Source organism: Microbacterium maritypicum MF109, assembly GCF_000455825.1.
Taxonomy (GTDB): domain Bacteria; phylum Actinomycetota; class Actinomycetes; order Actinomycetales; family Microbacteriaceae; genus Microbacterium; species Microbacterium maritypicum_A.
In genome coordinates this window covers 1-83,682 of record NZ_ATAO01000184.1, presented here as the reverse complement: position 1 = coordinate 83,682, position 83,682 = coordinate 1, and the positions used below count along the sequence as shown (strand labels likewise).

The 83,682-nt window shown below is 67.1% G+C and carries 75 protein-coding genes; 29 read left to right on the top strand and 46 right to left on the bottom strand.

All coding sequences use genetic code 11. The features are described from left to right. Positions 1-20 precede the first annotated feature (20 nt). The 3 genes from L687_RS31890 to L687_RS31880 form a co-directional block, all read right to left on the bottom strand. The gene (locus L687_RS31890) at positions 21-1,082 is read right to left on the bottom strand and encodes a hemolysin family protein (protein ID WP_021199869.1); all 1,062 of its coding nucleotides are present in this window, start codon (positions 1,080-1,082) and stop codon (positions 21-23) included. Then, a complete protein-coding gene (locus L687_RS31885; RefSeq protein ID WP_021199868.1) occupies positions 1,079-2,395 on the bottom strand; it encodes a hemolysin family protein in 1,317 nt (438 codons plus the stop codon). Before L687_RS31885 ends, L687_RS31890 begins: the two co-directional genes overlap by 4 nt. A 112-nt stretch (positions 2,396-2,507) precedes the next feature. Further along, a complete protein-coding gene (locus L687_RS31880; RefSeq protein WP_021199867.1) occupies positions 2,508-3,962 on the bottom strand; it encodes a GuaB1 family IMP dehydrogenase-related protein in 1,455 nt (484 codons plus the stop codon). 160 nt (positions 3,963-4,122) lie between these two features. Here L687_RS31880 and L687_RS31875 point away from each other — a divergent pair, with 160 nt between their 5' ends. After that, positions 4,123-7,803, top strand: coding sequence for a multifunctional oxoglutarate decarboxylase/oxoglutarate dehydrogenase thiamine pyrophosphate-binding subunit/dihydrolipoyllysine-residue succinyltransferase subunit (locus tag L687_RS31875; protein ID WP_021199866.1), 3,681 nt, complete (start codon positions 4,123-4,125; stop codon positions 7,801-7,803). Positions 7,804-7,866: 63 nt separating this feature from the next. Here L687_RS31875 and L687_RS31870 read toward each other — a convergent pair whose 3' ends face one another. Genes L687_RS31870 through L687_RS31860 form a run of 3 tightly spaced genes read right to left on the bottom strand, consistent with a single transcriptional unit; the run spans position 7,867 to position 10,107 of the window. After that, the gene (locus L687_RS31870) at positions 7,867-9,168 is read right to left on the bottom strand and encodes a GNAT family N-acetyltransferase (RefSeq protein WP_021199865.1); all 1,302 of its coding nucleotides are present in this window, start codon (positions 9,166-9,168) and stop codon (positions 7,867-7,869) included. A gap of 34 nt (positions 9,169-9,202) precedes the next feature. Then, positions 9,203-9,448, bottom strand: coding sequence for a zf-HC2 domain-containing protein (locus tag L687_RS31865; RefSeq protein WP_021199864.1), 246 nt, complete (start codon positions 9,446-9,448; stop codon positions 9,203-9,205). Further along, positions 9,445-10,107: a sigma-70 family RNA polymerase sigma factor gene (locus L687_RS31860; protein ID WP_021199863.1), complete on the bottom strand. Its 663-nt coding sequence runs from the start codon at positions 10,105-10,107 to the stop codon at positions 9,445-9,447. The genes L687_RS31865 and L687_RS31860 overlap by 4 nt, the downstream gene beginning before the upstream one ends. 70 nt (positions 10,108-10,177) lie before the next feature. Between L687_RS31860 and aroA the strand changes: the two genes are divergently transcribed. From aroA to bcp, 3 genes are read left to right on the top strand one after another with little or no spacing between them, the layout of a single operon-like run. Next, positions 10,178-11,494, top strand: coding sequence for a 3-phosphoshikimate 1-carboxyvinyltransferase (gene aroA / locus L687_RS31855; protein WP_031207372.1), 1,317 nt, complete (start codon positions 10,178-10,180; stop codon positions 11,492-11,494). A 2-nt stretch (positions 11,495-11,496) separates the two neighbouring features. After that, entirely contained in the window at positions 11,497-12,567 is a 1,071-nt protein-coding gene (gene rsgA, locus L687_RS31850) for a ribosome small subunit-dependent GTPase A (protein WP_021199861.1), read from the top strand. 9 nt (positions 12,568-12,576) lie between these two features. Next, a complete protein-coding gene (gene bcp, locus L687_RS31845; protein ID WP_021199860.1) occupies positions 12,577-13,050 on the top strand; it encodes a thioredoxin-dependent thiol peroxidase in 474 nt (157 codons plus the stop codon). 54 nt (positions 13,051-13,104) lie between these two features. On the opposite strand, the gene L687_RS31840 is transcribed toward bcp, so the two are convergent. Beyond that, positions 13,105-13,491, bottom strand: a complete 387-nt coding sequence (locus L687_RS31840; RefSeq protein ID WP_031207370.1) for a hypothetical protein — start codon at positions 13,489-13,491, stop codon at positions 13,105-13,107. Positions 13,492-13,721: 230 nt separating this feature from the next. Here L687_RS31840 and L687_RS31835 point away from each other — a divergent pair, with 230 nt between their 5' ends. Further along, positions 13,722-13,970 (top strand): WhiB family transcriptional regulator, encoded by a 249-nt coding sequence (locus L687_RS31835; protein WP_017203224.1) that lies wholly within the window; start codon positions 13,722-13,724, stop codon positions 13,968-13,970. Between the two features lie 63 nt (positions 13,971-14,033). Here L687_RS31835 and L687_RS31830 read toward each other — a convergent pair whose 3' ends face one another. Both L687_RS31830 and L687_RS31825 read right to left on the bottom strand, forming a co-directional pair. Then, positions 14,034-15,518, bottom strand: a complete 1,485-nt coding sequence (locus tag L687_RS31830) for a sensor histidine kinase (protein ID WP_021199858.1) — start codon at positions 15,516-15,518, stop codon at positions 14,034-14,036. A 24-nt stretch (positions 15,519-15,542) separates the two neighbouring features. Next, a complete protein-coding gene (locus tag L687_RS31825; RefSeq protein WP_021199857.1) occupies positions 15,543-15,929 on the bottom strand; it encodes an Rv3235 family protein in 387 nt (128 codons plus the stop codon). A gap of 131 nt (positions 15,930-16,060) precedes the next feature. Between L687_RS31825 and L687_RS31820 the strand changes: the two genes are divergently transcribed. Beyond that, positions 16,061-16,672: a hypothetical protein gene (locus L687_RS31820; RefSeq protein WP_021199856.1), complete on the top strand. Its 612-nt coding sequence runs from the start codon at positions 16,061-16,063 to the stop codon at positions 16,670-16,672. Here the strand turns inward: L687_RS31820 and L687_RS31815 are convergent. Beyond that, positions 16,660-16,938, bottom strand: a complete 279-nt coding sequence (locus L687_RS31815; protein WP_029258242.1) for a helix-turn-helix domain-containing protein — start codon at positions 16,936-16,938, stop codon at positions 16,660-16,662. The two genes, L687_RS31820 and L687_RS31815, sit on opposite strands and share 13 nt — an antisense overlap. A gap of 97 nt (positions 16,939-17,035) precedes the next feature. On the opposite strand from L687_RS31815, the gene L687_RS31810 reads away from it, so the two are divergent. Next, positions 17,036-17,656 (top strand): SAF domain-containing protein, encoded by a 621-nt coding sequence (locus L687_RS31810; RefSeq protein ID WP_021199854.1) that lies wholly within the window; start codon positions 17,036-17,038, stop codon positions 17,654-17,656. Then, on the top strand, positions 17,653-18,894 hold the full coding sequence (locus tag L687_RS31805) for an AAA family ATPase (RefSeq protein ID WP_021199853.1): 1,242 nt from the start codon (positions 17,653-17,655) through the stop codon (positions 18,892-18,894). Before L687_RS31810 ends, L687_RS31805 begins: the two co-directional genes overlap by 4 nt. On the opposite strand, the gene L687_RS31800 is transcribed toward L687_RS31805, so the two are convergent. Together L687_RS31800 and secA are read right to left on the bottom strand one after the other, a co-directional pair. Next, complete coding sequence (locus tag L687_RS31800) at positions 18,818-20,044, bottom strand: pyridoxal phosphate-dependent aminotransferase (protein WP_021199852.1); 1,227 nt, start codon at positions 20,042-20,044, stop codon at positions 18,818-18,820. The two genes, L687_RS31805 and L687_RS31800, sit on opposite strands and share 77 nt — an antisense overlap. A gap of 64 nt (positions 20,045-20,108) precedes the next feature. Then, on the bottom strand, positions 20,109-22,910 hold the full coding sequence (secA, locus tag L687_RS31795) for a preprotein translocase subunit SecA (RefSeq protein ID WP_031207366.1): 2,802 nt from the start codon (positions 22,908-22,910) through the stop codon (positions 20,109-20,111). Positions 22,911-23,100: 190 nt separating this feature from the next. Between secA and L687_RS31790 the strand changes: the two genes are divergently transcribed. Together L687_RS31790 and L687_RS31785 are read left to right on the top strand one after the other, a co-directional pair. Then, the gene (locus L687_RS31790) at positions 23,101-23,721 is read left to right on the top strand and encodes a PadR family transcriptional regulator (RefSeq protein ID WP_021199850.1); all 621 of its coding nucleotides are present in this window, start codon (positions 23,101-23,103) and stop codon (positions 23,719-23,721) included. A gap of 105 nt (positions 23,722-23,826) precedes the next feature. Beyond that, positions 23,827-25,155 (top strand): hypothetical protein, encoded by a 1,329-nt coding sequence (locus L687_RS31785; protein WP_021199849.1) that lies wholly within the window; start codon positions 23,827-23,829, stop codon positions 25,153-25,155. A gap of 76 nt (positions 25,156-25,231) precedes the next feature. On the opposite strand, the gene hpf is transcribed toward L687_RS31785, so the two are convergent. From hpf to mtrA, 5 genes are all read right to left on the bottom strand, one after another. Further along, complete coding sequence (gene hpf, locus L687_RS31780; RefSeq protein ID WP_029258249.1) at positions 25,232-25,888, bottom strand: ribosome hibernation-promoting factor, HPF/YfiA family; 657 nt, start codon at positions 25,886-25,888, stop codon at positions 25,232-25,234. Positions 25,889-26,023: 135 nt separating this feature from the next. Continuing rightward, on the bottom strand, positions 26,024-26,668 hold the full coding sequence (locus L687_RS31775; protein ID WP_021199847.1) for a ComF family protein: 645 nt from the start codon (positions 26,666-26,668) through the stop codon (positions 26,024-26,026). Positions 26,669-26,761: 93 nt separating this feature from the next. Beyond that, a complete protein-coding gene (locus L687_RS31770; protein WP_021199846.1) occupies positions 26,762-28,480 on the bottom strand; it encodes an LpqB family beta-propeller domain-containing protein in 1,719 nt (572 codons plus the stop codon). After that, positions 28,477-30,156 carry an MtrAB system histidine kinase MtrB gene (mtrB, locus tag L687_RS31765; protein WP_021199845.1) on the bottom strand — a complete coding sequence of 560 codons (1,680 nt, stop codon included), beginning with the start codon at positions 30,154-30,156 and terminating at the stop codon, positions 28,477-28,479. The genes L687_RS31770 and mtrB overlap by 4 nt, the downstream gene beginning before the upstream one ends. Positions 30,157-30,163: 7 nt before the next feature. Beyond that, complete coding sequence (mtrA, locus tag L687_RS31760) at positions 30,164-30,844, bottom strand: MtrAB system response regulator MtrA (protein ID WP_021199844.1); 681 nt, start codon at positions 30,842-30,844, stop codon at positions 30,164-30,166. A 119-nt stretch (positions 30,845-30,963) separates the two neighbouring features. On the opposite strand from mtrA, the gene L687_RS43350 reads away from it, so the two are divergent. Genes L687_RS43350 through L687_RS31735 form a run of 5 tightly spaced genes read left to right on the top strand, consistent with a single transcriptional unit; the run spans position 30,964 to position 36,600 of the window. Next, a complete protein-coding gene (locus tag L687_RS43350) occupies positions 30,964-32,454 on the top strand; it encodes a hypothetical protein (protein ID WP_031207360.1) in 1,491 nt (496 codons plus the stop codon). Continuing rightward, the gene (locus L687_RS31750; protein ID WP_029258253.1) at positions 32,451-33,092 is read left to right on the top strand and encodes a DUF4129 domain-containing protein; all 642 of its coding nucleotides are present in this window, start codon (positions 32,451-32,453) and stop codon (positions 33,090-33,092) included. The genes L687_RS43350 and L687_RS31750 overlap by 4 nt, the downstream gene beginning before the upstream one ends. Further along, positions 33,089-34,324: a DUF4350 domain-containing protein gene (locus L687_RS31745; RefSeq protein WP_021199841.1), complete on the top strand. Its 1,236-nt coding sequence runs from the start codon at positions 33,089-33,091 to the stop codon at positions 34,322-34,324. Before L687_RS31750 ends, L687_RS31745 begins: the two co-directional genes overlap by 4 nt. Positions 34,325-34,368: 44 nt before the next feature. Then, positions 34,369-35,292, top strand: a complete 924-nt coding sequence (locus L687_RS31740; protein ID WP_208323723.1) for an AAA family ATPase — start codon at positions 34,369-34,371, stop codon at positions 35,290-35,292. After that, positions 35,293-36,600, top strand: coding sequence for a DUF58 domain-containing protein (locus L687_RS31735; RefSeq protein ID WP_021199839.1), 1,308 nt, complete (start codon positions 35,293-35,295; stop codon positions 36,598-36,600). 16 nt (positions 36,601-36,616) lie between these two features. Here the strand turns inward: L687_RS31735 and L687_RS31730 are convergent, their stop codons facing one another. Then, the gene (locus L687_RS31730; RefSeq protein WP_021199838.1) at positions 36,617-37,609 is read right to left on the bottom strand and encodes a stage II sporulation protein M; all 993 of its coding nucleotides are present in this window, start codon (positions 37,607-37,609) and stop codon (positions 36,617-36,619) included. Positions 37,610-37,625: 16 nt separating this feature from the next. On the opposite strand from L687_RS31730, the gene L687_RS31725 reads away from it, so the two are divergent. Beyond that, a complete protein-coding gene (locus L687_RS31725) occupies positions 37,626-38,435 on the top strand; it encodes an RDD family protein (protein ID WP_021199837.1) in 810 nt (269 codons plus the stop codon). Positions 38,436-38,495: 60 nt separating this feature from the next. Here the strand turns inward: L687_RS31725 and L687_RS31720 are convergent, their stop codons facing one another. The 4 genes from L687_RS31720 to L687_RS31705 form a co-directional block, all read right to left on the bottom strand. Beyond that, positions 38,496-39,710: an ABC transporter permease gene (locus tag L687_RS31720; protein ID WP_021199836.1), complete on the bottom strand. Its 1,215-nt coding sequence runs from the start codon at positions 39,708-39,710 to the stop codon at positions 38,496-38,498. Continuing rightward, positions 39,707-40,459, bottom strand: coding sequence for an ABC transporter ATP-binding protein (locus L687_RS31715; RefSeq protein ID WP_021199835.1), 753 nt, complete (start codon positions 40,457-40,459; stop codon positions 39,707-39,709). Before L687_RS31715 ends, L687_RS31720 begins: the two co-directional genes overlap by 4 nt. Continuing rightward, the gene (locus L687_RS31710; RefSeq protein ID WP_021199834.1) at positions 40,456-41,382 is read right to left on the bottom strand and encodes a hypothetical protein; all 927 of its coding nucleotides are present in this window, start codon (positions 41,380-41,382) and stop codon (positions 40,456-40,458) included. Before L687_RS31710 ends, L687_RS31715 begins: the two co-directional genes overlap by 4 nt. Positions 41,383-41,482: 100 nt before the next feature. After that, positions 41,483-41,689, bottom strand: coding sequence for a DUF3499 family protein (locus L687_RS31705; protein ID WP_021199833.1), 207 nt, complete (start codon positions 41,687-41,689; stop codon positions 41,483-41,485). A gap of 78 nt (positions 41,690-41,767) precedes the next feature. On the opposite strand from L687_RS31705, the gene L687_RS31700 reads away from it, so the two are divergent. Next, positions 41,768-42,196: a hypothetical protein gene (locus L687_RS31700; protein ID WP_021199832.1), complete on the top strand. Its 429-nt coding sequence runs from the start codon at positions 41,768-41,770 to the stop codon at positions 42,194-42,196. 30 nt (positions 42,197-42,226) lie between these two features. Here the strand turns inward: L687_RS31700 and L687_RS31695 are convergent, their stop codons facing one another. The 4 genes from L687_RS31695 to manA form a co-directional block, all read right to left on the bottom strand. Next, on the bottom strand, positions 42,227-43,612 hold the full coding sequence (locus L687_RS31695; RefSeq protein WP_021199831.1) for a DUF5719 family protein: 1,386 nt from the start codon (positions 43,610-43,612) through the stop codon (positions 42,227-42,229). Further along, positions 43,609-46,713 (bottom strand): glycosyltransferase, encoded by a 3,105-nt coding sequence (locus L687_RS31690; protein ID WP_021199830.1) that lies wholly within the window; start codon positions 46,711-46,713, stop codon positions 43,609-43,611. The genes L687_RS31695 and L687_RS31690 overlap by 4 nt, the downstream gene beginning before the upstream one ends. Positions 46,714-46,815: 102 nt before the next feature. Continuing rightward, entirely contained in the window at positions 46,816-47,136 is a 321-nt protein-coding gene (locus tag L687_RS31685; protein ID WP_081859749.1) for a WhiB family transcriptional regulator, read from the bottom strand. A gap of 164 nt (positions 47,137-47,300) precedes the next feature. Then, positions 47,301-48,431, bottom strand: coding sequence for a mannose-6-phosphate isomerase, class I (gene manA / locus L687_RS31680; protein WP_021199828.1), 1,131 nt, complete (start codon positions 48,429-48,431; stop codon positions 47,301-47,303). 68 nt (positions 48,432-48,499) lie between these two features. Here manA and L687_RS31675 point away from each other — a divergent pair, with 68 nt between their 5' ends. Beyond that, on the top strand, positions 48,500-49,915 hold the full coding sequence (locus L687_RS31675; RefSeq protein ID WP_021199827.1) for an O-antigen ligase family protein: 1,416 nt from the start codon (positions 48,500-48,502) through the stop codon (positions 49,913-49,915). Beyond that, the gene (locus tag L687_RS31670) at positions 49,912-51,210 is read left to right on the top strand and encodes an O-antigen ligase family protein (RefSeq protein WP_021199826.1); all 1,299 of its coding nucleotides are present in this window, start codon (positions 49,912-49,914) and stop codon (positions 51,208-51,210) included. Before L687_RS31675 ends, L687_RS31670 begins: the two co-directional genes overlap by 4 nt. 13 nt (positions 51,211-51,223) lie before the next feature. Here the strand turns inward: L687_RS31670 and galE are convergent, their stop codons facing one another. Then, a complete protein-coding gene (gene galE / locus L687_RS31665) occupies positions 51,224-52,213 on the bottom strand; it encodes a UDP-glucose 4-epimerase GalE (protein WP_021199825.1) in 990 nt (329 codons plus the stop codon). A 174-nt stretch (positions 52,214-52,387) separates the two neighbouring features. Between galE and L687_RS31660 the strand changes: the two genes are divergently transcribed. The 3 genes from L687_RS31660 to L687_RS41875 are packed head-to-tail and all read left to right on the top strand — an operon-like array spanning position 52,388 to position 54,729. Continuing rightward, positions 52,388-53,356 carry a glycosyltransferase family 2 protein gene (locus tag L687_RS31660; protein ID WP_021199824.1) on the top strand — a complete coding sequence of 323 codons (969 nt, stop codon included), beginning with the start codon at positions 52,388-52,390 and terminating at the stop codon, positions 53,354-53,356. Next, a complete protein-coding gene (locus L687_RS31655; protein WP_021199823.1) occupies positions 53,353-53,940 on the top strand; it encodes a hypothetical protein in 588 nt (195 codons plus the stop codon). Before L687_RS31660 ends, L687_RS31655 begins: the two co-directional genes overlap by 4 nt. Positions 53,941-53,967: 27 nt before the next feature. Further along, entirely contained in the window at positions 53,968-54,729 is a 762-nt protein-coding gene (locus tag L687_RS41875) for a polysaccharide deacetylase WbmS family protein (protein WP_021199822.1), read from the top strand. Positions 54,730-54,817: 88 nt separating this feature from the next. Here the strand turns inward: L687_RS41875 and L687_RS31645 are convergent, their stop codons facing one another. Then, the gene (locus L687_RS31645) at positions 54,818-55,780 is read right to left on the bottom strand and encodes a 3-oxoacyl-ACP synthase III family protein (protein ID WP_021199821.1); all 963 of its coding nucleotides are present in this window, start codon (positions 55,778-55,780) and stop codon (positions 54,818-54,820) included. Continuing rightward, a complete protein-coding gene (locus tag L687_RS31640) occupies positions 55,773-56,000 on the bottom strand; it encodes a hypothetical protein (RefSeq protein WP_152525884.1) in 228 nt (75 codons plus the stop codon). The genes L687_RS31645 and L687_RS31640 overlap by 8 nt, the downstream gene beginning before the upstream one ends. A 102-nt stretch (positions 56,001-56,102) precedes the next feature. On the opposite strand from L687_RS31640, the gene L687_RS31635 reads away from it, so the two are divergent. Beyond that, positions 56,103-56,975, top strand: a complete 873-nt coding sequence (locus tag L687_RS31635; RefSeq protein WP_152525883.1) for a hypothetical protein — start codon at positions 56,103-56,105, stop codon at positions 56,973-56,975. Positions 56,976-57,030: 55 nt separating this feature from the next. On the opposite strand, the gene L687_RS31630 is transcribed toward L687_RS31635, so the two are convergent. The 6 genes from L687_RS31630 to L687_RS31605 form a co-directional block, all read right to left on the bottom strand. Beyond that, entirely contained in the window at positions 57,031-58,275 is a 1,245-nt protein-coding gene (locus L687_RS31630; protein ID WP_046398942.1) for a glycosyltransferase family 4 protein, read from the bottom strand. Between the two features lie 80 nt (positions 58,276-58,355). Next, on the bottom strand, positions 58,356-59,090 hold the full coding sequence (locus tag L687_RS31625; protein WP_021199817.1) for an ABC transporter ATP-binding protein: 735 nt from the start codon (positions 59,088-59,090) through the stop codon (positions 58,356-58,358). Continuing rightward, on the bottom strand, positions 59,090-59,908 hold the full coding sequence (locus L687_RS31620; protein WP_031207347.1) for an ABC transporter permease: 819 nt from the start codon (positions 59,906-59,908) through the stop codon (positions 59,090-59,092). The genes L687_RS31625 and L687_RS31620 overlap by 1 nt, the downstream gene beginning before the upstream one ends. A gap of 10 nt (positions 59,909-59,918) precedes the next feature. Next, the gene (gene glf, locus L687_RS31615) at positions 59,919-61,055 is read right to left on the bottom strand and encodes a UDP-galactopyranose mutase (RefSeq protein ID WP_021199815.1); all 1,137 of its coding nucleotides are present in this window, start codon (positions 61,053-61,055) and stop codon (positions 59,919-59,921) included. Positions 61,056-61,116: 61 nt separating this feature from the next. Beyond that, positions 61,117-61,767 (bottom strand): hypothetical protein, encoded by a 651-nt coding sequence (locus tag L687_RS31610; RefSeq protein ID WP_021199814.1) that lies wholly within the window; start codon positions 61,765-61,767, stop codon positions 61,117-61,119. Next, positions 61,764-62,861 carry a lysylphosphatidylglycerol synthase domain-containing protein gene (locus L687_RS31605; RefSeq protein ID WP_021199813.1) on the bottom strand — a complete coding sequence of 366 codons (1,098 nt, stop codon included), beginning with the start codon at positions 62,859-62,861 and terminating at the stop codon, positions 61,764-61,766. Before L687_RS31605 ends, L687_RS31610 begins: the two co-directional genes overlap by 4 nt. 84 nt (positions 62,862-62,945) lie before the next feature. Between L687_RS31605 and L687_RS31600 the strand changes: the two genes are divergently transcribed. From L687_RS31600 to L687_RS31590, 3 genes are read left to right on the top strand one after another with little or no spacing between them, the layout of a single operon-like run. After that, complete coding sequence (locus tag L687_RS31600) at positions 62,946-64,052, top strand: DegT/DnrJ/EryC1/StrS family aminotransferase (RefSeq protein ID WP_021199812.1); 1,107 nt, start codon at positions 62,946-62,948, stop codon at positions 64,050-64,052. Further along, positions 64,049-65,005, top strand: a complete 957-nt coding sequence (locus tag L687_RS31595; RefSeq protein ID WP_021199811.1) for a Gfo/Idh/MocA family protein — start codon at positions 64,049-64,051, stop codon at positions 65,003-65,005. The genes L687_RS31600 and L687_RS31595 overlap by 4 nt, the downstream gene beginning before the upstream one ends. A 22-nt stretch (positions 65,006-65,027) precedes the next feature. Next, positions 65,028-66,437: a hypothetical protein gene (locus L687_RS31590; RefSeq protein WP_021199810.1), complete on the top strand. Its 1,410-nt coding sequence runs from the start codon at positions 65,028-65,030 to the stop codon at positions 66,435-66,437. Here the strand turns inward: L687_RS31590 and L687_RS31585 are convergent. The 3 genes from L687_RS31585 to L687_RS31575 all read right to left on the bottom strand — a co-directional run bounded on the left by L687_RS31585 (position 66,423) and on the right by L687_RS31575 (position 69,053). Then, positions 66,423-66,875 carry an acyltransferase gene (locus L687_RS31585; protein WP_021199809.1) on the bottom strand — a complete coding sequence of 151 codons (453 nt, stop codon included), beginning with the start codon at positions 66,873-66,875 and terminating at the stop codon, positions 66,423-66,425. The genes L687_RS31590 and L687_RS31585 overlap by 15 nt on opposite strands. An 82-nt stretch (positions 66,876-66,957) precedes the next feature. After that, a complete protein-coding gene (locus tag L687_RS31580) occupies positions 66,958-67,884 on the bottom strand; it encodes an NAD-dependent epimerase/dehydratase family protein (protein ID WP_021199808.1) in 927 nt (308 codons plus the stop codon). 38 nt (positions 67,885-67,922) lie between these two features. After that, on the bottom strand, positions 67,923-69,053 hold the full coding sequence (locus L687_RS31575) for a DegT/DnrJ/EryC1/StrS family aminotransferase (RefSeq protein ID WP_021199807.1): 1,131 nt from the start codon (positions 69,051-69,053) through the stop codon (positions 67,923-67,925). Positions 69,054-69,182: 129 nt separating this feature from the next. Here L687_RS31575 and lhgO point away from each other — a divergent pair, with 129 nt between their 5' ends. Beyond that, positions 69,183-70,373, top strand: a complete 1,191-nt coding sequence (gene lhgO / locus L687_RS31570; RefSeq protein ID WP_021199806.1) for an L-2-hydroxyglutarate oxidase — start codon at positions 69,183-69,185, stop codon at positions 70,371-70,373. A gap of 43 nt (positions 70,374-70,416) precedes the next feature. On the opposite strand, the gene L687_RS31565 is transcribed toward lhgO, so the two are convergent. The 7 genes from L687_RS31565 to rfbA form a co-directional block, all read right to left on the bottom strand. Next, a complete protein-coding gene (locus L687_RS31565) occupies positions 70,417-72,402 on the bottom strand; it encodes a DUF7657 domain-containing protein (protein WP_021199805.1) in 1,986 nt (661 codons plus the stop codon). 237 nt (positions 72,403-72,639) lie between these two features. After that, positions 72,640-73,512 carry a glycosyltransferase family 2 protein gene (locus L687_RS31560; protein ID WP_021199804.1) on the bottom strand — a complete coding sequence of 291 codons (873 nt, stop codon included), beginning with the start codon at positions 73,510-73,512 and terminating at the stop codon, positions 72,640-72,642. Beyond that, on the bottom strand, positions 73,509-74,720 hold the full coding sequence (locus L687_RS31555) for an ABC transporter ATP-binding protein (RefSeq protein ID WP_021199803.1): 1,212 nt from the start codon (positions 74,718-74,720) through the stop codon (positions 73,509-73,511). The genes L687_RS31560 and L687_RS31555 overlap by 4 nt, the downstream gene beginning before the upstream one ends. Before the next feature lie 3 nt (positions 74,721-74,723). Further along, complete coding sequence (locus L687_RS31550; protein WP_021199802.1) at positions 74,724-75,626, bottom strand: ABC transporter permease; 903 nt, start codon at positions 75,624-75,626, stop codon at positions 74,724-74,726. A gap of 76 nt (positions 75,627-75,702) precedes the next feature. Continuing rightward, complete coding sequence (locus L687_RS43120; RefSeq protein ID WP_021199801.1) at positions 75,703-77,595, bottom strand: rhamnan synthesis F family protein; 1,893 nt, start codon at positions 77,593-77,595, stop codon at positions 75,703-75,705. After that, positions 77,592-79,526, bottom strand: a complete 1,935-nt coding sequence (locus tag L687_RS31540) for a rhamnan synthesis F family protein (protein WP_021199800.1) — start codon at positions 79,524-79,526, stop codon at positions 77,592-77,594. Before L687_RS31540 ends, L687_RS43120 begins: the two co-directional genes overlap by 4 nt. An 83-nt stretch (positions 79,527-79,609) precedes the next feature. After that, positions 79,610-80,479 (bottom strand): glucose-1-phosphate thymidylyltransferase RfbA, encoded by an 870-nt coding sequence (gene rfbA, locus L687_RS31535; RefSeq protein WP_031207335.1) that lies wholly within the window; start codon positions 80,477-80,479, stop codon positions 79,610-79,612. A 78-nt stretch (positions 80,480-80,557) separates the two neighbouring features. Here rfbA and rfbB point away from each other — a divergent pair, with 78 nt between their 5' ends. Both rfbB and L687_RS31525 read left to right on the top strand, forming a co-directional pair. After that, entirely contained in the window at positions 80,558-81,556 is a 999-nt protein-coding gene (gene rfbB, locus L687_RS31530; protein ID WP_021199798.1) for a dTDP-glucose 4,6-dehydratase, read from the top strand. Beyond that, positions 81,556-82,968, top strand: a complete 1,413-nt coding sequence (locus L687_RS31525; protein ID WP_021199797.1) for a sugar nucleotide-binding protein — start codon at positions 81,556-81,558, stop codon at positions 82,966-82,968. Before rfbB ends, L687_RS31525 begins: the two co-directional genes overlap by 1 nt. A 55-nt stretch (positions 82,969-83,023) precedes the next feature. On the opposite strand, the gene L687_RS31520 is transcribed toward L687_RS31525, so the two are convergent. Continuing rightward, positions 83,024-83,682 (bottom strand): LGFP repeat-containing protein (locus L687_RS31520; RefSeq protein ID WP_021199796.1); only part of this gene is annotated, 659 nt, incomplete at its 5' end.

Genomic DNA, 83,682 nt, shown 5'->3' with positions numbered 1-83,682 from the left:
CTTCGTCGTCCGAGCGACGATCAGCGTCCGCGGAAGCGGCGGGTCGCGTCCTGCACCTCCCCGACCAGCTCCTCGAGGATGTCCTCGAGGAACAGCACGGCGGTGGTGTTGCCCTGCGCGTCACGCACCTTCGCCAGATGCCGACCCGCGCGACGCATGACCGCGAGGGCGTCCTCGAGATCCGTGTCCTCCTGCACCGGCACCATGTGGTGGATGCGCTTGGCCGGAACCGGCTCGACCATCTTGGCCTCGGCGTCGGGGCCTTCGGACGCGCGGAGGATGTCCTTCAGGTGCACATAGCCGATCGGTACGGATGCATCGTCGACGATCACGTAGCGCGAGAACCCGTATCGTGCGACCGCCTTCTCGATGTCGTCGGGCGTCGTCGACTGGGGCAGCGTGACCAGATCGCTCAGCGGCACCGCGACGTCCCGCGCCTTCTTGTCGGTGAACTCGACCGCTGCGGCGACTGTTCCCGCCGTGTCCATGAGCACGCCTTCGCGACGCGACTGGCTGACGATGGTCGCGACCTCATCGAGCGTGAACGTCGATGCGGCCTCGTTCTTGGGCTCGACCCGGAACAGGCGCAGGACGCCGTTGGCTGCCGCGTTGAGCACCCAGATCACGGGCATGAACACCTTCGACACCCACACCAGCGGTGGGGCGAGGATCAGCACGGCACGGTCCGGCACCGAGAACGCCAGGTTCTTCGGCACCATCTCGCCGAACACCACGTGCAGGAAGGACACGATCACCAATGCGATCGTGAACGACACGGCGTCGACCGCACCGTCCGGCCACCCGAGCGCGTGCAACGGCACGGAGAGCAGATGGTGGATCGCCGGTTCGGACACATTGAGGATGAGAAGCGAGCAGATCGTGATGCCCAGCTGCGACGTCGCGAGCATCAGCGTCGCGTGTTCCATCGCGTAAAGCGCGGTCTTCGCGGCGCGTGAGCCCTGGTCGGCTCGAGGCTCGATCTGCGATCGCCTGGCCGAGATCACCGCGAACTCGGCACCGACGAAGAACGCATTCGCGACCAGGAGCACGACGAGCCAGGCGAGTCCTGCCCAATCGCTCATCGGGTCACCTCCTCATCGCCATCGAGCGGATTCGGCACGTAGCGCACCCGATCCACCCGTCTGCCATCCATGCGGACCACCTGCAGCACGCCGCTGTCGAGAGAGACCTCGTCGCCCACCGCGGGCACGCGCTCGAGCACGCTCATGACGTAGCCGCCGACGGTGTCGTACACATCGCCCTCGGGTACTTCCACACCGGCACGGCGACGCAGCTCGTCCGGGCGCAGCTCTCCGGGGAACGTGACGCCCTCCCGGTTGCGGATGACTCCCGCGCGGGTGCGATCGTGCTCATCGGCGACTTCTCCGACGAGTTCTTCGACGAGGTCTTCCAAGGTCACCAGCCCCGCGGTCCCGCCGTACTCGTCCACGACGATCGCGAGTTGATAACCGCGCGCACGGAGTTCCGCGATCAGGGCGTCGACGTGCACGGTCTCCGGAACGCGGAGCGGTTCCGTCGCGAGAGCGCCCACCGGCACCTCCGTGCGCCGCTCGCGCGGAACCGAGATGGCGGCTTTCAGGTGCACGACGCCCGTGATGTCGTCGAGGTCGTCGTCGTACACGGGGAAGCGGCTGTGGCCCGTGCGTCGCGCGAGCTGGATGACGTCGTCCACCGAGTCGCCTGCAGCGATCGCGTGCATGCTCGGTCTGGCCGTCATCACGTCGGCGGCCGTGAGGCGCGAGAACATGAGGGTGCGGTCGAGCAGCGAGGCGGTGTCGGCCTCCAGCAGGCCCGCGTTGGCGGACCGCCGCACGAGCGATGACAGCTCCTCCGCGCTGCGGGCGCCTGAGAGCTCTTCCTTCGGCTCGATCCCCATGCCGCGCAGTACGCCGTTCGCACTGCCGTTGAGCACCACGACGGCCGGTTTGAACACGGTCGTGAACGCGATCTGGAAAGGGATCACGAGCTTCGCCGTGGCCAGCGGCAGAGCGAGGGCGAAGTTCTTGGGCACGAGTTCGCCGAGGATCATCGAGAGCACCGTCGCCACCAGCATCGCCACGATGGTCGCGATCGGCGCGACGGCCGCTTCAGGGAGGTTCCAGGCGATGAGGGTCGGGCGCAGGAGGTTCGACAGCGCCGGCTCCATCGTGTAACCGGTCAGAAGCGTCGTGAGCGTGATGCCGAGCTGGGCCGCCGAGAGATGCGTCGATGTGTGCCTGAGGGCGCTGATCGTGAGCGAGAGCCGCGATTCACCGCGTGCCTGCCTGGCCTCGAGTTCGGCGCGATCGAGGTTCACCAATGCGAACTCGCTCGCCACGAAGAGGCCGGTGCCGACCGTGAGCAGGAGCCCCACGCCCAACATGATGTAGTCCATCAGAGGTTCCTCTCCTGTGAGAGAGGCGGACAGTGGGGCGATGTTCTACAACTGGGAGGGTCGTCCATTATGCCGACGATTGTACCGAAGACGACGGGGAGTGCGCTCGCGGTCACCAGCTGACCGGCAGCGCCTTGCCCTCTTCGTAGCCGGCCGCCGACTGCAGGCCCACCACTGCGCGCTCATGGAACTCCGGTACAGACGAGGAGCCGGCGTAGGTGAAGGATGAGCGGACACCGGAGGTGATCATGTCGAGAAGGTCCTCGATCCCGGGACGGAGCGGGTCGAGATAGATCTTCGATGAGGAGATGCCCTCGGCGAAGAGCTCCTTGCGAGCACGCTCGTAGGCGTCGAGGCGACCGAAGCGCGCCTGGACGGCCTTGGTCGACGCCATGCCCCAGGACTCCTTGAACAGACGCCCCTCTGCGTCGCGCTGCAACTCCCCCGGCGCCTCGATGGTGCCGGCGAACCAGGATCCCACCATGACGGAGGCCGCGCCGGCGGCGAGGGCCAGAGCGACATCGCGCGGATAGCGCACGCCACCGTCGGCCCAGACGTGCGCACCGAGCTCGCGTGCCGCCTGCGCGGTCTCGAGCACGGCGGAGAACTGCGGGCGGCCGACCGCGGTCATCATGCGGGTGGTGCACATGGCGCCGGGGCCGACGCCGACTTTGAGGATCGAGGCCCCCGCGTCGACCAGATCGGCTACGCCGTCGGCGGTGACGATGTTGCCTGCGACGACGGGGAGGCCGAGGTCGAGCTCCGCCACCGCGCGCAGAGCCCGCAGCATCCCCTCCTGGTGGCCGTGGGCGGTGTCGACGACCAGAACGTCGACGCCTGCCGCTGCGAGTGCCTTGGCCTTGGCCGCGACGTCGCCGTTGATCCCGATGGCCGCGGCGACCGCGAGGCGCCCATCGGAATCGACCGCAGGGCGGTAGAGCGTCGAGCGCAGCGCACTCCGGGCGCTCAGCGTTCCGACGAGGTGTCCGTGGTGCACGACGGTCACCATCTCGACGCCTGCGTCGGTGATCACATCGAACGCGTGCCGCTCCGAGCCGATGTCGTCCGCGTCGATCGCCGGCGTGCCGTGGTGCACGAGGTCGCCGAGCTGCGCATCAGGGAGCGCCGTGGCCAGGCGGGTCGCCGGGAGGATCCCGAGGATGTGCTCGACGTCGATCGGCGCCGTGCCGCGGGCGACGACGATCCCGTGACCGCTGGTCGCCGGGAGCAGACGGAGCGCATCGGCCGCCGATGCTTCGGGAGGCAGCACGATGGGCGTGTCCCAGAGCACGGGCTGCGACTTCACCTCGCGGATCGCCGCATCGAGATCCTGCAGCGGCAGGTCCTGGGGCAGCACGCCGAGCGCGCCACGCCGCGCGAGCACGGCTGCGATGCGCGGGCCGGTCACGGAGTTCATGTTCGCGGCGACGAGTGGCAGGGTCGCCGGGGTGCCGTCCTGCGGGGCGAGGTCGACCTGGAGACGGCTGGTGACCGCGGATCTGCGCGGTACCAGGAAGACGTCGGAGTAGGTCAGATCGACGGCCGGCTGCTCTCCAGAGAACTTCATGCTTCCACGGTACCCAGATCGCGACGCGGTGGGCGCTCAGCTTCGACGATTCCCATAGCGAAACACGTTAGGCTTGTTGGTCGAGAGTGTGCGGGCCCGAACGCATCCTGCGTCGACGTCCGCACCAGAGAGCTTCAGCGATGAAAGAGGGCGATCGAGAGTGTCGAACCAGGTGACCGGCGTCAACGGCGACGGGGGGTTCGGAGCCAATTCCTGGCTCGTTGAAGAGCTCTACGAGCAGTTCAAGGTGAACCGCGACTCCGTCGACAAGGAGTGGTGGCCCATCCTGGAGAAGTACCACTCCGAGACGGCTTCCGCAGCTCCCGCGGCAACACCCGATGCGCCGGCGGCGGCTCATCCCGTCACCGCACCGATCCCGGTGATCGGTTCGCAGCCGGTGGCGCGCACGACGGCCAAGCCCGCCGCTGCCGCGCCGATCCCCGCCCAGGCCCCGAAGCCGGCGAAATCCGAGTCGAAGGACGCTCCGGCGCCCGCCGAAGAGGACAAGGTCACGCCGCTGCGCGGTCTGCCCAAGACCCTCGCGGCGAACATGGACGAGTCGCTCACCGTCCCGACCGCCACCAGCGTGCGTACCGTGCCGGCCAAGCTGATGATCGACAACCGCATCGTCATCAACAACCACATGGCACGCACCCGCGGCGGCAAGGTGAGCTTCACCCACCTCATCGGTTGGGCGCTCATCCGGACACTCGACGAGTTCCGCAGCCAGAACGTGTTCTACGCGGAGGTCGACGGAAAGCCCTCCGTGGTCGCGCCGGCGCACGTCAACCTCGGCATCGCGATCGACCTGCCCAAGCCCGACGGCACACGCGCCCTCATGGTGCCCAGCATCAAGCGCGCCGACACCCTCACCTTCACCGAGTACCTCTCCGCCTACGAAGACCTGGTCACCCGCGCCCGCGGCAACAAGCTGACGGCCGGCGACTTCCAGGGCACCACGGTGTCGCTGACGAACCCGGGTGGCATCGGAACCGTGCACTCGGTGCCGCGTCTGATGAAGGGCCAGGGCTGCATCATCGGAGCCGGTGCCCTCGAGTACCCCGCCGAGTTCCAGGGCGCGAGCGAGAAGACGCTCAACGAGCTGGCGATCGGCAAGACGATCACGCTCACGAGCACCTACGACCACCGCGTCATCCAGGGCGCCGGCTCCGGCGAGTTCCTGAAGAAGGTGCACGAGCTGCTCATCGGCCAGCGCGGCTTCTACGACGACATCTTCGCGGCCCTGCGCATCCCCTACGCGCCGATCCGCTGGAACCCCGACATCGCCGTCGACCTCGCCGAGCGCGTCGACAAGCAGTCCCGTGTGCAGGAGCTCATCAACTCGTTCCGTGTGCGCGGACACCTGATGGCCGACATCGACCCGCTCGAGTACGTGCAGCGCTCGCACCCCGACCTCGAGATCGAGAGCCACGGCCTCACCTTCTGGGACCTGGACCGCGAGTTCGTCACCGGCGGGTTCGGCGGTCGGCGCATCGCGAAGCTCCGCGACATCCTCGGGGTGCTCCGCGACTCGTACTGCCGCACGCTCGGTATCGAGTACATGCACATCCAGGACCCGGAGCAGCGTCGCTGGTTCCAGGAGAAGGTGGAGGTCAAGTACCAGAAGCCCGGCCACGACGAGCAGCTGCGGGTTCTCCGCAAGCTCAACGAGGCCGAGGCCTTCGAGACCTTCCTGCAGACCAAGTTCGTCGGTCAGAAGCGCTTCTCGCTCGAGGGCGGCGAATCGCTCATCCCGCTGCTCGACGAGATCCTTCAGGGCGCCGCGACCGCCGGCCTCGAGGGCGCCGCGATCGGCATGGCGCACCGCGGCCGTCTGAACGTGCTCACCAACATCGCCGGCAAGACCTACGGCCAGGTGTTCCGTGAGTTCGAGGGCACGCAGACCCCGGGCAACCAGCGCGGTTCCGGCGACGTCAAGTACCACCTCGGCACCGAGGGCACCTTCGTCGCCGACGACGACTCCGAGCTTCCGGTCTACCTGGCCGCCAATCCCTCGCACCTCGAGACCGTCGATGGCGTGCTGGAAGGCATCGTCCGCGCCAAACAGGACCGCAAGCCGATCGGCACCTTCGCCTGGCTGCCGATCCTCGTGCACGGCGACGCGGCCTTCGCCGGTCAGGGTGTCGTGGTCGAGACGCTGCAGATGTCGCAGCTGCGCGGCTACCGCACCGGTGGCACGATCCACGTGGTCGTGAACAACCAGGTCGGATTCACCACGACGCCGAACGACGGCCGCACGTCGATCTACTCGACCGACGTCGCCAAGACGATCCAGGCGCCGGTGTTCCACGTGAACGGCGACGACCCCGAGGCCGTCATCCACGTCGCGCAGCTCGCGTTCGAGTACCGCGAGCGCTTCCACCGTGACGTCGTGATCGACCTCGTCTGCTACCGCCGACGTGGTCACAACGAGGGCGACGACCCCTCGATGACGCAGCCGTTGATGACCGACCTCATCCAGGCGAAGCGTTCCGTCCGCCGCCTGTACACCGAGTCGCTCGTCGGCCGTGGTGACATCACCGAGCAGGAGTACGACGAGGCCAAGGCCGATTTCCAGAACCGCCTGGAGATCGCGTTCGCCGAGACGCACGCCGCCGAGACCGGCGCTCTGCCGATCGCTCCGGAGCAGGCCCCCGTCGACGACCAGGTCGGTGCCCCCGAGATCACCGGTGTGCCGAGCGAGGTCATCCAGATGATCGGCGACGCCTTCGTGAACAAGCCCGAGGGCTTCACGGTGCACCCGAAGATCCAGCAGCTGCTGGACAAGCGCCTCGACATGAGCCGAAACGGCAACATCGATTGGGGCTTCGGCGAACTGCTCGCATTCGGTTCGCTGCTGGTGGAGGGAACGCCCGTCCGGCTCGCCGGCCAGGACGCTCGCCGCGGCACGTTCGTGCAGCGGCACGCGACCCTGCACGACCGTGCGAACGGCCAGGAATGGCTGCCGCTGTCGAACCTCTCCGACGCTCAAGGGCGCTTCTTCGTCTACGACTCGCTGCTCAGCGAGTACGCCGCCCTCGGCTTCGAGTACGGCTATTCGGTGGAGGCTCCCGAGGCGCTCGTGCTCTGGGAGGCCCAGTTCGGCGACTTCGTCAACGGTGCCCAGTCGGTCATCGACGAGTACATCTCGGCCGCCGAGCAGAAGTGGGGACAGCAGTCCAGCGTGACCCTGCTCCTCCCCCACGGCTACGAAGGCCAGGGGCCGGACCACTCGTCGGCACGCATCGAGCGCTTCCTGCAGATGTGCGCGCAGGACAACATGATCGTGTCGCGTCCGTCGACCCCCGCGTCGTACTTCCACCTGCTGCGCCGCCAGGCCTACGCCCGACCGCGCAAGCCGCTCATCGTCTTCACACCGAAGGCGATGCTGCGTCTGCGCGGCGCGACGAGCCCGGTCGAGGCGTTCACGCAGGGTCGTTTCGAGCCGGTCATCGATGACGACCGCGGGCTCGACCGCACCGCCGTCAAGCGGGTGCTCGTGCACTCGGGCAAGGTGCACTGGGATCTGCGTGCCGAGCTCGAGAAGAACCCGAACCCCGAGGTCGCCCTCGTCCGGCTCGAGCAGCTGTACCCGACGCCGATCGACGAGCTCAAGGCCATCACCGACTCCTACCCGAACGCCGAACTGGTGTGGGTGCAGGAAGAACCGGAGAACCAGGGCGCCTGGCCGTTCCTGGCGCTCGCCTTCGCCGACGTTCCCGGAGACCGCTCGTTCCGCCCGGTGTCGCGCCCGGCCTCGGCATCGCCGGCGACCGGATCCTCGAAGGTCCACGCGGCTGAGCAGGCCGCGCTGATCCGCGCGGCGGTCACCCTCGGCTGATCGTCAGACGAGAAGGGGCGCCGCGACTTCGGTCGTGGCGCCCCTTTCGTTTCCCCTCCGGAATCAGTACCAGATGTCGAGCGACGGTGCCGGGAAGGCGACGAGCGCCCGATCGAGCGCCTCGACCGCCTCGGATTCGGCGGAGATCCGTCCGGCACCGTGCAGTGTGGACGCACGGACACCCCCCGCGTAGAGCGCGGAGAGCGTCGAGACGTCGAGTGTGACGTCGACCGCGGAGCCTCCCGCGGCCGCGTCCATCGTCGCGACCCCGGCGTCATCGACGCGCAGACGCCAGTCGCCGCTCGCGAAGCCCAGGGAGTCCTCCACGCGAAGGACCGTGTCGATCGGTGCGGAATAGCGGCGCGCGGTCAGGGCGGTCGGCAGATCCAGGATGCGCAGCCACCCGTGATCGTGCACCTCCTGCTTCACCCCGCGGGTGTCGTGGACCAGCCACGGCAGCGGGTCGTCGATCGGGCGGAGGTCGGCGACCACCTCGTCGACGAGATCGTGCTGCAGCGCGAAACGCCACAGCGCGGTGCGCGCATCGTCGGTCTCGGCGACCAGCAGGCGCACGTCCATCCGGAAGCGGAAGGTTCCGCCGGCCTCCCCCACCGTGTACGCCATCACACCGCGCAGCGCACCCTCCTCGTCGAGGTAGCGCACCCCGCGCGCCTGGTCGCGATCCGGGGTGGGCGCGACGCCCGCGTACCCCTCCCATCGACCCTGCCAGCCGGGGATCTGGCCCGACGCCCGGCCCCGGGCGCGCTCGTGCACCGTGCCGAGATCGGCGGCGAGGGTCTCGCCGTCGATGTACTCGAGCCGGCCGGTCGGCGTCGGACCGCTCCAGCCTGCGCGTCGGGTGTCGACCGTGTGACGCGCGACCGGGATCGCCGATCCGAACCCGTACCGACCGTAGATCGTCGCCTCAGACACGGTGAGCCCCGCGATCGGCACCCCTGCGGATGCTGCCGCGCGCAGTTCGCCCTCGAGCAGTGCCCGGGCGATCCCGCGACGCCGGTGCGTCGCCGAGACCGTGACCACGCTGATGGCCCACATGGGGATCTCGCCGCCGGGGACGGTGAGCGGAGTCACCCAGCTGTTGATCGTCGCCACCGGCAGAGCGGTCGCCGGCGGTGTCTTCTCGAAGACGCCGATGTTCCGTCGCTCGGCGAACGTCTTCCGCACCTGAGCCCGCATCTCGGCGTTCGGGTCGGACCCGAGGAACCCTCGGTCGACAGCGCGGGCGAAGGCGGAAGCGCTCGCCTCGTCGCTCAGATCGACGACTCGGTACTCGAGCCCGGATCCGGCCAGTCTTTCCGTCGAGGTGTTGTCAGCGGGAACGTCGCGCGCATCGATGGAGGTCATCCATCCACACTAGCGACGGCCTCAGACGCGTGTGTCAGTGCTGTGTCGCCTGAACGGCCCGCAGACGCGCGAACACCTGGTCGCGCAGCTCCTCCGGAGCCGTCTCCTTGCAGGCACGGGCGATCACATCGGTGAGGGTGGTGGCGACGAGCGCCTCGTCCCGGCACGACGGGCAGTTCTCGAGATGCTCGCGGATCTCGGTGTGCTCGGTCTTGCACACCTCGTTGCGGAGGTACTCCTCCAGATCCTGACGGGCTTTGTCGCAGCCGCAGTCGCTCATTTCTTGCTCCTCGTCTCAGCCGCGGCGATGCCCCGCTCAGCGGCGTAATCTGCCAACAGCTCCCGCAGCATCCGCCTGCCACGGTGCAGACGGCTCATGACGGTGCCGATGGGGGTCTTCATGATGTCGGCGATCTCCTGGTACGCGAAGCCCTCGACGTCGGCGAGATACACCGCCAGCCGGAAATCCTCCGGAACGGCCTGCAGCGCGTCCTTGACGACCGACGCGGGCATCCGGTCGATGGCTTCGGCTTCGGCCGACCGGCTGTGCGACGCCGTGGTCGACTCTGCTCCGCCCAGCTGCCAGTCCTCGAGCTCGTCGATCGTTCCCTGGAACGGCTCCCGCTGGCGCTTGCGGTAGATGTTGATGTAGGTGTTCGTGAGAATCCGGTACAACCACGCCTTGAGGTTCGTGCCCTGCGAGAACGTCGCCCAGGACCCGTAGGCCTTGACGAAGGTCTCCTGCACGAGGTCGGCGGCGTCGGCCGGGTTGCGCGTCATGCGCATCGCCGCGGCGTAGAGCTGATCCATGAAAGGGATCGCCTGCTCCTCGAACTCGCGCCGAGGGTCGCTGACGGTGTCTGCGGTTGCGGTGTCATCCATCATCGGCCAGTCTAGGCCGCTGAGGTCGAACACCTCGCGCTCCAACGTCGCCGGCATACTCTCTCCTTCGCGTCGGGATGCCTGTCTTTCGCGACGAAGCTCCCTGTGTTTACTAAGGTGAGAACCGATGAGCGCCAACAGGTATTCCCCTTCCCGTGTGCAGGGCGCCTATGCCGCGCCCACGATCGACGTGCCGGTGCACGCCGAGCTCACGATCCCCGGTTCCAAATCGCTGACGAACCGCGAGCTGATGATCGCCGCGATCGCCGACGGTCCCGGCCGCCTGATCTCGCCGCTGCACTCCGACGACTCCGCGCGCATGGTCGACGCTCTCCGCGCTCTCGGGGTCGGTATCGAGGAGGTGGACGCCGGACACGAGTTCGGACCCGATCTGGTCGTCACCCCCGCGAAGCTCCGTGGCGGCACCACGATCGATTGCGGGCAGGCCGGAACCGTGATGCGATTCATCGCCCCGCTCGCCGGACTCGCGGAACATGACGTGCATCTCACCGCCCATGAGACCGCCCTCCACCGTCCGATGGGCGGCCTGATCAGCGCGCTGCGCGATCTCGGCGTCGACATCGACGACGAGGGCACCTGGGCCCTCCCCTTCACGATCCGCGGTCACGGTCGGATCCGCGGTGGACGGGTCGAGATCGACGCCTCGGCATCCAGCCAGTTCGTCTCCGGGCTTCTGCTCGCCGCTCCTCGGTTCGACGTCGGCCTGCACCTCGTCCACACCGGCGAGCACCTGCCGAGCCTCCCGCACATCGACATGACGATCGAGGCCCTCAGCCGACGCGGCATCCGCATCGAGCGCCCCGCTGTCGGCGAATGGCTGGTCGAAGCGGGCGTGCCGCGCGCCAAGGAGATCGCGATCGAACCCGATCTCTCCAACGCCGCACCGTTCCTCGCCGCGGCACTCGTCACCGGCGGATCGGTGTCGATCACGGGCTGGCCCGCCCACTCCACCCAGCCCGGTGCGCTGCTGCCCGAGATCCTCCAGGCCATGGGAGCGCACGTCGGCCGTCACGGCGGCACGCTCACCGTGCGCGCCGGCTCCGGAATCCGCGGCCTCGATCTCGACCTCTCCGCGGCCAGCGAATTGACGCCGACCCTGGTCGGCCTCGCCGCCTTCGCGGAGTCTCCGACCACGATCCGCGGCATCGGGCACATCCGTCTGCACGAGACCGACCGGATCGCCGCACTGATCGGCAACCTCCGAAAGCTCGGCGGCGAAGCCGAAGAACTTCCCGACGGCCTCCGCATCATCCCCCGCCCACTGCAGGGCGGCGGATGGGCCGCACATCACGATCACCGGATGGCCACCACCGGAGCGCTCATCGGCCTGCGCATCCCCGCCGTCGAGATCGACGACATCGGTACGACCGCCAAGACCCTCCCGGAGTTCACGATGCTCTGGGAGCGGATGCTGCGGGGCTGAGGATGAGCTGGCTCGACGACGCCGACGACCTCGAAGACGACTTCGAGGACTTCGACGAGAGCAGCATCCGGACGCGCCCCAACCCGAAGGCGAACCGCCCGCGCACCAAACGTCGCCCAGCGCACGAGGATGCGCAGGTGGGTCGAGTGCTCGGCGTCGACCGCGGCAGGTACTCCGTCCTCCTCGGCGAGGACACCGCCGAGGAGCGCATGATCACCACCACGCGCGCCAGGGAGCTGCGACGTATGCCGATCGTCACCGGCGATCAGGCACGAGTCGTCGGCGACACATCGGGAGACGAAGGCACCCTCGCCCGCATCGTCGGCATCATCGACCGCACCTCGTTGCTGCGACGCAGTGCCGACGACACCGACCAGGTGGAGCGCGTGATCGTCGCCAACGCCGATCAGATGCTCGTCGTGGTCGCGGCTGCCGACCCCGAGCCCCGCGCCCGACTCGTCGACCGCTATCTCGTGGCCGCGCTGGATGCCGGCATCCGCCCACTCCTCGTCGTCACCAAGACCGACATCGCGGATCCCACCGAGTTCCTCACGCACTTCGACGGGCTCGACCTGCGGGTGTTCACCAGTGCGCAGGATCAGATGCCCGTTGACGAGATCGGCGCATCCCTCGTAGGACACTCCACCGTCTTCGTCGGCCACTCCGGAGTGGGCAAGTCCACGCTCGTCAACGCGCTCGTCCCGACGGCGCTGCGCGCCACCGGCCACGTGAATCAGGTCACCGGACGCGGGCGGCACACCTCGTCGTCGACGGTGTCGCTGCGCTACGAAGGCCCCCGCGGGACCGGCTGGGTCATCGACACCCCCGGCGTGCGCTCGTTCGGTCTCGGACACGTCGATCCCGCGAACATCCTTGCGGCGTTCACCGAGCTCGCCGCGATCGCCGAGAACTGCCCACGCGGCTGCACCCATCTCGCCGACGCCCCCGACTGCGCCCTCATCGAGGCCGCGGAGAGCGGCGAACTGGGCGAGACCGGTCGAGCGCGGCTCGACTCCCTGCAGCGGCTCCTGCAGACCTTCGCGGACAAGGCGGAGCAGGCGCCCGGCCGTTAGGCTGGACACGTGACTCAGCGCCTCGAACCCGGAACCGCCGCCCCCGACTTCTCCCTCCTCGACCAGGACGGGAACACCGTCCGTCTGGACGACCTGCGCGGCCAGAAGACCGTGCTGTACTTCTATCCGGCTGCGATGACCCCCGGATGCACCACCGAGGCCTGCGACTTCCGCGACAGCATCTCCTCACTCCAGGGCGCCGGCTATCGGGTGATCGGCATCTCGCGCGACGAACCCGCCACGCTGACGAAGTTCCGCGAGCGCGACGGGCTGACCTTCCCGCTCCTGAGCGATCCCGACCACGCGGTGCACACGGCGTACGGCGCGTGGGGCGAGAAGATGAATTACGGCAAGCGCATCGAGGGCGTTATCCGCTCGACCTTCGTGCTCGACGAAGAGGGCAAGATCGCTCTCGCGCAGTACAACGTCAAGGCCACCGGCCACGTCGCACGACTGCGCAAGCAGCTCGGCATCGACGCCTGAGCCGCGACTTTCGATCCGAGGCCGATGGGCCCCGCGGCCCGCACGGCGCTGAGGTCACTCGGCAGCGCGCTGCGGGCCTTCCAGACGCGCGCTCGAGATCAGCAGGATGAATCCGAGCAGCCCGGGAAGCCCGACGCCGAGGGTGAATGTCCACGCGATCGGCTGCAGCGTGAGAGACGCCAGCGCGAGAGCCACGGCGAGCACCTGGAAGACCACTCCCCCGGACCGCGCCCACGACTTGCCCACACGTGTGCCGACGGCGAACGCGACGAGGGCTGCGGCACCGATCAGCGTGAGCACGATGAGTGCCAGCGCCGTCGGCAGCGAGGCCGCGTCGCCCGCACCGAGGCCGGCGAGCTCGATCACGGCGAAGACCAGGAGTGCCACCGCCTCGAGGCCGAGGACCGCCGCAGCTGCGAGGGCGATTCCGGGTGCGCGCACGGTGTCTCCCAAGGATCGAAAGAGGAGAAAACCCTTGATTTCACGGTTTTCATGTAACAGAATAGAGAAAGTCATGTGCTCCCACAGCGGCGTGGGGCGAGCGTTCACGCTCGCATCACAATTCGCGGGCATTCCGTCCGCATCTCAACAGGGTAGCGGAACCCGAACTACTACCCGAATCCGAGAGGTCGCATCGCGACATCTCTTGAAATCCACACCGAGGAGCCCCCATGGACTGGCGCGATAAGGCCGCCTGCCTGACTGTCGACCCCGAGCTTTTCTTCCCCGTGGGGAACACCGGCCCGGCCGTCGATCAGATCGAGAAGGCGAAGACTGTGTGCGCCACCTGCACCGTCACCGAGATCTGCCTGCAGTACGCCCTGGAGACCAGCCAGGACTCGGGCGTGTGGGGCGGTCTCTCCGAAGACGAGCGCCGCGCTCTGAAGCGTCGCGCCGCCCGCGCCCGCCGCGCCTCCTGATCGTCCGGAAGCGGCCTGAGATCGACTCTCAGGCCGCTTCCGTCTGTTCGGGAGAGGGCGTGCTCACCTCTCGAGCCAGCGCAGCGGGATGTCGATGACCACCTCGGTGCCTTCTCCGTCGCTCCCGTGCCATTCGATCGTTCCACCGAGTTCGCCCTGGATGAGGGTGCGGATGATCTGAGTGCCGAGCCCCTGGCCGATCCGCCCCTCCGGCAGGCCGAGTCCGGTGTCCCGCACCGTCACGCGGAGATTCTCCTCGGTGCGCTTGGCGTCGATCGTCACGACGCCCTCCTGCCCGGCGAGACCATGCTCCACCGCGTTGGTCACGACCTCCGTCAGCGCCAGCGCGAGCGGAGTCGCATACTCGCTCGGCAGCACACCGAAGCGTCCGGTCGACTGCGTGCGTGCGCGCGTGTTGGGCGCGGAGGCGACCTCGGCGACGAGCTTGAGCACGCGGTGGAAGACCTCATCGAAATCGACCTTCTGCGTGAGGCCCTGAGCGAGCGTGTCATGCACGACGGCGATGGCATCCACGCGGCGCATGGCCTGCGTGAGCGCGTCCCGTGCCTCGTCGGAATGCGTGCGACGTGCCTGGATCCGCAGCAGGGAGGCCACCGTCTGCAGATTGTTCTTCACCCGGTGGTGGATCTCCCGGATCGTCGCATCCTTGGTGATGAGCTCCTGCTCCTGATGACGCAGCTCCGACACATCGCGACAGAGGACGATCGCCCCGATCCGGGTGCCGTGGTCCTTCAGCGGAATGGCGCGCAGCGACACCGTCACCCCGCGGGCCTCGATATCGGTGCGCCACGGCGCGCGTCCGGTGACGACGACGGGCAGAGACTCGTCTACCTGTCGGGAAGGCGGCACCAGCCGAGTGGTGACCTCGGCGAGCGACTCCCCCTCGAGCTCGTCGTCGAAACCCATCCGGTTGAAGGCGGAGAGCGCATTCGGGCTGGCGAATGTGGTGATCCCGTCGACGTCGATGCGGATGAGTCCGTCGGAGGCTCGCGGGGCGCCGCGACGCGGTGACGTCGGTGCGGTGAGGTCGGGGAAGCTTCCGTCGGCGATCATGCGGAAAAGATCGTTCGCGCACTCGTCGAAGGTGATCTGCTGACGGGAGGGCGTGCGCACCTCGCCGAGGTTGGTGTGCCGGGTGACCACTCCGATCACGGTGGGCTGGGCGTCGGCGCCGCGGCGGACACTCACGATCGGCACGGCTCGCACTCTGGTCGGCGTCTCTTCGAACCAGTCAGGCGAAGAGGAATCGACGATCTCGGCGGACTCGAAGGCGCCCTGGACCTGCGTGCGCCACTGCGGCCGCACCCGTTCACCGACGATGTCGCGATAGAAGAGGGTCGCGGCGCCGCTCGGTCGCGCGTGCGCGACCGCGATGAAGGAGCCGTCGTCGGTCTGGATCCAGATCACGATGTCGGCCGAGGCCAGGTCCGCGAGGAGCTGTCCGTCGCCGGCGAGACGGTGGAGCCATTCGACATCGCTGTCGTTCAGGAGTCCCTGGGCATGGGCGAGATCGCTGAGGGTTGACACCTGACCAGCCTACGGTCACATGCCTCAGAGAATCGCCAGCGAAGTCGCGCGCCAGCGACGATCCGTCCCTTCCAGGCGCACCGCGACCGCCCGGGTTCGACCGGGACCCGCGACCACCACCACGGCTTCGATGACACCGTCGAGGGGCTCGGTGACTCGTAGCGCGCGGATCTCGAAGGTCGGACGTGCAGGAGGCACTCCGCGTGCACTGCGTGCTCGCGCGGAGAGGTTCGATCGGGTGACCAGGCTGCGGAACGCCTCTTCGCTGAACCATCGGGCGAGCTGATCGATTTCTCTGACACCCGCAAGGACCTCGAGCACGCCGTGCGTGAGGCTGCGCAGAAGCGGAACAGGGTCAGGCAGCTCGATGGTCGGTGTCGGCTGGGGTGCGAAGTACTCGTGCGGCATCATGTCGAACTCTCGATCGGGGAGGTCTGCGAGTGAGCAAGTACAGCACCGCGATGCCCGGACGAGGGCGGAAAAGCTGGAGGAATGTGGATAACTCGTACAGCCGGGGAATGGTGTCGCCTACGCTCTGTCGAATGCACTGGGACCGACTGTTCGAAGACCTCGAAGGCCAGCTGGCATCGGAATGGGAGGCCGAGCGCGCGGTGCTGGATGCCGAGTCGGAACGGCTTCGCATCGCGCGATTGGATCTGCGCTCTCGGCTGCGCGCGCTGTGCCGCACCGGTGCGGACGCCACGATCGACCTCACGAACGGGAGACGGATTCCCGTCTCGCTGCAGTGCCTCGGTGCGGATTGGGTCGCGGTTTCCTCGCGCGGCACTGGCGCGGCACACGGCGACTCCACCGCCCTCTTCCTTCCGCTCGCGGCCGTCAGCGGTGTCGCGACGGATCACGGCATGCTCCTGGCGAGTCTCGACGCACCGCCTTCTGCTGACATACCGCTACGAGAGCGGATGACTCTCGGTTTCGTGCTGCGTGACCTCGCGCGGCGACGCGTCCCGGTGCACATCAGCACACGGGTGGGCGACGACCTCCATGGCACGATCGACCGCGCCGCTGCCGATCACCTCGATCTGGCCGTGCACGACGCGGGACAGGCTCGGCTCGCCGGGGCCGTGCACGGGTTCCGCATCATCCCGTTCTCAGCGCTCGTCGCGGTACGCGCCCCCGGCGATCAGTTGCGATGAGCCGATGATGTGCCCCAGACCTCGGGGAAGCTCGCGGTCTGGGACTGATGCCACAGCGCCATCCGTCGGGAGTTCTCGGACTCCTCGGCCAGATACCCCTCGAGACTGGTCTCCTCCACCCGCCACCGAGGCGGCGATCCGAGTTGTGCGCCCCGAAGTCGTCCCTCATGCACGAGGGCGATGACCTCATCCACCTCGATGCTCAGCAGCTCGGCCACCTGTGCCGGCGCGAGATAACGCGAGGCGCGAACAGGAGAGGCGGACATGTCCTCATTCTCTCCCGCGGAGAGCCAGAATTCCGGTCCGATCGCCTCCTGTGGATAACTCACGGACCATCGATGCCGTTTCTGTGACGATATCGCCATGGCATCCCTCCCTCCTCCTCGGCGTGCGTTCTGGGGCGACGTCCGCTTCCTCGTGGGCATCGCACTGGTAGCGCTCTCCATCGCAGGCGTCTGGCTGATCGTGTCGGCGTCAGACCATGCGGTACCGGCCCTCCAGGCCACGCGGACGATCACGCAGGGAGAGGAGCTGACCTCCTCCGACTTCCAGGTCGTCGACGTCGGTCTGGGCTCGTTGGCCGATGACTATCTCGGGCCCGAAGACGTCCGTCCTGGCAGCGTGGCGGCGCGCACTCTGCAGAGCGGCGAGCTCGTTCCGACGTCAGCCCTGACCGACGCCGACAGCAGCCGTTCCACGACCGTCGTGATCCAGAGCAGCACCGGGATCCCGGAAGGAGTCGAGGCGGGCACGGTTGTGGAGATCTGGCAGGCGCCGCCCCTCGACGAGGGCAGGTCCTACGATGTCCCGCGCATCCTCGTCGCCGACGTGATCGTGCACGACGTGCTCGACCAGGAGGGCGTGCTCGCCGATACCGGAAGCCAGCTCGAAGTCGTGATCGACCGCGCCGATGTGGCCGACGTGCTCGCCGCGATCACCGGTGGGGCCGCCCTCTCGGTCGTGCCGGTCGGGTCCGGATCGTGACGGCTGTCGTCGTGGCGGTTCCCGAGCCCCGCGCGAGCGTGCTGGCCGCGGAACTCGGACTGGAAGGCATCGAGGTGGTCTCGATCGTCGTGCCCGCCCCGGGCGTCGAGATCCCTCCCGGCACCGAAGCCGTCATCGTCCCCGCCACGCGCGCGGTGCTGACCCCAGAACTGATCTCCACGTGCGATCGGGCCGGCGTGCGCATCCTGGCTCTCGGCGGAGCGGACAGCCGTTTGCTGGGCCGTCTCGGACTGTCCGCGGCCCTGCGCGCCGACGCCGCGGGATGGGAGGTCGCAGCGACGTTGGCGACAGAGGCGGATGCGGCGCCGCGGCCGCCGTCCATCCTCCCCCACCGCGTCATCGCCGTCTGGGGTCCGCATGGCGCCCCGGGGCGATCCACGCTGGCTATCCAGCTGGCGGCCGAGCTCGCCCGCACCGGACGCAGGACCGCTCTGGTCGACGCCGATACCGTCGCTCCGGCTCTCGCTCTCCTGCTCGGGCTCGGCGACGACTCACCGGGTGTGGCCGCCGCGTGCCGGCGGGCGGAGCGCGGGGCTCTCGACTCCGCCGAACTGACCAGACTCGCCACCACGGTCTCCACGGGCGGAGGGGACATCGAGGTGCTGCCCGGCATCAACCGTCCCAGCCGTTGGCCGGAGCTCTCTGCGACGCGCCTCAGAGCCACGTTCGCCGCCTGCCGCGAGTGGATCGAGGACACCGTCGTCGATGTGTCCGACGCCTTCGATGCCGACGACGAGGTCACGCACGATCTCGCGGGGCCGCGTCGTCACGCGGCGACCTCGGCGACATTGGAAGAGGCTGATCTGATCATCGCGGTCGCCTCGGCCGATCCGCTCGGAATCAGCAGATTCGTGCGCGACCATGCCGAGCTGCGACGCATCGCCGCACGCACTCCCGTGGTCGTCGTGGTCAATCGGGTGCGATCGGGGCCCCTCGGGATCGATGCGCGAGGGCAGGTGCGGCGCACGCTCGAGAGGTTCGCGGGCATCACCGACGTCGTCTTCCTGCCGTTCGACCAGCGCGCGGCCGACGCGGCGCTGCTGCATGCGCGCCCCATGACCGATGTGGCTCCCCGCTCGCCCTTCGCTGCCGCCGTGAGACGACTGGCGACGACGCTCTGTCCCGCCGAGGCGGAGACCGCTACTGCCGGTAGCTCGAGAGGAAGTTCCCCAGTCGTTCGACGGCTTCGCTCAGCACTCGGGGTTCGGGGAGCGTGACGAGCCGGAGGTGGTCCGGGGTCGCCCAGTTGAAGCCGGTGCCCTGAACGAGCAGGATGTGCTCCGAGACCAGCAGGTCGTACACCAGCCGTGCGTCATCCCGGATCTCGTGCACATTCGGGTCGAGCCGCGGGAATGCGTACAGGGCGCCCTGCGGCTTGACGCAGGAGACGCCGGGGATCGACTCGAGCCCCTCCCATGCGATGTCGCGCTGCTCGTGCAGGCGACCGGTCGGAGCGATCAGCGCCTCGATCGACTGCACTCCGGAGAGCGCCGCCTGCACGGCATGCTGTGCCGGGACGTTCGGGCAGAGTCGCGTGGACGCCAAGAGCGTGATGCCCTCCAGGAAGCCCTTGGCGTGGTCCTGTGGTCCCGTGATGACCATCCAACCCGACCGGTATCCCGCCACCCGATACGTCTTGGACAGGCCGTTGAAGGTCAGGCACAGCAGATCGGGAGCAAGGGTCGCTGTCGGGATGTGCACGGCGCCGTCGAACAGGATGCGGTCATAGATCTCGTCCGACAACAGCAGCAGCTGGTGCTCGCGGGCGATCTGCACCAGCCCCTCGAGGATCTGACGGGAGTACACGACGCCCGTGGGGTTGTTCGGGTTGATGATGACGAGCGCCTTGGTGCGTGGTGTGATCTTCGAGCGGATGTCCTCGAGGTCCGGCTGCCACTCGTCATCCTCGTCGCAGAGGTAGTGCACGGGCGTCCCGCCGGCGAGGCTGGTCATCGCCGTCCAGAGCGGGTAGTCCGGCGCCGGAATGAGCACTTCGTCGCCCTCATCCAGCAGCGCCTGCATGGTCATCGTGATGAGCTCGGAGACACCGTTGCCGAGATACACGTCATCGGGGTCGAATCGAGGGAAGCCCTCGATCTCCTCATAGCGGCTCACGACAGCACGCCGTGCGGAGATGATGCCCTTGCTGTCGCTGTAGCCGTGCGCCGTCGGCAGCGCCGCGAGCATGTCGCGCACGATCTGGTGCGGAGCGTCGAAACCGAAGATCGCCGGATTGCCCGTGTTCAGCTTGAGGATCTTGTGTCCCTCGGCTTCCAACCGCGCCGCCTCGACGAGGGCGTTTCCGCGAATCTCGTACAGGACGTTCTTGAGCTTCGACGACTGGTCGAAGTTGCGCGTTGGGGTCATCGGCCAAGCCTACAGCGACGAAAGGAGGGCCAATCCACGCGGACTGGCCCTCCCTGCGCTGACGCTACTTCTTCTTCTTGCCCTGGGCGCGACGCTGCTCGCGGTTCCCGGCAGCGGGCGCCTCTGCATCGGTGCGCTGACCGAAAGCCCCGCGCGGCGCTTCCTCCGGCTCGGTCTGCGGAGCCTGCGCGCGAGCCGCCGCCTGGCGTACGCGATCGGTGGCCGCCTGCTGGACCTGACCGCGGTCGTTGCGCACCTCGACCTCTCCCGCATCGTTCGCGGCGGAGTACTCGAGTCGCTGCTCGCCGCCGTCCGTGGCGAGGCCCTTCGCCTCGACCTCTGCGGTCTGCGAGTCACCGGCACGACGCACCTCGACCTCGAGGTTGTAGAGGTAGCCGACCGACTCCTCCTTGATCTGCCCCATCATCGACTGGAACATCGCGTAGCCCTCGCGCTGGTACTCGATGAGCGGGTCGCGCTGAGCCATCGCACGCAGGCCGATGCCGTCCTTGAGGTAGTCCATCTCGTAGAGGTGGTCGCGCCAGCGGCGGTCGAGCACCTGGAGCACGACACGACGCTCGAGTTCACGTGTGGCGGCTTCGCCGAGCGACTCCTCGCGCGCCTCATACGCGATCTTGGCGTCGGAGAGCAGCTCACGGGTGAGTCCATCGGCATCGATTCCGCCCTTGCGGTCGGCGGCCTCGGCCACCACCTCATCGATCGTCACGCCGACGGGGTAAAGGGTCTTGAGCTCGGTCCAGAGAGCATCGAAGTCCCAGCTCTCGTTGTGACCTTCCCCGGTGTGATCCTTCACGACGCCACTGATGGCGTCCTCGATGAAGTGCTGCACCCGGTCGGCGATGTCATCGCCCTGGAGGATGTGTCGGCGGTCGGCGTAGATGGCCTCGCGCTGGCGGTTCAGGACGTCGTCGTACTTGAGGACGTTCTTGCGCATCTCCGCGTTGCGGGATTCGACCTGCGACTGCGCGCTGCGGATCGCACGGGACACGAGCCCCGACTCGATCGGCACGTCGTCCGGGAAGTTCGTGCGGGCGAGGATCGCCTCGGCCGCCCCCGACTGGAACAGACGCATCAGGTCGTCGGTGAGGCTCAGGTAGAAGCGGCTCTCACCGGGGTCGCCCTGACGTCCGGAACGGCCACGGAGCTGGTTGTCGATGCGGCGGGACTCGTGACGCTCGGTGCCGAGCACGTAGAGGCCGCCGGCCTCGATGACCTTCTCGGCCTCCTCCGCGACGACGGCCTTCATCGCCTCGTAGGTCTCATCCCACGCGACCTCGTACTCCTCGGGCGTCTCCACGGGGTCGAGGCCCTTGGCCTTGAGCTCCTGGACGGCGAGGAACTCGGCGTTACCACCGAGCATGATGTCGGTTCCTCGTCCGGCCATGTTCGTGGCGACGGTGACGGCTCCCAGGCGACCGGCCCGAGCGACGATCTCGGCCTCGCGTGCGTGGTTCTTCGCGTTGAGGACCTCGTGCTTGACGCCCTTCTTCGCGAGCAGGCGCGACAGGTATTCGCTCTTCTCGACGCTCACCGTTCCCACCAGCACCGGCTGACCGGATGCGTGACGCTCGGCGATGTCCTCGACGACCTGTGCGAACTTCGCCGTCTCGTTCTTGTAGACGAGGTCGGACTGGTCCTTGCGGATCATCGGACGGTTCGTCGGGATCGGGATGACACCGAGCTTGTACGTGGACATGAACTCGGCGGCCTCGGTCTCGGCCGTACCGGTCATGCCGGCGAGCTTGTCGTACAGGCGGAAGTAGTTCTGCAGGGTGACGGTGGCGAGGGTCTGGTTCTCGGCCTTGACCGGCACGCCCTCCTTGGCTTCGATGGCCTGGTGGATGCCCTCGTTGTAGCGACGACCGACCAGGATTCGGCCGGTGTGCTCGTCGACGATCATGACCTCGTCGTTCATGACGACGTAGTCGGTGTCCTTCTTGAACAGGGCCAGCGCCTTGATCGAGTTGTTGAGGAAGGAGATCAGCGGGGTGTTCGCGGACTCGTAGAGGTTGTCGATGCCGAGGTAGTCCTCGACCTTCTCGATACCGGGCTCGAGCACGCCGACGGTGCGCTTCTTCTCGTCGACCTCGTAGTCCTCGCCGACTTCGAGCGTGCGGGCGATCTTCGCGAACTCGGCGAACCAGCGGTTGGCCTCGCCCGACGACGGACCCGAGATGATCAGCGGCGTGCGCGCCTCGTCGATGAGGATCGAGTCGACCTCGTCGACGATGGCGAAGAAGTGCTCGCGCTGCACGAGGTCTTCCTTGCGCCACGCCATGTTGTCGCGCAGGTAGTCGAAGCCGAACTCGTTGTTCGTGCCGTAGGTGATGTCGGCAGCGTACTGCTCGCGGCGCACCGCGGGAGTCTGACCGGAGACGATGATGCCGGTGGTCATCCCGAGCGCGCGGAACACGCGTCCCATGAGCTCGGCCTGATAGCTGGCGAGGAAGTCGTTGACCGTGATGACGTGGACGCCCTTGCCGGCGATCGCGTTCAGGTAGGCCGGGAGCGTGGCGACCAGCGTCTTGCCCTCACCGGTCTTCATCTCGGCGATGTTGCCGAGATGGAGTGCGGCGCCGCCCATGATCTGCACGTCGTACGCGCGCATTCCGAGCGTGCGCTTGGCGGCCTCGCGCACCGCGGCGAACGCCTCGGGCATCAGCTGGTCGAGCGTCTCGCCCTTCTCGAAGCGAGCACGCAGCTCCGTGGTCTCGTTGCGCAGCTCGTCGTCGGTGAGCTTGGAGATGTCCTCTTCCAGCGCCCCCACTGCCTTGACGACCTGATTCAGGCGGCGGATGACCCGCCCTTCGCCCGCACGCAGCAGCTTCTCAAGAGGATTGGCCACGGATGTCATCTCCCTGTCAGTGGGTAAATCGCCGGTCATCGGTGAACCCGACGCCAGGCATACTTCGCCATGTTACCGGGCTGTGACCTGCACGTCGCCTGCATGGCGGTCCCGCGCGTCGGATCGTCGGGTTGCCCGGTAACCATATACTCGGTATCGCATTCCAAAGAACGGTCACGGGGGACGAACGATGTCAGTACGCCAGAGCCTGCTCGCCATCCTCGCGCAGGGGCCCTGCTACGGATACCAGCTCCGCCACGAATTCGATCGCCGCACCGGATCGGTCTGGCCGTTGAACGTCGGGCAGATCTACAACACCCTCGAGCGCCTCGAACGCGACGGCCTGGTGTCGCGCGGCGAGGCCGACGATCGCGGACACGTGTACTGGCGGATCACGGACGCCGGGATCGCCGACGTCGACGAGTGGCTCTCCTCCCCCGTCGTGCGCCCCCAGGGCACCCGGGACGAACTCGCGATCAAGCTCGCGGTCGCGGCGACTCTTCCGGGCGTCGATGCGACCGCAGCCATCCTCGCCCAGCGATCGGCCTCCCTGCGACAGCTGGAAGCTCTTCGGCAGGAGCGCCGAGCGCGGGGCGACGCCGACGATCCCGAAGGACTCGCGTGGGCCCTCCTGACCGACTCCATGATCTTCGCCGCGGAGGCCGAGGTGCGCTGGCTCGATCACACCGCTCAGCGCCTCAGCGGGCATCCCCGCCATGCGATGGCGCTCGAGCTCACCGCCGATCGCCCCAAGCGCGGGCGACCCGCGAAGACCGTGTCGGCGATGTCCGACGCCCTCCCGGCACTCTGACCCACGTCACAGGCGCGCTCCGCACGCCAGGACGGACACGGGATCGCCGTTCGCCCCGAGCGGATGCTCAGCCATCCCTGTGCCCGGGGAAACTAGGATCGGGTCATGGCTGGATTTTGGGGCAGACGCAAACGCGAACAGGAAGAACTCGCCGCACAGGATGCCGATCTGGCTCGACGTGCTGAGCAGGCCCTGGTCAGCGCCGACGAGCGGATCCGCACGACCTCCGACGAGCTCTCCTTCGCGGAAGCCGAGCTCGGCGAGTCGCTCACCGCTGATCTGCGCACGGCACTCGCTGCGGTGCGCACCCACTTGCGCGAAGCGTTCCAGCTCCACCAGCTGAACCACGACGAGATCCCGGACACCGACGAGGAGCTGCGTACGCGCAACGCGCGCATCCTCCAGCTCTGCGACTGGGCGCAGGACCTGCTCGACGAGAAGACCTCCGTCCTCGCCGAGTCGGTCGCCAAGGTGCGACGCGCCCCGGAGATCATCGCGCAGGTGCGGGCCGAGGCAGCCGCGCTCAGCGCCCGCATCCCCCAGACCAACGAAGCCGTCTCCCGCCTCTCGGCCCGGTACGCCGATTCCGCCATGCACCAGATCACCGCCAGCGCGGCGGAGGCGGAGCAGCTCATCAGCTTCGCTACGCACAGCGCCGACGTGTCGGAACGCCGTCGCGCGGCGAAGCAGAACGAGGAGGCCAACGTCGCCCTCGAGACGGCGACGGAAGCCACCCGCCGTGCGTCTGCCCTGCTCGATGCGGTGGAGGACTTCGAGATCGAGGCCCTGCGCGCCGAATCCACCCTGGCCGAGGTGGTCGCCGACTCCCGCGGCGATCTCATCGCGGCGCGGACAGCCCCGAACGTGCCTGCCGTCGCCCAGGCGGTCGCCGCACTCCAGGCCGCGCTGGGCGCGCTGACGCCCTCCGGACAGCCCAACGATCCGTTTGCCGAGCTGTCCCAGCTGCGCGACGCGAACTCGGCCCTCGACCAGGCGATCGCTCAGGCCCGTCACCGCGCCGAGAACCCTCTCCCGAGCATCGCTCAGGTGCAGCACGCGATCGACGATGCCGACCGGCAGCTGGGGGTGGCGCGCGGCCTCATCTCCGGACACCGCGGCTGGATCGGTGCCGACGCCCGCACCCGCCTCGCCGAGGCGGAGCGCCTTCGCGTCGATCTGTCCGACCTCCTCCCCGCCGAGGACACTCGCGAAGCGGCGCTCGTCCAGGCGCGTCGCGTCGCGCACCTGGCCTCCGAAGCGCTGCAGCTCGCGCAGCGCGACATCGATTCCTCGCGTCCCCAGGATCAGAACTGGGGCGGCGGTGGCGGCTGGAGCGGCGGCGGCGGACGGCGCGGCGGTGGCGGCGGCGATCTCGCCTCGGGCATCCTCGGTGGCCTCGTGATCGGCAGTCTGCTGGACGGCATCTTCGACTGACATTCAGTCTCCGCCGCATCCCTCGACACAGAAACGGCCCGGCCCCTCACGGGATCGGGCCGTTCTGCGATTCAGATCAGGAGGCGAGCGCCTCGGACGGCGGAGCCTGAGTGCTCAACGCGATGACACCGTAGTCCCAGCCCTTGCGTCGATAGACGACGCTCGGGTGGTCGGTGCGGACGTCGACGAAGAGGAAGAAGTCGTGTCCGACCAGCTCCATCCTGTCGACCGCCTCTTCGACGGTCATCCATTCGGCATCGAAGCTCTTCGTGCGGATGACCACGGGCGAATAGTCGTCTTCTTCGGTCTGCTGCACCGGCACGCTGCCGGTCGCGACCGCATGGAGGATGTCGGCCGATGCCGGCTGGACGTCGATGCCCTCGAGCGCTCCACTCTCCTTCTCGAAATGCGCGCCGCGCGGATGCTGTCGTCCGTCGACTCGCTTCTCCTTCGCGCGACGCAGCTGCTCGGACATCTTGTCGACCGCGAGGTCGAGGGCCACGAACTTGTCTCCATCCGTCGCCTCTGCGCGGACGACCGGACCCTTGCCGATCAAGGTCAGCTCGACGGTCTCATCCGGGACATGACCGTTGCGATATACGCGATGGGTGACTTTCACGTCCAGCCGTTGCGCGCGAGACGCGAGCATCTGGATCTTGGCGATCTTCTCTTCGACAACGGTTCGGAAGCGATCGGTGATACCCACTCCGACGCCAACGATGCTTGTTTCCATTGCTGCCTCCTTGTCCCGGTCCTCCCGGCCAAGGGCGGACCGTGGTCGCCTTGTGTCCCCCCACCGTAGTCCGCCCGCCGACGGATGTCACGGGATCATTCCGCTGTGTCGCCGGTGCATTCCCGATGAGCTTCATCAGAATCCGCCACGACGCGGCGTGGCGGCGAGCGCGACCGCCGCCACGACGCGGAAGCCGGTCGATGCCAGTGCTCGTGCCGCTTCGTCGAGGGTCGCCCCCGTCGTGACGACGTCGTCGACGATGACCGCCTCTGTGCCCCCACCTGACCGGCGTGCTTGCATCGCACCATGCACGTTGGACTCTCGTGCGCGTGCACCGAGGCCGCGCTGATCGGCGGTACGGTCCGCAAACGAGAGCAATCGCTGAGGCTCTGCGTGCGCGCGACGGATCAAGAGCTCGGGCACGCGGTATCCGCGACGCCGAAACGCGCTTCTCCTGGTCGGGACCGGCACGATCCACGTGCTCGGCGTGACCACAGGCTCGAGCACCGCCGCCAGGGCGGCGCCGAGGGGGCGGGCGAGAAGCGTCTCCCCCTCTCCCTTCAGACGGCGGATGCAGCGCGCGGCCACCCCATCGAACACGAGGGCGGTTCGGACCGGAATGCCTCGAGGGGTCTGCCCGAGCTGCAGGGCGGGCCGGAGCGCCGCTTCACACCGCCCGCACAGGAGCGTGGCCGGCTCATCGCATCCGGCACACGTGGCAGCGAGGAGGAATGCGGCGATCTCGGCACCGACGCCGCGGGGACCCCTTGTCTTCCACATTCGAAGATCCTGCGCCCTCGACCTCCGCCGGAGTTGCCGATCATCCCCGTTGCGCGAATGAGCTGAAGGCAGGTCCCCTCCGTGCAGGGAAGGTCATTCACCCACGCGTGTCGCGAGCACGGAGACGTCGGAGGCGACCTCGCGCCAGGCCGACCCCGCGTGCGCGAACAGCTCGCCGTTGGAGCCGAGGATCCTCACCCCGGACGCGGTGCGTGCGCCGGCGATCGAGAGGGCGTTGCTCGGTGCGGCCTCCGCAGACCCCGGACCGCCGACCACCTGGGTGAGGAGACGCGGGCTGCTCTGGTCGGCGAGCACACCCACACGATCGGCCCCCAGCCACACCAAACCCATCGCCGGCTCGGAGAGCTGGGTCAGCTGCGTGAACTCGCCGAGCTCGATCGGGATGCCGGCGGCGTCACGGACGACCGCCGCGACGACCACCCACATCTGCTTGCCGACGGTCACCACGGCCGCCACCCTGGCGCCGTCTGCCGATACCCGCAGATGAGAGATCGTCGATGCGCTCGGCCATGCCTTCGCGATCTGATGCCCGACGGCATCGCTTCCCGCCGCCTGCACCGCCGCCGGTGCTCCCGCGGGGACCGACCAGGTGTAGCCGTACGGATCGAGTGAGGGCTTGATGAGACCAGGACGGGCGTCCAGCTCGTCGAGGCTGCCTTCGCCGATCAGATACACGTGCTGATCGGCGAGCTGCACGGCGGCGCGGGAGTCATCGGCGGCGACGTCGATGGAGACGATCGGCTGCGTGACGGCGCTGATCTCCGAGCTGATACCGGGGATGGGCGAGATCTCATCGCCGACGATCCGCCCGAACGCGCCGTTCTGCAGCACGAGAGTGCCCGTCGTGGCCGACGGGGGGACGACATCCGCCACCCCGGCCTCGAGGTTGCGGCCGTCCACCGTGAACCGGACCTCGGTCACCGCGACGCCGGCAGCGCGGAGGGTCGCCTGGAGCTGGGTGCGCATCCGGGAGAGCGTGGCGGCATCGAGGCCCGAGGCGGGGCGGGTGAGCGCGACATCCGCCACCTGGCCGACGATGGGAACCGCGTCCTGCGCCAACTGCACGTCGGCGGGGAACGCGTTCTGCACTGCGGGGTCCAACCACTCGCTGGGCTCGCCGCCGATGAGCGCCCGTGCCACCGTCGTCGCGGGGCTCTGGCGCCGCGGGAACCAGCGCATGTCGGGCACCAGCCTCGACCAGCCGAGGTCGAAGTACTGCAACGGATACCCTTCGAACACCTTGGTGAATCGCGTCTCATCGATCACCACGCCGTCCGGCGCCTGCGTGATGCGCCATTCGCCGTTCTCCATCCGCTGCAGCGTGAATGCCACGTTGGACGATCCGAGGGCCTCGGAGTACTCTCCGGCGTCATCGACACTCGCGACCAGGTCGAGCGTGACCTGGACCTCTGCGGTGTCCGCACTCTCCACCTCATCGTCGGGGACCGAAGAGGTGACGGTCCTGGTGTCCGTGCCGATGTCGATCGACACCCCTGCCGACGGGCTCCAGCTGCGCTGCAACGAAGGCGCGAGGAAGTCGCGTGCGGTGTCCCAGTTGTCGGTCGTCGTGATACCGGCCTCGAGGAAGCCCTCGACGATCTCCTCGGGTCCCGCACCGGTGATCGGGCCGGAGGCCACGGGGAGGATGTCGACGTCCTGCGGGGACTCCCCCAGCTTGAGGCCGACCGCGACGTCACCACTCGTCGGCAACCCCGCGCATGCGGGAAGCAGCGCTGCGACGAGTATCAGCGCGAGGCCTCGCAGCCGCCGATTCGGTCTCCGCTCGGTCACGACCAGTCCTCCTCATCGAACATGCCGGCGGGCGCGTCCGTCAGCGAGATCGGCTGGGTCGCGTCGCCGAGCTCCGCGAAGGGCTCCTGGGGTTCGATCGGGATCGGGCTCGGACCGTCCAGCACTCCACCGTGTCGGGGAATCGTGAGCACGAAGTTCGTCCCGACGCCGAGTTCGGACCAGACGTCGAGGGTACCGCCGTGCAGGGTCGCATCTCCCAGGGCGATCGAGAGCCCGAGTCCCGTCCCCCCGATCGTGCGCTGACGCGAAGGGTCGGCGCGCCAGAAGCGATCGAAGACACGCTCCGCATCGGCCGGCTCCATGCCCAGGCCGAAATCCCGCACCCCGGCGGCGACCGCGTGCTGGTTGCTGTCGACCGTGACGACGACCGGGCGTCCCTCGCCGTGCTCGATCGCGTTGCCGATCAGGTTGCGCAGCACCCGGCGCACCCGACGCGGATCCATGTCGACGGGCGAGTAGCCGCCCGGTGCCACCAGCCGCAGCTCGGTGCCGTGCCCCTCGGCCAGCGGACGCATCTGCTCGATGATGTCCTCGGCCAGGTGGGTGAGACTCGTCGCCTCCAACTCGAGCTGCACCGATCCCGCGTCATAACGGCTGATCTCGAGCAGATCCGACAGCAAGGTCTCGAAGCGCTGCACCTGGGCGTGCAGCAACTCGGCCGTGCGGGCGGTGGTGGGGTCGAACTCCTCACGCTGATCGTTGAGCATGTCCGCGGCGAGACGGATGGTGGTCAGCGGAGTCCGCAGCTCGTGCGACACGTCCGACACGAACCGCTGCTGCACCATCGACAGCTCGCCGAGTTCCTTGATCTGCGACTCGATGCTGTCGGCCATCGCGTTGAACGACCGTCCGAGAGTGGCGAGTTCGTCTTCTCCGTGTACTTCGAGGCGCACGCCGAGATCCCCCGCCGCCAGCCGCGCGCTGGTCTCCGCAGCCTGCACGATCGGGGTCGAGACGGCGCGGAGGACGATCCATGAGATCGCGGCGACGATCGCCACGAGACCGATCCCCGCGATCCACAGCGTCCGCTGCACGAACACCAGGGTCTGGTCCGCGTCGCCGAGGTCGTAGGCGAAGTAGATCGCGAACGCCCCGGCTTCCGGCACTTGGAGCTGCTGCCCGACGATGATTCCGGGAACCTCTCCCCCGTCCGGGGAGGGCAGAGCCACCGACTGCCAGGCCTGGCGGTCGTCGAACTCCACGACGCGCGCCTGGAGCTCCGGGCTCAGCAGGCTCCTGCTCAGCCCGGCCTCGAAGCCGTTCAGTCGGACCCCGTTCGCATTGTCGATCTTGAAGCCGGCGAGCTGATCGGTGCTGGACGTGCGGGTGAGATTCGACTGGACGCTGTTCCACAGTTCGGTGAGGGCCGCGGAGTCATCCCCCACCTCGGCCACGTCCAGGATCCCCTGCGCCTGATCGACCGCGCGGCGGGAGTCTTCGAGGGCGACGTCCTTGCGGGAGATGAAGAGATCGTTCTGGATGACGAGAGCCATCGTCACGCACGTGATGAAGATCGCCAGGGAGGTCGCGAGCAGGGTGATCGAGAGCGTGCGGAACCGCAAGGAGCGGCGCCACAGGATGCCGAGCATCGTCGGCCAACCTCGCCAGTCGCGCAGGACAGCGACCGTCGCGGTGGTCGCTGTCGTCGCGGCCATCGTGCTCCTAGCCGACGCTCCCGGCGCGGTAGCCCACGCCGCGCACCGTCATGACGATCTTCGGGTTGTCGGGGTCGAGCTCCACCTTCGCGCGCAGGCGCTGCACATGCACGTTCACCAGTCGGGTGTCGGCCTTGTAGTGGTAGCCCCACACCTGCTCCAGGAGCATCTCCCGGGAGAACACCTGCTGGGGCTTCGACGCGAGTGCGACGAGAAGCTGGAACTCCAACGGCGTGAGCGCGATCGGAGCCGTCCCCCGACGGACCTCGTGCGCATCGACGTCGACGGTGAGGTCGCCGACGCGGAGCTGCTCGCTCGTGGCCTGCGGCGTGGGACGAAGCCGGGTGCGGATGCGGGCGACCAGTTCCTTCGGGTTGAAAGGCTTGACCATGTAGTCGTCGGCGCCCACCTCGAGCCCGCGGACGACATCGGCGGTGTCGCTGCGCGCGGTGAGCATGATGATCGGCACGCCGGACTCGGCACGGATGCGGGTGCAGATCTCGATCCCGTCCATGCCGGGGAGCATGAGGTCGAGCAGCACGAGGTCGGGTCGCTGCGCTCGCCACTCGTCGACGGCGCGCGCACCGTCCGCGCAGAAGACCGGCTCGAAGCCTTCGGTCCGCAGCACGATCCCGATCATCTCGGCGAGCGCGGTGTCGTCGTCGACCACGAGAATACGTGAGGTCATAAGAGTTACCTTATGGCACCGAGTCCCAGCGATCCCAGGTCTGCGCACCGTGTGCGGGATATGACGCGCCGCGCGAGGGATATGACACGATGGGAACGCACGATGGAGAGGGAGTGCCTGTGACCGGACAGACGTGGACGCCTGCCCCGAAGAAGGGCATCATCCCCCTTCATCCGCTCTCGTTCGGAATGCTGCTGGGAAAGGCCTTCGCCGCGCTTCGGCACAACCCGAAGGTGCTCTTCGGCTTCGCCGTGGTCATCCAGCTCGTCGTGGTGGTCGTCACGGCCGTGGTCATGGGCGTCGTCTTCTTCACGACGTTCAGCCGCCTGGAGACCGTCTCTCCCTCTTCTCCGGACTTCGAAGCGGTGATGGCGGGGACCATCGCGGTGAACCTGATCGCCGGGCTCGCCGTGGGTGTCGCCTCGATCGCCTTCACGGCGATGATGCAAGGCGTCGTCGCCGCGGAGATCGGCTATGCCGCGATCGGAGTGAAGGCGACGCTGCGGATGCTGTGGCGCCGGATGGCCCCGGCGTTCTGGCGACTCGCCGGCTTCGCCTCCCTCTCCGTCGCGGCCGTGTTCGGCATCTTCATCATCGCTGCCGTCATCATCGCGGCCTTCATCGCCGGCGGCATGGGCGGGAGCGCCGAGATGGTCGGCGTCGTCGTGCTCGTGGTGATCGTCATCGTCCTCGCCTGCATCCCGCTGGCGGTGTGGCTCACCACGAAGCTGCTGCTCGTACCGTCGATCTTGGTCCTCGAGCGTGCACGTTTCCGAGACGCTTTCGTCCGCTCCTGGAGGCTCACCCGCGGGCGCTTCTGGGTCGCGTTCGGTGTGACCTTCCTCATCAGCGCGATCATGGGCATCGCGGCCCAGGTCGTCAGCGTCCCCGCCACGCTGCTCGGCTCTCTCCTCGGCTCGGTCGTCGCGCCCACAGGAGCAGAGGACCCGAGTGCGGTGGTCGCCTTCGTCGTGACCTTGATCGCCCCGCAGATCCTGCTCCTCGTCATCCAGGCGATCACCCTCGTGGTCCAGAGCACCGGATCGGCGCTCGTCTACCTCGACTGCCGGATGCGCTACGAGGGTCTGGACCAGACCTTGATCGCATACGTGGAGCGCCGTGACCTCGGCTGGACCGACGAGCAGCAGGACGATCCGTTCCGCGTCGATCCGTCACGGGCCGTCACCTCTGCACCGCCGCCCCGCCAGGTGCCGGAGCACGTCATGATGTCGCAGGGCTACGGGTATCCGCCCTACGGCGCACAGCCGACGTTCGGAGAGCCGGGAGCGCCTCAGGCATATCCCGCACAGCCGTACCCCGCGCAGCCGTATCCCGCGCAGCCGTACCCCGCGCAGCCGTACCCCGCACAGCCGTACCCCGCACAGCCGTACCCCGCGCAGGGCCAGCCGGCGCAGGGCCAGCCGGCGCAGCCTTCGATGCCGTATCCGGCGGCGGCGCCCGTGACACCGCCTGCCGTCGCGTTCCCGCCACCGCCGCCTCCCGCGCCGACCGCCGCATCGGGAACATCCACCATGCCGAGCGTGCCCTCAGCGGAAGCAGCACCCGATGACGGCGGGTGGGCCGCGCCCGGCGCAGACGGCACCGCATGATCCGACCGTTCGACGACCTGTTCGTCCCCGACGGGGACGAAGCCCGACGCTGGGCGGAGGAAGAGCTCTCCAACCCTCGCTACGCCGACGCGAAGCCCACGTGGTTCGATCTCCTGGCGCGTGACATCGGCCGTTTCCTCGCCGACCTGTTCAGCTCCGGCAACGGGGCGGGCATCGGGCCGTCCGCCCTCATCATCGTCATCGTCATCATCGCGGCCGCGCTGGTCGCCGCTCTCATCATCTGGGGCAGACCGCGCAGCTCTCGCGCCGTCAGGCGGGCACAGGGGGACCTCCTCGGAGCGGCCGACGATCGCAGTGCGGCGCAGCTGAGATCGGATGCCGAGCGGGCCGCCCGCGAACGAGACTGGGACGCCGCGACGATCCTCCGGTACCGGGCGATCGCGCGCAGCCTGCGGGAGCGCGATCTGATCGATCCGGCGCCGGGCGCGACGGCGCAGTCGATCGCCCGCGAGGCGAGCACGGTGTTCGTCGACGAGGCAGCCGCCATGCGTCGAGCAGCCTCCTCCTTCGACGACGTCCGCTACCTCGGGCACACCGCGAGCGCCGAGACCTATCGGGATCTCGTCGACATCGATGATCGGATCCGCGCACGCCGCCCCGAGGCGGTGCCGGCATGACCGTGATCGAGCCTGACCACGCCGCCTCCTCTCCGGCTGCCCCTTCCACGGCGGAACACCGCCCGAGCCGGGCCAAGACGATCATCGGATGGACGATCGTCGCCGCCCTGGTCCTGATCGTCGCTGCGGTCGGACTGCGTGTCGCCGTGACCGCCCCCGGCGCGCGCGGTGCCCTCGACCCCGAAGCCCGAGACGACGGCGGCGCCCTCGCGCTCGCGGACATCCTGCGCGATCAGGGCGTCGAGGTCGACGTCCGCCGCTCGCGGGCCGAGGCGCTCACAGCGATCGACGAAGACACGACACTCGTGATGGCCAACCCGTACACCCTGACCGACGAAGCCCTGGAGACGCTCACCGCTCCGGCGGGGCGCGTCGTGTTCCTCTCGACCGGCACGCACCTGCTGAACGAGCTCGGCATCGGAGAGAACGCCACGGGAACACTGCCGGCGGCGGCCCCCGACTGCGACGTCGCCGAGTTCGCGAGGGTCGGGACCATCCGTGCCGACCGCCTGTTCACCCCGGCGGACGGCGTGCAGGCCTGCTTCGGCGATGCCGAGGGCGCCGCCGTCCTCGTGGACCGCCGTTCCACGCCCGAACGAGTGGTGGTGGAGGGCACCAGGCTCTTCGGCAACGCCTATCTCGCCGAGAACGGCAACGCCGCCCTCGGGTTGGCGCTGCTGGGTCAGACCGATCGCGTCGTCTGGTACGTCCCCAGCTTCGCGGACTCGGACATCGAGGCCGAGCCGGTCGACACCCTCGGCAGTCTCACGCCTCCCTGGGTCACACCTGCGATCCTGCTGCTGATCATCGCGGGGATCGCCACGGCGATCTGGCGTGGTCAGCGGTTCGGTCCCCTGGTCGCCGAGACGCTGCCGGTCACCGTGCGGGCGTCGGAGACGATGCACGGACGTGCGCGTCTCACGGCCAGAGCCGCAGATGCACCGCACGCCGGGCAGGCGCTCCGCGACGGAACCCAGCGACGACTGGCTCGACGGCTCGGACTCGCCGTCCACGCAGGCGCAGACGAGGTCGCGGATGCGGCCTCTGATCGTCTGCGGATTCCCCGGGGCACGCTCCAGGCGCTGCTCGCCGGGCCGCTCCCCGAGAACGACGCCGCTCTGGTCGACCTCGCCAGACGCCTCGACGAGCTCGAGACCGCAGTGGACGACAGCACGCACGTCGACCGATCAGAACCGACCACCCATCCCCGAGAAGCAGAGGGAAACACGTGACCGTTGAGAACCATCCCACCGACGACGCCGCACTGCGCCAGGCCATGCACCGGGTGCGCACCGAGGTCGACAAGGCGGTGGTCGGCCAGGCCGGCACCGTCACCGGGCTGCTCGTGTCGCTGCTCGCCCGAGGCCATGTGCTCCTCGAGGGTGTGCCGGGCGTCGCGAAGACGCTGGTCGTCCGCTCCTTCGCACGAGCGCTCGGCCTCGACACCAAACGCGTCCAGTTCACTCCCGACCTGATGCCGGGCGATGTCACCGGCTCGCTCGTGTACGACGCGCGCACCGGCGAGTTCGACTTCCGCGCCGGCCCGGTGTTCACGAACATCCTGCTCGCGGACGAGATCAACCGCACGCCGCCGAAGACCCAGGCCGCGCTCCTGGAAGCCATGGAGGAGCGCCAGGTGTCGGCTGACGGTGTCAGTCGCCCCCTGCCCGACCCGTTCCTCGTCGCCGCGACGCAGAACCCGATCGAACACGAGGGCACCTACTCACTGCCCGAGGCGCAGCTGGACCGCTTCCTGATGAAGCTCGTCGTCGGCATGCCCGAACGCGACGCGGAGGTCTCGGTGCTGCGTCGGCACGCGGAGGGCTTCTCGCCGCGCGAGCTGACCGGTGTGGAGGCGGTGGTCACCGCCGACGAGATCCGCGCAGCCCAGCAGGCGGCCGCCGCCGTCGAGGTCACGGACGACGTGCTCGGCTACGTCGTCGACCTCGCTCGGGCGACCCGTCAGTCTCCGTCGGTCGAACTCGGTGCCAGCCCGCGCGCATCGACCGGTCTGCTCGCGGCGGCGAAGGCGTGGGCGTGGCTCAACGCCTCCTCCGCGGTGACCCCCGACCACGTGCAGACGATGCTGGTGCCCGTGTGGCGTCACCGCCTCCAGTTGCGACCCGACGCGCAGATGGAAGGCGTGTCCGCCGACGCGGTGCTCACCTCCGTGGTGCAGCAGACCCGGGTGCCGATCTAGGTGTTCGTCACCGGCCGCCTCGCCGTCGCCCTCGCCGTGGGCGTCTTCCCGCTCGTCATCGCTGGACTCGCGGGCTATCCGGCGTACGCGGTCCTCGGCGCCTGGATCGGCCTGTGCGCGCTGCTCGTCGCCGTCGACGTCGCGCTCGCGGCGAGCCCCCGATCGGTGACGGTGAGTCGCAGAGTGCCCGCGCGTGTGCGCATCGGGGAGCCGGTCCCGGTGAGCGTGGCCGTGCACAACCACGGCACCAAGCCACTGCACGCCCTGCTTCGCGACGCATGGCAGCCGACGGCGGGGGCGCCGTCGGACCGGCAGCACCTGGTCGTCCCGCCGGGTGAGCGCGGCCGTGTCGCCATTCCGCTCCTCCCCCGCCGTCGCGGGGAACTGGCCAGCGAGTTCGTGATGATCCGCTCCCGCGGACCACTCGGCATCGCGGGCCGGCAGGCACGGCATTCCGTCCGCGGAGCGATCCGCGTGCTCCCTGCCTTCTCCTCGCGCAAGCACCTTCCGTCCCGCCTCGCTCGGCTGCGCGAGCTGGATGGCAACACGAGCATCCAGGTGCGCGGTCAGGGTACCGAGTTCGATTCATTGCGTGAGTACGTGCGCGGGGACGACGTGCGCTCGATCGACTGGCGGGCGACCGCCCGCGCAGGAACGACGATGCTGCGCACCTGGCGACCGGAACGGGACCGTCATGTGGTGATCATCATCGACACCGGACGTACAGCGGCAGCTCGTGTCGGCGACGGTACGCGCGTTGATGCCGCGCTCGAGGCGGCACTGCTGCTGGCGGCGCTCGCCTCGCGTGCCGGTGATCACGTGCACCTGCTGATGTACGACAGGGTCGTCCGCGGTCGGGTCACCGGGGTCGACGGCGCCGCGTTGCTTCCGGCTCTGACCGACGCCATGGCTCCCGTGCACGCGCGGCTCGTCGACACGGACTGGCACGGCGCATTCGCCGCCGTGCGCTCGCTCACGACGCGGCCCTCGCTGATCGTGGCCCTGACGGCGCAGGACGCGGCCGAGTCGGCCCGTGGCTTCCTCGGTGCCTTCCCGAACGCCTCACGTGCGACCACGGTCCTCGTCGGATCCGTGACCGACGACGGCATCTCCGCTCTCGCGCGCCGTCGTGATTCCCGCGAGGACGTGTATCTCGCCGCGGCCGCCGAGCGAACTCTCCGCGACGCGGAGAACGTCGCCGACGCGATCCGCAGGGCCGGGGGCGAAGCGATCGCCGCCGATCCGGAAGACCTCCCACCGCGGATCGCCGACCGCTACCTCGAGCTGAAGGCCGCCGGTCGACTCTGACGCCCAACCGATCGCGTCAGCCGACGACCAGGCGCGGGGTGCCCGCTTCGTATTCGACGAGGTCGCCGGTCTCACCCGCGCGATGCGCCCTCCCGCCGATCACCAGCATGTAGATGAGGAACACGGCGAGCGCGGCCGCACCGATCCCGATCTTCACCGGCCAGGGCAGTGCCCAGCCCGTCACGAATCCCTCGACGAGCCCGGCGAGGAACAGCGCGAAGACCAGACCCATCGCGACGGTCGCCAGCGCCCTTCCCTGCTCGGCGAGCGCCTGCCCACGCGTACGGTGCCCCGGGGCGACCCAGGCCCAGAAGACGTGCAGCCCGGCGGCGGCCGCGACGAAGATGCAGGTCATCTCGAGCATCCCGTGCGGAAGGATGTACAGCACCATGAGGTCGGCCTTGTCGTGGACGGCCATGATCGCCCCGGTCGTGCCGAGACCCATCGCGTTCTGCACCAGCACGTACACCGGCCAGATCCCCGTGACGCCGAAGAGCACGCACTGCATGGCGATCCAGGCGTTGTTCGTCCAGACCATGCCCATGAACGCCGCTGCCGGGTTCTCCGTGTAGTAGCCCGTGAAACTCTCCTCCGCATACTGCGCGAGGGCCGCAGGCGGCCCCAGCGTGGCCACGATCGCGGGGTCGCTCGCGATCCATGCGGCGGTGCCGACGGCGACCGCGATGAACGAGATCGCGATGACCAGCGTCGTCCAACGCAAGCGGTACAGGGCCGCGGGCAGCTGCCACCGGAAGAAGCGGCTCGTCTGGGTGAGGATGCTGTCGGATGCGCCGGTGAGCCGCAGCCGGGCGCGGACCAGGATCGTCGACAGGTACGCGCCCTGCGGCGAGTCGCCGACGGACGTCTTCAGTTCGGCGAGATCGGCGGAGGCCGCCCGATACCGGACGATGAGCTCATCGACCCCGTCGCCGTCGAGACGGGCGCGACTGAGCTGGTCGAGCCGCTCCCATTCGGCGCGGCGTGCATCTGTCAGCGCATCGGCATCCACCTGATTTACTGTACTCATGTCCGTCCCGATCGACGTCTCCGACGAGGTCCTGTCCGGCGAGGCCGTCGCGCTCGACGTGCAGCCCGTCGGGTTCCTGCTGCGAGCGCTCGGCGCCGCGATCGACATGCTCCTCGGCTACGCCGTCTTCATCCTGTGGATCTTCCTGCGCATCTGGCTGCTGGACGCGGGCGTGCTCGATGAGACGACGGATCGCATCGCCGTGGTCTCGGCGTTCGTGGTGAGCTTCGTCGTGCTCCCGATCACGATGGAGGTCGCGTTGAAGGGACGCAGCCTCGGCAAGCTCGCGGTCGGTGGACGGATCGTGCGCATGGACGGCGGCGCCGCGGGTTTCCGTCACGCGTTCATCCGCGGGCTGCTCGGCGTCCTCGAGATCTACATGACCTTCGGCGGGATCGCCGTGCTCACGGGCGCGTTCACCGCGCGATCGCAGCGTCTGGGCGACCTCGTCGCCGGGACCTACAGCCAGCGCGAGCGCACACCCGCTCTGAGCTCGCACGTCCCCGTCCTTCCCTCACCGCTGGCCGGCTGGGCGCAGATCGCCGACGTCGCCCGGTTGCCCGACCGTCTCGCACGCCGGATCTCCCAGTTCCTGCAGAGTGCCCCGCGCATGATCCCGGCGGCGCGGGCACGCGTCGCCCAGGATCTGCTCACCGAGGCGAGCCCGTTCGTCTCCCCGCTGCCCTCGGCGCCGCCCGAGCAGGTTCTGATCGGCATCACCGTTCTGCGTCGCGAGCGCGAGCGGCGCGCGCTGGAGAACTCCGATCGTCGTGCCGAACGGCTCACCGGCCGTCGGGTCGGCGTCTAGCGGACGTCCGCAGGAACCCTCCCACCAGCACCGGGCGACCCGATCGAGCCCGCCGGTGCGTCAGAAACGGATCGCGTCGATCACCTTCACCCGCAGGGCGACGAGAGCGGGTATGAAGCCCGACACCGCGCCGACGATGACGGAGGCGAGAAGCCCGATGAGCGCCGCCCGCATCGGGAACGGCGGGATGTCCTGGATGCCGTAGAACAGCGATGTGATGACCCATTCCGACCGCAGCACCGCGACGACGATCGCGATCCCGATCACGCCGGCCACCGTCGTCGCCACCAGACTCTCCAGGAACACCGCGAAGAAGACCCGGCCCGAGCTCGCCCCGAACGCGCGTCGCACACCGATCTCGCGCACGCGCTGGCGCATCGCCACGAGCTGGATGTTGATGAGGCTCAGCGCTCCGAGGGCGAGGATCAGCGCGGCGATTCCTCCGGTGATCATCTCGAAGGTCGCCTGGGCGTCCATCGCGCCGGGCTGCGCCGCCCAGTCCGATCTGTTCACCGTGACCGTCTGTCCGGCAGGCAGGCCCGCCCGGAGGTCCATCGCGAGCACCGGGGCGATCTGGTCGACCTGCCCCGTGCCCATCCAGATCTCGTACTGGGTCCACGCCTCCGTGGGCAACGCGTCCACGCGGGCCCGGTATGCGTCGTAGAGCAGATCGACGCGAAGCTCCTCGTCGCCGAAGCCCTTGCGAGGTGTGACTCCGATCACCTGATACGTGCCACCGGCCGGACCGCTCAGGGTCACCGTCGGGTGCTGCGACAGCGGCACACGCCCCAGACGGTCCCAGAGGGGCTCGGTGATCACGACGGGGGGTGCCATCGCCTCGATGTCCGAGTCGAGGAACCAGCGCCCGTCCAGAAGTCGCTCGCGATGGATCTGCGAGAACGCAGGATCCATGATGCGCGCCGGAACCGGCGCTATGCCGTCGGGAAGCTGCAGGTCGACCGTCAGCCCCTGGGAGATGCGCGCGGTGTGGCTGAAGCCGAACCGCTCGGACACACGGCTGAAGCGGGCATCGAAGCCGTCGGCGTCGACGGGCGAGCCGTCATCGCTGTTGACGGAGACGACGACGGTCGCGGCGCGCCCGCCCCACCGGTCGGACTGCTCGGACTGGAACTGGCGCTGATACTCGGAGAACGCGACGACCGCGGTCAGAGCGCCCACCGACACCGCGATGCCGATCAGGCTGAGCAGCACACGCAGCTTGTGCACCCGGATCTCGGCCCAGGCGTCAGAGAGAGCACCGAGGAAGCCGGTCATGCGATCACCTCCGGCGGCGCCGAAGGCACCGACGCCACGAGGGTCGACGCTTCGAAGGCGCGGCTGAGGTCGGCGGCTTCCAGGCGGCCCGCATCGAGGCGGTAGTGCCGACGTGCCCGTGCCGCGACATGGAGGTCATGGGTGATCGTGACCAGTGCAGCGTCCGTCTCGGTGGCCACCTCGTCGAGGAGCGACATCACGGATGCGCCGGTGTCGATGTCGAGCGCGCCCGTCGGCTCGTCGGCGAGGATCAGGACGGGTCGGCGTACCAGCGCCCTGGCGATCGCGACGCGCTGCTGTTCGCCGCCGGAGAGCTTGTCCGCGATCTGCTCGACACGATGCCCGAGGCCGACCCGCTCCAGCATGTCGGCGGCGATCTGACGACGGTTCCAGAACATCTTCCCCTTGGCGTGGCCCAGCGGCATCATCACGTTGTCGATCGCCGTGCGCCCGGGAAGAAGATTGAACTGCTGGAAGACGAAGCCGACGTTGTCCCCGCGCAGGCGGTCGAGCCGACCGGAGCGCATCCTGCGCACCTCGCGTCCTTCGAATGCGACGGAGCCCGATGTCGGTGCGTCCAGCATGCCCAGGATGTTGAGCAGGGTGGATTTCCCGGATCCCGACCGACCCACGATCGAGACGTGGTCACCGGCTCCCACCTCGAGGGTGATCCCGCGGAGGATCTCCAGCCGGGAGTCGTCCGCCAGGAGCACGCTCTTGGAGACGTCGTCGAGCGCGACGAGACTCACCAGTTCATCCCGCTGTCGCACTGCTCCACTCCCGGGGAGACCTCGTAGCAGAACTCCTCGACGGGAGCCACGAAGCCGGGGACGAACTGACGGATGCTGTCCCCCTCGGCCAGCCCCTCCGTCACCTCGACCGTGACGCCGTCGTTGACGCCGAGCGTCACGGCGCGCTCCTCGGGGTCGGATCCGTCGCCCGCGTCCACCCAGACCTTGCCGGATCCCGCGCCGCCCTGGACGGCGGTGACCGGGATCACCAGAGCATCGTCGACCTGGCCGAGAGCGAGGTCCATCTTCGCGGGGAGTCCGGCGAAGACGGTCTGATCGACGGGGATGGCGCAGCGCACACTCGCCGTGCCCTCCGCGGTGACCTGCACCCCGACTCCGGTGCACGCGAACGGCGCGGGACCGCCGGTGATGGTGACCGTCGCCTCCGTGGGCGCGTTGACGAGGCGGTACAGCTGCACAGGGTCGACCGTCGCGAGCAGGTGGTACTTGGCCGGGGTGAGCTTGTACGCCTCTGTCCCGACCGTGGTGGCCTGGCCTTTGACCATGGCGAACTCCGACACGTCGCCCGCTTCCGGCGCGACGACGTCGATGTCCTTGCGCGGCTCTTCCTGGCGCACGGTGTAGAGCTTCTGGCCGGCGGCCACCGCTGCTCCTTCACCCACGTGCACGGCGAGGACGGTGCCGTTGAGCTCGCCGCGGACGACGTAGGCGTCGTCGCGGGCCACGTTCCCACTCAGGCTCAGCGCGTTGACCACCGAACCGCGTTCCACCACCACCACCGGATCCGTGATCCCCGCCTCAGGGCTGACGACGCTCTCCGCGCGGTCGGGGAAGAACGCGATCTTGACGAGTGCCGCGGCACACGCTCCGAAGACCACCACGAGAAGCAGGGGGAAGATCCAGCGGCGCCAGACGATCACGAGTGCCTTTCCAGCCGTGCCGCCCTGGCACGCCTGCGGTCAGCGTATCCAGACTTCGGATCCTCGCCGACGGCTGCGTCCGCGTGTCGACGCAACGCCGTCAGGCGCGGAGGGCCTCGTGACGGACCACCAGCCAGCCCGCGGGAACCGAGAGCCGGTCCGCATGCGGTGAGCACAGATCATGTGCCTGCGGGTCGTTCGCGGCGCCGAGCGGGCCGAGCGCCGCCATCTGATCGCCGTAGTCGTAGGTGAGGGTGGCTACGGCTTCGCGCGCGCAGCCGACCTTCGAGCACAGTCGTCCGTCCATCTCCGCCAGCGTACGGCGCGCCCCGGGTGAGCGCCGGATGCCGCGCCGAGTGATCCTGGCACCGCCTAGACTTTCGTCATGCCCCGCCGCCGCACCGCTCATGCCTCCGCTGCCCCGCGGCGCGGTGCACGGCACGGACGACACGGGCGTCTCGGCCGCAGCGAGGTCGTACGACCACCGCTGGCTCCGCTCGACGGCCGCCTCGACAGATTCGACCTCACCGTCGGAACGGCCGTGGAGTTCCTCCGCGGGACATGGCCAGAGTTGCAGAACGTCCGGTTCGAGATCGGCGCGATCCCGGGTTTCGACGCCGGCGAAGAGGTGCCGCGCTGGTACCTCGATCGCGACAATCGACGTATCGTCCTGTTCCGACTTCCCATCGAGCGGCTCCTGCCTCCGGGGCACGACGATGCCGCCCACAGACGCATGGCCATCGAGAGCGCGGTGTTCCGGGCCGCCGCGGAGTACGTCGGCCGTGAACCGTGGGATCTCGGTCACGAGCACTGACACTCCGGCGGCCGGGGCACCCGCGTTCCGTCAGGGATAGACCGTGATCGGCTTCTCTCCGCCGCTGCTCGCCTGCACCGGGAGCACTGCGAGCGCCCCGGGTGCCGTGAGGGTCACGGCCGCGTGCATGGGCGCCGTCGTCCGCATCCGGTACGTCGTCCGCCCCTCCACCGCGATCCCGCCGGTCTCCCCCGCGGGGATGACGACCTCCTGGGCCTGACCGCCGTCGACCGGCTCGAGTGTGACGGTCGCGTCCCGGTCCGAGGTGTTCGACACCTGCAGTCGTGCATCGGGACCGGAGGGCACGGCGAAGACCACCTCGGCGTCGATCTCCGGCGCGGGAGTGACCCACGCGAAGTCCGAATCGAGACCGAAGCCGTCCTGCTGCCTGACCCCGGCGAGGAGCGGCACGTCGGATTCGACCTCGACGGTGTACCGACCGGGCTCGAGGCCGGAGAGCGAGACCTGAGCGGGAAGATCCGCCTCGACGGGCACGGTGAACTCGTCTACAGGCACCGTGGCGCCCTCGGCCTGCACCTTCACCTGGACCCGAGCGTCGACGCCGGGGGCCAGCACCCGGAGAACGGCCATCTCCGCGTCATCGCCGTTGGCCGGGAACGCCTGCACTCCGGTGAAGACGAGTCTCTGCTGGGGTCCCGCGACCGAGTCCTGGAGATCGATGCCGGCAGGATCGAGGACGCGCACGAGCGAGGACTGGAGGGCCGCTCTCACCGGGGCTCCCACCGCGCTCACCTTGACCACCGGCAGATCGTTGCCGGTGGCGAACGAGGTCAGAGGGAGCGCCGTCTGCGAGCGCGGAGGGACGATGACCGTCCGGGTGCTGCGGGCGGCTCCGTACACGGCGAGGGTCACCGTCGACGGGACCTCGGTCGCGTTGGTGAGGGTGATGATGTCTTCGGTGCCGGTGTCGATGCTCCCGCCCACGAGCCACGACTCCAGCCTCGGCACGCCGCAGGGCAGGGCGGCGTACCCCGCGAGGTCGTCCGCGGCGATCGTGACGGACTCGGCACCGGCGATCAGCGGTGCCGAACGCCCATCGACCGGGCCGGTGAGCACCTGCGGTCCACCCGCATCGGGCAGATCGGGTACCTCAAGCGTCTCGGACGACGGTCTTCCGGCCGTGCCTCCGGACGTGAGGCTCGTCGGTGCCGCGGAGAGCATGTCCAGGGGGGCCGACGCGTCACGACCGAGAGCACGGAGATCGCCGTTGCAGACCAGCACGCTGTCGCCGGGCACGGGTGTGACCTCGACCTGCGCGGGGTCGTGCGCGACGGTCGGCCACGGCGCATGGATCGCCGTGGCGACACCGACGACGCAGGCGGCGATCACGGCCACGCCCGTGATGACACGGGCGCTGGTCGCGGCGACCCGGAAGGCGCGGTTCCCGTTGCTCATCGGTCCTCCTCCATCGGCTTCGCGTGTTCGTCGTGGGGGCTCGCCGAAGCGCCGTCCGCCGACCCACCGTCCGCTGTCGCCTCGCTCACCGTCGCGTCGCCCACCGTCGCGTCGCCCGCTGTCGCGTCGCCCACTGTCACCTCGTCCACCGGCCCAGCGGCGTCATCGATCACCGGATCAGCGATCGGCGCCAGTGCCTCGTCATTCAGGGCGGGCGCGTCCTGGGGGTCCTCGATCACCCCGACGGGCGCTTCATCGAGGGAATCCCTGTCCTCCGCGTGCCGAGGCAGCACGATCGGCTCCTCAGGCACGCGACCGACGATGCGCGACTGGGCGCGAGCCGCACGACGCGACGCACGGGTCGGGATGGACAGCAGGAGGGCCGCGAAGACTGCGAGCAGCTGCACGGTGATCACGAGGCGAGCAGTGCCCTGCTGGGCGGATGTCAGCGGTGGCTGTTCGGCGGCGTCGGCATCGAGACGCCAGAGCACGCCGCGATCGGTGGTGCCCGCGTGCACGAGGCCGGCACGCTGATCGATCGAGGCGACCGCCGCGGTACGAAGCGCCCGCGCCTTGTCCCCTTCACCAGGAACCTCAGCGACCAGGACGTAGCTGATCCCTTCGGCGGCCAATGCTCCGGGCGCATCGAAGTCGCGGGCCGAGAGGAGATCCACGGCCAGGGCGGAGATGTCGGCTCCCTGCGGCTCGACCGCGGTGGAGATCATCGTCGACTGCGACCCCAGCGTCTCGCTGGCTCCCCAGGCCACTTCTGCGGCCAGTCCTCCGTCGTTCTGCGGGGTGAGCACGAGGGTCGCGATCGGCCGATCCCCTGCGGCCTGTGCGGCCACATACGAGGGCAGCGTCGACTCAGGACCGTTCGTGAGCACCGAGCGCCCCATGTGCAGCGCGCTGAGCGCCGGGATCGCGCAGACCGCCAGTGTCACCGCCGCGGCGACGGCCGCGAAGATCCGCAGACGCGGAAGCGTGAGCGCGGTGTCGAGCGTCACGAGGGCAGCCCCTACGACACCGATCCACGCCAAGCTGAGTCCGGTACCCGGCCAGATCGCCACCGGCGTCCCCTGCGCGAAGCTCACCGTGACCCCGACCGCGAGGAACGCCGTGGCGAGCCCGGACAGGGCGACCACGAGCAGGGTGATCCCCGCGCGCCAGCGTGGAGCGACCGCCGCACCGAGCGCCAGCACGGCGAGAGGTGCGCACAGGAGTGGCGCCCACACGGCGATGGGTGCGGGCAGAAGCGCCATCCAGCCGCCCAGCTCCGATGTCGGGAAGCCACCGGCGATCGCGAGGCGTCCGGCGGCGTCAGCGGCGGCCTGGGGGCCCGCCCAGATGAGTCCGGGGTCGCCGAGGATCCCCAGAGGCGTGCCGTGAGCGAGCTGCCAGATCACCAGTGGTGCGAACAGGGCGATCGTCGGCACCGGCAGCCAGAGCAGTCGCCCCGCGCCACGGAACTGCGCCGTTCCCAGCACGATGCCCAGGGCGACGATCCAGAGCAGCGCAAGGGCAGGTGCCAGCGACGGTGCGCAGGCGAGCACGGCGGCGAGGAGCAGCGACGCGCTCCCGGCGGCGCCCCATGACCGATGGGCGACCACAGCGCTGTGGAAGAGCCAGGGAAGCAGGAGATGGACGAGCACCGCGGCCGGACGTCCGTCGACCAGGGCGGTGAGGAACGTGGGCGCGAGCGCCCACGCGATGCCGGCGAAGATCCGGAGCCCTCCGCGATCGGTCACTCGCGTGGCGGCGAACCACCCTCCCAGAACTGCGAGCGGGAGGGCGAGGATCCACAACAGCACCATGGCGAAGGAAGGACCGGCAGGCCAGAGCGTCCCGAGTACCGCGACCACGGAGGCGAAGGGGTCGGCAGGGCCGACGAGGCCGAGGGCGACGTCGCGGGTTCCCCACGCCGCATCGCTCCAGAGCGCGGCGATGGTCTGACGGAGCGGCAGCAGTCCCCCGCCCCCGAGCGTCGGCCAGGCGAGCAGGCTCGTGAAGGACGCGATGCTGACGACCAGGGCCGCGAGTACAGCCCAGGCCCCACCACCGGAGAAGAAACGCAGTTCGCTGACCGCACCTCCCTCGCTTCCGTGCCCGTCATCCAGACGCCGTCGCAGCTCGGAGGACGTCACGCGCAACGGAGCGATGCCGGCCCAGGCGGAAGTGCGGAAGGCGCGGATGCCGGCGCGGGAACGTGCGACCGCACCGAATCGGAACATGGCCGTGAGGGCAGCCCCCCATTCGGGGAAAACAGCCTCGGGCCGCTTGCCGACGAGGTCGGTGATGGAGCGCCACAGCGCGAGAGGAAGCAGGCTGAGCCAGTGCAGCGGCACGGCCGCGGCCGGCGCGTACGCCAGCCGTCGGTGCAGCTGGGCCAGGCGGGTCACGTAGGCGCGGCGCGATCGACCCGGCGGAAGCGCAGCAGGACCGCCCGATGATGCTGAGACCCGCGCACTCGGCGCGAGGACGACACGGCCACCGCCGAGGCGTGCACGGACCCCGAGGTCAAGTCCCTCATCGGCCCCCGCGAGGGCCGGATCGGGTCGCAGGGCATCGCGCACCTCGCCACGGATGAGCATCCCCCGCACATCGGCGCCGAGAGCATCGTCGGAACGGTCGTGCTGACCCTGATCGAGCTCTCCCGCCGCGAGTTCGACGGAGCGGCCCCACGCGGTCATGCTGACGCCGAGCGAGACGATCTCGCGCTCGTTGTCCGTGGCGACGAGCTTGGGGGCGACGATGGCGGCGGACGGCGAGCGCTCCAGCGTGCCGCTCAGACGCTCCAGCGCCCGAGGGTGCGGCGTCGTGTCCTGTGCCAGCAGCCAGACCGCAGACCCCTCGGGCACTCGAGGTCGGGCGAGCTCCACCGCCTCGGCGAAGGACGTCGACGCACGCGCCTCGATGATCCCTTCGACGGTGCCCGCCACGACCTCGCTCTCGCGCACGGACGACGCATCGCCGCATACGACGAGGGTCACCGCCGCCGCGGGGGTGGTCTGCGCGCGAAGGGCGTCGAGAGTGCGGAGGAGTTGCGCTCGGGAAGAGGATCCAGTGCGCGCGACGATGATGGCGTGAACTCGGGCTGGCATGACGTCGTCAGCCTATGCGCGCGAGGGGCGACGTCGACGCACCGGATACGGCGCGCCCGCGAAGCCGGTGGCATCGTCGCTCTCGCGCCGATGCGGGTCCGTTCAGCTCGCGCGGCGCTTGAGCTTCCGGCGCTCGCGCTCGGACAGGCCACCCCAGATGCCGAACCGCTCATCGTTGTTGAGAGCGTATTCCAGGCACTCCCCGCGGACGTCGCACGACGTGCAGATCCGCTTGGCGTCCCTCGTCGATCCACCCTTCTCGGGGAAGAACGCCTCCGGGTCGGTCTGCGAGCAGAGAGCGTCGCTCTGCCAGGCGAGAGCGTTGTCGTCATCGCCGGCATCGGTGCGTCGAACCCCGGGAACACCGAGGTTGATCGGATCGACGAACCAGTTCTCCGGTACGTCTGAACGGTAACCCGTCATCTCGATCTCCAACCCTGTCTCCGCCCCCCGGCGGGCCGTGCGCATGACTAATTACACCCGTGTCATTCGCTCCGGTCAAGTCGCGGATCGTAAACCCTCAAGCGACTCTTGAAGGTTCATGGACCATCACCGGCGTGTCGGGATGCGGTGATCGGCCGCGGGGATCATCGCCCTGGACCAGCGATGAAGACCTCGCCCACGCCCGAGAGCGTGACGGTCGCCTCGTCCGCGTCGGCGAAGGCGACCGTGCCGACCGCGAGCACGAGTTCGTCCCCGGAGGCCGAAGAGACGGTGACCTCGCCCGCGGTGGCGAGCACCATCGTCGGCCCGGAGACGTCGAGGGTGAGGACGGCTCCGTCGACCACGACGCGCTCGAGGGCGAAGTCGGATACCGGAACGGGATACGGCGTGACCGGCCCCGCGCTCTCTGCGCGCAGCACCGGCACCTCCCCGGGAGTGGTGTCGAGGATGGCCAGGAGCTCGGGCACATCGATGCGCTTCGGCGTGAGGCCCCCGCGGAGCACGTTGTCGCTCGCGGCCATGATCTCGACGCCGAGCCCGGAGAGATAGGCGTGCAGCAGACCGGCGCGCAGGAACACGCCTTCTCCACGCGCGAGCACCACATGGTTCATGAGCAGCGCCACGACGACCCCCGGGTCCCCCGGGTACGTCTCCGCGACGTCGGCGATAGCGCGGAGCGTCGTGCTCCACTCCCCCGCCTCGCCCCGAGCCGCGGCCGTGACGATCGCGCCGATGATCTCGTCGACCTCGTCGTCCGCCTCACCGCCGAGCAGCCAGGCGATCACGTCGCGGAGGGCGTCGCCCTCGGCGCGCAGACGTGCGCGCAGCTGTCGGACCCCACGGCTGTCATCGAGCGCCTCGAGCAGAGAGAGCGTGTCGGGGACGGGACGCAGTCCGCTCAGCGACTCGAACCGATCGCTGAGCGCCACCAGGAGTTCGGGTTTGTGGTTGTCATCCCGATAGTTGCGCTGCGGGTCGTCGGCGTCGAGACCGCTCTCCCGCGCCCACCCCGCGCGCGCCTGCTCGATCGTCGGATGCACCTGGATCGAGAGCGGGCGTCCCGCCGCGAGCAGCTTGAGGAGGTAGGGAAGCGTGCCTCCCGTGACCTGATCGAGTGTGCCACCACCGGCGACGTCGGCGGGGTCACCGGGGTGATCGCCGAACCAGACCTCCGCCTCCGGAGCGCCGGTCGGTGTGCGTCCCTCGAGTCCGGCGAGGAGGGAGTCCGATCCCCAGGCGTAATCACGGGGCGTGTTGGTGAGGCTCAGCAGCATGCCACCAGCGTAGAGCCGCGTCGCCGCGTTCAGCGACGTCGGGAGCGCGGGGCGGTAGCCTGAACGCGATGGCCCAGTACACGAAGCATCCGGTGTCTGCCCCGCCCACCGCGCCGGAGCGCGAGTCGACGGGGCATCTCCTGCTGCGCGGGTATGCGATCATCGTGCTATTCGTCACCTTCGCCCACTCTGCCGTCTACAACCTGCTCGGGCCGGAGGGCGCCGCGATCACGCTCGCCGTCTTCACGCTGGCGACGCTCGGCATCGGCGTCCCGATGCTCGCCCGCAATCGCCCGCAGCCTTTCCGCTGGCGTCGCCTGCCCTGGACCGCGCTCGGCTACACGACCCTCGCGCTCGTATCCGTGGCCTGGTCGCAGTGGCGCGGGCCGACGCTCATCACCTGGGTCCTGCTCGCGTCCGTCACGGTCAACGCTCTCTTCATCGCCCACGTGCTCACCTGGCATGAGATCGTCCGCGCTCTCTCCTCCGCGTTCAAGTGGATCCTCGGCCTCTCCCTGGCGATCGAGCTCTGGGTCTCTCTGGTGCTTCATGGACCGCTGCTGCCGAACTTCCTCGAACTCCCGGACGGAAAGATCGATCCGCAGTGGTACTGGGTGCGCGACAACCTGTTCGACGGGGGCAGGATCCAGGGCATCGTCGGAAACGCGAATCTCCTGGCGATCATCTCGCTCTTCGCGATCATCACATTCGGAGTGCTGTTCGCCGCCAGAGCGCGGTGGCGCACGACGCTCGCCCTGTGGATGCTCCTCGCGGCGTACTTCCTGTTCCGTACGGCATCGGCCACCGCGATGGTGTGCGCAGCCGCCGTCGCGGTGGTCCTCGTCGTCGCACTCCTGATGCGCCGCGCCCGCACCCCCGGCGCACGCACGCGCATCTACATCGTGGCCATCGGCGGCGCGGCGATCGCGGCCCTGGGCGTCTGGCTGCTGCGCGAGCCGCTGCTCGGTCTCCTCGGCCGCAGCGCCGATCTGACCGGCCGTTCGGACAAGATCTGGACCAAGGTGCTGCAGCGCGCCGGCGAGCACCCGATCTTCGGCAACGGCTTCTCGAGCCCCTGGATCCCGACGGACCCCGCTTTCGACGAGTGGATCACCGACCACGGCATCACCGTGTTCCACGCGCACAACATGTGGTTGGACGTCCTGCTCCAGCTCGGTGTCGTCGGCGTTGTGCTCATGGCGGTCGCGTACGGCACGCTGCTGTGGCGCTCCTGGTTCTTCGCCGTCGACCGTCCCCGCTGGGATCTCGACGGCGCACGACCGTTCTCCCCGCTGACCCTGCTTCCCAGCCTGTTCACGGTGGTGCTGCTGGTGCAGGGCTTCTCCGAGTCCACCCCTATCATGCTGTGGGGGTGGATGCTCCTGGTGCTCCTGTCGTTCAAGCTCAAGTCGGTGCCGCTGGTCGGCGTCGGCGAGCGCGACCTCCTGTTCGAACGCGGCGCTCGGCAGCGGCGGGTGCCGTGACGCCGGCGCGCCCGATGGTCCGCCTGCTCGGATCGGTGGAGCTGGCTCGTGCGTTCACGCTCGCTGCCCTGACCGCGGTGTTCGGATCGTACGCGATCCGGCAGATGACTTCAGCCGTCACGCTGGCGACGATCATCGCGGCGCTGTGCCTGCTCGGCGCGGCGATCCTGTGGGTGCGCAGGGACGAGCTCTCCCTTCTGCGCATCGCGCCGTCGTCGCTGCTCGCATTCCTCGCGTGGGCCCTCGTGAGCGTCTTCTGGAGCACGGACAAGTCCGACACGATCTTCGGCTGGATGTCCCTGTTCGGCTATGCGTTCCTGGCGATCACGATCGGACACATCCGGGACACCCTCCAGACCGTGCGGGCGATCGGAGACACGCTGCGGGTGCTCCTCGCCGCCTCGCTCGCCGTGGAGATCCTGTCGGGCGTGCTTCTCGACCTGCCGTTCACATTCCTCGGCGTGCAGGGCGACCTCGCGGCGGGCGGCCCGATCCAGGGGCTGTTCGGCAGTCGCAACATGCTCGGGTTCATCGCGGTGATCGCACTGATCACGTTCGTGATCGAGTGGCGGACGCAATCGGTGAACGCACCACTCGCCGTGATCTCGATAGGGCTGGCGGGGTTCCTGGCGGTGCTCTCCTCCTCTCCGACCGTCCTGGTGCTCGCCGGCGCCGTGGGCGTCGTCACGGTGGCGCTCACGATCGTCCGGCATGCGCCTCCGGAACGACGGACGATCGTGCAATGGATGCTCGGGGTCGTGGTCACCCTCGCTCTCGCTGCCGGCTTCGCGCTGCGCCACCAGATCATCGCCCTGCTCGACGCCGGATCCGACTTCTCGCTCCGCGCCTCGCTGTGGAACACCATCCTGGACTTCGTCGCGGTGAAGCCGATCCAGGGCTGGGGCTGGTTCGGTGACTGGGCTCGCGGCGAATACCCGTTCACCTACATCAACTTCCAGCTCGACGATCGCCACCAGAGCGCGCTCAACGCGTTCTTCGACGTGCTCCTGCAACTCGGCGCCGCGGGCCTGGTGGTGTTCCTGCTCCTGGGCGGTGTCGCCCTGATCCGCTCCTGGCTCGTGGCGAGCACACGACGATCGGTCGTCTACGCGTGGACCCCGATCATGCTCGTGACCCTGGCGGTCGACTCGATGTTCGAGAGCTTCACGCTCGTCGGCGCCGGGTGGTTCATGCTCGTGCTGTGCGCCCTACGTGCCGGGCAATCGCGGTCGTGGCGCGAGAACATCGATGCGGCGCATACGGGCGCCATCCCGACGCTGCGTCCGCAGGAGTAGCCGGAGAGCGTCGTCAGCGCACCGAGGGAAGCTTCGCCGCCCAGGTGATCGCGTCGCGCACGCCGTCGTCCACAGAGCGCTCCGCACGCCAGTCCAGGACATCCGCCGCGCGATCGACGATCGCGAAGGCGCCCGCCTGGTCTCCGGGGCGGCGATCGGTGTCGATCGTGGGAAGGGGCTCACCGGTGACGCGCTCGAACGCCGCCACGAGCTCGCGGACGGTCACGCCCTCCCCTGTACCGATATTGATCACCTGGTAGGGCTCATCGGGTGTGGAGACGTCGTCGAACCTCTGGACAGCGGCCACGTGCGCGAGCGCGAGGTCCCAGACATGGATGTAGTCGCGCAGCCCTGAGCCGTCGCGGGTGGGCCAGTCGGTGCCCGTGATCGAGAACGGCTCGCCGGTCGCGCGGGCCCGCATGATCTTCCCCAGCGCGTGCGAGGGCAGGGGGTTCTGCAGGCCGGTACGCATCTGCGGATCGGCTCCGATCGGATTGAAGTAGCGGAGAGCGATCGCGCGGAAGTCGTCGTTCGTCGCCGCGTCCTTCAAGATCTGCTCGACCATGGCCTTTGTCGTGGCGTAGGGGCTGGACGGTGCGAGGGGGCTGTTCTCGTCGGCGCCCTGACCGCTCTCCCCCGCGTACACCGCCGCCGACGAGCTGAACACGATGCGGGAGATACCCGCGTCACGGAGTCGCTGGAGCAGCACGATGGTCCTGCCCACGTTGGTGTCGTAGTAGCCGAGGGGGTCGGTTACCGATTCGGCCACCACGATGCGGGCCGCGCAGTGGACGACAGCATCGATGTCGGGGTGATCCGAAAGGAGACGGGTCAGGATCTCCGGTTCGGCGATGTCGCCCTCATAGAGATCGCGCCCCTCACAGAACGCTCGAAGGCCCGTGGACAGGTCGTCGAGGATGACCACTTGCATCCCCGCCTCGATGCACGCGGTGGCGACAGTGGATCCGATGTATCCGGCGCCGCCGGTGATCAGTACCTTCATCGCAGCCAGTCTAACCATCGTCTCTCTGCGGCCGAGGTGAGCCTCTCCGCTGATCCCGAGGGAGCGGACGGTAGGCTACTCACTGCTCGTCATGTCCCGCATCGTCCCCGACGGTGACACGTGGTGACGGAGCCCTCAGCCCCCTGAACTGCCATCGATCTTCGAGGAGAAGGTATGACCGCGGCGCCCGCTGCATTCGATCCGAAAGCGGCGACGATCGTCGTCGTCACCTTCAACAGATCGCATCTGCTCACCGGACTTCTCACCAGCATCACGGCGATGGACCCGAAACCCGGGCGCGTCGTGATCATCGACAATGCCTCCTCCGACGACACGACCGACGTGGTCGAATCCTTCCGCGACACCATCGGCACCGAGGTGGTGTATCGCCGCTTGGAGACCAACACGGGAGGCTCCGGCGGGTTCAGCGAAGGCATGCGCACCGCGTATGAGCTCGGCTCCGAGTGGATCTGGATGATGGACGACGATGTCGAGGTCGTTCCGGACGGTCTCGCGAAGATGGGCAAGTGGGCCCCTCGTTTCAAGAGCATCCAGGGTCGCCGCTACGACTACGACGGCAGCGAGTTCTACTGGCAGTACCGCATCGCGGAGCGCATGGGCATCCCGATCCCCTTCGCTCCCTCGGGCTTCGACGACTCCGGCTTCAAGGAGATGAACAGCGGTTGCTTCGAAGGCATGTTCATCCACCGATCGATCGTGAAGCAGATCGGCCTGCCCGACCACCGCTTCTTCATCTACTGGGATGACCAGATGTACGGGTGGCTGGCCTCGCGAAAGACCACGGCCGTCATCGTCGACGAGTTCGTGCTGCGCCGCACACGCGAGATCAAGCAGTGGGACATGGGCATCCGCCACATGAACGCCTCGAGCAACGCCTACCGCTTCTACATCATGCGCAATCGCGCCTACATCAAGCACTACTACCGCGCGCACGACAACTACAACCCCGTGCTGTTCGGACTCGGCACCGGGATGACCTTCGCGAAGGAACTCATCCGCCTCTTCTTCGTCGAGCGCACCGTCCGCGGCACGAGCAACCTGTTCCGCGGGCTCAAGGAAGGCCGCAAGATCAGCCGCGACCGCTCCTGGAAGCCCATGCCCGCGCTGGAAGACGCCTCATGAGTGAGCCGTCCCCCGAGCTCCGGTGGGCACCGATCGAACCGAAGCCGAGGAACAGGGGCCGAATCTGGCTGATCGTCGGCCTCGCGATCGCCGGGCTGGCGGTCCTCGCCATTCTGCTGATCCTCCTTCTCCCGCGCGGCGAGAGCCCGACGCCTGGAGTCAGCGGATCTCCCAGCCCAGCGGCGACGGCATCGCCGGACCCGTCATCGACGACCACACCGTCGAGCTCTCCCACGCGCACGCCGGAGATCACTCCCCCCGCGCCGACCGACCCGAGCCTTGAGAATTTCCGTGCTCAGGTGGGCGGATGGCTGGGCGCCGCCGATCGCGGTCTCGATATCGTTTCCAGCTCAGATGCGCAGGATGCGGTGTCGGTGATCGACAGCCTCCAGATGGATGCGCAGCGCTTGTCGGATGCGCGACCGCCGGCCTCGATCGACCAGATGTGGCGCGATGGCGTCACCGCCTACGGTCAGACGCTGTCAGATCTGCGCACGGCCGCCTCTGCCGGAAACGAGACGAAGGCGGCTGTCGCCGCAGCCCGAGCCTCCGCCCACGAACTTCAGTCCCTCCTGGGTCTGTGAGCGGAAGAACAATACGGAAGGGCAATAATGCACAACGTCGTACTCACCGTCGATGTCGATTGGGCACCCGATTGGGCGATGAAACAGTTACTGGATGTACTCGTGGAGGCTGAGACACCGTCGACGTGGTTCGTCACGCATGAATCTCCGATGCTCGACGTTCTGCGTGAGCACCCGACACTCGTCGAGATCGGCGTTCACCCAAACTTCCTCCCGGGCTCCAGCCACGGCGAGAGCCCCGAGGAGGTCATCAGCGAGTGTCTTCGCTTCGCCCCCGAAGCGCGCACGATGAGGACCCATTGCCTCGTGCAATCGACCCCGATCCTGCAGACGGTCGTGGACGCGAGCCCCATCAGTGTCGACGCAAGCGTCTACCTGCGAGACCTCAGCGGGGTTTCTCCTTCGACGCTGCCTCTGGACCATGGACGCAGCCTGACTCGATTCGCTTACGTCTGGGAGGACGACCTCGAGTTCTTCGCTGAGCAACCCCGCTGGGACGGGCCCCGCTTCATCACGGATCGCGGTACGTCGGATGAGATTACGATCATCGATGTCCACCCGATCCACTTCGCTCTCAACAGCGCGAGCGTCGGCCCGTATGAGCGCCTCAAAGCCGCCCTGGGCAACATGCGCAACGTGACGGAAGCTGACGCCGCCGAGTTCAGAGGCACGGCCCCTGGGGCGCGCACTTTCATCCAGTCGATGCTGGAGGCCAAGAACACGCTCGATGCCGAGTTCACGACGCTGTGGAGCCTGGCCGAGTCGAAACGACTCACAGACGCACGCTGAGGTGAACGAAGAGACCCACGCGCACGGTTCGTCGAACGCGGGCCGATCCCCGGTTCGATGAATCGTGCGCGTGGGTCGCGCAGGAACCTCAGATGCGGCGCTGCCTGACGACGGCACCCGCAATGGTCAGCCCAACTCCGAACCCGAGGAATCCGATCGTCGACTCATCACCCGAAGCGTCCGCAAGCTGGAACGGGATGGAGCTCTGAACCACGTTGCCGTAGCCTGCGGAGCGGAAGAGACTGCCTTGCTCTGCGTTCAGGACCTTCTCGACGGCGGTGACCACAGTTCTCGATCCCTGATGCACATACCACGAGACATCATCGAGCGAACCGGCCTGGTCGGTCAGGTCCTGGACGACCTCGGCGATGTTGCGCAGCACGAACGTGTAGACCGCTCCACCATTCATCGTGAGATGCCCCGACTCGCGGAGCGCATCAGGTGTGATGCAGAGGTCCGCTGCGTGGCCTCCCTCGGATCGGAAGGTCGAAGCGATGATCTCCCACTCGTGTGCGACGACACCGTCCGGAACGTTGGACAGAGGCGCGCCGCTCACGATGAGCACGCTTGCTCCGTCCGAGAACAACGGCGAGACTTTGAGCTCCGACGGGTCGTAGAGCTTCGTGTAGGTGTCAGCGGCGACAAGAAGCACGGTACGCGCGAGCCCCGCGGCGATAATCGCGTCGACGACGGCCAGTGCGCGGACGAATCCGGTGCACGCGTCATTGATGTCGAGGACGAACGTCTCCTTCTTGAGATCGAGCCGCGCCTGAAGGAGATGTGCGTTGCCCGGGGCCGTCAAGACACTCGTCGACGAGACATGCACGAGTCCGTCGACCGCGTCCCGCCACCAACCATCGTCGATCTTCTCGATCGACTCGACGGCAAGATCCATGGCCGAGACGTCGTCCGGTGTGGCGTACAACGTGTGGAACCCGGTCTTGTCCATGAAGTCAGGGCGCACCGGGCCGTACTGTTCGAGAAGCTCGGCGACATCGATCCTCTCGGAACCAAGCGCGGTCGAAGGCCCGTAGACCCAGAGCTTACTCAATGAAGCCCTCTGTCCTGAGGATGCCCGCGAGCTCGTCGAAATCCTTGAACGAGGCGAGCGCGTCGATGTCGCTCACGCCGTCGCCGAGGTGGTCGTGGAGGTGCGTGGTGATCTCGAGCTGGTCGAGGGAGTCCCAGAGACGATCGCTGGGAGCACCGTCGGGCTGCACACCGCCGAGCGCCTCATCGATGAGCGACTTAAGTTCCGCAGATGACATCACGACGGCTGACTCCTCTCAGGCATCGAACTTCTCGACGCACGACACAAAGTATATCCCTCGGGACTCTCAGAGAGGCGTCGAGGGCCGAATAGAATCACTTAGATGATCACTCACGACGACCTCCGCCGCGCTACCGACATAGAAGCCGCAGAGCCATTCGAAGTTGCCGGGCTGGATATGGCAGGCACGGATCCCGGTCGGTCGATTCTCAGCTTCATCGACGACGCCCGCTTCCTGCCGGAGGCCGCAGCCAACCCTGCCCTCCGCGTCCTCCTGGTCGCGACGCCGCTGGAGACGGATGCACGGGCGGTTCTTCACGACGTGGTGATCGTCGTCACCGACGATCCCCGGTGGGCGTTCTACTCACTGCACAATCAGGTCGCGCTGACCTCGACGCTCGAGACGGAACCCAGTGTCATCGCGGACAGCGCCTCGATCCATCCGACAGCGTTCGTCGACCCCATCGGCGTCGAGATCGGCGCGAACGTGATCATCGAGGCCAACGCGACCGTTCTGCGGTCGGCCCGGATCGGCGCCAACGCCGTGATCAGGGCGGGCGCAGTGATCGGCACCAGCGGATTCGAGCACAAGCGAACGAGCCGCGGCGTGTTGAGCGTCGTCCACGACGGGGAGACGGTCATCGGCGAAGGGTCCGAGATCGGGTCGCTCACGGTTGTGGGACGTGGCTTCTCTCGTCGCCACACTCGCCTCGGCGCAGACTGTCGCATCGATTGCAACGTGATGATCGCCCACGGCAGCCAGCTCGGGGAACGCGTGTTCGTTGCCGCGGGTGCGGTCCTGGCAGGAAGCACAGCAGTCGGAGATGACGTCTGGGTCGGCCCCAACGCGACGCTCATCGACCGGGTCCGGGTCGGCGCGGGTGCACGTATCGGAATCGGGAGCGTGGTCTTTCGCGAGGTATCTGCCGGCGACCAGGTCCTCGGCAACCCCGCGCGGGTGGTCGCCCGCTCTTAGCGGGCAGACGTGGTTGCTGTCGGCACGGCAACCACGTTCACGCCGGCTGTCCGGCCTACCCGGCGCGGTTCGAGCGTGAACCCGTCTGAATCGGTTCCTCCGCGAGCTCCTTCAAGACCTCGAGGTGGCGCCCGGCGACGGCATCGATGGTGAAGTTCTGGTCGATGAACGCCTGAGCATTCATCGACACGGCCTCGCGCGTCGCTTCGGGGTTGTCGAGAATCTGATTGATCAGAGCGGCCAGCGCCACGGGATCGGCTCCGGGATCCTTCGAACTCACGGGCGGAACGATGAACAGTTCTCGCCCGCTCTCCACGACGAGATCGAGGAAGTTGTCCGGCTCGATCGCCGCGATCACGGGGATACCGGATGCGAGCGCTTCGAGGCTCGCTGTCCCGAACCCACCACCTTCGAGTTCGTGGACTTCGATCTCCGCCGCAGCGAGATAGTCGGGCACCTCTGCCTGAGGCAGAGCGCCCAGCGCGACGACGGCGTGCTCGACATCGAGCTCAGCCGCGATCTTCAGGAACTCATCGTGGTAGACCCCGCCGACGACCACGACCAGGGTGTCGGGGTGCTCGACGAGGATCTGCGGCAGAGCGCGAACGAGCGCGATGCGGCTCCGTTGCGGAATCACGTGTCCGATCGAGACGATGATGCGTTTGCCCGGCTGCCCCAGCTTCGCGATCGCGACGGAGGCATCCCCGCCTCGCATGACGGCGGGATCGATACCCACCGGAATGTTCACCTTTCCACTGATACAGCGCGCGTACCGCTTGTCGATGTAGCGATCCATCAGGATGTCCATCACCACGAGCTTCGGCCGATGGACCCGCATGAGAGGAGCGACGAGCATCCGGTCGGCGGCCCCGTAGACGAACGAGTTGAACTTGCTCAACGGGCTTTCCAGCCGGGTGTGAATGCTCAGGAGGGTGGGCACACGTCGCTTTCTCGCCCACCATCCACTGAGCCAGGTGAGGTCGAAGAACTGCCCGTGCTGGTGGACGACGTCGGGCGCGAACGCATCGAGCAGTTCGAACACACGACGCTTCGCGCTCGGGGAAGAGACGAACCCGATGTCGAAGTTCGCGGCGAACCGCGTCTTGGGCAGGGTCCAGGCGGGAATCCGCACGATCCTTATCCCGTCCTTCGTCTCTTCCCGCGGCGCCTCGCCGTATGTCGCGGTGAGCACGAGGACCTCGTGCCCGGCTGCTGCATACTTCTTCGCAAGGTGCTGAGCGAGATGCGCCGAGCCACCAGGGCGAGGCGGGAAGAAGTTGTTTACGACTGCAATTCTCATGCCCAGTCCATTTCGATACGTGCGACCGCGGGAATCCGCGCACAGCTGACCAGCCTAACAAGACTCCGGCTGGGGACATCTCACCCCGAGTGGTCCGCGTTGTACATGTCGAGGACTTCGCCGATCGAGGCGTCGAGGACGAGCGCACCCTTGTCGAGGTAGAGTCCCCGAGTGCAGAACCTCCGAAGGTCGCGCTCGTTGTGGCTCACGAAGAAAAGCGTGCGCCCGTCTGCCAGCAACTCGTCTATGCGCGTGTAGCACTTCTCACGGAAAGCCTTGTCGCCCACCGCCAGCACCTCGTCGACGAGCAGGATGGGCTCGTCGAGCTGCGAGACGACGGCGAAGGCGAGTCGGACCTTCATCCCGTTGGAGAGATGCTTGTAAGGCGTGTCCTCGAATCCAGCGAGCTCGGCGAACTCGATGATGCCGTCATAGCGTCGACTCACCTCTTCGCGTGACATCCCGTGCAGACCCGAGGTCAGACGCACGTTCTCCCGAACCGTGAGATCTCCGACGAACCCCCCGGTGATCTCGATGAGCGGAGCCACTCCGCCGTTCACCTCGACCGTGCCCTCGTCCGGCAGAAGCACCTTCGCGACCAGACGGAGGAGAGTGGACTTCCCCTGACCGTTGCGCCCGACGACACCGATCGACTCCCCCGGTTCGACCGAGAACGTCACGTCGCGGAGTGCCCAGAACTCACCCGGGCGCGAACGCCGAGAAGCACCGGCGAAGAGATCCTTGAAGCTGCGGCTGCCGCGCCTGTTGCGACGGAAGTGGACGCCGAGCCCCCGCACTTCGATGGCCGCGCCCATCACAGCTCCTTCAGGACGGGTCGTTCCAGGCTCCGGAATGTCCAGATGCCCAGTCCGAGGATCAACAGACTCATGACGACGCTGATGGTCAGGGTGAACGGGTTCCATTGATCAGGGAAGAAAGGCATGCGATAGAGCATCATGATTCCCGCAAGAGGGTTGAATGCCCCGAGCGTCTGGAAGATGCCGGGAAGATCGGTGACGTTGTAGATGATCGGTGTCGCATAGAACATCGCGCGCAGAACCAGTGCCGTCGTGCGTTCGAGGTCGACGAAGAGCACGCAGAGCGGGGCAATGAGCAGGCCCAACCCGACGAGGAGAACGGTCTGCAGAATCATCGCCACCGGCATCCACAGGATGCCCCAGCCGACGTGCACGGTTCGCCCCGGATCCAGCTCGACGAACAGGTTCACGACGATGAAGAGCACCAGTACCGGCAGCGAGAACAAGTACTCGATGCCCTTGCTGAGCACGATCCGATTCACCCAGATCGAGCGCGGGATGGCGGTGGAGCGCACCAGCCGGGCGTCCTTCTTGAACGCACGGGTGAAGTCGGACACCGAAGCGTTGAACCACACCCACGGGAGCAGCGCGCTGATCAGGAAGATGATGTAGGGCTCTTCGCCGACGTCGCGGTTGAACACCTGTGTGAACACGAACCAGTAGATCGCACTCATCACGAGCGGATCCAGCACCGACCACAGATACCCGAGGAGGCTGGTCGAGTAGCGGACCTTCAGGTCACGGGACGACAGCAGCCACAACGAATGCAGATATCGCCGGGGCGTCCCGGGCGCCCCGACAGCAGCGTGACTCACGATGTCGAGTCTACGAGAGACTGTTGTTCCACATCGACAGCGCCGAGCCGATGGCCATGTGCATGTCGAGGTACTGGTAGGTGCCGAGGCGTCCGCCGAAGTGGACACCCGTCTCGCCCTTGGCGAGCTCACGGTACGCGAGGAGGCCGCCCCTGTCAGCCGCCGTGTTCACCGGGTAGTACGGCTCGTCGTCACGGCTCGCGAAGCGCGAGAACTCGCGCATGATCACCGTTCGGTCGGAGTCGTAGACGTCCTTGCGCTCCGGATGGAAGTGCTTGAACTCGTGGATTCGGGTATACGGCACATCCATATCGGGGTAGTTCATCACACTGGTGCCCTGGAAGTCGCCGACGTCGAGGACTTCCTGCTCGAAGTCGAGGGTCCGCCAGCTCAGAGCACCCTCCGCATAACCGAAGTAGCGGTCGACGGGCCCCGTGTACACGATGGGCACCTGTCCGACCGTGGCCTTCTTGTTGAACGGCTGCGACTCGTCGAAGAAGTCGACCTCCAACTGCACGTCGATGTTCGGGTGATCGGCCATCCGCTCGAGCCACGCCGTGTAGCCGTTCGTAGGCAGCCCCTCCCAAGTGTCGTTGAAGTAGCGGTTGTCGTAGGTGTAGCGCACGGGGAGGCGGCTGACGATGTCGCCGGAGAGCTTCTGAGGATCGGTCTGCCACTGCTTCGCGGTGTAGTCGCGGAAGAACGCCTCGAACAGCGGGCGCCCGACGAGCGCGATGCCCTTCTCTTCGAAATTGGCAGCCGTCTTCACATCGAATTCGCCTGCCTGCTCCCTTATCAATGCACGAGCCTGATCGGGTGTGTACGCGGATTGGAAGAATTGATTGATCGTGCCGAGGTTCACCGGCATCGGGAAGACCGTGCCCTTGTGCGTGCTGTAGACGCGATGCACGTAGTTCGTGAATGAGGTGAAGCGGTTGACGTACTCCCACACCGTCGGATTCGACGTGTGGAAGAGGTGCGCTCCGTAGCGGTGGACCTCGATCCCTGTCTCGGGCTCTGCCTCGCTGTAGGCGTTGCCACCGATGTGAGGACGTCTGTCGATGACCGTCACCTGACGGCCGGCCTCGGCAGCGCGTTCCGCGACGGTGAGGCCGAAGAAGCCCGAACCGACTACGAGGAGATCCAATGTAGACACGTCAGTTTCCCAGTCTTGATCGAAGTGTGAGGGTCAGACAGCGAGCGCCGCGTCAGCCGAGCAGCCGGGACAGGACATCGTCGAATGCTGTGCCGTCCCGATAGCGGCGATCGAGATCCTCGGCATCAGCGTTCGCGATGCCGGAACGTTGCATGCCGACCACGTTCGCACCCACGACCCGCGCGGGCACGCCGTAGACCTTGGCGAAGGCGGGAACATCGGCGGTCACGACCGAACCCATTCCCACCATCGCTCCCACGCCCACGGTGCGGAACTGATGAACCGCCACGCCCAGACCGAGGTTCGCCCGCTCGCCGACCGTGACGTGACCTGCGAGCAACACGCTGGACGCGAGCGTCACGCCGTTCCCGATGTTGCCGTCATGCGCGACGTACACCTGGTTCATGATGAAGGCGCCGTCGCCGATCTCGGTCGGTCGCTGGGAACCCTGATGGACCTGCGCCGCCTCGCGGATGACGTTCTGCGACCCGATCAGAAGGCCAGCTCCATACGAATCCTCCTCGTCGCGAGGATGGGCGAACGATCTGACCTCCGGCGGTGCGCCGAGGACGACACCCGCACCGATCCAGTTGTCGTCGCCGAGGCGCACCCCGGGATGGATGACGACCCCGGGCCCGACGACGTTTCCGCTGCCGAGTTCGACCCCGCGGGAAACATGTGCGCTCGGATGGATCGTGTTCACGAGGAGGAATCCTTCTTCACGGCTGCGTCATCCTCGCCGCGCACAGGCGCTGCAGGGTGCTCATGTGAGGGAGCTTCGTGCTCCCCGCTCAGGTCGAGGGTGCTGATCGACCCTTCGTCACGTAGTCGACGGCGCATGATGATGACGAAGAGCACCGCGACCCCGGCCGCTGCCACGTCGCCGACGGTGAACATCATCCGCGACACGGCGCTCACGGCGGCCGCCTGCGGGACGGTGACGATCGTCGCCATCGCTGCGACGAGCACGGCCTCGCGCACCCCGATCCCCGACGGAAGGATGAAGGCGAACAGGCTGAGCGAGAACCCGATCGCCATCGCACCCGTCAACAACACCACGGTCTGCGGGTCGGGATCCGCCAGGGAGTTGACCAGCAATGTCAGATGCAAGCCGTAGCAGATGTACGACCCGATGGAGGTGCTGAGGGCGATGAGCACCGTCGACACCTTGACCCGATGATCGAGCGGCGGTCGCCGGAACAGTTTCAGAACGAGGGAAGCTAACCAGGTCATCACTGCGGGATGCAGGCAGATCAGCCCGACCGGAAGCAGTGCGAACAACCACAGCAACTCGGGCTGCTCCTGGGAGAGCAGCGGAACGGCCAGCGCGCCGAGGATGAGGGAGGCCACCACGCCGACGCCCGCAGAGTAGAGAGCGGTGATGAGCACGCGCGGCCTCGAGACGTTGTACTGGCGCCCGAGTTCCATCTGCATGACGTACGACCACACCGATCCCGGCACGTACTTCCCGAGTTGTCCGACCAGGAGGATCTGGGCCGCTCGAAGAAATGGCACCCTGTCCTCACCGAGACCGTTCAGGATGGCGATCCAACTGATCGTGCCGAGCGCGAGGCCTGCGAGCACGAGCAGGAACGACAGAACAGCAGACTGCCAGGCGATCAGCTTGATGGCGGCCGAGACCTCGTCCCACTGCGAGATGAGATAGTACGCAGCAAACCCGAGGACCAGTGCCAGCAGCACATAGCGCAGGATCAGAAGCACCCAGGAGCGGGCGCTGCGGGATTCAGCGATGAGGATTCCCTCTTTCTTTGCAAGCAAGGCGGTGACGCCGGACATATGGGCTTCCGCCGTGTGAACTGGGGGCACGGTCACTCGACGTTATGCTGGTCTGGTTCACGTTCATCCAGATGAGTAGGTCTCATGATACCAATCACCGTCGTCGAGTTCGGAGCCGAGGAAGAGCGTCTCGTGCTCGAGGTCCTCCGCTCCGGTCGAGTCGCCCAGGGTCCGCTCGTCGCGGAGTTCGAGAAGCGCTTCGCCGAACTCACGGGCGTTCGACACGCGATCGCGGTGAACAACGGCACTACTTCGCTCATCGCATCCCTGCAGTGCCTCGACCTCGAGCCCGGCGACGAGGTCATCACGAGCCCCTTCACCTTCGCGGCGACACTGAACGCGATCCTTGAGGCCGGCGCGACCGCACGCTTCGCGGACATCTCCGAGGAAGACTTCAACATCACGGCTGCCTCGATCGAGTCGCGCCTGAGCGACCGCACCAAGGTGATCATGCCCGTCCACATCTTCGGCCAGATCGCCGAGATGGAAGCCATCTCCGGCATCGCGAGAGACCGCGGCCTCCGAATCCTCGAGGACGCAGCACAGGCCCACGGAAGCAAGCTCGGCGACCAGGCGGCCGGCAGCTACGACATCGGCTCGTTCTCCTTCTACGCGACGAAGAACCTGACCACCGGCGAAGGCGGGATGGTCACCACGAACGATGACGAACTCGCCGACCGCCTGCGCATCCTCCGCAACCAGGGGATGCGCGCCCGCTACGACTACGCCATGCTCGGCCAGAACTATCGTCTGACCGACCTCCAGGCGGCTCTGGTGCTGCCGCAGCTCGATCGCTACGACGGCATCGTCGAGACGCGCAGCGACAATGCCGCGTACCTCAGCGCCGGTCTCGCCGACGTCAAGGGGGTCATCACCCCTGGAGAGCTTCCCGGTCGCCGACACGTGTGGCACCAGTACACGATTCGTGTCACTCCCGACGCTGCGGTGACGCGAGACGAGTTCGTCGAGCGAATGAACGACGCGGGAATCGGCGCGGGCGTGTACTACCCGAGACTCGTGTTCGACTACGACGCATACCGCAACCGCCCCGATGTGGTGATCGAGCCGACGCCGGTCGCGGAGATGCTCGCGGCCCAGGTCGTCTCACTCCCCGTGCACAATCACCTGACACGCGAGCAGCTCGACACCATCATCGCAACAGTCCGCACCGTCGCTGAAGGAGAGTCATGAGCCAGCCTCGTATTGCACTCGTCGGAGCCGGCACGATGGGGTCGTATCACGCCCGCGTCGTCGCCTCCTCCGATCGGGCCTCGTTGGCGCGAGTGATCGACGGCCGACGCTCCGTCGGCGAGGCAGTCGCAACGAAGTACGACTCCGAGTGGGCACCCGAGCTGGGCGACCTCGACGACATTGATGCTGTGATCGTCGCCGCGTCCACCGAGTCGCACGACGCCCTCGCCCGACAGGTCCTGGCTGCAGGCAAGCCCCTCCTCGTCGAGAAACCGGTCGTCAACGGCTACGAGCGCACGCAGGAAATCCTCGCTCTCTCGGAAGCCGCCGGCGTGCCGATCTTGTGCGGTCTGCTCGAGCGGTTCAATCCCGCTGTTCTCACCGCTCGCCACCTGATCAACGAACCGTTGCACGTCACCTCCGTGCGCCACTCCCCCTACGCCCCGCGCATTCGAACCGGTGTCGCATGGGATCTCCTCATCCACGACGCCGACCTGGCGATCAGCCTGCTGGGTGGAGAACCCACCAAGATCGAGGGAAGCCTCGGCTACTTCCACCCGGACTCCGAGTCCGGCGCGGAGGATGTCGCGACGGCTACGCTCGGGTTCAGCGGAGGTCAGGTCGCACAGTTGTCAGCAAGCCGTATCGGCCAGCGCAAGGAACGGAGCCTGCTGATCCACGAACTCGATCGTCTGGTGGAGATCGACCTCCTTCGTCGCGACGTCACCGTCTACCGGCATGTCTCAGCAGATGCCGTAGACGTGGACGGACGGGGTTACCGCCAGCAGACAACGATCGACATTCCCGAACTCGTGACCTCGCGAGAGCCGCTCGCGGCGCAGTTCGACCACTTCGTCGACCTCGTGAACGGAGACGCCGACGCCGACGCCGAGCGAAGCTCGATCGCTCCCGCGCACATGGTGATCGCTGCCCTTCTCGCAGGCCGTGGGTAAGGATCTCCCGAGAAGAGGCGTCGTGGCGGCGCGGAGGGCGATCCCCCTCGTAGTTCTCTCGTTGTTCATCTCGCTTTTCGGGGCGGGGCTGTTCACCATCGCGCAGGACGGACATCCGCTCTCCGTCATCGACGAGCACATCCACTTCGACACGGCGGTCAAGGCGGGGCAGGGCGAGTTGCCCTACCGGGGCATGCTTCTCGGCCAGGAACTCCTGGATGAGTGGGCTTGCGGCGTCGGGCACGAAGGAGGAGACATCCCCTACCCGTGCGGCGACCCCAGAGTCACGCCCGACGCTATTCCATCGGGTAAGTACAGCACAGGCTACGGGCACTATCCCACCTACTTCTTCGCAGCGGCGGGGTTCCAGAAGATCTTCGGCGCAATCACCGGCTCCGAGGATCTCCTCCAGGGCTTTCGCGTCTTCAGCGCCCTCACGCTTTTCCTCGGTGTCGTGGCGACCGCCGTCTTCGGCTGGCTGCTCGGCTTGCGGGGTGCCCGGTTGATCGCCGTCACCGCTGTGCCGATCGCGACCTCGATGGTCGTCTTCGCCGGCACGATCGTGAACCCGACGTCGACATCCGTACTCGCAGGGGCACTGATCGGGGGTACCGGGCTGCTATGGATGCGGCGAGGCAGGGGCTTCGTCTGGTTCGCGCTCTCCGTGGCGTTCGCGTCGTCCATCGCAGTCACCGTCGTGCTGCCGGCTGGTGGCTTCGGCCTCGCAATGCTCGTCGCACTCATCTGGAAGCGAGCCGCGTTCTTCCGCGAGCTGGAGTGGCACCCACGATGGTGGCAACTGGGAACCCTCTCAGCGCTGGTCCTGCTGCCGATCATCGCCTGGGGTCGATTCATCGCTGCGAGAGCAACGGTGTCGAACGAAGCGCTGTATGGCTTCCTCCCCCCCAGCGGCAAGAAGGACATTCTGGTCGGGGCGACTCTGGAGCTCTCTCTGCTGCACACGCCCTGGCGAGAGACTCACGGGATAAAGAGCCAGCCTGAGAGCTTCATCGGGCGGCTCGCGCACGCCTTCTCCGAAGGAGCGCCCATCTGGATCGGAACGCTCATCTTCGGTGGCATCGTCGTCGCACTGCTGCTCCAGCGATGGTACAAGTTCAGCACCGTCGACGCTCTCCTGCCGCGCGCGCAGGTCACTGGTGCCCGGGGCTGGGCACCGACCGCCTTCGACGCCTCGGTGAATCTCGTCGCCCTCGGGACCCTCGCGACCATCATCGTGTATCCGCCGGCATTGCGGATCATGAACTGGATGAACTTCGGGTTCGACTTCCCGATCGTCGATCGCTACTCCAGCGCGTTCACACCGCTGCTCGCGATGCTCGCACTGCTGATGATACGCAACCGCTGGTTCGCGATGCTACTCGCCGTCATCGCCGTGCTCACCGGTCTCGGTACGGTGTCAGGCGCGATCTGAACGGGATTTCGTGACAGGCTCGAAGCTCGGATCTGCAGGCTCGGACAAGTCGACAGTACCGATCACCCGCGCAGGTACGCCCGCGACGATGCTCCGCGCAGCGACGGGCCCCGTGACCACTGCACCGGCACCGATCACCGCCTCATCACCGATCGTGACGCCCATGTTGATCACGGCGTTCGCGCCGATGAACACGCGGTCGCCAATGGCCACGGGCTGCCGGTCGACCTGATCGTACGCGCGACCCGAAACGCAGCGCTTCGCGCTCGAATGGGTGTAGATGTGCACTCCGGAGGAGATATCGCATCCTTCGCCGATCGACAGTCCGCCCGACCCGTCGATGAGCGTGAATGCGCCGATCCAGGTGCCCGCACCGATGCGCGGCTCGCCGATGATCCAGGCATTTGGATTGTAGGGGTTGTCCGGAAGGCTGGTCATGGTCGCTCCTCTGCGCCGAATGAACGAACTGGGGGCGCGACGGCGTGGCCATCGCGCCCCCATCTCGTAGGGTGAACCCGCGTCAGGAGTTCTGCACGAGTCGGGTCATGCCCGACACGACGTCGATCTCGGCTTCGAACCCGAGCACGTCCTTCGCGCGCGTCGTGTCTGCCGCACGACGCGAGACGAGCACCGGACGCGGATTGAACTGCGGCTCCACGTCAGCTCCGACCGCGGCGATCAGGATGCGCGCGAGGTCGGCGACCGTCGTATCGATTCCGGTTCCGACATTGACCGGAACGTTGGCCTTCTCCGAGGTGAGGGCGAGCACCACAGCACGGGCGATGTCCTTGACATGGATGAAGTCCATGGACTGCTTGCCTTCGCCGTCGATGACCGGCGCCTCACCGTTCTTGAGGCGGTTGACGAAGTGGTTGATGACCGACGTGTAGTAGGCCGTCGTCTTCTGTCCCTCGCCGTACACGTTGAAGAAGCGCAGCGCGATCCACGGGAGATTCGTCTGACGCTGGTAGTAACCGAGCATGTCCTCGGCAGTGCGCTTACCGATGCAGTACGGCGTGAGGGGGTTGAGGCGGTCATCCTCGTGCATCGGGAGCTTCTCCGGGTCGCCGTACACCGATGCGCTGGACGCGATCACGATGCGCTTCGCGCCGAGCTCGGATGCGGAGGCGATCACGTTGTGCATGCCGACGACGTTGGTGTCGAACGAAGCGTACGGATCAGCGACAGACTTGTTGATGGAGTCCGCGGCGAGGTTGATGACGTAGTCATATCCCTCCATGGCGTTCCGAACGGCTGCGCCGTTGCGGATGTCCTGATCGATGACGTCAACACGGCCCGTCTTCGTGAGTTCGTTCGCTGCGTCGCGGTCACCGCGCCACATGTTGTCGAAGATGCGAACGGTCCATCCCTCGTCGAGCAGTCGCTGGACCACGTGAAGCCCGATGAACCCGGCGCCTCCGACGACGAAGACCTTCTTGTCACTCATTGAATCGATACTCCTTTGGTAAGTGGAAACAGCCCGCGTCAACGCGCGAGCGGGATGGCTTCGGCAAGGACCTCAACGACACGATCCACGTCGTCGAACGTCAGATTCGCGTGCATCGGGATCGCGAGATGACGCGTGAAAAGGTCTGCAGACACCGGCAGTGAACCCTCGAACCCGTACACAGGCTGGATGTGCGATGCGTAGGTTCCGAAGTTGCACTGCACACCGCTGTTGCGGAGATGCGCGGCGACGAGCCCACGATCGATATCAGCATCGAGCGTCACCACGTACGACTGCCACGGGTGAGTGCGGTCGTCCAGGGCGACCGGAGCGGTGACTCCCTCGAGGCCACGAAGACGCTCCGCGTAGGCGGCGGCGATCTCGCCGCGGCGAGCCACGAGCCCAGGAAGCCGATCGAGCTGCGCGAGCATGATCCCCGCGGAGATGTCGGAGAGACGGTAGTTGTAGCCCGCTTCGTCGAAGGACGGGATCGGGAGGTCCGAGCTCCCCTCGCGCGACAGGGCGGGCGCGATGCCGTAGGTGTGGAGCTTTCGTGCGCGCTCGGCGAGGTCTGAACGGTCGGTGACGAGGGCTCCGCCTTCGCCGGCGGTGATGCCCTTTCGCCCGTGGAAGCTGAAGGTCGCCACGTCCGCAAGGCTTCCCGCGGGCCGCCCCTTGTAGGAGGCTCCGGCAGAACAGGCCGCGTCCTCCATGAGGAACAAGCCGTGCTTGTCGGCGATGGCGCGAAGTTCGTCGTAATCCGCAGGCTGACCGAACACGTCGACGGCGAGGATGCCCACGGTGCGCTCGGTGATCGACGCCTCGACTGCCGCCGGATCCACCGACCAGATGTCAGGACGGATGTCCGCGAACACCGGCTTCGCCCCCGTCCACATGACGGAGTGTCCGGTGGCAGGGAAGGTGTAGTCGCCGACGATGACCTCATCCCCCGGCTTGACGCCGAGGGCATCGAGCCCGAGGTGGAGCGCAGATCCGCAGTTGCTCGTGGCGAGTGCGTGCGCGGTGCCGACCGCTTCCGCGAAGCGCCCTTCGAACTCACGGCACGTCGGTCCTGCTCCGGAAAGCCATCCCGAATCGAACACGCGCTGAACCGCCGCGAGCTCTTCTGGTCCGACAGTCGGTTCGCCGAGAGCGACGGTGTGCGCCATCGTTCACCTTTCGCTTGAAGTGGGGTTCGGAGAGTTCACGGCACTCGGAGCCGTAGGATCGAAACGTGGTGCGGGCACCAGAATCGCCACCGCCATCCTACCCGCTTGTTGTCGTCAAGGAGATTTACCGTGCCAGGAACCAGTGTCGTCATCATCGGCGGCGGCATCGTCGGCCTCGCCGTTGCGGAGCGCGCGGCACGCTCGGGACAGCGCGTCGTGGTCCTCGAGAAGGAAGAGGCGTGGGCCTTGCACCAGACGGGCCGCAATTCCGGCGTCATTCATGCGGGACCGTACTACAAGCCGGGTTCCCTGAAGGCGAAGATGTGCGTCCAGGGCAACGCGAGCATGCGGAGGTTCGCGGTCGAGCACGGTATCCCACACGAGTTCACGGGCAAGCTCATCGTCGCGACGAATGAGTCCGAGTTGCCGAACCTCAAGGAGCTGGAGCGGCGCGCCCAGGCGAACGGCGTCCCCACCCGCTGGCTCACGGCCGCGGAGGCGCACGAGTACGAGCCGCACGTCGCCTGTGTGGCCGCACTTCGCGTCGAGACGACGGGAATCATCGACTACGCCGCCGTGAGCCGACGTCTCGCGGAGATGGCGGCCGAGCACGGCGCAGAGATGATCCTCGGAGCCCAGGCCACAGCGATCCGCAATGAGAACGGGCACGTCGTCGTCGAGCACACTAAGGGCACGACACGTGCAGACTTCCTGATCAACTGCGCCGGTCTGCACAGCGACAAGGTCGCGCGACTCGCGGGGCTGCGCCCCTCGGCACGCATCGTGCCCTTCCGCGGTGAGTACTTCCACCTCTCGGCCGAGAAGGAACACCTCGTTCGGGGACTGATCTACCCGGTTCCGGACCCCGACCTCCCGTTCCTCGGCGTCCACCTGACGAAGATGATCGACGGCAGTCGCCATGCGGGTCCGAACGCGGTCACCGCACTCGGACGAGAGAGCTACAGCTGGGCGAAACTGAACATTCCCGAGGCGATCGGCGACATCACCTACCCCGGGTTCCTCCGCATGGCCTCTCACAACATCCCGGTCGGCGTGAAAGAGGTCCTGCGCTCGTTCTCCCGACGGATGTTCGCGCAGAGTCTGTCGGTCCTCGTCCCCGGTATCGAAGCCCGTGACCTGACCTCGTCCCCCGCCGGTATCCGCGCGCAGGCGATCACGAAGGACGGCAAACTCGTCGATGACTTCCTGTTCGAGATCGCCCCTCAGCAGGTGCACGTGCTGAATGCACCTTCACCGGCGGCCACGAGTGCCCTGGTCATCGCGGAGGATATCTGCCGGAGGGCCGGCTTCCTGGACTGAGCGGATTCGGACGCCGGCTCCTCCGCCGACGTCCGAATCGCCGTCAGGACACGGGAACGACTTCGTAGATGCGCATCTTGGTCGGTCCGTCCGTCGTCGTGGTCACCAGACGGACGCAGTCCTGCGAGATGTCGCTCTCGGCGATCACGTACTCCACGTTCGCCTGCGCGAACGCACTGCAGGAATCGAAGGTCAGCTGGATCTGATCCGGTGCCGGGTTGCGGGGATCGGGATCTCCGTCGCCTACCACCCACGAGACGTTCGCCAGCCTGTTCCAATTCTTCTCACTGCTGTTCGTCGGATCGATCTCCTCCCACATCTCCGGCGACGGTGCGCTCTGGAAACCGTTGTAGGAGGCGACCCCGGCTTGAACGAGCATCATCGTCGGCAGCGGAGAGTCGGCTATGCCCACCCAATCCCCCGGTTCCGTCGCGTCGATCTTCTCGATGGCATCCACCGCATGCGTCTCGCGGAGGTCGAGCACACCACGGTAGAGCGGATTGACACCCGCCGTGGACAGCAGCGACAGCACGAGCACGAGCCCCGCCCCGACAGCGATCCGGTTGGTCGCGAACAGCCACACGCTCGCGACGAACAGAGCGACGCACAGGACCGTGGCCCCCGCGACCAATGGATTCGCCGCGGCGAAGTCCCGGAAGCTGAAGTCGCCGGAAGCGCCGATGAGAGCGGCGACCCCGACGCTCGCGGCGGCGAGTATCGTCGCGACCGCGGCAGGCAGCCGAAGACCGCCGCCCCGACCGCGCTCATCGGCGAGTCGGGTGCCGGCGACCACGACGAGGACGAGGCTGAGAAGTCCGAATCCGAGCCTCACCCGGCCATAGGTTGTTCGATCCAGCAGGAGCAGGTGCGAGACCGGGTCCCACCCGGGCAGGAACATGTATGCCAGGAACACCACGGCGACGACGGAGAGGCATACGGTGAGCCAATCGACCCCCTCGCCTCTTCGGAAGCGGCGAAGAGCGATCCAGATGAGCGGCACGAGCAGGAAGAGACCGGGAAGTACGAATGTCGCCGATTCGGAGCTGTTCATGCCCCATGGCACGCCGCCGGACGGTCCGATGATCGGCGAGAAGGGACCACTGAACAAAGCCGCGAGCTCGTACCCGCCACCCCCACCGACCGGCTGGAGTCTTTCCCCGGGATAGACCGTGCTCGTGAAGCCCACGATCGTGTCCCAACGGGTCACCAGCCAGATGCAGAGGAGTGCCACACCGGCCGCACCGGCGATGAAGACCGGGACCACCGCCTTCAGACGGTCCACGAATCGCGGTCTGTCGACAGAGGGCATGAGGACGAATCCGACGCCGAAGGCAGCGACCACCCACACGACGGGGACGATGAACGGCACGTAGATTCCCGTTCCCATCGTCGCGGTGAGGTAGGCCACGAGCGCCGCCAGCACCCATTTCCCCGTCCGGTGCCGAGACCTCACGCACCAGACGATCGCCGCCATCACCAGAAGCGCCCACGCGGGCGCATAAAGCGTGATCGACAAGAACCACCATTGGAAGAATGGCGCGAGGAAGAAGCCGCAAGACAGGAGCAAGGCGGTGATCGGGCGTCGAGGGAGGAGCGTCACGGCGAACAGGAACGCGGCGGCGACCAATGCGAATGCCGGGAGCCACCATTTCACGGCCATCGCCTGGTCGAGTGGAAGGAAGAGAAAGCCGACGAGGTGCGGGCGGAGGGCTGTCGACCAGTCGCGCGTCGGCAGGTCATGCTGGACCGTCGCGTCCATGCCGCCCGGGAAGGTCTCGTTGCGGGTAGGCAGCCCCTGCTCGACCTGCGAGATCGTCCATGTCGTCTGCACGAACCACTCGTCGCTCCGGATCGGCTCGGGCATGCCTGCGATCAGATCCGAATCGGCGTCGTTGCTCACGAGGCCGTGCATCACTCCCGTGGACGAACCGGTGATGCCGAGGATGACCAGTAGCACGAACACCGCTGCCAGCAGGCTCAGAGGGGCGAGCAGGACTCGACGATTGGGCAGCCCGTCCTCCCTCGGCATGACGAAACTGCGGTAGGAATCTCGGACCGCCGCCCAGCGGGACGGCCTGGACCCTGCCTCGTTCGGGGGCGTTGACGATGACAACAACTCATGCCTCACTAGATCACTGCCATGATGGCGGGAAGAGGGAACTGCCCGTCGAGCCGAACAGCAGGTCACATCCTATCGACAGGATCTGATCAAGCCTGAGAACGCGGTGCTCCCCCGTTCGCAGGCCGGCCCGCCCAAGGCACGCACTCAGCCGACGGTTGATCTCACCTGACGAAACCGCGCTCCGTCGATGAACCCGCGTATGCCAGCGCGAATCTTCGGGCCCCGTTCGCGCTCGCAGAGCAGCATCTTGATCCAGGCCTTCGTCGCGTATGCAGCGTCGTCCCAGAACCAACGGCCGAAGCCGTACCGTCGGATCATGATCATGCGGTTACGCGTCATGTAGTACTGACGCATGGGCGAGTAGTTCGAGAGGTAGATCCGTCTGCCGAGGAAAGTAGACGGCACCGAGTCGCCGAACCGATGGTCGAGTACCGTGTCGTACACCTTGACCACGCGGTAACCCGCTCGGCGTGCTCGGAGCGAAATGTCGTGATCGACGTAGTCGATGAAGAGGCGTTCATCGTGAAGCCCGATCTTCTCCAGCGCCGCCCGGGAGAAGAGCGCACCCGAGGAGATCACTGCCACCTGCTCCTCGACACCCACCCGGTTCTCGCCGTCGTACAAGTGGCCGGTCTCCTCGGCACGCAGCGCCGGCCCGGCGATGGCGACGGGACGGCCGGCAGGCGAGAAGGCACCGATGAGCGCCTCAAGCATCCCGTCTGCCACAGTGCTGTCCTGGTCGAAGACCCACACATAGTCGAATCCTGCGCCGAGAGCCTGCCTCATCCCCGCGTTGAATCCTGCGGCGACGCCGACATTCTTCGTCTGGTCCAGGACGGTCAGGGCGTCACCGTCGCGTAACGGGGCGAGGAGCTTCTCAGTGACTTCGTCGTCCGGCGAGTTGTTCACCAGGTAGATGTGGTCTGCCTGGACGGCGAGCTTCGCAAGGTTGTCGCGGATGCTCGATGACGGACGGTAGGCCAGGACAACAGCGGCGACCTTCGGCGGTGGCGTCATCGTCCCACCGAGGAGTCCACGGTGATCTTCGCCGCCACGGTACCCATCGTGGTGTCGTCGGTCCGCACCCGCAACGTGGCGCCGCGCATGAGGCCGTGGCTGCTCGGTTCGCTCACGCCGGCGGCGTTCGCATTCACGAAGTAGTCCCCCGGACCGAATCCGGCCTGGGCGATGCGGAGATCCACGACAGTCTTGCCTGCGATCGGATCGAGCACCACGCCGAGCACCTCGGTGTTCGAGGCCATCACCATCTGCCCGAGCGGGGTGTCCATGCTGAAGCCGATCTCCCATCGCTCGATCGGCCGCAGCGTATCGACATGCACACGGACCGTGAACGGATCGCCCGTCTGGAGCTCCTTGATGGTTGCGCCATCGTCGTCCACCAGCTCGATGCGCTTCACCTGGATCGGATGGATGGTCTCCTCCGGAGGCGCCTCGCCCACCTCGCGGTCGGCGAGCACGTCACGCAGTCCGTCCACCGCGCGATTGATGTCCCCGTCGAACACCAGCTTCCCGTGATGGAGCAGGATGCCGCGGTCGCAGAGCTCCTGAACCTGCTGCGCGGAGTGGCTCACGAGGATGATCGTCCGGCCCTCCTCACGGAACTGGTGGATGCGGTCCATGCACTTGCGCTGGAAAGCCTCATCGCCGACGGCGAGAACCTCGTCGACGAGAAGCACGTCCGGATCGGTGTGCACCGCAACAGCGAAAGCCAGTCGCACATACATTCCGGACGAGTAGAACTTCACGGCGGTTTCGATGAACTCGCCGATTCCACTGAACTCGAGGATGTCGTCGAACCGTTCGTCGATCTGAGCGCGACTGAGCCCGAGGATCGCGGCATTGAGATAGACGTTCTCCCTGCCGGAGAGATCGGGGTGGAACCCTGCGCCCAGCTCCAGAAGCGCGGCCATGCGCCCCCGAGCCTCCACGGTACCGGTCGTCGGCGCCACGATACCGCCGATGAGCTTCAGCAACGTGCTCTTTCCCGAGCCGTTCTGGCCCAGCAGCCCGACGGTCGTGCCCGCCTTGATGTCGAGCGAGATCTCGTCGACAGCGGTGAACTCCTCTCGGAAGGCTTTGCCGTGCCTTCCGAAGTGGACGATGCGGTCCTTGAGGTTGTTGTCCTTGCGCACGCGGAACTTCTTGCTCACGCCCTTGAGACGGATGATGTCCGGGCGGGATGAGAGGTCGGTGTTATCGATCATGGCCTACAGCTCCTGCGCGAAATTGCCCTGCATGCGCGTGAAGACGCGATGCGAGATCCAGAGGAACACGAGCCCGATGACACTCATGATCGCCATCCTCAGCCCGAGGTTCGGGGGGTAGTCGGCGACGGTGCCGGAGCCCCAGAACGCCCGGTGAAATCCGAATACCCCCACGGTGAGCGGGTTCGCGAGGTACACCTCGAGAAGCCACGCGGGAAGGTCGTACTGCGCCACCACCGTCTTGACCATGGTCCACGAGTAGACGATCGGCGAGGCCCACATCGCGAGCATCATGACGACCTCGGTGAGGTACTGGATATCCCGAAGGTAGACGTTGAGGGCGGACAGCAGCAGCCCGGTCGCAATTCCCCACAGCAGCACCATCCCGAGCGACGGGAAGAACCACAGCATGTGCACCGGCTCTGGGAGTCCGTTGAGGAGCAGCGCCGCGACCAGCAGCACACCCAGCTGCACCAGGAACATGAAGCTGGCCGCACCGATGCTTCCCAGCGGGAAGATCTCACGCGGGAGATAGATCTTCTTCACGAGTCCGGCGTTGGAGATGATCGACCCCGTCGAGCCGAAGATCACGTCGGCGAAGAACGTGTAGAGAGTGAAACCGGCGAAAAGGTAGATCGCGAAGTTGTCGATCCCCCGTGAAGCGCCGAGGATCTGTCCGAGCACGATGAAATAGACCAGGAACTGTACCAGCGGGCGGATCACGGTCCACAGGAACCCGAGGAAGCTGTCGCGATAGCGTGCTTGGAGGTCGCGACGGATGAGCAGTATCAGAAGTTCGCGCCGTCGGTACAGTTCGCCGACCTTGCCGCCACGACCACCGTCGCGGAGTCCGCGCGCGTCGATCGTGGTGAACGGCTCGGCGGCGAGCCGAGTGAATCTGTCCACGGGGGTTTCCTTTTCGGGTGTTCGGGTCGTCCCTGAGCCTATCCTCAGCAGAACCTGTGCCTCGGCGCGGCGCGCCTCACCGATGCCCGGGGAGGCGCCGGCGGATGCCGCCGACGATACGCTCGCGCGCGGCACGGATTCGGGCTCCGGCGCCAGGGTGGTTGCGACGCATGTACATCCGCGCGAAATCGCGCAGCTTCCCCTCCCCCACATGTCCGATACCGCGCAGGAAGGTGATCTGCTCGTAGGTGCGTCCGGGAACGGTCGAGGACATCTCGTCGAAGTTGAAGTCGAGCGTCGTGTAGCTCACGGCGAAGTACTCGGCGTTCGTGATCGTGCGCGTGTGGAACCCGAGCTCCGCGGCCGCATAGCTCGGTACCCGCTCCAGGACGTGGGCGAGGCCGCCGTCCTGGTAGGCCTCAGCACCTCCGAAGTCCGAGTACTCCCACGGCTGCTCTACCAGGAGACGAAGCGCCTCCGGTCGCGCGATGAACATCGAACCGTACGGCGCAAGCGGTGAGATGTCGTCGAGAGGCACCATGATCCCCATCTGGGCAGCAAGCTTCTCGAATCCCGGCTTGTTCGCCCACCAGGCGCGCCCCATGGTCGGGTAGCCGATGTGCACCATGGGCGGATAGACGATCCCGAGTCCCGGCTCGCGCTGGAACAGGGCGAGCACGTTCGCGGCATATCCCGGACTTGCGAGCAGATTCGTGAACTGCTGCTCCTTGAAGGCGCGCCCGACGTTGAAACCATCCTGCGGGGTCTTCTTCGAGTGAAGCTTGACGACGAGATCGTAGCCGCCGTCGAGGAGCACATCCTTGCAGCCCACGAGGAACGCGCTCTGATCACGACCATCGTTCGACGCGACCACGCGCACGTCGACCGCGCGACCGTCACGCGGCCGCGCATCGACGATCTCACGAATGTCCGCAGCACGCCTCTCATCCTGGGTCGTGATGACGAGGTCGTAGGTGGTGGGGAGCATGTCGACGCGGTCCAGCATCTCGTCCGTCATGTCGACGTAGAAGATGTGGAGGATGGCGACGACCCGCGGGGCGCGCAAGGGGTCGAACCCGTGGTCGATGTCGCCCAGAACATCGTTCAACCCGAGATCGACGTTGAGATCCTTCGGCGGCACATTGCGGGCGAGGTTCGAGAACATGTACTCGACGGGATATCCGTGCGATGCCATGTCCTCGGCGATCCACCTGCCGATCACGCCGTGACGGTCCAGGTACGGCGGCCAGTGGAAGAACGGACGACGCTTGACGAGCGGGCATCCGTCGGCGATGAGCAGATCGGCGTTGAAGAGCGCGGGATGATCCGTCGGATAGTTCTCGGCGGAAAAAGCCGCTGCAGAGACGAAACCCGCGTCATGGAACCGCTGTGTGAACGTCACTTCGTGACTGAGGACAGCCGCATAGTAATCATCCATAGCCGGCAGATCGCGCCAGTAGTCGCGCCAGATGCCGGACATGAACATGCGCTTGCGCACCGCGATCCAGAACGATTGCAGGTGGTCAGGCACCCGCCCCTCACCTGTCGCAGGATTCTTCATTCGGACGTTGTCCGTCATGCCCCAGAAGTCCAGATCCTGCGACGCCATCCTGTCCAGCACCGGCCCGTACGGTCGCACCGGACCGAACCAGGTGTCGTTGGTGAGCACGACCTCGTCGAATTTCTCGATGCCGTCGCCCAGGTGATCGATACCTGCCTTGTGGCCCCAGATGTCGAACCCCTCGTTCGGACGCACGAGGATGTCGTCCGTCACTGCCTCGAGACGCTCGCGTCCCTCCGGACTCAGGGCGCCGTTGACGACCGCGAGGATGTGGTCCGCGTCTGCGCGCATCTGCTCCAGCGCATACAGCACATAGTCCTCGACCGCGCCGCGGCGGTCGAACACGACGTAGATGACCGCGCGTCTGCTCTCCGACGTGAGTCGCGATGGCTGATCGTTGACAATCACAGCAGCTCTCCCTCGATCGGACGTCCTCGTCGGAGCACCTTGCGGAGCGTATGCATCCCGATGCGGGCCACGGCGACGAACGGGCGCATGACCGGCGCGAGACGCGCGGAAGTCGTCGGATGGTTCAAACGCATATACATGCGGGTCATCGCGACGATTCCGCCGGCGCCGGCCCATCCTGCGCGATGCAGCCACTGGATCTGCTCCAGAGGGTAGCCCGGGGGCGTGATCGAGAGCTGATCGAGCTTGTACGCAAGATTCGCGTAGGCAATCCCCGCGTGCTCCTGATTGAGCACCGTGCGGCAGTGGTAGCCGATCTCGCCCAGTGCAAGCGGCAGAAGACGCTCTTGCACGCGGGCGAGGTCGGCCCCGCCACGCTTCGCGGCGACATAGTCTTCATAACGGAGCTGGTCATCCAGCAGCAGGCGGAGAGCCTTCGGACGTCCAACCCACATGCCGCCCATCGGGGCCAGGGGCGAGGCGCCGTCGAACGGCACGTTGATGCCGAGACGCTCGCTGATCTCGAGCGCGGGCTCCCGGTACTGCGACCATCCTCGCCCGGCGAGGGCGTATCCGATATGCATCATCGGCGGGAAGACCGCTCCGAGTCCTGGTTCACGCTCGAACAGGGCGAGAAGGTTCGAGAACTGCCCGGGACTCGAGATGAGATTCTCGAGCTGGTAGCGGCGGAAGTACCGTGCGATGTTCGCCCCGCGCTTCCGCGGGGCGCGGGAGTGGATCTTGACGACGAGGTCGTACCGGTCGGACACGAGGATGTCCCGACATCCGATGAAGAACGCGCTCATGTCGCGTCCGTGCTTCGACGGCACGACACGGATGTCGAAGCCGGTCGCCTTCGTGAGTCGCCGATCATCGATCGCCGTCCGGATACGGGTCGCGCTGTCGTCGTCGAGTGTCGTCACCACCAGATCGAAATCGACGGGGATCTGCTCGAGCCGATTGAGAATATGGTCGATCGTCCGCGGATCCGCGCAGTGAGCAAGGACCGCGATGCGTCTGCTCGGTGCCGGGGCATGAGCGCTCTCGTCGAGCACTTCGAGCATTCCCGCATCGGTGTTCAGCGTCTTCGGCTGCACGTTCTTCGCGAGGTTGCTCCACATCAACTCGATCGGATAGCCGTATCCGGCGATCGCCGCAGCCGTCCGCCGTCCGATGACGGCATGCCGGTCGAGGAAGGGGGGATAGTGGAAGAAGGGACGACGCTTGACCAGAGGGCAGCCGTCGGCAAGAAGAAGATCGGCGTTGAACAGCGAGGGGTGCTCGGTCGGATAGTCGTGCGACGCGAAAGCGACCGAAGCAGAGTAGCCGCGCTCTTGGAAATGCTTCGTGAACTGTGTCTCGTGCTTGAGCACCGCATCGAAGTAGGACGGCATCTCCGGCAGATCCCGCCAGTACTCCTGCCAGTCGGGAGACAAGAACATCTCCTTGCGGACGGCGATCCAGAAGGACTGGAGGTGATACGGAAGCTCACCCTCGTTCGTGAACTTGTTGAGCGGCTCCCACTCGTGATCGGTCATGCCCCAGAAATGCACCTCACGAGCATTCATCCGCTCGAAGACCGGACCGTACGGACGAACCGGGCCGAACCAGGTGTCGTTCGTCAGCAGCACCTCGTCGAACTCGGCGATTCGATCGCCGATATGCGCCAGTCCCTCCTTGTGCGCCCAGATATCGAAACCGGTGTTGGTGCGCACCAGAATGTCGTCGGTCACGCTCTCGAGCGTGGCTCGACCGGCATCGTCCAGAGGCCCGTTCACCACCGCGAGAATGTGCGCGGCGTCGTCTCGCATGCCTTCCAACGCGAACCGGACGAACTCCTCGACCGTCCCACGACGGTCGTAGACGACGTAGATGACCAGCCGCTTCCCGCCATCAGGAAATGTCGCTGATTTCTGCCCCGGCGTCGTCATCTGATCCCTCCAGACCCTCGGTGGGAGGGCACAACTCATGCCCGCGCCAAGCGCGGAATGTCACTGAACTCGGACGAGCCTAGTCAGCGTCCCTGTGCGAGCGCCTTGAGGAGGTACTCGCCGTACCCGCTCTTGCGCAACGGCTCCGCGCGCTCTCGCAGCTCGTCATCCGTGAGGAACCCCATCCGCCACGCGACCTCTTCCGGGCAACCGATCGAGAGTCCCTGGCGCTTCTCCACCGTGCGGATGAAGTCCGTCGCTTCGGCGAGTGAATCGAATGTCCCCGTGTCGAGCCAAGCGGTACCACGGGTGAGCAGCTGCACTTTGAGCTTTCCCCTGTCGAGGTACTCGCGATTGATGTCGGTGATCTCGAGCTCTCCACGAGGTGAGGGCTTGAGAGCCTTCGCGATCTCGATCACGTCGTTGTCGTAGAAGTAGAGCCCGGGAACGGCGTAGTTGCTCTTCGGGTGGGCGGGCTTCTCCTCGAGGGAGACCACCTTGCCTTCGCGGTCGAACTCCACCACCCCGTATGCCGCGGCGTCGTCGACCCAATAGCCGAAGACGACGCCACCGTCGAGTTCTGTGTACTGACGAAGCTGCGTGCCCATGCCCTGGCCGTAGAAGATGTTGTCACCAAGGACGAGGGCCACCGAGTCGTCGCCGATGTGCTCCTCCCCCAAGATGAATGCCTGCGCAAGGCCATCCGGGGACGGCTGGGTCTTGTACGTGATGGAGACACCGAACTTCGACCCGTCCCCGAGCAGACGCTGGAAGGACTCTGCGTCGTGGGGCGTCGTGATCATCAAGATGTCGCGGATGCCGGCGAGGATCAGCGTCGACAGCGGGTAGTAGATCATCGGCTTGTCGTACACCGGGACCAGCTGCTTGGAGACGCCGAGGGTGATCGGGTGCAACCGGGAGCCTGTGCCGCCGGCGAGAATGATGCCACGCATGATCACTAGTCTCCCTGATCGCGCTCGCCTGAACAAACGCCCCGAATCGGGCAGACCCTACCCGGTACGCTGGTCGTCATGCAGAGACTGCTCGTCACCGGCGGCGCCGGCTTCATCGGTTCCAACTTCGTGCACCACGTCATCGAGAAGACCGATGCCCATGTCACCGTGCTCGACAAGCTCACCTACGCGGGCAATCGGGCCTCGCTGGAGGGCCTCCCGGCGAATCGTCTCCGGTTCGTGGAAGGCGATATCGCGGACCCCGAGCTTGTCGACGACCTCTTCTCCGAGGTGGACGCCGTCGTGCATTACGCGGCGGAGTCGCACAACGACAACTCCTTGCACGATCCGCGTCCGTTCCTCGACACCAACATCATCGGCACCTACACCCTTCTCGAGGCAGCGCGCCGTCATGACCGCCGCTTCCACCACATCTCGACAGACGAGGTCTACGGTGATCTCGAGCTCGACGATCCCGAGAGGTTCACCGAACAGACCCCCTACAACCCCTCCTCTCCGTACTCCTCCACCAAGGCAGGCAGCGATCTCCTCGTCCGCGCCTGGGTGCGCTCCTTCGGTGTGCGCGCCACGATCTCGAACTGCTCGAACAACTACGGTCCGTACCAGCACGTCGAGAAGTTCATCCCGCGTCAGATAACGAATGTGCTGCGCGGTATCCGTCCGAAGCTCTACGGCGCCGGACAGAATGTGCGCGACTGGATCCACGCCGACGATCATTCGTCAGCCGTTCTCACGATCCTCGACAAGGGCGAGATCGGCGAGACCTACCTGATCGGCGCCGATGGCGAGAAGGACAACAAGTCGGTCGTGGAACTCATCCTCACCGAGATGGGTCAGCCTGCGGACGCGTACGATCACGTCACGGATCGCGCGGGCCACGACCTGCGGTACGCGATCGACTCGACCAAGCTCCGGAACGAGCTCGGTTGGACGCCCACATACGGGGACTTCGAATCCGGTCTCGCCTCGACGATCGCGTGGTACCGCGACAACGAGGCGTGGTGGGCTCCCTCCAAAGACGCGACCGAGACGTTCTACGCATCCAAGGGACAGTGATGACGGAGTTCGGAAAGTCGCTGACAGTGTCGGAGACGGGCATCCCCGGACTCCTGATCGCCGACCTTCCCGTTCACGGGGACTCCCGTGGCTGGTTCAAGGAGAACTGGCAGCGCGAGAAGATGATCGCCGCAGGTCTTCCGGACTTCGGTCCTGTGCAGAACAACATCTCCTTTAACGACGAGGTCGGGACCACACGTGGCATCCACGCGGAGCCGTGGGACAAGTGGGTATCGGTGGCGACCGGGCGCATCTTCGGCGCGTGGGTCGACCTCCGCGAGGGCCCGACTTTCGGCGCGGTGTTCACCGCTGAGATCGATCCGTCACGCGCGATCTTCGTCCCGCGTGGGGTCGGGAACTCGTATCAGACACTCGAGCCGGACACCGCCTATGTCTATCTCGTCAACGACCACTGGTCGGCGGATGCGGAGTACTCGTTCCTGAATCTGGCTGACGAGACCGCGTCCGTCCAGTGGCCCATCCCGCTGTCCGAGGTCGAGATCTCGGCCAAGGACCTCGCACATCCGCGCCTCGCGGACATCGCCCCGATTCCGGCAAAGAAGACCCTGGTGATCGGGGCCAACGGTCAGCTCGGTGTCGCTCTGCGCAGACTCCTCGGCGATTCGGCGCAGTACGAGTACGCCGGACGCAGCGAGTTGGATCTCACTGACCCCGGCTTCGCCTCCGCACGGCGCTGGCGTGACTACGAGACGATCATCAACGCCGCCGCGTTCACCGCGGTCGACCTCGCGGAGACACCGGAAGGGCGCGCCGCCGCGTGGGCGGCAAACGTCGCCGGAGTCGCTGCGCTGGCTCAAGTGGCAACGGAGAACCGCATCACCCTCGTGCACGTCTCGAGCGACTATGTCTTCGACGGCACAAAGGAAGATGCCTACACCGAAGACGACTGTTTCCGCCCGCTCGGAGTTTATGGCCAGACCAAAGCTGCGGGCGACGCGATCGTCAGCACTGTGCCGAGGCACTACATCGTCCGCACGTCATGGGTGATCGGCGAAGGCAAGAACTTCGTCCGCACCATGGTGTCGCTTGCGGAGCGCGGCATCGATCCGCAAGTGGTCGACGATCAAACGGGACGGCTGACGTTCACGAGCGACATCTCTGCGGCGATCGTGCACCTTCTTCACACCGACGCCGCCTACGGCACCTACAACCTGTCCGGTACGGGCGAACCCGCAACTTGGGCGGAGATCGCTGCCGAAGTCTTCGCTCTGACCGGGAATGCGCCCGAGCGCGTGAGCGGTGTCTCGACCTCCGAGTACTTCGCTTCTGCCTCGACGCCGGTCGCCCCGCGCCCGGCGAACAGTGTGCTCGCGCTCGATAAGATCGTGGAATCCGGATTCGAGCCGGCTCCGTTCCGCGAGACGCTGAACGCCTACTTGAACGCTGGTTGAGGACTCCTTGGGCGCCGGCCGATGAACGGACCGGTGCCCAAGGCCTCACGCCCCCTCAGAAGCGGATCGTCCCACCCTCGAAGGTCTGAGAACACACCCCACCCGCACACACCTGTGCGCTGGTAGGCCATCCGTACGAACCCGAGGCACCTCCCGCGGCGAAGTACGCATCGCGAACCTTTCCGGTGACCGCGAACGCACCCAGGGTGCGCTTGAAGAAGACGGCGCCATTCGCGAATCCCTCGGCCATCCCCCCGCCGTTGAACGAGTAATAGACGAACGACGAAGGAATCCTCGCCCCCAGCGTCGCGGCCTGAGCCGACGCCACGGCATCGATCGCAGGCGCACCCACCCGCGCTCCGGCAGCCGCCGACCAACTGATCCACCCGTACTGGAACTCCTGCGAGCACAACGTGGACGTGCACGTCTGCGCCCCCACGGGGAAACCGAGCCGACCCGTGGCCCCACCAAGCGTGAAGTACTGATCACGGATGGGACCCGACACGAAGAACGCCGTCCCATTCGTCACCGCATACGCGGAACCACTCCCGAACGCCTGACCGGTCCCTCCCGGCAGAGCGGCCACCGCAGAAACCGGCACCCCCCACGAACCGGAGATCCCGCCTGCAGCGGCATACGCCGCATAGACCGGGCCCGACACACCGAACGCACCCGCCCCAGAAGACGACACCATCCCACCCTCGAAGGTCTGAG

Excerpts from the sequence above, each read along its gene's own strand:
- L687_RS31890 (WP_021199869.1), bottom strand. The coding sequence starts at position 1,082 with ATGAGCGATTGGGCAGGACTCGCCTGGCTCGTCGTGCTCCTGGTCGCG.
- L687_RS31885 (WP_021199868.1), bottom strand. The coding sequence starts at position 2,395 with ATGGACTACATCATGTTGGGCGTGGGGCTCCTGCTCACGGTCGGCACC.
- L687_RS31880 (WP_021199867.1), bottom strand. The coding sequence starts at position 3,962 with ATGAAGTTCTCTGGAGAGCAGCCGGCCGTCGATCTGACCTACTCCGAC.
- L687_RS31870 (WP_021199865.1), bottom strand. The coding sequence starts at position 9,168 with ATGACCTCCATCGATGCGCGCGACGTTCCCGCTGACAACACCTCGACG.
- L687_RS31865 (WP_021199864.1), bottom strand. The coding sequence starts at position 9,448 with ATGAGCGACTGCGGCTGCGACAAAGCCCGTCAGGATCTGGAGGAGTAC.
- L687_RS31860 (WP_021199863.1), bottom strand. The coding sequence starts at position 10,107 with ATGCCGGCGACGTTGGAGCGCGAGGTGTTCGACCTCAGCGGCCTAGAC.
- aroA (WP_031207372.1), top strand. The coding sequence starts at position 10,178 with ATGAGCGCCAACAGGTATTCCCCTTCCCGTGTGCAGGGCGCCTATGCC.
- rsgA (WP_021199861.1), top strand. The coding sequence starts at position 11,497 with ATGAGCTGGCTCGACGACGCCGACGACCTCGAAGACGACTTCGAGGAC.
- L687_RS31835 (WP_017203224.1), top strand. The coding sequence starts at position 13,722 with ATGGACTGGCGCGATAAGGCCGCCTGCCTGACTGTCGACCCCGAGCTT.
- L687_RS31825 (WP_021199857.1), bottom strand. The coding sequence starts at position 15,929 with ATGATGCCGCACGAGTACTTCGCACCCCAGCCGACACCGACCATCGAG.
- L687_RS31820 (WP_021199856.1), top strand. The coding sequence starts at position 16,061 with ATGCACTGGGACCGACTGTTCGAAGACCTCGAAGGCCAGCTGGCATCG.
- L687_RS31815 (WP_029258242.1), bottom strand. The coding sequence starts at position 16,938 with ATGTCCGCCTCTCCTGTTCGCGCCTCGCGTTATCTCGCGCCGGCACAG.
- L687_RS31810 (WP_021199854.1), top strand. The coding sequence starts at position 17,036 with ATGGCATCCCTCCCTCCTCCTCGGCGTGCGTTCTGGGGCGACGTCCGC.
- L687_RS31800 (WP_021199852.1), bottom strand. The coding sequence starts at position 20,044 with ATGACCCCAACGCGCAACTTCGACCAGTCGTCGAAGCTCAAGAACGTC.
- L687_RS31790 (WP_021199850.1), top strand. The coding sequence starts at position 23,101 with ATGTCAGTACGCCAGAGCCTGCTCGCCATCCTCGCGCAGGGGCCCTGC.
- L687_RS31785 (WP_021199849.1), top strand. The coding sequence starts at position 23,827 with ATGGCTGGATTTTGGGGCAGACGCAAACGCGAACAGGAAGAACTCGCC.
- hpf (WP_029258249.1), bottom strand. The coding sequence starts at position 25,888 with ATGGAAACAAGCATCGTTGGCGTCGGAGTGGGTATCACCGATCGCTTC.
- L687_RS31775 (WP_021199847.1), bottom strand. The coding sequence starts at position 26,668 with ATGTGGAAGACAAGGGGTCCCCGCGGCGTCGGTGCCGAGATCGCCGCA.
- mtrB (WP_021199845.1), bottom strand. The coding sequence starts at position 30,156 with ATGGCCGCGACGACAGCGACCACCGCGACGGTCGCTGTCCTGCGCGAC.
- mtrA (WP_021199844.1), bottom strand. The coding sequence starts at position 30,844 with ATGACCTCACGTATTCTCGTGGTCGACGACGACACCGCGCTCGCCGAG.
- L687_RS31750 (WP_029258253.1), top strand. The coding sequence starts at position 32,451 with ATGATCCGACCGTTCGACGACCTGTTCGTCCCCGACGGGGACGAAGCC.
- L687_RS31745 (WP_021199841.1), top strand. The coding sequence starts at position 33,089 with ATGACCGTGATCGAGCCTGACCACGCCGCCTCCTCTCCGGCTGCCCCT.
- L687_RS31740 (WP_208323723.1), top strand. The coding sequence starts at position 34,369 with ATGCACCGGGTGCGCACCGAGGTCGACAAGGCGGTGGTCGGCCAGGCC.
- L687_RS31725 (WP_021199837.1), top strand. The coding sequence starts at position 37,626 with ATGTCCGTCCCGATCGACGTCTCCGACGAGGTCCTGTCCGGCGAGGCC.
- L687_RS31720 (WP_021199836.1), bottom strand. The coding sequence starts at position 39,710 with ATGACCGGCTTCCTCGGTGCTCTCTCTGACGCCTGGGCCGAGATCCGG.
- L687_RS31705 (WP_021199833.1), bottom strand. The coding sequence starts at position 41,689 with ATGGACGGACGACTGTGCTCGAAGGTCGGCTGCGCGCGCGAAGCCGTA.
- L687_RS31700 (WP_021199832.1), top strand. The coding sequence starts at position 41,768 with ATGCCCCGCCGCCGCACCGCTCATGCCTCCGCTGCCCCGCGGCGCGGT.
- L687_RS31695 (WP_021199831.1), bottom strand. The coding sequence starts at position 43,612 with ATGAGCAACGGGAACCGCGCCTTCCGGGTCGCCGCGACCAGCGCCCGT.
- L687_RS31690 (WP_021199830.1), bottom strand. The coding sequence starts at position 46,713 with ATGCCAGCCCGAGTTCACGCCATCATCGTCGCGCGCACTGGATCCTCT.
- L687_RS31685 (WP_081859749.1), bottom strand. The coding sequence starts at position 47,136 with ATGACGGGTTACCGTTCAGACGTACCGGAGAACTGGTTCGTCGATCCG.
- manA (WP_021199828.1), bottom strand. The coding sequence starts at position 48,431 with ATGCTGCTGAGCCTCACCAACACGCCCCGTGATTACGCCTGGGGATCG.
- L687_RS31675 (WP_021199827.1), top strand. The coding sequence starts at position 48,500 with ATGGCCCAGTACACGAAGCATCCGGTGTCTGCCCCGCCCACCGCGCCG.
- galE (WP_021199825.1), bottom strand. The coding sequence starts at position 52,213 with ATGAAGGTACTGATCACCGGCGGCGCCGGATACATCGGATCCACTGTC.
- L687_RS31660 (WP_021199824.1), top strand. The coding sequence starts at position 52,388 with ATGACCGCGGCGCCCGCTGCATTCGATCCGAAAGCGGCGACGATCGTC.
- L687_RS31655 (WP_021199823.1), top strand. The coding sequence starts at position 53,353 with ATGAGTGAGCCGTCCCCCGAGCTCCGGTGGGCACCGATCGAACCGAAG.
- L687_RS41875 (WP_021199822.1), top strand. The coding sequence starts at position 53,968 with ATGCACAACGTCGTACTCACCGTCGATGTCGATTGGGCACCCGATTGG.
- L687_RS31635 (WP_152525883.1), top strand. The coding sequence starts at position 56,103 with ATGATCACTCACGACGACCTCCGCCGCGCTACCGACATAGAAGCCGCA.
- L687_RS31630 (WP_046398942.1), bottom strand. The coding sequence starts at position 58,275 with ATGAGAATTGCAGTCGTAAACAACTTCTTCCCGCCTCGCCCTGGTGGC.
- L687_RS31625 (WP_021199817.1), bottom strand. The coding sequence starts at position 59,090 with ATGGGCGCGGCCATCGAAGTGCGGGGGCTCGGCGTCCACTTCCGTCGC.
- L687_RS31605 (WP_021199813.1), bottom strand. The coding sequence starts at position 62,861 with ATGTCCGGCGTCACCGCCTTGCTTGCAAAGAAAGAGGGAATCCTCATC.
- L687_RS31600 (WP_021199812.1), top strand. The coding sequence starts at position 62,946 with ATGATACCAATCACCGTCGTCGAGTTCGGAGCCGAGGAAGAGCGTCTC.
- L687_RS31595 (WP_021199811.1), top strand. The coding sequence starts at position 64,049 with ATGAGCCAGCCTCGTATTGCACTCGTCGGAGCCGGCACGATGGGGTCG.
- L687_RS31585 (WP_021199809.1), bottom strand. The coding sequence starts at position 66,875 with ATGACCAGCCTTCCGGACAACCCCTACAATCCAAATGCCTGGATCATC.
- L687_RS31580 (WP_021199808.1), bottom strand. The coding sequence starts at position 67,884 with ATGAGTGACAAGAAGGTCTTCGTCGTCGGAGGCGCCGGGTTCATCGGG.
- L687_RS31575 (WP_021199807.1), bottom strand. The coding sequence starts at position 69,053 with ATGGCGCACACCGTCGCTCTCGGCGAACCGACTGTCGGACCAGAAGAG.
- L687_RS31565 (WP_021199805.1), bottom strand. The coding sequence starts at position 72,402 with ATGCCGAGGGAGGACGGGCTGCCCAATCGTCGAGTCCTGCTCGCCCCT.
- L687_RS31560 (WP_021199804.1), bottom strand. The coding sequence starts at position 73,512 with ATGACGCCACCGCCGAAGGTCGCCGCTGTTGTCCTGGCCTACCGTCCG.
- L687_RS31555 (WP_021199803.1), bottom strand. The coding sequence starts at position 74,720 with ATGATCGATAACACCGACCTCTCATCCCGCCCGGACATCATCCGTCTC.
- L687_RS31540 (WP_021199800.1), bottom strand. The coding sequence starts at position 79,526 with ATGACGACGCCGGGGCAGAAATCAGCGACATTTCCTGATGGCGGGAAG.
- rfbA (WP_031207335.1), bottom strand. The coding sequence starts at position 80,479 with ATGCGTGGCATCATTCTCGCCGGCGGCACAGGCTCCCGGTTGCACCCG.
- rfbB (WP_021199798.1), top strand. The coding sequence starts at position 80,558 with ATGCAGAGACTGCTCGTCACCGGCGGCGCCGGCTTCATCGGTTCCAAC.
- L687_RS31525 (WP_021199797.1), top strand. The coding sequence starts at position 81,556 with ATGACGGAGTTCGGAAAGTCGCTGACAGTGTCGGAGACGGGCATCCCC.